The sequence below is a fragment of the Pseudonocardia oroxyli genome, from assembly GCF_900102195.1.
Lineage (GTDB): Bacteria > Actinomycetota > Actinomycetes > Mycobacteriales > Pseudonocardiaceae > Pseudonocardia > Pseudonocardia oroxyli.
In genome coordinates this window covers 1-112,621 of record NZ_FNBE01000002.1, presented here as the reverse complement: position 1 = coordinate 112,621, position 112,621 = coordinate 1, and the positions used below count along the sequence as shown (strand labels likewise).

Here is a 112,621-nt window from a genome sequence, read left to right as displayed (position 1 = left end):
CGCGCCGAGCGTCGCCCGCGGGGAGCCGCACGCACACCTCCTGCAGAGCACAGCGGGGCATTACATCGGTGTTGAGAGTCTGTCACGCCCGCCCCCGAGGGTAGGCACAGAACCTTGAGATGTGATTTCATAGCTTTTCCGCCGGAGTGACCACCACCACACCACGGAGGCTGCGTGACCCAGCTCGAACCCGACATTGCGCCCGATGCGCTACAGAAGCCCTTCACCCCGGGCGATCCGGGGAACGATCCGGCGCTCGAGCACTACCCCGAGACGGTCGCCGGGCCCGTGCCGCTGGAGCTCACCGACCGGCGCACGGCCGAGTTCGTCGAGGAGTGGCGCAACGCCTCGTACAACTGCTACTCGTCCGGCCACAAGTTCTGCCGCGAGGTCTGCCCGGTCATGCAGGTGACCCGCAACGAGTCGTGGACCCCGACCGCCTTCCACGCGAACGTCGTCGCGATGGAGCGCGGCGAGCTCGAGGTCGCCGACATCGCCGCGGACTACGTCAACTGCACCCAGTGCGGCGCGTGCGAGCTGCGCTGTCCGAACACCCTGTTCACCGGTGACTTCTACCGGTTCCGCACCCGCACCGTGGACGTCGTCAAGGCGGTCCGGGCGCTCGCCGTCGAGTCCGGGGTGCACCAGGAGCAGTGGAGGACGTGGAACGAGCGCACCAACGACAAGACCCACGAGCCGGTCCTCGGCGAGACCGAGATCAGCCAGGAGAACGTCCGCAACTGGGCCGAGGGCCTCGACATCCCCATCGGCGGGGACACCATCCTCTTCGTCGACTGCGAGGCCGCGTTCTACCGCACGGCCGTCCCCCGCGCCGTCGCGCAGATCCTGCAGAAGGCCGGGTACGAGTTCGGCCTGATGGGCGAGCAGTGGTGTTGCGGCGGCCCGGCGGCCGAGATGGGCTACGTGGACCAGGCCAAGCGCTTCGCGCGGCACAACCTCGACAACTGGCGTGCCACCGGCACGAAGCGGGTCCTCGTGCTGGACCCGCACGACTACATCAGCTTCACCGAGGACTACCCGAAGTACTTCGGCGCGGAGTTCGACATCGAGGTCGTGCTCGTGGTCGAGGTGCTCGCCGACCTCGTCGCCCAGGGGAGGCTCACGCCGACCGAGTCGGTCGAGAAGACGATCACCTACCACGATCCCTGCAGGCTCAACAAGCGCAAGGGCATCTGGGAGGCACCCCGCACCGTGCTGCGGTCGATCCCCGGTCTGACCTTCCACGACGTCGACCGGGTCACCCAGTGGTCCTACTGCTCCGGTGGGGGCGGGGGGTTGCCGGTGGAGAAGCCGGAGCTCACCGCGGCCATCTCCGACAAGCGCCTCGGGCACGCCGCCGAGCTGGGCGTGGACACCCTCGTCAGCGCCTGCCCCTGGTCCGAGCGGCCGCTGTCGGAGGCCGGGGACCGACGCGACATCGACGTCGTCGACATCCACGAGATCTTCGCCGAGTCGCTGGGGATCACGGTGGGCGGCAGCCGCGGCGACGTGGGCGACAGGCGGTGTGGCGGCGGCGGTTGCGGTGGGGGTGGGTGCGGATGACCGGGGAGACGGAGCTCGCGACGCCGACCGTCAGCACGCTGGAGCACCCGCCCACCGACCTGATCGACCGCGTGGTCGAGCGCCTCCACGGGGTGCTGCGCCCCGACCAGATCCTCACGGGCAAGACCGACCGCTACAACCGCGCCCGCGTCCCCGCGCCGTTCCCGGTGCACCGCTGGCGCGAGCGGGTCCCGGACCTCGCGGTGCTCCCGGAGAGCACCGAGGAGGTCGCGGCGGTGGTGCGGATCGCGAACGAGCTGAAGTGCCCCGTCGTGCCGCGGGACGGCGGCACCGGGCTCACCGACGGGGCGGTTCCGCTGCGCGGCGGGATCGTCGTGGACGTCAAGCGGATGAACCGGATCCACGAGCTGGACCTGGAGAACCGCACGGTCACCGTGGGCACGGGCATCAACATGCTCAAGCTCAACGAGGTGCTCGGCAGGCACGGGCTGATCTACCCCGACGACCCGGCGAGCTACCCGTGTTCGCTGGTCGGCGGCCGGATCGGCACGTCGGGCTGGTCGCTGATCGGCGCGCGCTACGGCCACACCCGCGACCTGGTGCTGAGCTTCGACTTCGTGCTGCCGACCGGGGAGATCCTGCACGTCGGGGACGGGATCGGGCGCAAGATCTCCAAGTCGTCCTCCGGCTACCAGCTCAAGCACCTGTTCATGGGGCACCAGGGCACGCTCGGCATCGCCACCAAGGCCACGCTGAAGCTCTACCCCAAGCCCGAGGCCGAGCTGTCCCCCTTCTGGGCCTTCGACGACTACGACGCCGCCTACCGCTTCACCGGCGCCCTCGCCCGGGCCGGCGTCGCCACGTTCGCGGGCGCCGTGCTGTTCGACGAGTGGAAGGTCGCCTACCTGCGCCGCGACGACGAGGCGTACATCCCCCAGCCCGCGGACGTCCGGGCGCTGACCTGCGCGGTGCTCTACGGCTGGGAGGACGAGGTCCGGGTCGGCGGGAAGCGGCTGTTCCGGATCGCGAAGGAGCACGGCGCGCGCTATCTCGGGGACGAGATCTCCGAGGGCGACTGGGCCGCCCGGCACGACCGCTACGCCACCCCGCTGCACGGACGCACCAAGTCCGGGCAGGTCGTCCCGATGTCCTGGCACTGCGAGGACGCGGCGGTCAACTACACCGACGTCCCCGCCGTCACGAAGGCCTGGCACGAGATCGTCGCCGACCTGCGCCGGAGGACGGACGTGTTCGACGACTGGGGCATGTTCGCCTACACCTCCGCCGACACCGGGGTGGACTACCTGACCGAGATCGACGTCGGGATCTGGGAGCAGCGCCTGGACGACGCCGCCTGGGCGATGTGGGTACAGGCCAAGCGGGACATCGCCGCGGCGGCCCTGGCGCACGGCGGCTCGATCTCCGCCTGCCACGGCTCCTGCCGGGAGGGCGAGGTCGATCTCGTGCCGCGCGAGCTGGGCCGCGGGTTCGACGTGATGCTCGGGGTCAAACGGATGCTGGACCCCAACAACATCATGAACCCCGGCAAGTACCTGCTGGACTTCGCCTACCAGGGGGACGTCTCCGCCCAGCTCGACGAGCTGAGGGGGATCCGATGAGTTATCGCTACTCCGACGAGAACACTCCGCCTCCCGCGCGCAAGGCGTCCGAGGTCGCGCAGACGACCTTCGAGCACGTCTACGAGGTGGACCCCCGCCTGATGCAGACCCATGTGCTGCAACAGGTCTTCCCCAACTGGGACACGTTGCGGATCATGCACGCCCGCCACGACCACCTCGAGTGGATGCACCACCACTTCGCCCACACGACGATCAGCGGTTCCGAACTGATGGGAGACACCACCACATGAAGTTCAGCTACGTCATGCTGCCCGACTACCCCCTCGCCGACTCGCTCAAGTCCATCCAGCTCGCGGACGAGCTCGGCTACCACGCCGTGTACGCCGCGGACGAGACCTGGCACAAGGACCTCTGGCTGCTGTTCGCCGCGGCCGCGGACAAGACCTCGCGGATCATGATGGGACCGTCGGTGTCCGCCGTCGTGCTCCGCGAGCCGTCGCTGATCGCCCAGGCCACCGCCACGCTCGACGAGCTCACCGGCGGCCGCGCCGAGGTCGTCCTGTCGTCGGGCAACTTCGGCCTGCTCGCCCAGTACGGCATGGACTGGAGCACCCAGAAGCCGCTGTCCCGGGTGAAGGAGGGCATCGGCGTCATCCGCACGCTGCTCGACGAGGGCGCGATCACCCACGAGGGCGAGTTCTTCACGTACAAGGGCCTGTTCACCTTCGCCCGCCCGGTCGCCGACCGGGTGCCGGTGAAGATGGGCGCGATGGCGGGCCCGAAGTCCTTCCAGGTGGCCGGTGAGTTCTCCGACGGCTGTCACCACGCGCTGGGCTACACCACCGAGGCGTACCGGTACATGTACGACAACATGAGGATCGGCGCCGAGCGCGCGGGCAAGAACGTCGACGACCTGGACATCGGCGCGTGGTGCGTCGTCGCCGTCTCGGACGACTCGGCCAAGGCCAAGGAGGCGGCCAAGTCGATGGTCGGGCTCTACGCCTCGTCCATGCCGCCGTCCCTGCTGGAGCGCAACGGCGTCTCGCCGGACGACATGAAGCCGATCCTGGACCTCTTCGTCGCGGGCGACCTGGCGGGCTCGATCGACGCCACCCCGGACTGGTTGGCGGACAAGCTCTCCGTCGCGGGCACCCCGGAGGAGGTCGTCGCGAAGATCGAGGCGATGAGGGCGGGCGGCGCCAACCACATGATCTGCGCGATCACGGACGCCCACCTGGTGAAGACCTTCATGGGCCGCGAGGTGGAGGGCTTGCCCACCGTGGACGAGCAGCTCACCCTGATCGCCGAGAAGGTCATGCCCGCGTTCCAGTAGCCCCGTGCGTGGCGATGGTCGCCAGAGCAACCATTGCCGCTCACGACCCCGGAGGAGCAATGCAGACGTTCCAGAACATCGTCGACGGCAAGCCGGTGGCCGCGGCGGACGGGGCGACGATGGACGTCGTCGACCCGTCGACCGGCGAGGTCTACGCGACCGCCCCGCGTTCCGGCGCGGCGGACGTCGATGCCGCCTACGCGGCCGCGAAGCGCGCCTACGACGAGGGCTGGGGCGCGATCACCCCGTCCGAGCGGCAGGCCGCGCTGCTCAAGATCGCCGACGCCGTCGAGGCGAACGCCGACGAGCTCGTCGAGCTGGAACACCGGGACACCGGCAAGCCGCGGGCCCTGACCCACTCCGAGGAGATCGCGGTCATGGCCGACCAGTTCCGGTTCTTCGCCGGGGCGGCGCGCACGCTCGAGGGGCGGGCGGGTGCGGAGTACATGGCCGGGCACACCTCGTTCGTGCGGCGGGAACCGCTCGGCGTCGTCGGCACGATCACGCCGTGGAACTACCCGATGATGATGGCCACCTGGAAGATCGGGCCCGCGCTGGCGGCCGGGAACACCATGGTCATTAAGCCGTCGGACACCACGCCGGCCACCACGTCGCGCATGGGCGAGCTGTTCGCGGAGTTCCTCCCGCCCGGCGTGCTCAACGTCGTGTGCGGCGACCGCGAGACCGGCGCCCTGGTCGCGGGGCACACCACCCCGGCGCTGGTCGCGATCACGGGCTCCACCCGGGCGGGCAAGGCGGTCGCCGCGGCCGCCGCCCCGAACGTCACGCGGGTGCACCTGGAGCTGGGCGGGAACGCGCCGGTGATCGTGTTCGAGGACGCGGACGTCGCGGCGAACGCCGAGGACATCGCCATCGCCGGGTTCTTCAACGCGGGCCAGGACTGCACCGCCGCGACCCGGGTGCTGGCGCACTCGTCGATCGCGGCGCCGCTGGCGGAGGCGATCGCCGAGGTGGCGCGCGGGGTGCGGTTCTCCCGGGACGAGGACTCCGGTGACGATCTGTTCATCCCCCCGCTGAACAACGCCGCGCAGTTCGAGAAGGTGTCCGGCCTGGTCGCCCGGGCCCCGGCCCACGCGACCGTGCACGTGGGCGGGGCGCCGGCCGAGGGCGGCGGGTTCTTCTACCCCGCCACCGTGATCAGCGGTCTGCGCCAGGACGACGAGCTGGTCCGGGAGGAGATCTTCGGGCCGGTGATCACCGTCCAGAGCTTCGACGACGAGGCCGAGGCGCTGCGGCTGGCCAACGACACCGACTACGGCCTCTCGTCGTCCGTCTGGACCGCGGACCACTCCCGGTCGATCCGGATGAGCAACGGCCTGGACTTCGGCTGCGTGTGGATCAACTGCCACATCCCGCTGGTGGCGGAGATGCCCCACGGCGGCTTCAAGCAGTCCGGCTACGGCAAGGACCTGAGCGGCTACTCCGTGGAGGACTACACGAGGGTCAAGCACGTGATGAGCAAGTACTGATGCGGTGTGGAGCACTGCGCTAGAGGCCGCCGGTGTTCAGGAGCAGGTTCGGGGTTCCGCCGGTGCTCCCGCCCTGGATCTTGCCCGGGGTGGCGTTGTCGATCATCCACTGCTTGATCTGCGTGCTCGGGGCGTCGCCGCGCGCCTGCTTGTACAGGGCCGCGACGCCCGCCGCGAAGGGGGCGGCCATCGACGTGCCGGTGTAGGAGGCCGTCCGGCCGCCGGGCACGGGGGCGACGATGCTCGTCCCCGGCGCGTACAGGCTCACGCACGACCCCGTGCTCGACGACGGGTTGCGGGCGTCGTCGCGGGTCGAGTTGGCCACGACCACCACCCCGGACGAGGCGGCGGCCCGGGGCGCCACCCGGCAGTCGTCCTGCCCGCTGTTGCCCGCGGAGGCGGCGACGAAGACGTTGTCGTTCACCAGCTGCGTCACAGCGGAGAGCAGGGCGTCCGAGGGGCCGTAGCTCCACGACATCACCGCGACCGCGGGCCCGCCGGTGTGGTTGTTCAGCACCCAGTCCAGGCCGCCGAGCAGCGAGGACAGCGTGCCGGAACCGTTGCAGTCCAGCACCTTCACCGCACGGACCTGGGCCTGCTTGGCCACGCCGTAGTCGGTGGAGGCGGCGATCCCGCCGACGACGGTGCCGTGGCCGTCGCAGTCGTCGTTCTCGTCGTCGATCGTGTTGGTGCCCCAGCTCGCACGCCCGCCGAACTCCGGGTGCGTGACGTCCACGCCGGTGTCCACCACGTAGACGGTGACGCCCTGCCCCGTGGCGTTCGTGGTGTAGCTGCCGTCGAGCGGGAGGTCGCGCTGGTCGATGCGGTCCAGGCCCCAGTTCGGCGGGTTCTGCTGGGTGCCCTCGGTCATGCCCAACGGCTGGAGCGCGTGGGGGAGGCTGCGCGGCCCGATCGGGTCGATGCGGCGGTCCTGCTCGATCCCGAGGATGCCCGGCATGCCCTGGATGCGCGCGAACTGCTCGGCGGTGAGTCGGGCGGCGAACCCGGTGATCGCCTTCGTGAACTGCGCCGTGGGCGTGACGCCCGCGAGGCCTGCCGCCTGGTTCGCCTGCGCGGCCGACTGGGCCAGCACCACGTAGTCGCCCGCGATCGCCACCACCGGCGCGCTCGCCGAGGCGGCCGCCGTGCTCGTGAGGGTGAGCAGGGCCGCGGCGAGCGCCACGCAGGCGGTCCGAAGTACGCGGGGGATCACGGAAAGCGACGGTACGGCCCGCGTCCGCCCAAACACAGGTACACGATAGTGGCTCGGGTGACGTGTGTGACCGATGAGGTGACATTGCGTGGCGGAGGTTTCGCCACCCGTCAGGCCGGGTGGACCTGCACCTCGGTCGCCTTCACCGCGAACCACAGGTCCGCGCCGGGCTCCACCGCCAGGTCCGCCACGGCCGCGGGGGTGACGTCCGCGGCGAGCCCGTCGAGCCAGTCCGGCCCGCCGGGGCGCGGCGCCGCCCGCAGCCGCACGACGTCCCCGCGCGGCTCGATCGAGGCGAGCCGCACGGGCAGCACGTTGCGCGGGCTGCCCGTCGGCTCCTCGACGTGGACGGCCACCGCGGACGGCGGGAAGACCGCGACGGCCGACCCGCCCTCGTCGACGGACTCCGCCATCCCGGCCACCATCCGGTCCCCCGCGTGCAGCATCCCCGCACGCCAGGTCCCCGGGATCAGGTCGAGGCCCGCGATCCGGGCGGTGAAGGCGCTGCGCGGACGCCCGAGCACCTCCCGCGTCGGCCCCTGCTCGACGACCCGCCCCCGACCCAGGACGACGACCCGATCGGCCAGGACCAGGGCGTCCAGTGCGGAGTGGGTGACCAGCACGGCGGTCTGCTTGCCCTCCCGGATCATCCGCCGCAGCAGGGCCCGCATGGCGGGCGCGGCGTCGATGTCCAGGGCGGCCAGCGGCTCGTCCAGCAGCAGCAGCTCGGGATCGGGCGCGATCGCGCGGGCCAGTGCGACCCGCTGCTGCTGCCCCCCGGACAGCTGGGCGGGTCTGCGGTCCGCGAGCCCCGGCACGTCCGGCAGGACGTCCGCCAGGAGGGCCCGCGCCCGGTCCTCCGCCTCCCGCCGGGGCACCCCGTGGGCTCGCGGCCCGAACGCGACGTTCGCCGCCGCCGTCATGTGCGGGAAGAGCAGCGCCTGCTGGGCGAGCAGCCCGACCCCCCGCCGGTGCGGCGGGACGAACACCCCGGCCTCGACGTCGGTGACCGTCCGGCCGCCCACCCGCACGTGCCCGGCGTCCGGGCGCAGCAGCCCGGAGAGCACGCCGAGCAGCGTGGACTTGCCCGCGCCGTTCGGCCCGAGGACGGCCAGCACCTCCCCCGGCTCGGCCGCCACCGCGACCTCGAGCGAGAAGCTCCCCCGGTCCAGCCGGACGGCGAGATCGAGACTCACGAGAGCCCCTCCAGCTGTCGCGGCCTGCCCACGATGATCACGATCACGGCCACGACGACGAGCAGCAGGGACAGCGCGACGGCCCCGTCGACGTCGACCTCCCGTTCCTGGTACACGAGCAGCGGCAGGGTCCGCGTGGTGCCCTGCAGGCTGCCCGCGAAGGCGATCGTGGCGCCGAACTCGCCCATGCACCGGGCGAAGGCCAGCACCGCGCCGGACATCAGGCCGGGCAGCACCAGCGGGATCGTGATCCGGCGGAAGGCCAGCGCGGGCGAGGCCCCGAGGGTGGCCGCCACGGACTCGTAGCGGCGCCCGGCGGTGCGCAGGGCCCCCTCCAGGGACACCACCAGGAACGGCATCGCCACGAAGGTCTGGGCGAGCACCACCGCGGCGGTGGTGAAGGGGATCGTGAGGCCGAACCAGAGGTCGAGCTGTCGCCCCACCAGCCCGGTGCGCCCCAGCAGGAACAGCAGCGCGAGCCCCCCGACGACCGGCGGCAGCACCAGCGGCAGCAACACGATCGACCGCACCGTGCGCAGCCCCGGCATGGCCGAGCGCGCCAGCACCACGGCCAGCGGGCCGCCGAGCAGGATGCACAGGCCGGTCGAGATCGCGGCCGTCTCCAGGGACAGCCGCAGGGCGCTCAGCGCGGCGTCGGAGAGCAGCAGCTCGGGCATCCGTGCCCAGGCCGCGCGCTGGAACAGCCCGAGCACGGGCAGCACGATCAGCAGGAACGCGAGTCCGGCGGGGATCCAGACGAACCAGGGCAGCCCGACCGTCGCCTCGTGGCGGCGGTCGGGCCTGCGGGTGCGGGTCGGGGTGCTCAGGGCCGGCCGAACCCCTGGGCGCCCAGTATGTTCGCGCCGTCCTGGCCCTCGACCAGCGCGACCCACTTCTGGGCCAGCTCGGCCTGCGGCGCGTTCTTGACGACGGCGATCGGGTAGTTGGTCTTCGCCGCGGAGGACTCCGGGAAGCTCACGCCCTGCACCTGCCCCTTCGAGGCGTTGACGTCGGTGACGTAGACCAGCCCGGCGTCCGCGTTGCCGGTGGAGACCTTGGCCAGCACGGACTTCACGTCCGGCTCCTCGGACACCGCGGGGATGTCGACGCCCGTGGACTGCTCGATCTTGGCGGTGGCCGCGCCGCACGGTACCTGGGGCGCGCACACCACCGTCTTCAGGTCGGGCTTGGCCAGGTCCGCGAATGCGGCGACGCCCTTGGGGTTGCCCGGCGCCGTCGCGATCTGCAGGACGTTGGTCGCGAAGATCGTCGGCGCGGCGGCGGTGAGCTGCGCGTCGGTGACCGTCTTCATCGTCGAGTCGCTGGCGGCCGCGAACACGTCCGCGGGCGCGCCGTTGACGATCTGCTGGGCCAGGTCGGACGAGCCGCCGTAGCTCAGCACCACGTCGACGCCCGGGTTCTGCTGCTCGAAGGTCTGCTCGAGGGCGTTGAACGACTCGGTGAGCGAGGCGGCGGCGAACACGGTCAGCGTGCGCGACTCGGCGGGCTGCTCGGTGCTCGCGGACTGCGACGGCGAGCTGCAGGCGGCGAGGGCGACGAGGGCCACTCCCGCGATGAGCAGGCGCTTCATGGACTTCCTCCGGGGATCTCCACCACGACGTTCGTGGACTTGATGACGGCCACGGCGAGCGATCCGGGCTCCAGACCCAGGTCGCGGACCGCCTCGCTGCTCATCAGCGACACGATCCGGTGCGGGCCGCACTGCATCTCGACCTGGGCCATGACCCGGTCGGTGACGACGCCGGTCACGAGACCGACGAGCCGGTTGCGCGCCGAGCGGGCGACACCCGAGGGGTCCGCGGGCGCGTGCGAGGTGTCGCGGGCGAACTCCGCCAGCACGGCGCCGTCGATCACCTTGCGGTGCGCGGCGTCCGTCCCCGCGGGCAGGGTGCCCGCCTCGACCCAGCGACGCACGGTGTCGTCGCTGACCCCGAGCAGGCGGGCAGCCTCGGCGATCCGGAATTGCGGCACGGACGGGATCCTATGTCCGCGTCTGAGAATCCCGCCAGGCCGATATCACACCGAGACCGACTGTTTTGATGCATGTGCATTGTGCTCTCATGTGCGCGTGGACTTCGAACCCAGCGCCGTGGCCGCCGACTACACCAAGCGCATGCGCGCGTTCGTCGACGAGGAGGTGCTCCCCGCCGAGGCCGGGTACGAGGCCTGGCGGGCGGAGCGCCGGGGCACCCCGCAGGAGTGGGACCTGCCCCCGGTCGTCGAGGAGCTGAAGACCAAGGCCCGCGAGCGGGGCCTGTGGAACCTGTTCCTGCCCTCGCTGTCAGGGCTGTCGAACCTCGAGTACGCGGCCGTCGCCGAGGTGTCCGGCTGGTCGCCCGTCATCGCCCCGGAGGCGATCAACTGCCAGGCGCCGGACACCGGGAACATGGAGACGCTGCACCTGTTCGGCACCCCCGAGCAGAAGCAGCAGTGGCTCGACCCGCTGCTGGAGGGCGAGATCCGCTCCGCCTTCGCGATGACCGAGCCCCAGGTGGCCTCCTCGGACGCCACGAACGTCGAGACCCGGATCGAGCGGGTCGGCGACGAGTACGTGATCAACGGACGCAAGTGGTGGATCTCCGGCGCCGCGGACACGCGCTGCCAGATCTTCATCGTCATGGGCAAGACCGACCCCGACGCGGCCAAGCACCGCCAGCAGTCGATGGTCCTGGTCCCCCGCGACACCCCGGGCCTGGAGATCATCCGACACCTGCCGACCTTCGGCTACCAGGACCAGCACGGGCACTCCGAGCTGCGCCTGACCGACGTCCGAGTCCCGGTGGCGAACCTGCTCGGCGAGGAGGGCGGCGGCTTCGCCGTCTCCCAGGCCCGCCTCGGCCCCGGCCGCATCCACCACTGCATGCGGCTCATCGGGATGGCCGAGCGCGCCGTCGACCTGATGGTGAAGCGGGCGCAGGAGCGGGTGGCGTTCGGCAAGCCCCTCGCCGAGCAGGGCGTCGTGCGCGAGCAGATCGCCCTGTCCCGCATGGAGATCGAGCAGGCCCGTCTGCTCGTGCTCAAGACCGCCTGGCTGATCGACAAGTACACGGCCAAGGGCGCGGCCAGCGAGATCGCCTCGATCAAGGTCGTGGTGCCGCGGATGGCCTGCACGGTGATCGACCGGGCCATGCAGGTCCACGGCGGCGCCGCGATGAGCGACGACACCCCGCTGGCCTACTTCTACACGTGGGCGCGGGCCCTGCGCTTCGCCGACGGACCAGACGAGGTGCACATCCGTTCGGTCGCCCGCCAGGAACTCGGCAGGCACTAGCCTTCCGGGCAGGGTGCGAGCCCCGCGCCTGCGCCCCGCCCGGGAGTTCCGCTCCGCATCTGCGGAGCCTTCTGACCTGCTGTTTCCCGCGCTGGCTGAAGATCCGCAGGGGCGGTTACCCTCGTGGCGTGACGGCATCGAACACGATCTCGCTGGGGCTCCCGACCCTGCGGACCGCACCCGCCACCGACCCGTCACGCCCTGGCCCACCGCGTCCGGCGGAGTCACGCCTCGTGGACTCGTTCGGTCGGGTCGCGACGGACCTGCGGATCTCGCTGACGGACCGCTGCAACCTGCGCTGCACCTACTGCATGCCCGCCGAGGGCCTGGACTGGATGCCGCGGGACGAGCAGCTGACCGACGCCGAGCTGATGCGGCTGGTCACGATCGCCGTGCGGGACCTCGGCGTGCACGAGCTGCGCTTCACCGGTGGTGAGCCGCTGCTGCGCAAGGGACTCGAGGACCTCGTCGCCGCGTCGGCCGCCCTGGAGCCGCGCCCGGACATCTCGTTGACCACCAACGGGATCGGGCTCGCCCGCCGGGCGGAGGCGCTGGCCGCCGCCGGGGTGGACCGGCTGAACGTCTCGATGGACACCCTGCGCCCCGAGCGTTTCGCCACCATCACCCGCCGGGACCGCCTGCAGGACGTGCTCGACGGGCTGGCCGCCGCCCGCGCCGCCGGGCTGCACCCCGTCAAGATCAACAGTGTGCTGCTGCGCGGCCAGAACGACGACGAGGCCTGCGACCTGCTGGCCTTCGCCGTCGAGCACGGCTACGAGCTGCGGTTCATCGAGCAGATGCCGCTGGACGCCCAGCACGGCTGGGAGCGCAGCGAGATGATCACCGCGGGCGAGATCATGGAGAAGCTCTCCGCCCGATTCACCCTGACCCCGGACGGCGAGGAGCGCGGCGGTGCGCCCGCCGAGCGGTTCCTGGTCGACGGCGGACCCGCCCGGGTCGGCGTCATCGCCTCGGTGACCCGGCCCTTCTGCGGTGCCTGCGACCGCACCCGGCTCACCGCGGACGGCCAGGTCCGCTCCTGCCTGTTCGCCCGCACGGAGACCGACCTGCGCGCCCTGCTCCGCGGCGGGGCCACCGACGCCGAGATCGCCGACACCTGGCGGATCGCCATGTGGGGCAAGCTCGCCGGGCACGGCATCGACGATCCGGGCTTCCTGCAGCCGGACCGACCCATGAGCGCCATCGGAGGATGATGTCGCGGTGACCACCACAGCCCTGCGCACCGTCCAGGTCCGCTACTTCGCCGCGGCCAAGTCCGCCGCGGGTCGAGACGCCGAGGCCGTCGAGCTCCCGGTCGGCGCGGGCGTCGAGGCACTCGCCACCCTGCTGGGCGAGCGCCACGGCCCCGAGTTCACCCGCGTCGTCGCCCGCTGCTCCTACCTGGTCGACGAGGTCGCCGTGCGCGACCACACCAAGCCCCTGCCGGACAACGCGGTCGTCGACGTCCTCCCCCCGTTCGCGGGCGGCTGATCGTTACCTGCGGTCCACAGGTGCCGATTCCGGCACCTGTGGACCGCAGACGGTGATCATGCCGCTCCGGCCATGGCGGTCTGGATCTCCCGCAGCACGCGGTGCGGCTCCTGCGTGAGGTCGGGCCGGGAACGCGCAGTCGAGCTCCCAGTCCTGGAACGGGAAGGCGGTCACCCATCCGCGGAGTCCCGCCTGGCGGAGCAGGCCGAGCAGGATCCGCTCGGACTTCGCGCGCGTGCCGTCCGCCGCGGCCGCCAGGAGCCGCCCGACCTCGGCGGACCCGTGTCGCCCGAGCATCCGCGAGTGTGCGGACACGAGCTGGGGGAACCGCACGTGCCGCTGCAGGGCACGGTCGAGGAAGGCGGCGCCGTCCGGCAGGAGCACCGCCGTGTCCAGGACGGTCCGCGCCCGGGCGGTGACGGTGAGGTGGCGCACCTCGGCCCGGTCGGCGGCCGGCATCCCGTGCCACCAGGCCGCGCTGGGCCCGGAGACGACACCCGCGGGACCACCCCACAGCCGGGCCGCCCAGGTCCGCGCCTCGGCATCCAGCCGGTGGCCCGCGACCAGTCCCTGGACCGCCGCGGGTGATCACCCCACGAGGTCGCGGAACGCGGGCCAGTGACCGGCCGGGGTGGTGACGGTCTCCGCCGCGAGCATGCCGTGCGCGACCGCCCGGCTCACCACCGTGGCCGCGGCGCTGTGGATCGCGAAGAGCTCCTCACCACTCGGCGCGGGACGCTCGCCGGTGGCCAGGGCGAAGATCGTGTCGCCGTCCATCAGGGTGTGCACCGGGTCGATCGCGCGGGCGTAGCCGTCGTGGGCCACGGTGGCGAGCCTGCCGCAGCCCGCCTTGTCCAGGGTCGCGTCCGTGGCCACCACCGCGAGCGAGGTCGCAGTGCCGGGCCGCGGGGCGCCGCGACGGACCAGCGCCTCCTGCACCGCCGCGGGCGAGGCGGTGACCTGTGGGAACTCGTCGGGGAAGCCGTGTCGGGCACCGTGCAGCTCACCCGTGGCGGGGTCCACCGCGGACCCCACGGCGTTGACGACGACGAGGGCGGCGACCGTCGTCCCGTCCGGCAGGACGGCGCTGGCGGTGCCCACCCCGCCCTTGAGCCCGCCCGCCGCCGCGCCGACACCCGCCCCGACGACGCCCTGCGCGACCGCCCCGGCCTGCGCGGCGTCGTAGGCGGCGGCACCGGTCTCGGCGGTGGGCCGGGCCCCGAAGTCGCCGCCACGGCCGAGGTCGAACAGCACGGCGGCGGGCACGATCGGCACCGGGCCGCCGGGCACGGCGAAGCCCTCGCCCGCCGCCTCGAGCCGGAGCATCACGCCGTCCGCGGCCGCGAGGCCGTAGGCGCTGCCGCCGCTGAGCACGATCGCGTGCACCCGGTCCACGGTCGTCCCCGGCCGCAGCAGGTCGGTCTCCCGGGTGCCCGGCGCCGCACCGCGCACGTCCACACCGGCCGCCGCGCCACCCGGCGGGCAGACGACCACGGTCGTCCCGGAGAGCCCACCCGTCAGGGCGGCGTGCCCCACCCGCAGGCCGGCGACGTCGGTCAGGGCGTTCTGGGTTCCGGGGCGCACCAGCGCAGTCTCCCCCGGCGGCCGCGCGCGGTGCTCAGTCGGTCTCCACCCGCACCTGCGCGACCGGGCGCGCCCCGTCGCAGTGCAGGTCCACGCGGACCTCGAGATCGTCGTCCGTGGTCGACTCGAAGCTCACCCGCGGCCCGGAGTCCTCCTGCTCGTTCTTCGCCTCCCAGCCCTGCGCGGGGCTGATCGACACGATCTGCGGGCCGGGGCAGGCGACCACCACGGAGCCGCCGGGCGCGGCCGGGAGCACGACCGCGGCGGTCGGGGCGGGCCCGGCGGCGGACACCGGCGCGGGGGCGGGGGCCGCGGAGAGCCGGGCGTCGACCTCCGCGGCGCTCAGCGGCCGCGGGCCCGCCGACGTGATCCCGCTGCCCACCCCGCCCACGGCCCACAGGCCGGCGAGCACGGCGGCGACGGCGACGGCCGCCCAGAGGGCGACGAGACCTGCGGATCGGAGCACGGCCCCAGTCTGTCCCCCGACCGGTTAACGCCCGGCTAAGGCGCTCCTATCGGGGCGTGCACCCCCGCCGGTGGCCCCGCCCCGTGGCCTACGGTCTGCGCTGTGGCCCAGGTACTTCTGGTGGAGGACGACCCGGCGATCCGGACCGCGCTGATGCGCGGGCTGACCGAGCGGGGGCACGCCGTCGACTCCGCCGCCGCGGGCATGCCCGGTCTGCAGGCCGCCGTCGCGAACGCCCCCGACATCGTCGTGCTGGACCTCGGGCTGCCGGACGTCGACGGCACCGTCGTGCTGCGGATGCTGCGGGGGGCGAGCCGGGTGCCGGTGATCGTCGCGACCGCGCGGGACGACGAACAGGAGATCGTCGCCGTGCTCGACGCGGGCGCGGACGACTACCTCGTCAAGCCCTTCGGTGCCGCGCAGCTCGACGCCCGGATCCGCGCCGTGCTGCGCCGCGGCGACACCGTGCGCGGGGGCGACGAGACCGTGGTCGTCGGCGGGCTGCGGGTGGACCCCCGCGGTCGCCGCGCCGCCCTCGACGGCCGCGAGCTCGACCTCACCCCGCGCGAGTTCGACCTGCTCCACCACCTCGCCGCCCGTGCGGGGGAGGTCGTCAGCAAGCGGGAGCTGCTCACCGAGGTCTGGCAGCTCCCCTACGGCGGCGCGGACAAGACCGTCGACGTCCACCTGTCGTGGCTGCGCCGCAAGCTCGGCGAGACCGCCCAGGAGCCGCGCTACCTCCACTCGGTGCGCGGGGTCGGGGTGCGGGTGTCGGCGCCCGATGCGTAGACGGGTCCTGCTCCTCGTCGCGGCGATCGCGGCGCTGCTGCTGCTGGCGTTCCTGGTCCCGCTGGCGGTGCTGGTGCGGACGGTCGCGGAGGACCGCGCCGTGGCGACGGCGACCGCGGAGGCCCAGTCCCTCGTCCCGCTGGTCGCGACGAGCGACCGGGAGTCCCTCCGGCTCGCCGTCGAGCAGGTGGACGGGGTCGCCGTGTTCCTGCCGGACGGCACCGTGCTCGGCACCGCGGACCGCACCCCCCTGGTCGAGCTGGGCACGCGCGGGGTGAGCGCGTCCGCCGACGTCCCCGGCGGGCGCGAGATCGTCACCGCGGTGCGGGACCGCACCGGCGCGGGCGGGGCGGTGCGCGCGTTCGTGCCGGACGCGGAGCTGACCCGCGGGGTCGCCCACTCCTGGCTGATCCTGGCCGGGCTCGGGGTCGCGCTGCTGGTGGTCGGGCTGGTGCTCGGCGACCGGCTGGCGCGGTCGTTCGTGCGCGGCGCGACCGACCTGGCCCAGGTGTCGGACCGGCTCGCGCGCGGCGACCTGGCGGCCCGCGCCGACCCGGCGGCCCCGGGCGAGCTGGGGTCGGTCGCCCGCGCCCTCAACGGTCTCGCCGAACGGATCAGCGAGCTCCTGCGCGAGGAACGGGAGTCGGTCGCGGACGTCGCGCACCGGGTGCGGACGCCGCTGACCGCCCTGAAACTGGAGGCGGAGTCGCTGCGCGACCCCGCCGAGGCGGGCCGGATCGAGGCGGCGGTCGAGGGTGTGGAGCGGGCGGTGACCGGCGCGATCGCGCAGGCCCGGCAACGGGGCACCGACACCGGGCACGCGGACGCCGCCGTGGTCGTCGGCGAGCGGGTGGCGTTCTGGGCGGTGCTCGCCGAGGACACCGACCGGGCGGTCACCGTGGACCTCGCGCCCGGACCGCTGCCGGTGGCGTTGGGCCGCACGGACCTCGCGGCGCTCGTCGACGCGTTGTTGGGCAACGTCTTCGCCCACACCCCCGACGGCACCGCGTTCGCGGTGCGGCTGCGCGCGACCGGGTCCGGGGCCGAGCTGGAGGTCGCCGACGCGGGCCCCGGCCTGCCCGACACCGCGGTCCTGCGTCGGGGCGTCAGCGGCGCGGGCTCGACCGGCCTGGGATTGGACATCGTGCGCCGCAGCGCCGAACGCTCCGGCGGCGCGCTCCACCTGGAACACCGCGGAGGCCTGCGCGCGGTCGTCACCCTGGGCGCCCCCTGATGCATTGTGGAGCCATAATGGCCGCTCAGGGGCCCGCAAACGTCAGTTGTGGCTCCACAATGCCGCGGAGGGGGCGGGGACTCGGCGGTCCAACATCACCGTCGCCGTCAGGACGCCCGCGATGCCTCGGCGCTCCGCGATCACGAACAGCCCGACGAGGCTCACGAGCCCCCAGAGCGAGGCGAGCCCCGCCGCGCCCGCGCCCTCCAGCAGCAGGTATCCGCCGACGCCCAGGACGCTGCGGGCGAGCAACCTCGCCCGGGAGGGGACGCCGCCGTCGGGCAACGCGGGCCGCAGCAGCACCGCCCGCTGCCCGACGGTGCCACCACGGCCCAGCATCGGCACCACGACGAACAGCACCACCAGCGGCACCCAGGTGCCCAGCACCGGGTCGAGCGCGACGACCCACTCGGCCCGTTCGGAGCCGCCGGTGAGCAGGAGGATCGCGTGCAGGCTCGCGACCAGGAAGGCGCCGGTCAGCCAGGCGCCCAGGATGTCGCAGAGGATCCCGAGCAGGCGCCGCGGGATCGTCACCGGCCGCGGGGCGCCCGGCTCCGCGGTCAGGCGCTGGCCGGGGACGATCCGCAGCAGCGGCGCGGCGAGCGCGCCGAGGAACGCGCCGGCGGTGTTGGCGATCAGGTCGTCGACGTCGAAGAGTCGGTACGGGCAGGGGTAGAGGAACCAGTTCCCGGTCAGCTGGGTGCACTCGATCAACGTCGAGACCGCGGCCCCGACGAGCGTCGTGACGAGCACGGACCGCCCGCCCAGGTGGCGCAGCAACATGCCCAGCGGCACGAACAGCGCCACGTTCATCAGCACCTGCAGCAGCGCGGGGTTCCGCAGCGGGTTCGCGACGTCGAAGGCCGCCATGTCGTCGATCCACGCGAAGGGCCGCGTCTGGGCCCCGGCCCGCGCGATCCGGCTGTCGCAGAAGCCCTCGCCCACCTCCGGGAACGGCAACAGGGTGTAGGCGACCAGCGCCAGGGCGTAGACGAGCGAGGCCCCCGCCAGCAGCGCGCGGCCCCACCCCACCTGTCCGCGCCTGCGGTAGCTCGCCGCCACGAAGGGCACGAAGACCACGAGGGCGAGGGCGGCGCCGCCGATCACGGCGATCAGGGCGGGCATGAGCGGATCGGACACGATCTTCATCGTGCCTGTTCAGGGGTATCGGCCGCGTCCCCCCACGGAATGATCCGGGGCTTAGCCGGCCGTTAGGAGCGCGACAGCGCGGGCTTGACGATCTTCCGAGCATCGTCGGGGCACACCACGACGGAAGGAAATCCGATGCCGAAGACCCGCATGATCGTCCTCGTCGGCGCCACCGCCGCCCTCCTCCTCACCGGCACGGGCGTCGCCCTCGCCGCGAACGGCGCCGACGACCAGCTCGTCCCCGCCGCGGCGGCACGACCGGTCTCCGCCACCACGGCCCTGATCGACCGGGCCCAGGCCGAACGGATCGCCCTGGACCACGTCGGCGGCGGCCGCATCACCGACGACTCCGAGCTGGAGTGGGAGCACGGCGCCCTGGTGTGGGAGGTCGAGGTGGACGACGTCCGCGACCTCGACGTCGACGCGACCACCGGCGTGGTGACCCGCGACCGCTACGACGACTGACCTCGTGAGCGGCGATGGTCGCCAGGGCGACCATCGCCGCTCACGGGGCTGCGGCGCTGCAGGCGTGCGGCGATCAGGGTGGGGCCACCCATCGCGATCGCGATCACGATCACCGCGAACCAGGACGACGGCAGGAGCAGGCCCGCGATGACGAGGACGGCCAGCAGCGCGAGCCCGTCGTCGACGGCCCGGTGCAGCGGTCCCCGCCGCAGCGCGGTGCTCAGCCGCGGCGACTCGGCCGCCAGCCCCTCCCCGATCCGCCTCAGCGCGCGGCGCTCCCGCTCGTTGAGCGGCTCCTCGGGGCGGGGGGCGGTCGCAGGCATCGGGCACCTCCAGGACCCCACCCTGCCTGCCCGGACGGGCGCCGGAAATGGGGTCCGACACCCATCTACGGCTCCACGAGACCTGCACGGATCGCGTAGCGGGTGACGTCGAGGCGGTCGCGGAGCTCCAGCTTCGCCAGGATGTTGGCGCGGTGGCGGTCCACCGTCTTCGCGCTGATCACCAGGGCCTCGGCGATCTCCTTCGAGGAGTGGCCCTCGGCGATCAGCTTGACGATCTCCTCCTCGCGCGGGGTCAGCACGGAGTCCGGCAGGTCGCGGCCCTGCTGCAGGTAGTGGCGGATCAACGCGGTGACGGCCGCGGGGTACAGGAACGGCTCGCCCCGCACCGCGCTGCGGCAGGCCTCGATGAGGTCCCGGTCCGCCACCGACTTGAGCACGTACCCGCAGGCCCCGGCCTTGAGCGAGGCGAAGAGGTACTGCTCGTTGTCGTGCATCGACAGCATCAGCACCCGGACGTCGGGGGCCCGCCGGGCGATCTCGCGGCAGGCCTGGATGCCGGTCATCCGCGGCATCGCGATGTCCAGCACGGCCAGGTCGATCCCGCCCGCGACGGCCGCCTCCACCGCCTCGGCGCCGTCCGCGGCGACCGCCGTGACCTCGAGGTCCGGCTCCGCGTCGAGGATGAGCCGCAGCCCCTGGCGGACGAGGGCGTGGTCGTCGGCGAGCAGGATGCGCGTCGCCGCGGCGCTCACAGCGGCACCACCAGCGTCACGAGGGTCCCGCCGCCGGGCGGCGACGAGACGGTCAGCTCGCCGTCGACCAGCAGGGCCCGCTCCCGCATGCCCCGGATGCCCGCACCCTCGACGTGGGGGCCGCCGCGACCGTCGTCGAGCACGGTGAGGATCAGGGCGCGCGGGCCCGCGGCCAACGACACGGTGACCTTCTCCGCATCGGCGTGCCGGGCCACGTTCGTCAGGCTCTCCTGGGTGATCCGGAACAGCACGAGCTCGGTCTGCGGGGTCAGCCCGGCGGGCACCGGGTCCCCGGTGCGCAGCACCGGCACGCCCGCGGCCTCGGTGAACTCCGCCGCCAGCGCCGCCAGCGCGCTGGCCAGACCGAGGTCCTCGAGGACGTCCGGGCGCAGCCTGCGCGCGACCTGCCGGACGTCGTCGAGGCTGCCGCGGACGGTGTCCTGCACCTGCCGCAGGTCCCACTGCAGGGCGGCGGGCGCCCGGTCGACCACCCGCTTGAGGCTCAGCAGCGCGGCGGTGAGGCTCTGCCCGATCTCGTCGTGCAGCTCGCGGGCGATCCGCCTGCGCTCGGCCTCCTGCCCGGCGAGCACCTCCGCGCTGCGGACGCTGCGCTGCTCCTCGAGCCGGTCGAGCATCGCGTTGAACGTGGTGATCAGACGGGCGAGGTCGTGGTCGTCGTCCTCGGGCAGCCGGTCGCGCGACCGCAGCAGGTCCACCCGTTCCATCACGGACTGGAGCGCGTCGAGCGGAGCGAGGCTGCGGCGCAGCAGCACGGTGGTGGCCACGAGGATGAGCGCCAGCCCGATCACCAGCACCGGGATCTCGGTGAGCAGGATCGGTGAGGAGATGGTCACCGGGGACAGTGCCAGGGCCAGGGTGCCGACGACGAAGACCGTTCCGTTGATCAGTACGAGCCGGAGGAACAGCGCGCGCACCGGACTCGCGTGCTTGGGCATCCGGTCAGCCTGCCGTCGCGGCGCCGCGGAGTCCATGGGTGGTGCGCCCCCACCGGCCTACACGGTGCGCCCTAGCGCGACCGGGTGAGGCACCCGCGCCACGCAGGAGCACACGAACGGCGCGCTCACTCACCGGGTGTGAGCGAGCGCGCCGTTCGTCGGGGATCAGTTCGCGCGGAGCCGCTTGACGATCACGAAGATCGCCAGCAGGACCGCGAGCACGCCCGCGACCGGGACCAGCGCCTTGGCGACCGGGGCGCCGGCGGTGTCGAGCAGGTCGATGGCCTCGACGTTGCTCTTGACCGGGGCGGCGGGCTTCACCGGGGTGGTGGCCGCCCCCGCCGGGGCGGTGCCCTCGCTCGCTGCGGGAGCGGCGGGCGCCGGCTCGTCCTTCTCGGTCAGCTTGTCCGCCAGGCAGGAGGCGAACTGGCCGATGATCTTGTCAGCGACGTCCGAGATCACCCCGCGGCCGAACTGGGCCGGACGGCCGGTGATGGTCATGTCGGTGACCATCGTGACCTCGGTCTTGTCCGGGCCGTCCGCCTTCATGGTGCCGGTGACCATGGCCTTCGCGGTGCCGTTGCCCCGCGAGTCCCGGCCGGACGCGTCGATGACGACCTTGTGGTTCGCCTCGTCCCGCTCGATGTAGGTGCCCTTGCCCTTGTAGGTCAGCGAGATCGGGCCCAGCTTGACCTTCACCGTGCCGGTGAAGGAGTCCCCCGTGTACTCGGTGAGCGCGGCGCCGGGGAAGCAGGGCGCGACGGTCTCCGGGTTGTTCATGGCCGCCCACGCGTCCTCGATGGGCGCGGCGATCGTGAACTTGTTCTCCAGCTGCATGAGCTCCAGTCTCCTTCTCCGGACGAGAAGACGCCCGCCCGGCTGGCCGGACGGGCGTCTGCTCGCGGGTCTCGCGGGGTCTTCGTCAGCCCGCCGCGGCGAGCACGGCGCGACCGGTGAGCACCCTGGCCAGGTGTTCACGGTAGTCGGCGGCGGCATCGGCGTCACTCGGTGCCGCCGTGCCCTCCGTCGCGTGCTCGGCGGCGGCCTGCGCCGCGTCCGCCGTGGCCTGCTGTCCGACGAGCGCCGCCTCCACACCGGACGCCCGGATCGGGGTGGTGCCCATGTTCGTCAGCCCGACCCGCGCCTCGGCGATCGAGCCGCCGTCGACCTTGAGCGCCACCGCGACGGCCACCATCGACCAGGCCTGCGCGGTGCGGTTGAACTTCTCGTAGTGCGTCCGCCAACCCGTGTACTTCGGGAACCGCACCTCGGTGAGGATCTCGCCCTCGCCGATGGCGGTGGTGAAGTAGTCCTGGAAGAACTCCGCCGCCGAGACCGTGCGGGTGCCCGAGGCGCCCGCGATCACGAACTCGGCGTCCAGCGCCAGGGCGACCGCGCCCAGGTCACCGGCCGGGTCGGCGTGCGCGAGCGCACCGCCCAGCGTGCCGCGGTGGCGGACCTGCGGGTCCGCGACCGTGGCGGTGGCCTTGCTCAGCAGCTCGACGTGCTGGGTGACCAGCTCGTCCCGCAGGACGTCGTGGTGCGGGGCCATGGCGCCGATGGCGATCCGGTCCCCGTCCTCGCGGATCCGCCGCAGCTCGGGGATCCCGCCGAGGTCGATCACCACGGACGGCGCCGCGAGCCGCAGCCGGAGCACCGGCAGCAGGCTCTGCCCGCCCGCGAGGATCTTGGCGTCGTCCCCGCCGTCGGCGAGGGCCCGGACCGCGTCCTCGACGGACGACGGCTTGACGTAGTCGAACTTCGCCGGGATCACACTTCCCCCTGGGGGTTGTTCGGGTCGATCGAGCCGAGGCCCGCGCCGGGTGAGTGGGTGTCGATCGGCGTCTCCTGGGTGGAGCGCCCCTTGGCCTCCTGCAGCGCCCGCCAGACGCGCTGCGAGGTCGTCGGCATCTCGATGTCGGCCACGCCGAGGTGGCGGACCGCGTCGAGCACGCCGTTGACGATCGCCGGCGTCGACGCGATGGTGCCCGCCTCGCCGACGCCCTTGACGCCCAACGGGTTCGACGTCGCCGGGGTGCTCACGATCTCGGTCGTGAAGCTCGGCAAGTCCGCCGCGGACGGCAGCGTGTAGTCGACGAAGGTGCCGTTGACCAGGGTGCCCTGGTCGTCGTAGTTGGCCTCCTCGAACAGGGCCTGCGCGATGCCCTGGGCGAGCCCGCCGTGCACCTGGCCCTCCGCGATGAGCGGGTTGACCACGTTGCCGATGTCGTCGACGCAGACGTAGTGGCGCAGGTTGACCCGGCCGGTCTCGGTGTCGACCTCCATCGCGGCGAGGTGCGTGCCGTGCGGGAAGGAGAAGTTCTCCGGGTCGTACACGGCGTCGGAGTCCAGGTTCGGCTCCATGCCCTCCGGGTAGTCGTGCGCCATGAACGCGGCGAACGCGATCTCCTGGATGGCCTTGCCCTGGCCGGTGCCGCGGACGGTGAACTGGCCCCCGGAGAACTCGATGTCGCCCTCGTCCGCCTCGAGCAGGTGCGCGGCGATCTTCTTCGCCTTGTCGATCACCTTGTCCGCGGCCATCGTGATCGCGATGCCGCCGACGACGAGCGAACGGGACCCGTAGGTGTCCAGTCCCTTCGGCGAGGACGCCGTGTCGCCGTGCAGCACCTCGACGTCCTCGAACGGGACGCCGAGCTTGTCCGCGACGATCTGGCTGAACGCCGTCTCGTGGCCCTGCCCGTGCGCCGACGCCCCGGTGATCACCTCGACCTTGCCGGTGGCGAGCATCCGGATGCTGGCGGCCTCCCAGCCGCCCGCGCCGTAGGCCAGCGACCCGAGCACGCGGGACGGGGCGAGGCCGCACATCTCGGTGAACGTCGAGATGCCGATGCCCAGCTGGACCTTGTCGCCGCGCTCGCGACGCTCGGCCTGCTCGCGGCGCAGCGCGTCGTAGTCGAAGAGCTCCTTCGCCCGCGCGGTGGCCTGCTCGTAGTCGCCCGAGTCGTAGGTCAGCCCGCACACCGTGGTGTACGGGAACTCCTCGTGCTTGATCCAGTTCTGCTCGCGCAGCTCGAGGGGCTCGCGACCCAGCTCGACGGCCAGCTCGTCGATGATCCGCTCGATGCCGAACGTCGCCTCCGGCCGGCCCGCGCCGCGGTAGGCGTCGGTCAGCGTCTTGGTGGTGAAGACGTTGGTGGTGGCGAAGCGGTAGGCCGGGACCTTGTAGATCGCGTTGAACATGAACGCGCCCAGCACCGGCACGCCCGGCCCGACGAGGCCCAGGTAGGCGCCCATGTCGGCGAGCAGCTTCACGTCCAGTCCGGTGATCGTGCCGTCCTTGCGGGCGGTGATCGTGATGTCCTGGATCTGGTCGCGGCCGTGGTGCGCGGTGAGCATGCACTCCGAGCGGGTCTCGGTCCACTTGACCGGCTTGCGCAGCTTCTGCGCGAGCACGACCGTCAGCATCTCCTCGGGCAGCACGCCGATCTTGCCGCCGAAGCCGCCGCCGACGTCCGGCGCGATGACCCGCAGCTTCGACTCCGGCACCCCGAGGGTCACGGTGGTCATCGTGCGGAGGATGTGCGGCACCTGGGTCGCGGACCAGACGACGATCTGCTCGCCGGTCGGGTCCACCACGCACGAGCGGGGCTCCATGAACGCGGGGATCAGGCGCTGCTGCCGGAACCGCCGCTTGACGACGACCTGGTCCGGGTCCGCCTCGGCCGCGGCGATGGCCTCGGTCACCGAGCCGCCGGTGCCCGCCTCGCCGGAGTCGAACACCCAGGTGGCGGACTCGTTGGTGCCCAGGTCCGGGTGGACGAGGGTGGCACCCTCGGCCAGCGCGGCCTCCATGTCCAGCACCGGGTCCAGCGGGTCGTAGTCGATCTCGACGAGCTCGGCCGCGTCCCGCGCCTCGGCGAGCGTCCGGGCGACGACCACGGCCACGCCCTCACCGGCGAAGTGCACGGTGTCCTTGGCGAGCATCGGCCGCTGCGGGGCCTTCTGGTCGGGGGTGATCGGCCACGCGCACGGCATGCCGATCTCCTCGCCGCCCAGGTCGGCGAGGGTGTAGACGCCGTGCACACCCGGGGCCTGCTTGGCCGCCTCGGTGTCGATGCTCAGGATCGTCGCGTGCGACAGCGGGGAGCGGACGACGGCGATGTGCAGGCACCCGGTGGGAGTGATCGAGTCGGTGTAGCGGGTCCGGCCGGTGATCAGCCGCGCGTCCTCCTTGCGGACGCGGGACTGCCCGATCTCGGGACGGTTCTCGGTGGTGGTCATGTCAGTCTCCCGCCACCGGTGCCGGCTGCTCGGTCGGCGCGCTCGCGCCGGGCTTCATCAGCTGCGCGGCACGCTGCACCGAGCGGACGATGTTCTGGTAGCCGGTGCACCGGCAGAGGTTGCCCTCGATGCCCTCGCGCACCTCGTGCTCGTCGGGATCGGGGTTGTCCCCCAACAGGTCCACGGCAGCCATGATCATTCCCGGCGTGCAGTAGCCGCACTGCAGACCGTGGCACTCGTTGAAGGCCTTCTGCACGGGGTGCAGCTCGCCGTCTCGCGCCAGGCCCTCGATCGTGAGGACCTCGCCGCCGTCCGCCTGCACGGCGAGCACGGAACAGGACTTCACGCTCTGCCCGTTCAGGTGCACGGTGCAGGCACCGCAGTTGCTGGTGTCGCACCCGACCACCGTGCCGGTCTTGCCCAGGCGCTCCCTGAGGTACTGGACCAGCAACGTGCGGGGTTCTACCTCGTCGGCGTAGTTCACGCCGTCGACGGTCACCCGGACCTCTGCCATGAGTCTTCTCTCCCAACCGCGGTGGTGGTCGCGCGTCCTCCGGGGAGAGCCGCCGGTCGCCCGGCGCTCTCGGGCCACCACGGCCGTGTGGCGGCGAGCACATCACACTCCCGATGATCGGCAGCCGCAAGACAGCCGTTCGCGTTGATCGGCTACGGCTCCGGGACTTCACGCGCAGACTCCTCAGGAGCGGATCGAAGCCCGGATCGTCTCCGCACACGCGGGCGACCGGGGTGGGGTCGTTCACCTGTCCGGAGCAACCCCCTTGGAGGGTGTGCCCGGCCCGACGGGCAGGAGGGCCGCCGGGTCGCAGGCCCGCAGTGCCCCCCACCAGAGGCCGGCGCCATAGGCCAGATCGTCGATGCGGTGCGCGACCAGATGGGTCAGCGGGTCGAGGTGGACCTGCGGGTCGCGGTCGCGGTGGAGCCACCAGTCGGCGAGGCCCTCGACCAGCGCGGCGGCCACGAGCGCGCGGCGCGCCCGCCGCGACCCGAGGGCCGCGCCGACCGCGATCGGCCAGTGGTGGCGCAGCAGCGCGTTGCCGACCTGCACGACGGCGCCGGAGAGCCCCAGCCCGGCCAGCTCCATCGCGGAGCGCCGGGGATGCGCGAGGCGGGTCAGCTTGCGCGACAGGCGCAGCGCCGCGGCGGCCGTGACCGCGGCGGCCACCGGGACCGACCACCGGCGCTGGGCGAGCAGGGCGGCGCAGGCCGCCGCCGTCCAGGGGCTGAGGACCAGGGGCGGCACCGAGCCGACGTGTCTGCGTGCCAACGGCGCCGCGCCGGTGCCGTAGAAGGCCTTGCGGGCCGCCCACGCCTTCGGCGCCGTGCGGTGGTCGTGCGCGACGCGGGCGCGGGGCTCGTACCGCAGCCGGTGGCCCGCGGCGTGCAGGCGCAGCACCAGGTCGACGTCCTCGGCCACGTGCATGGCCTCGTCGAACCCCGTGCCGACCGCGGAGGTCCGCACCAGCATGGCCGCGCTCGGCACGTAGGCGACCCGGCTGCGCGGGACGATGAGGGCGGGGTCGGGGCCCAGGTCCAGGCTGGAGCGGACGGCCTCGTAGCGGCCGAGCGCCGTGGTGACCGGGTGCAGCGCCACGATCCGGGGCGCGACGAGCGCCACGCTCCGGTCCGCGAGGTGCTCCAGCAGCGGGTCGAGCCAGTCCCCCTGCGGCACGACGTCCGAGTCCAGGAACATCACCAGCGGGGTGGTCGCGGCGGCCAGCCCCGCGTTGCGGGAGGCGCTGGGGCCGCGCGCGGTCTCGTGCCGGATCACCCGGCCGCGCGCCAGGGTGACCGGCTCCGCGCTGCCGTCGTCGACGACGACGAGGTCCACCTCCGGCGGCAGGGTCGCCAGCAGCCGGTCGAGCGGCCGGTCCTTCACCGGCACGACGACCGTGACCTCGCTTCTCGTCGGCCCGCCGGGAATGCCCGGCGCGGGGTGGGCGAGTCCCGCGTCGAGCAGCGTGCGCGCCAGCGCACGCGAGAGGGGATCGGCGACGGTCAGCTCGTTCCCGGCGCCGAGCAGCGCCCGGGCCTTGGGCACCAGGTGCACGAGCCGCGGCGGCGCCCCACCCAGCAGCGCCGCCCCGCCGTCGAGCCGCCGCGCCCGCCGGTCCACCACCACCCGCATCCCCAGCGGCAACTCACCCACCGCCGAATCCCAACACACCGACGTCCCGCCCACGAGCCCCACCGGCGCCACCCGTCCTGCCCCCGTCGCCGTCCCGCCCCGTCCGTGGGACCCTTCCCGCCGTGTACGACCCCGCTCCGTTGCTTCCTCGCTACGGTGAGCGCTCGCTCGCCGAGGTGTTCCCCGCCGTCCTCGGCGCGCTCGGCGTGCCGGGCCCCGCCCCCGCCCTCGGCCTCCCGCCGGTCCGCGCGGCGGCGGTCCTGCTCATCGACGGTCTGGGCGCGGAGCTGCTCACCGCCCACGCCCCGGACGCCCCCACGCTCGCCCGGCTCGCCACCGAGCCGCTGACCGTCGGGTTCCCGTCGAGCACGTCGATCAGCGTGACCTCCCTGGGCACCGGGCTGCCGCCGGGCACGCACGGCCTGGTCGGCATCACGTTCCGGGCCTGCGAGGACCGCCTGCTGGACTCGCTGAAGTGGACCTCCCACGCCGAGGCCGAGGCCACCGACCTGCGCGACGCGCTGCCGCCCGAGCAGATCCAGCCGCACGCGACGGCGTTGGAGCGCGCCGCGGCCGACCGGATCCGGGTGACGAACGTCGGCCCGCGGACCTTCCGCGGGTCCGGCCTGACCCGCGCGGCCCTGCGCGGCGGGCACTACCAGGGCGTGCACGCGCTGGGCGACCTCGCGTCGGAGATCCTGACCGCGCTGTCCGGACCCGGCAGGCGCCTGGTCTACGGCTACCACGCCGACCTGGACGCCCTCGGCCACCTGCACGGCCCCGGCTCCACGCCGTGGCGGTTCCAGCTGCGCCAGGTCGACCGGCTCGTCGCGACGATCGTCGAGCAGCTGCCGCCGGACTCGCTGCTCCTGGTCACCGGCGACCACGGGATGGTGCAGGTGACCCGCCGCTACGACGCCGACCAGCGCACCGAGCTGCGCCTCGGCGTCGACCTGCTCGGCGGGGACCCCCGCGCCCGCCACGTCTACGTGCGGCCGGGCGCCGTCGAGGACGTTCGGGCCGCCTGGCAGGAGACCCTCGGTGAGGACGCCTGGATCGTCACCCGCGACGAGGCCGTGGCCGAGAACTGGTTCGGGCCGGTGGCCGCGCACGTGCCGGACCGCATCGGGGACCTGGTGGTGGCGATGCGGGGCGCGGCGGGGGTGATCCGCTCGATCGCCGAGCCGGTGATGTCCGGGCTCCCCGGCCAGCACGGCTCGCTCACCGCCGAGGAGCAGCTCGTCCCCCTACTGCTGGCCACCACGGTGCGCTGAGAAACGCGCTCGCCCCGTCTCCGGGTCGACGTCCCACCTGGTCAGCGCCTCGCGGGCGGCACCGATCATCGCCTCGAGCAGCCGGTCGCCCTCGTCGGCGGAGGCGCCGCGGGGATCGCCGAGGATGCCGTTCTCCGACACCCCGCGCACCCCTTGCTCCCGCAGCACCGGCAACAGCTCGCGCAGCGGCGCGGTCGCCCCCGGCTCCCGCTCCGGGCCGACGGCCGAGGGGTCCAGCGCCAGCATCAGCGAGGTCTCCGTGCGCCCGGCATGGGCGTCACCCCCTGCGGCACAGGGGATCCACGCCACGTCGCGGCCCTCGTACCGCAGCAGCGCGCAGGCCTGCGCCAGCGTCGCGACGTTCCCGCCGTGCCCGTTCACGAACACGACGCGCGCCGCCCACCGGCAGGCCGAGCGGCCCAGCTCCACGAGCAGCAGCCGCAGACCCTCGTGTCCGATGGAGACGGTCCCGGGGAACCCCTCGTGCTCCCCCGCCGCGCCGAACGCCACCGCGGGCGCCAGGACCAGCGACGGGTCCGCGGCCTCCAGCGCGGCGGCCACCCGTTCCGCCACCCGGAGGTCCGTGTCCAGCGGCAGATGCGGCCCGTGCTGCTCCACCGAGCCCACCGGCACGACCAGGGTGCGCGGTGGTCCGGTGTGGACATCACGCCACGTGATCGCCGAGATCAGCACGTCCGACCTGCGCAGACACGGTTGTCCACAGGAACTGTCCACACGTGGATATCACCCTCGGGTGTCACAGGTTCACCGCCACTCGTTCCCCGTCCCGGATCGCGGCGTCCATCCGCCGCGGCGCCAGGCAGTCCCCGATCCGGTACACGCCCGGGCGCCCCCGCAGGGTCTCCCACAGCTCGTCGGCGGGCTCGGGCGGGAGGGCCCCGACGACGGCGTCGTACCGCCGGACCTCCGTCCGTCCCGTCGGGTGGTGGACCAGCGTGACCGCGTCGCCGACGTCCGTGACCAGGGTGTCGGTGGTGCACCGGATCCCGAGGGCGTGGGCCCGCCTCCGGAAGCCCTCGCGGTCGAGGGTGAGCCCGAGGTCCTGCCCGACGACCATCCCCGGCGTCACGATCTCCACCGCGCAGCCGCGCCGTGCCAGCAGCTCGGCGACGGAGGTCGCGTGGTGGAAGCCCAGCTCGTCCACCACCAGGACCGAGCCCGACGGCGAGACGCTCCCGTCGAGCACGTCCCGCACGTCGGACGCCGCGGCCCACCGCCGCGTCGGGCGGGCGCCGGTCGCGAGCACCACGACCTCCGCGTCGAGGTCCGGCTCGCCGTCGAGGAAGGACACTCCGGCGGCGCGACACTCCGCGATCAGGTCGCGCACCACGTGCCCCAGCTCGGCGCGGCCGGGCGCCTCCGCGGCCAGCGCCAGCTGCCCACCGAGCCGCTCCCGCTCGACCAGGGTCACCGCGTGGCCGCGCGCCGCGGCGGTCGCGGCCGCCCGCAGCCCGGCGGGCCCACCCCCGACGACGGTGACCCGGCGCCGCGCCGTCCGCGCCTGCGGCGGCTGCAGCTCGTGGCCCGCGCGCGGGTTCACCGCACACCCGAGAGGAAGGTTCAGCCCCACCCGCCCGACGCACTCCTGGTTGCACCCCACGCAGGCGCGCTCGAACCGCGGCCCGGCGATCAGCCCGCGCGCGAACCCGACGAGGTCCGCGCGTCCCTCCCGCAGTACCGTCTCGCCCTGCTCCGGGGCGGTGAACCGGCCGACCGCGACGACCGGCACCCCCACCGCGGCCCGGATCGCGGCCGCCACGTCGGCGGCGTACCCGGGCGGGGTGTGCATCGAGGGCTCCACGAGGTACAACGACGAGGTCGCCACCCCGACCGTCGTGCTGAGGTAGTCCACACGGGACTCGAGCAGTCGCGCGACCGCCAGGACGTCGACCCCGTCCTCGTGCCCCAGCCGCACCCCGAGGATGCGGTCGCCGAGCTCGGCCCGCACCGCCTCGAGGACGCGCAGGAGCAGGCCGGTGCGGTCGGCGACGCCGGGGAGGGCGAGGAGGCACCGCAGCAGCGAGGCCTGCGAGCACTGCAGCTCGACGCCGTCGAACCCGCCGTCGACACAGCGCCGCGCGACGTCCGCGTACGCCGCCACGAGCTCGTCGAGGTCCGCCTCGGTCAGTGCGACGGGCACCTCGCGGAACAGGGGGTCCGGCAGCGCGACGGGCCCGCGGACCGGCGCGCGCGAGTACAGCGACGAGGCCTGCGGCCCGTTGTGGTTCAGCTGGGCGAGTACCAGCGACCCGTGGGCGTGGACGGCCTCGGTGAGTGCGCGGTAGCCGGGCAGCACCGCGGGGTCGTGGCCGCGGATCATGTGTTCGTAGGGGTGGTCGTCCGGGTGGACGGCGTGCTCCTCGGTGATCACCAGCCCGGCGGTCCGGGCGCGTTCGGCGTAGTACGCGACGTGCCGCGCGCTCGGCAGACCGTCCTCGGCGAAGCCCGTGAGATGGGCGGTGAAGACGATGCGGTTGCGGACCGTGGAGCGGCCGATCGTGGCGGGGGTGTTCAGCATCCGACCGCCCGACGCGCGTCCCGGACGGCCTCGTGGACGGTGCGGGGCGCGAGGCAGTCGCCGATCCGGGGGTGTCCGGCGAGGCGCAGGTCCGGCAGGCGGTGCGCGCAGTCGATCACCAGGGTGGCGGGCAGCTCCCGGATGGCACCGTGGTGGACGTCCTCGACGACCGCGCGGCCCCCGCCGACGGCGCGCACCCGGGCGAACAGGACCCGTTCGACGCCGGCCCGTTCCAGCCGGGCGTTGGCGTCCGCGAGGTCGCCGGTGCGGGAGAGCTGCGTCCCGGCGACGGCGTCGGGGGTGACGAGCGCACACGGCACCCCCGCGGCGGCGACCTGCTCGGCCACGGCGACGCCGGTCCAGTCCCCGATCGGATCGTGCACGACCACGCGGTCCCCCGGCCCGTACGCTCCCGCGGCCTCCGCCGCGGACGACACGCGCACGCCCGCACCGACCTCGAACGCGGGGGCCGACGGCACCGATCCCGTCGCCAGCAGGACGTCCCCGACCAGGTCCGCGGGCCCGGCCTCGACGCCGAGCTGCACCTCCACCCCGAGCCGCTCCAGCTCGCGCGCCCACCAGTGGACGAGCAGGCCGAAGCGCCCGCGCGCGGGCAGCGCCGCGGCGACCCGCAGCATCCCGCCGAGCCGGTCCGCCCGCTCGAGCAGCCGGACCGGGCGACCCAGCAACGCCGCCGTCCGCGCCGCCTCCAGGCCCGCGGGCCCCCCGCCGACGACCAGCAGCGGCGGCCCGGTGCGCGGCCGCGGAGCGTGCGGGAGCGGCGGGTCGAGCGTCTCGTGGCCGGAGCGGGGCTCGGCCTCGTCGGTGATCAGCGGGTTGCGCGGGTCGCGGGCGCGGTGCTGGTTGGCCAGGGTGCACGGGCGGATCCGCTCGGGGGTCCCGGCGCGGACGTGCGCGACGAGGCGGGGATCGGCGATCTGCGCGCGCGTCATCTCGACGAGGGCGAAACCCTCGGCCACCGCCGCCTCGGCCATCCCCGGGTCGACGACGCTGCCCTGCAGCACGACGTCGAGCCCGCGGCCGAGGAACGTGCCGGCGAGCGCGCGGTTGAACCCGGGCGGGGTGTGCAGGTCCGGCCGGGTCGCGGAGACCGAGAGCCCCGATCCCCGCACCGGCACGAGGTAGTCGACGAGGTCCCGCAGCTTCGGGGTGAGGGGCAGGAGCTGCTCGGGGGTGAGGCCCGCCCACGGGGCCAGCTCGTCGACGCAGAGGCGCAGACCCACCACGGCGTCCCCCACCGCCGCGCGGACGGCGGCGAGCACCTGGCGCAGGAGCAGGGTGCGGTCCTCGCCGTAGGCGTCGGTGCGGGTGTTGGTCAGGCCGGAGAGGAACTGGCGGAGCAGCGAGTGCTGGCCCGCGTTGAGCTCGACGCCGTCCAGGCCGTCGGCCACCGCGCGGGCGGCGGCGGCCGCGAACCCGGCCACCAGGGCGTCGATCTCCGGTTGCTCCACGACCTGCGGGACCTCGCGGGACACGACGTCCGGGATCCGCGAGGCACCCCAGAGCGCCCGGCCGGTGAAGGCCGAGGTGCCCTGGGAACCGCTGTGCCCCAAGGACGCCAGCAGCAGCGCGGGCCCGCACGAGCCCGCCACGGCCGCCCAGCCCGGCTCGGGTGCCCGCTCGTAGGGCCGGTCGGAGGGGTGCACGGACGCCGTCTCGCAGACGATCACCCCGCAGCCGCCCTCGGCGCGCGCGGCGTAGTACGCGCGATGCCGCTCCGAGAAGGACCGGCCGCGACCGAGGTTGGTGACGTGCGGCCCGAACAGCACGCGCGAGGGCGCGATCCGCGACCCGACCCGCACCGCCTCACCCAGCACGACTGCACCCCCCACAACCCCGTGAGCGGCGATAGTCGCCAGGGCGACTATCGCCACTCACGGGTCGGTAGGTCGCGCGGCGCCGGGCCCGTGCTGGTCGGACCCGGCGCCGGCGGACTGTGGGCCGGTTACGAACCGGCGACGGGGACCCGCAGGCCCGAGTCGGACTGCGAGGCACCCATGCCCGCGAGCGGGCTGGTCTCGCACGCCCGGTCCGGCCTGCCCATGGACAGCTGCAGCAGGACCGGGGTGTTCTTGCCGATCTTCGTGCGGGAGTGGTCCACCTCGGACTTCGGCACCACGTGGTCGTCGCCCCGCGCGGCGAGGGCCTGCTCGCCGAAGCCGCGCACGCACTCCGGGTCCGGCCCGTCGAGCGGGAGGCCGGTGAAGAACTTGGCCGCCATGCACCCGCCCTGGCAGGAGTCGTAGTGCTGGCAGCCCGAGCACGCCCCGCCGGTCTGCGGCTGCCGCAGCTCGGTGAACAGCTCGGAGTTCTCCCACACCTCCTGGAACCCGCCGGGCGAGCGGACGTTCCCCGCGAGGAAGTTCTCGTGGATCGCGAACGGGCAGGCGTAGACGTCCCCGACCGGGTCGATCAGGCAGACCACGCGCCCGGCGCCGCACAGGTTCAGCCCGGGCAGGGCCTCGCCGAACGCCGAGAGGTGGAAGAAGGAGTCCCCCGTCAGGACCTGGTCGCCGCGGTCGACGAGCCAGTCGTACATCTGCTTCTGCTGGCTGGGCAGCGGGTGCAGCTCGTCCCACACGTCCGCGCCGCGACCCGAGGGGCGCAGCCGGGTGATCCGCAGCTGGGCGCCGTACTTGTCCGCGATGGCCTTGAACTCGTCGAGCTGGTCGACGTTCTGGCGGGTCATCACGACCGAGATCTTGGGCTGCTGGAAGCCGGCCTCGGCCAGGTTCTCCAGCGCCCTGATCGCCATGTCGTACGAGCCGGGGCCGCGGACGTAGTCGTTGACCTCGGGGGTGGCCCCGTCGAGCGAGATCTGGATGTCGACGTAGTCGGTGGCGGCCAGCTGCGCGGCGCGCTGCTTGTCGATCTTCAGGCCGTTCGTGGAGAACTTGACCCCGACGTTGTGCGCGATGGAGTAGTCGAGCAGCTCCCAGAAGTCCGGGCGCACGGTCGGCTCGCCGCCGCCGATGTTGATGTAGAAGACCTGCATCCGCTGCAGCTCGTCGATCACGGCCTTGGCCTCGGCCGTGGTCAGCTCGCGCGGGTCCCGGCGGCCGGAGGACGAGAGGCAGTGGGCACAGGACAGGTTGCAGGCGTAGGTCAGCTCCCAGGTGAGGCAGATCGGGGAGTTGAGGCCGTACTGGAAGTGGTCGACCAGCTTCATCGGTGGAGCTCCTTAGCGCGGTTCGATCGTCCCGGAGGCGGCCAGCCCGGCGAGGGCCTTGAGGTAGGCGGGGCGCTGGGCCTCCTCGACGCCCGCGGCCTCGATGGCCGAGTGGACGTCCGGGTGCGACTCCAGGCCCTTCACGACCGCCACCAGCGGGAGGGTCTTCAGGAACGAGAGCTTCCGCGTCCCGAAGTGGTAGACGAGCGCACCGAAGGGCTCCGGACGCAGCGACACCTGGGGGCTGCAGCGGTAGGGAGCGCCGGGGTCGAACACCGAACCGTCCTCGACCCCGGCCACACCCTCGGCGGTCTTAGTAGACACCGCACATGCCGTCGATGGAGACCTCCTCGACGAGGGTCTCCTCGACGACGGGGGTGTCCTCGACCTGCTCGGTCTTCTCGATCGGAGCCATGGCGTACCTCCTGGTGTGACGTCGGCGTCGGGTCCTCCGGACAGTATTGGCACCGGGTGCCGATTACAAGGGTGGCCCATCCGATCGGACGGGCGGCGGGCATCCTGGACGCGTGGCGACCCTCCTGCACCTGACGACTCCGGACGACTGGCGCGCGGCGCAGGAGCGCGGCGCGCTCCTCCCGCTCGAGGAGTTCGTGCACCTGTCCACACCGGACCAGGTGGCCCTGCCCGCGAACCGGCTCTTCCACGGTCGCCCGGACGTGCTCCTGCTCGTGCTCGACCCCGCGCAGCTGACGGACGTCCGGTGGGAGCCGGGCGTGCCGGGTGATCCCGAGTCGATGCTGTTCCCCCACGCCTACGGCGCGGTGCCGGTCGCCGCCGTCCGGGCCGTCGTGCCGTACCCCGCACGGCCGGACGGCGGGTTCGACGCCCCCGACCTGCCGCACTGAGGGCTTGTCGCCAGTGACCTGCAACAAGAACCCCTCCGCCCGGACGGTTTCCACCCCCACCTCTTGACGGTTTGCCCGTCGTCACCCTGTGCCCGGCGTCACGCCCGCCCTAGCGTCCCCGTCGGACCGATGGTCGGCTGCGCGGGCTTCGCCTCCGCCGACTCCACCTGCACCAGAAAGGGCTGCCATGCAGGTCGACGAACTGCTCAAGCCGTTCCCGCTCAAGGAGTTCCACCCGTTCCCCAAGGCACTGCTCGGGCCGGGTGCGCACGAGATGATCGGGCCGGAGGCCCTGAAGCTCGGCTTCAAGAAGACCCTGGTGATGACCTCGGGTCTGCGCGGTACGGACATCGTGCACAAGATCGTCGAGTCGATGAAGTACCACGGTCTCGAGGTCGTGCTCTACGACCAGGTCGAGTCGAACCCCAAGGACTACAACGTCATGGACGCTGTGGGCCTCTACCAGCAGAACAACTGCGACTCGTTCGTCTCGATCGGCGGCGGTTCCAGCCACGACGCCTGCAAGGGCGCGCGCATCTCCGTGGCCCACGACGGCCGCAACGTCAACGAGTTCGAGGGCTTCAACAAGTCCGAGAACCCGCAGAACCCGCCGCACATCGCGGTCTCCACCACGGCCGGCACCGGCTCGGAGACCTCGTGGGCCTACGTCATCACCGACACCACGACGGACCCGGACAACCCCCACAAGTACGTCGCGTTCGACGACGCCTCGGTGACCTCCCTGGCGATCGACGACCCGGTGCTCTACTACGACTGCCCGATCGACTACACCGCCCAGTGCGGGTTCGACGTGCTGGCGCACGCCTCCGAGCCCTACGTGTCCCGGCTCAACTTCCAGCCGTCGCTGGGCAACGCGCTGCACGCGATCAAGCTGACCGCGCAGAGCCTGCGCGCCGCGGTCTGGAACGGCCAGGACCTCGCCGGTCGCGAGGGCATGATGTACGCGCAGTACATCGCCGCCCAGGCGTTCAACTCCGGTGGTCTCGGGATCATCCACTCGATCTCCCACGCGGTGTCGGCCTTCTACGACACCCACCACGGCCTCAACAACGCGATCGCGCTGCCCCGCGTGTGGGCCTTCAACATGCCGGTCGCCTACGAGCGCTTCGCGGACATCGCGGAGGCCATGGGCATCGACACCCACGGCATGACCAAGGTGCAGGCCGCGGAGGCCGCGCTGGCCGCGTCCATCCGACTGCTGCGCGACGTGGGCATCCCGGAGCGCTTCATCGACGTCACGCAGGACTCGTACTCGAAGAACCGGCTGGGCCAGGGCCCGACCAAGTACTACGAGAACGCGCCCACGATCGTCGGCGACGCGGCGGACGTCGACCGCATCACCAACCACGTCCTCGGCGACGCCTGCACCCCCGGCAACCCCAAGGAGTGCACGTTCGAGACGGTGCGCCCGGTCGTCGACCACTGCATCAACGGCGACCTGGACGACCTGCTGTCCTGACCCACCCGTGAGCGGCGATAGTCGCTCTGGCGACTATCGCCGCTCACGGCTGTGACCTGCTTCGACGGGCCCGCCCCACGCATCCGGCGCACACTGGAGGCGTGGCGGGCCCGCCGGCCTGTACGCCCCGGCTCGCTCGAGGAGCCGTCGGAAGGAGACCCGTGACATCGTCGTCCGAAAGCACCGCCCCCTTCGAGTCCGTCGACGAGGTGGTCGAGGCCCTGCGCGAGCAGGGCTACATCGCCGACACCCGGCTCGCGACGACGGTCTTCCTGCTCACCCGCCTCGACAAGCCGCTGCTGCTGGAGGGACCCGCGGGCGTCGGCAAGACCGAGCTGGCCAAGATGCTCGCGCTGGCCACGGGCCGACGGCTGCTGCGGCTGCAGTGCTACGAGGGCCAGGACGAGACGAAGGCCCTGTACGAGTGGGACTACGGCAAGCAGCTCATGTACACCCAGATCCTCCGCGAGAAGATCGGGCAGGTCGTGGAGGACGCCCCCGACCTGGGCGCGGCCGTGGACCGGATCGGGCAGAACGAGAGCGTCTTCTTCTCCGAGCGCTTCCTGGCCCCGCGCCCGCTGCTGGAGGCGATCCGCTCCGAGGAGCCGGTCGTGCTGCTGATCGACGAGGTCGACCGGGCCGACGAGGCGCTCGAGGCCGTGCTCCTGGAGACCCTCGGCGAGTTCCAGATCTCGATCCCCGAGGTCGGGACGTTCGTCGCGACACAGCGCCCCTACGTGCTGCTGACCTCCAACAACACTCGTGACCTCGCGGCGGCCCTCAAGCGCCGCTGCCTGCACCTGTTCCTGGACTACCCGGCCGCGGAGCGCGAGCTGGAGATCGTCCGGTCCAAGAAGACCGGGCTGTCGGACGCGCTGGCCGAGGAGCTGGTCAACGTGGTCCGCGGGCTGCGCGAGCTGGAGCTGCGCAAGGCGCCGAGCATCTCGGAGACGATCGACTGGGCCCGCACCCTCGCGGTCCTCGGGGTCGAGGAGCTGAACGCGCAGATCCTGTCGGACACCGTCTCCGTCGTCGTCAAGTACGACAAGGACGTGACCAAGGCGCTCGAGGCGCTGCCGCGGCTGGTGGACCCCAACGGGGAGATCGAGGAGCACGGCCACGGGCACGGGCACGGACATGGCCACGGGCACGGCCACGAGGACGAGCCGGACGGCAGCGCGATCCGTTCGGCCAAGGACACCGCGGGCCGCCACGGCGACGGCGTCTACGGCACCCCGGCGTACGCCAAGGGCACCGAGAAGGACACCGCGGCCAAGGTGCGCAACGTGACCGCCGGGCAGGGCTCGCGGTCCTTCGGGCTCGGACGCAAGCGGGCCCTGTAGTGGAGGCGAGCATCCACCGGTTCGTCCGGCTGCTGCGCATCCGCGGCGTGCGGATCTCGGTCTCCGAGGCCGTCGACGCCATGCGGTGCGCCTCGCAGCCGGGCGTGCTGGGCGACAAGTCGGTGCTCAAGGAGGCGCTGCGCGTCGCCCTGATCAAGGACCGCCGCGACGAGGCGACCTACGACGAGGTGTTCGACCTGTTCTTCGCCCTGGTCAAGGTGGGTGAGGCGGAGACGGGGCACGGCCACGGGCACGGACACGGCGACCTCTCCGACGAGGGCACGCTCGACGACTTCACCCTGTCCGAGGACCCGTCGGAGACCCCGCAGCAGGGCCACGAGCACGGCAAGCCCGTGGACATCCGGGACTACTTCGACCCCGAGGACCTGGCCCAGCAGTACAACCTGCACCAGGAGGCCAACAAGATCGACCTGGCCGCGATGACCGAGGAGATCGTGTTCTCCAAGGACAACCAGGGCCAGCCGCTCTCCGAGGGCAACCGGGTGCAGATCGAGACCGACCGGCTCTCCGGGGCCGGGCTGCCGGGCGACATCTCGACGGCCACCGGGACGAAGGTCGACGCCGACCTGTCGGTGGCCCAGCAGGAGGCGCTGCTCGGGTGGCTGACCGCCGCCGAGGAGGATCTGGACGCCGCCACCGAGGACGACGCCACGGCGTTGCGCAGGCGGCTGGCGGGCGTGCTCGCCAACCTCCCGGAGGCGATCAAGGCGCACCTGGAGAAGCTGCTGGAGATCGAGCAGCGGATCATCGACGGCGGTGAGGGCGAGGGGCGCACGGCACAGGTCGACCGGGCGTCGGAGACCGAGCGGATGCAGCTCGAGGACTCGCTGCGGCGCCTGGCCAAGACACTGCACGGCGCGCTGACCCACCGCAGGCGGGTGTCCCCGCAGGGGCGCATCGACTCCGCGCGCACCATGCGGAAGAACATGCGGTTCGACGGCGTGCCGTTCACCCCGGTCACGGTGAAGCGGCAGGAGGACAAGCCGCGGCTGGTCGTCCTGGCGGACGTCTCGCTGTCCGTGCGCGCCACCGCGCGGTTCACCCTGCACCTGGTCCACGGCCTGCAGGACCTGTTCGGGCAGGTGCGCTCGTTCGCGTTCGTCGACGAGATCGCCGAGATCACGGACCTGTTCGCCGACCATCCCGTGGAGCACGCGCTCGGGCTGGTGTTCGGCGGCGACGTGATCGACGTGGACGCCAACTCCAACTACGGGCTCGCCTTCGGCCGGTTCCTGGAGGACCACGGGTCCGCCGTGACGCGCCGGTCCACCGTGCTCGTCCTGGGCGACGGGCGGGGCAACGGCAACGACCCGAACATGGAGGCGTTCGTCGAGATCACCCGGCGTGCGCGGGAGACCATCTGGCTCACCCCCGAGCCCCGCTACTCGTGGGGCCTGGGGCGCTGCGACCTGCCCGCCTACGCCGAGTACTGCGACCGCGTCCGCGTGGTCCGCGACCTCACCGGCCTGGAGCAGACGACGAACGAGATGGCGGGCGAGCTGATCGGCCGCTGACCCCTCGCACTATGGAACCATAACGCGCTCGAAAGGGCTGATTTCGCGCGTTATGGTTCCATAGTGCGTCAGAGGGTCAGGGCGATCTTGCCGATCGTGCGGCCGGACTCCAGCTGCTCGTGCGCCTTGCGCAGGTTGTCACCGGTCAGGCCCGCGTACGTCTGGGTCAGGGTGGTGCGCACGTGGCCCTCGTCGACCAGCTCGGCGACGCGGTTCAGCAGCTCCCGCTGGGTCGCGTCCGTCGGCTGGAACAGGGGCCGGGTGAACATCAGCTCCCAGTGCCAGGTGAGGCTCTTGGTCTTGAGCGGCACCAGGTCCATGCCCGGCGGCTCGTCGATGGCGACGATCTCGCCGCGCGGGGTGAGGAGCTCGGCGTAGGCCTCGACGTTCCGCCCGGAGACCGGGGAGAAGACGAACTGGACGTCCGGGGCGACGGTCCGCACGCTCGCCACGAGGTCGTGGTGGTCGGCGATGTGGTCCGCGCCCATGCTCCGGGCGAAGGCGGCGGACTCCGGGCGGGACGCGGTGCCGATCACCTCGACGCCGGTGAGGGTCTTCGCGAGCTGGGTCACCATGGAGCCCACGCCACCGGCGGCGGAGACGACCAGCAGCCTGCCGGTGCTCTCGGGGCCCAGCCGCAGCGCGTCGAACAGGGTCTCCCACGCGGTGATCGTGGTGAGCGGCAGCGCCGCGGCCTCCGCCCAGTCGAGGGAGCGCGGCTTGCGCCCGACGACGTGCTCGTCCACCAGCTGCAGACCCGCGTTGCTGCCGGGCCGGTCGATGGTGCCCGCGTAGAAGACCTCGTCTCCGGGGGCGTACGCGGTGACCTCCGCCCCGACGGCGCGCACCACGCCCGCCGCGTCGAAGCCGAGCACCCGCGGGCCGGTCAGGCCGGCGCGGACCTTGTGGTCGACCGGGTTCACGGACACGGCTCCGACCTCGACGAGGAGATCGTGCGGGCCGGGGTCGGGGACGTCGAGGTCGATCTCGGTGAAGGTGTGCGCGTCGACGGCGGTGGTGCGGGTGGTCATGGCGCCACGGTATGCAGCGGGTACTGGTTACCCGCAAGGGAGTCGACTTCCCTTCGGTTACCATCCTACTCATGCCCGCCTTGAACGCCCCCGCGGACGCCTATCTGGCGAACTGCCCGTGCCGCTCGATACTCGACCTGTTGGCCGACAAGTGGAGCGCCCTCGCCCTCGGCGCCCTGACCGCGGGCCCGCTGCGGTTCGGCGAGGTGCGCACCCGCCTGGAGGGGATCAGCCCGAAGGTGCTGACGGCGGTGCTGCGCAGGCTCGCCGAGCACGGCCTGGTCGAGCGCACCGTGTTCCCCGAGATCCCGCTGCGGGTCGAGTACGCGCTCACCGAGCTCGGACGGGACGCGAACGGCCCGCTCGAGGCGCTGCGCACGTGGGTCGAGGCGAACATCGAGCGGTTCCCCTGATCCCACGTCGCGGCAATGTGGAACTACAACCGTCGTTCCGGGCCCCGGAAACGGCCATTGTGGCTCCACACTGCGTCAGGGGCTCGGGACGTCAGGGGCGCAGGATCAGGGCACGGAGCGTCTCGGTGAGCCAGGACTCGTAGTCGTCCCCGCTCCAGCCCCGGGCGACGGTCATCTCGTGCACGGCCGGGGAGATCAGCATCCAGACGACGTCCCGGGCGTGGGTCGGGTCCGTCCGCAGCCAGCCGCGCTCGGCCCAGCGTCCGATGTGGATCGTCGTACCGATCAGCCGCTGTTCGTCCAGCGTCGCCGCGTACGCCTCCAGATCGGCGTCGCCGCCGCGGGAGGCGAGCATGACGCGCATCAGGGGCCCCGCCCGTTCGGAGATCTCCCGGGCCATCGCGGCGTAGGCCGCGGCCCCCTCCTCGGGGTTCGCCGCGGCGCGGACCCGCTGCGCCGCCGGGCGATCGGCCACGGAGACCGGCTCGTCGTCTCCGGCCATGGCGACGTCGTGCACCGCCTTGAGCAGCGCCGCCTTGGTCCCGAACGTCTTGTAGACGGTCTCCTGTGACACCCCGGCCGCCTCGGCGACACCGTCGCGGACGGCGACCTCACGGTCGTCGGGTGCCGCATGTCCGGCAGGCAGACCGGGCCCTTCGTCGTCTACACCGCGGACGGCGCCGTGGAACGGGCGTTCGCCCCGACCGGGAAGCGGGTTCGAGGTGCGGCAGGCCCACTTCCAGCGGGTGCGCGAGGGCAGGGTCACCGAGCACTGGGCGGTCCGCGACGACCAGGGCCTGGGCCTGCAGCTCGGCTGGATCCCGCCGTCACCGATGTTCCTGGTGCGCAGCGCGATCGCCACCCGACGCGCCCGCCGCGCGCACCCCGGCTGATCGGCGGCGCGCCGCCCCCTCCGGTCGGACGGTTCCGCGGAGCCCGGCGGACGGGATCGCACCCATGCCGGGCCGCGCGTGCCTAGCGTCGGGGGCGACGGAGGGGGCTGCGATGATCGGGCTCGGACAGCTGGACAACGACCTGGCCGGATGGCTGGACCGCACCCTGCTGGTGCCCGGGATCCTGGGGCCGGAGCGCTTCGAGGAGGCGTTCGTCGCGATCGTCACCGCGGCGGCGGCCGATCCCGACGAGGCGTGGCTCGCCTTCTATCGCAACACCCTGGCCGCGCTGCACGGCGAACCCGCGCCCGGCGGGACGAACGCCGAGATCAAACCCGTGCACGAGCGGGCGGCGCAGCTGGCGGTCGGCGAGGTCCTGGAGCTGGGCTGCTGCTTCGGGTTCCTCGCCCTGCGGCTCGCGGCCGCGGGCCACCGGGTGATCGCGGGCGACCTCACCCCCGGCACCGTGGACCTGTTGGGGCGCCTCGCCCCGCGGCTGGGTCTGGACGTCGAGACCCTGCTCTCCGACGCCCGCGCGGTCCCGCTCCCCGACGGCGCCGTCGACACCGTGCTCGCCGTGCACCTGATCGAGCACCTGCCCGCCCAGGACGGCAAGGTCGTGCTCGCCGAGGCCATCCGACTGGCCCGGCGGCGGGTGGTCGTCGCGGTGCCGTTCGAGGACACGCCGAACGAGACCTGGGGGCACCTCACGACGTTCGACGCGGACGGTCTGCGTGCCCTCGGCGAGGAGACCGGGCTCCCCTTCACCGTGTCCGAGCACCACGGCGGGTGGCTGGTCGTCGACCGCTGAGGAGCGAACGGCGCGCTCGCTCACGAGGTATGAGCGAACGCGCCGTTCGTCGGGTCAGGCGGAGGCGGTCTTCAGCGCCCGCTTGGCCAGCACCGTCACCAGGTGGTTGCGGTACTCGGGGGTGCCGTGGCTGTCCGTCGGAGGCTCGGTGCCCTCGGCGGCCAACGCGGCGGCCTCCTCGATCGACTTGCCCTCGGCCAGCGCGGCCTCGGTCGCGGACGCGCGCAGCGGGGTGCCGCCCATGTTGACCAGGCCGAGGTGCGTGGCCCCGTCCGGCATGGTCGCCACGGCGACGGCCACGATCGCCCAGTCGTTGCTGCGGCGGGTGAACTTCTCGTACGCCCAGCCCGTGGCGCCGGTGCGCGGCACCCGGATCTCGACGACGAGCTCGTCCGGCTCCTTCACCGAGCTGAACACCCCGGTGTAGAACTCGGTGATCGGGACCTTCCGCTCACCGCGGGGGCTGCGGAGGACGACGGTGCCGTCGAGCGCGAGGACGGCGGCGGGCAGGTCGCCCGCCGGGTCCGCGTGCGCGATGGCGCCGCCGAGGGTCCCGCGGTGGCGGACCTGGGGGTCGCCCACCGTGCGCGCCACCGCGGGCAGCAGGGCGCACTCGGCGGCCAGGACGTCCGAGATCACGAGGTCCCGGTACCGCGTGGCGGCACCGATGGCGACCTCGTCGCCGTCCACCCGGATGTAGTTCAGCTCGGCGAGCCGCCCGATGTCGATCACGATCTCGGGCGCGGCCAGCCGCAGCTTCATCACCGGGAGCAGCGAGTGCCCGCCCGCGAGGACGGTGGCACCGTCGCCGTGCTCGGCGAGCAGGGCGATCGCGGCGTCCACGGTCTGCGGACGCTCGTAGTCGAAGCCGACGGGGATCACTTCGCGCCCTCCCCGGCGGAGAAGCCGGGGGCGACCGTCTTGTCGTCCGCACCCGCGGCCTGCGCGGCGTCGGGGTCCTTGCCCGCCGCGACGAGCACGGCCCGCACGATGTTGTGGTAGCCCGTGCACCGACAGATGTTGCCCTCGAGCCCCTCCCGGACGTCCTTCTCGGTGAGGTCGGGGTTCTCCTCGATGAGCGAGACCGCCGCCATCACCATGCCCGGGGTGCAGAACCCGCACTGCAGGCCGTGCTCCTGCCGGAACGCCGCGGTGACCTTGTGCTCGATCCCGAGGTCCTCCATGGTCTGGACGGACTGCTCGTCCACCTGGACCGCGAGGACGGTGCAGGACTTCACGGACTCGCCGTCGACGAGGACCGTGCACGCCCCGCAGGACGTGGTGTCACACCCGATGTTGGTCGCCTTGAGGCCCACGGTGTCGCGCAGGTAGTGCGCCAGCAGGGTCCGGGGCTCGACGTCCGCGCTGGTGGGCTCGCCGTTGACCGTGATGTCGACCTTCACTTGGCCGCCTCCGAAATCGCCGCCCAGACCCGCATGGGGGTCAGCGGCATGTCGATGTGCTCGACGCCGAGGTGCGACACCGCGTCGATCACCGCGTTGTGCACCGCGGGGCAGGAGCCGATGGTCCCGGCCTCGCCGATGCCCTTGTAGCCGAGCGTGTTGATGGTCGTCGGCGTCTCCATGGTGACCAGGTCGAAGCTGGGGAGCTCCGCCGCCGACGGGATGCCGTAGTCGGCGAAGGTGCCGGTGAGGGGCTGACCCTCCTCGTCCCACATCACCTCCTCGAGCATCGCCTGCGCGATGCCCTGGGCGATGCCGCCGTGCCGCTGGCCGTCGAAGATCAGCGGGTTGAGGATCGGGCCCGCGTCGTCCACGGCCCAGATCCGCTCGACGGTGGCCTTGCCGGACTCGACGTCCACCTCGACCAGGGCGACGTGCGCCCCGAACGGGAAGGTCGGCTTCTTCGCGTCCCACTCGTGGAAGGCCTTGAGCTCCTCCCGGCCCGCGAGCTCGGCCAGCGAGACCGCCGCTCCGGTGCCCTTGACCTGCACCGACCCGTCGGCCACGACGAGGTCCTCGACGTTCGCCTCGAGCACGTCCGCGGCCCGCTGCTTGGCGAGCTCGACGAGGTCGATCGCGGCGTGGTGCACCGCGATGCCGCCGGTCTGCAGGCTCCGCGAGCCCATGGTGCCCGCACCCTTGGGGATCAGGTCCGTGTCGCCGTGCTTCACGGTGATCTTGTCGACGTCGATGCCGAGCTGCTCGCTCGCCAGCATCGCCCAGGCCGTGGCGTGCCCCTGCCCGTGCGGCGAGGTGCCGGTCAGGACCGTGACGGTCCCGTCCTCGTGCACCTGCACGGTGGCGTTCTCGACGAACGCGCCGCCGCCGGTGATCTCGACGTACGACGAGACGCCGATGCCCAGCTGCAGCGGGTCACCCGCCTCCCGGCGCCGCTTCTGCTCGGCGCGCAGGCCGTCGTAGTCCGCGGCCTTCAGCGCCAGGTCGATGGCCTTGGCGTACTCGCCGGTGTCGTACTCCGCGCCGCCCTTCGTGGTGAAGGGGAACTTCTCGGGCCTGACGACGTTGCGCTTGCGCAGCTCGGCCGGGTCCATGTCGATCGCGTCCGCGAACAGGTCCATGGCGCGCTCGATGGCCTGGGTGGCCTCCGGGCGGCCGGCGCCGCGGTAGGCGGCGGTGGAGGTGGTGTTCGTGGCGACGACCGAGGCCGTGGACCAGACCTTGGGGATGTCGTAGGTGCCCGGCGCCATCATCCGGGTGAACATCGGCAGTGCGACGCCGAGGCGCGGGTAGGCGCCCGCGTCCGCGACGACCTCGAGGGAGTAGGCCTTGACGGTGCCGTCCCGGTCGCCGCCGATGGTGATCGTCTGCACCTGGCCGCGGCCCTGGACCATCCCGGTCATGTTCTCCGAGCGCGACTCGTTCCAGCGCACGGGCCTGCCGACCTTCTTCGACAGCCAGCCGACCAGGGCGAACTCGGGGTCCGCGCCGATCTTGGCGCCGAAACCGCCGCCGACGTCCGGCAGGATCACGTGCAGCTGGGAGGGCTCGATGCCCATCCAGCCCGCGACCTCGTCCCGCGCGGCCTGGGCGTTCTGCGTGGAGAGGAACAGCGTGCAGCGCCCGTCCTCGCCCCAGAACGCGGTGGCGGCGCGGGTCTCCAGCGGGGCCGCCGCGACGCGCTGGTTCACGATCTCCTTCGAGACCACGACCTCGCAGTCGGCGAAGAAGTCCTCCGGCCTGCCCTCCTTGTTCAGGTGCATCCCCGAGACGAGGTTCGTGCCCGCCTCCGGGAACAGCAGCACCTCGTCCTTGAGGGCCTCCTTCATGTCGACCACGACGTCCAGCGGCTCGTAGTCGACGTCCACCAGCTCCGCGGCGTCCTCGCCCTGGTACGCCTCCTCGGTGAGGACGGCCGCGACCGCCTCGCCGACGTAGCGCACCCGGTCGACGGCCAGGAACGGGCGCAGCATCGCCTTGTGCGCGGCCGGGAAGCCCAGCATGGGCGCCAGGTCGCAGTCGGCGCCGGTGAACACGGCGACGACGCCCGGTGCGTCCTTCGCCGCGTCCACGTCGATCGAGGTGATCGTCGCGTGTGCGATCGGGGAGCGGACCAGGGTCAGATGCAGCGCCCCGGTGAGCCGCTCGTCGGTCAGGTCGTCGGTGTATGTCGCGCCCCGTGTGAGGAACACCGGGTCCTCGGTACGGACAACGCGCGTGCCCAAGATGCTCATCGGGGCCGACCCTATCCCCGCGCACGGGGCGCGCAACGCGATGACCTGCGGGTTAGCCGACCCTAAGCCCCTCGTCGCGGCAAACACGGAACCGCAGGAGCGGCAGTTCTCGCCCGCTTGCCGCGCACGTGCGGAGAAGCCGTACCGAGACTTGAACGAACGTTCACTCGATCGGCCCAGTCTCCCACCACGGAGTGACCGCCCACAGCGGCGAGACCGGGCCGTGCCCCGCCCCCAGCGGGTAGGACCACCGCACCGCCTCGACGATGTAGCGCTTGCCGAAGGCCACCGCCTCGGGCACCGCGAGGCCGCGGGCCAGCCCGGCGGAGATCGCCGACGCCAGGGAGTCCCCGCCGCCGTGGGTGTGCCCCGTGGCGAACCGCGGGCCGGGCAGCTCGGTGAACGACTCGCCGTCGAACAGCAGGTCGACGCAGACGTCCGCGTCCTCGGCGAGGTGACCGCCCTTGACCAGCACGTTCTGCGGCCCCAGGGCGTGCAGGGCCTTGGCCGCCGCGTACTGGCCCGCCCGGTCGTGGACGTCGATGTCGACGAGCAGGCGCACCTCGTCGAGGTTGGGGGTGACCAGGGTGGCGCGCGGGAACAGCTCGTCCCGGAAGGAGTCCAGCGCGGAGTCCGCGAGGAGCTGGTCGCCGTTCATGGAGGCGGCCACGGGGTCGATGACGAACGGGGTGGCCCGGCCGACGCCGATCCCGTTCTCGTCACACGCCGCGGCGACCGCCCGGATGATCTCCGCGGTGGCGAGCATGCCCGTCTTCGCCGCCTGCAGCCCGATGTCCGACGCCACGGACGCGATCTGGGCCGCCACCGTCTCGGCCGGGATCGTGTGCACGCCCGTCACGCCGAGGGAGTTCTGAACGGTCACCGCGCAGACGGCCAGACAGCCGTGCACCCCGCACGCGGCGAGGGCCCTCAGGTCGGCGGCGATCCCCGCGCCGCCCCCCGAGTCGGTGCCCGCGATCGTCATGACGCGGGGTGGGGTGGTGCCGACGGTGGGCTCGGGCATCTGTCCTCCTCAACCGGCATTACCCGGCTGGTTCCTGCGGTCGGCGAGGTCCGCCCTCTCAGCCCGCGCCCGGCGAGCTCCCGCGTGGTGCGTCCACGACCGTAGTCCCGCGTCCGGTGCCCGGAGGAATGAGGACCGCACGGATGGGGTTCACTCGGATCATGGCCGAAGAGAACGTGGAGCTCAGCCCTGAGGGCTGGGTCGCAGGACAGACCCAGAAGATCCTGGAGACCGGGACGACCGAGGGGATCGAGGTGGCGGGCAAGCCGATCGTGTTGCTGACGCTGCGCGGCGCGAAGTCCGGCAAGCTGCGCTACACCCCGCTGATGCGGGTGGAGCACGACGGCGCGTACGCCGCCGTGGCGTCCAAGGGTGGGGCCCCCGAGCACCCCGTCTGGTACCACAACATCCTGGCGCACCCCGAGTTCTCGCTGCAGGACGGCACGGTCACCAAGACCTACCGGGCCCGCGAGGTCTCCGGTGACGAGCGCGCCGCCTGGTGGGAGCGCGCCGTCGAGGCCTACCCGCCCTACGCCGAGTACCAGACCAAGACCGACCGGCAGATCCCCGTGTTCGTCCTCGAACCGGTCGGCTGAGCCGAACCGAGTCGAGCCGAGTCGACCAGCGTGACGGGAGCGCTCTCCCCAGAGCGCTCCCGTCACCCTCGCGAGCCGTCCGCGGCCGTGACGGCGCGGAGCAGCGGGCGACTGGCCGCGGTGGCCGCGGCGACCGTGGCGGTCCCGGCGAGGAGCACGACCCCGAGCAGGACCAGGCCGCTCGGTGCCGCGACGGCGCTCACCGCGACGAACGGAGACGCGCAGAACAACCCGAGCCCGAGCGCGATGGCCCCGTTGACCAGCAGCGGAGCGGCCGTCTCGCGGGCACGGGCGGACTCCAGCACCTGGACCGGGGTGCCCGCGAGCCGCAGCAGCCGCAGCGTGTGGCGGTGGTCGAGGACCCGCGCGGCCGCGGCCGTGCCCGTCGCGGTGGCCGCGACCAGGAACGTCCCGATCAGCACCACGAACGCGCCGCGGCGCATGTCCCCGACCAGGACGGCCTGGTCCGCCGCCCGGTCCGCCTCGGTCTGCACCAGCGTGCCCGGGACGAGCGCGCCCAGCAGCGTGCGGGCCCGGTCCAGCACGGCCGGGTCCCCGGGCCGGACGAGCACCTCGTCGGCGGTGCCGGGAGGCAGGAACGCCGCGATCCCGGCCGCGCCCAGCTCCTGCTCCGCGCGGTCCCGCAGGTCCGGCGCCACCACCGCCGGGCGCAGGTGCAACGTCGTCGTGTCCTCGGTGGACAGACCGGAGACGGCCGCGGTCAACGGCGCCAGGAAGCCCGCGACGAACACCGCCAGGGTCAGTCCGGCGACGGGCCGGAAGGCCGCCCGGGGATCGTCGAGCAGCCTGCGGCCCGCGATCACCGACGCCGCGCCGTCCCGTCGGACCAGCCAGGCGCCGGCGACGCGGACCACCAGCGGCCCGATCAGCACGCACGCCCCGAACAGCGCCAGCACCCCCGCCGCGAGCACCAGACCGACCGCGGAGACGTCCACCGTCCGCAGCGCCGCGTTGACGATCCCGAACACCACGAGCGCCGCCGCGACCCCCAGCAGCCGGATCCAGCGCACCCGCTGGGGGACCTGCCTGCGCACCACCCCGAGCGGGGACACCACGACCCGGCGCAGCCCACCGATCGCCGACAGCGTGGCCAGGGCACCGACCCCGAGCACCACCGGCACCGCCACCATCCAGGACGGACGGAGGTCCGCGGTGAACCATCCGCCGCCCGCGAGCGGGATCCGGGCCAGGAGCGGCGCACACGCCCACTCGAGCACCACCCCCACGGCCGCGGCCGCGGTCGCGACGGCCGTCGTCTCCGCGACCGCCACGGTCGTGACCTGCCGGGTCGAGGCCCCGAGCAGGCGCAGCGTGGCCAGGCGGTCGGCGCGGCGGGTCGCGGTGAGCCGGGCGGAGGCGCCGAGCAGGCCCGCCACCGGGAACACGACGAGCGCCACGGCGACGATCGTGAGGCTGCGGTACAGCAGGGCGTCGGACGAGGCCTCGACCCGGTCGAACGCCGCGACCGGCAGGACGTCGGAGTCGCCGGGCGCGGTGAAGGCCGGGTCGTCCGGGGCCCGGCCCAGCACGGCGACCAGCTCGTCCGGGCGCTGCAGCCCGGCGTCGCCCACCTCGCCGGTCACGGGCCCCGGATAGCGCTCCGCCAGCGCATCTGCGGGCAGCGCGTGCAGCAGGTCGGCCAGCGCGGGGGACACCCACACCTCGCCCGGCGCGGGCAGCCGCGGCAGCCCGGGCGGGGGCGCGGCCGCCGCGTCGAGCGCGGCGAGGTCGACCTGCACGATCGGCAGCCCGGCCGCGTGGTCGGTGCGCACCCGCAGCTGCGCCACGGGGTCGCCCTGCGCGGCGACCGGCGTGCGCCAGCCCGTGCGCAGCTCCCGCTGGTCCAGCCCGTGCAGGGCGCCCAGGGCCGTCATGAGCAGCGCGGTCGCCACCGCCACGCCCGCGCCCACCAGCCCCGCGGCCGCCCACGCCCGCCGGCCCCCGAGCCGCAGCAGGCGCAGCGACAGCCCGATCACCAGGCCCCCTGTGCGCGGCGATCGTCGCTCTGGCGTGCATCGCCGCTCACGAGGGACTCGGCGGGTACGGGCCTGCCGTCGTGCAGGGCGAGGGTGCGGTGGCACCGCGCCGCCACCTCCGGATCGTGGGTGACCACGACCAGCGCGGTGCCCGTGCGGACCGCGAGGCCGCACAGCAGGTCCATGACCTGGGCGCCCGTGGTCGAGTCGAGGGCGCCGGTGGGCTCGTCGGCGAACACCACCGCCGGGCCCGCGACCAGCGCGCGGGCGATCGCGACCCGCTGTTCCTGGCCGCCGGACAGCTGCCCGGGGCGGCGGTCCTGCAGGCCGTCGAGCCCCAGGGTCGGGAACCACGCCGCGGCCTTGGCGACCGCCTCGCGCCGCCCGACGCCCGCGAGCATCAGCGGCAGCGCGACGTTCTCGACCGCGGGCAGCTCGGGCAGCAGCTGCCCGAACTGGAACACGAACCCGAAGCGGGCCCGGCGCAGCGTCGTCCGCCGGGCCTCCGAGAGCGAGTCGACCCGCTCGGCGCCGAGCCGGACCTCGCCCTCGTCGGGTCGCAGGATGCCGGCCAGGCAATGCAGCAGCGTCGACTTGCCGGAGCCCGACGGCCCGGTCACCGCCAGGGTCTCCCCCGGTGCGACCGAGACGTCCACACCGGACAGGACCGTGACGGCGCCGAACCGCTTCGTGATCCCACGCCCGCTCAGCACGAGACGCGCTCCTCGACGGCGGTGCGCTGGGCCGGGACCGTGACGACGTCGGCGGGCTGCACCCACCGCTGCCCGAGCTCGGCGTAGGGCCGCGCGTCCAACGCCGGTCCGACGGGCTCGTCGTCGCTCCCCCCGCGCAGACCCGCCGTCTCCGCCAGAGCCTGCAGCACCGGCAGGAAGGCCATCACCACGAGCGTGAGCACCCCCAGGACCCACGCCCCCGTCACCACGATCTCCCCCGCTGTGTTCATGGCACCGACTCTGCGCCCGCGAGCGGGTCCGCCACCTCGGGAGATCGGCCAGAGCTCCTCGTCCTTTCGGCTGAGGCGAGACCCCCGTCCGGTCGTCCTAAGGTGGCCCGGTGACCGCTCCGCTCCGCTTGACCCGACACGCGGGCGTGGCGCTCGAGGTGCTCGCCTACCTGTTCTGGCTGGCCGTCGACATGGTCCAGGCCGTCTCGATCGGACTGCCGCGGGGCGCCGCGACCACGCTGGCCGGCTGTGTCGTGGCGGGGATCGTGCTCAGCCGCCGCCGGGTGCCCCTCGATCGGGTGGTCGTGCCGGCGTTCGCGGCGTCGCTGCTGTTCTCGGTGGTGTCGGTGGCCCTCGGCGCCCCGTCGATGTCCTTCACCGAGCAGCTCGCGCTGGCGGTGGTGACGGTGGTGGCGCTGCGGAACGCGAGCGACCGTCGGGTGCTGTGGGTGGCCGCCTCCGCGCTGGCCGCGATCGTCCTGTCGCCCGTGCTGCGCACACCCGTCGCGGGCACGTCGGACGCCTTCAGCGTGCTGTCGGCCCTCGGCTGGGGCGGCGCGGTCGCGATCGGGCTGGTCTGGCGCGAGACGGCGGCGCGGCGGCGGGCCGCGCTGACCGACGCCCGCTCCGCCGAGCGGATGGAGCTCGCCCGGGAGCTGCACGACGTCGTCGCACACCAGGTCACGGGGATCGTCGTGGCCGCGCAGGCCGCGTCCGTGGTCGCGCGGACCAGTCCGGACGACGTGGACCGGGCGCTGGCCGCGATCGAGCGGGCGGGCACCGACGCGCTGACCGCGATGCGGCAGATGGTGGGCGTGCTCCGCGGCGGGGAGGAGGCCACCCGCACGCTCGGCGCGGAGCTGGGCGAGATCCCGGACCTGATCGCGCGGTTCGACCCGTCCGGCGGGTTGGTCCGGCTGCGGGCGAACCCCGGGTTCGCCCACGCCGTGCTCCCGGCGGGGGTCGCCGCGACCGGTTTCCGGGTGGTGCAGGAGGCTCTGACCAACGTGCGGCGGCACGCCCCCGAGGCGACCGCCGTCGAGGTGGAGATCGGGATCGGTGCGGAGGAGCTGCGCGTGGCGGTGCGCAACGACGGCGCCAGGGCGCGTCGCGAGGGCGGCGGCGGGTTCGGGATCACCGGCATGGCCGAGCGGGTGGCGGCCCTGAACGGGACCCTGACCGCGGGCCCGGCGGGACCGGGGACCTGGGCGGTCGACGCCCGGGTGCCGCTGCGATGACCACCGTCCTGCTGGCGGACGACCAGGAGATGGTGCGCACCGGCTTCCGGCTCATCCTGTCCGCCGAACCCGGCATCGAGGTCGTCGGCGAGGCTGGGACCGGGGTCGAGGCCGTCACGCGGGCGCGGGAGCTGCGCCCGGACGTCGTGCTGATGGACATCCGCATGCCGGAGCTCGACGGGCTGGAGGCCACCCGGGCACTGACGGCGGATCCGACGCCACCGCGGGTCGTCGTGGTGACCACGTTCGATCTCGACGAGTACGTCTACGGCGCCCTGCGCGCCGGGGCCTGCGGCTTCCTGCTCAAGGACGCCGGCCCCCGACTGCTGGTGGAGGCCGTGCGGGCCGCCGCGGCGGGTGACGCGCTGGTCTCCCCGTCGATCACCGTCCGGCTGCTGGAGCGGCTCACCGAACCGGTCGCCGCGCCCCGGCTCCCGGAACCGCTCTCCCCGCGGGAGCTCGACGTGGTGCGGGCCGTGGCGCGCGGTCGGACCAACAACGAGATCGCCGCGGAGCTGTTCGTCTCACTCTCCACCGTCAAGACCCACCTCGCGAACGTGCAGGCCAAGCTGGACGCCCGCAACCGCGTCGAGATCGCGGCCTGGGCCTGGGAACACCAGCTCGTGACCTAGGAGAGCTCCGACGGCACCGCGACGACGTCGACCATCGCCCCGTTGCGCAGCACCGTGACCGGGAGCGGGACGCCGATCGCCTCGCCGAAGAGCTGCCGCTGGATGCCCTGGGCGTCCTCCACCGGGCGTCGCCCGACGTCGAGCACCAGGTCACCGCGGCGCAGCCCCGCCCGGTCCGCCGGGCTCCCGGCGATCACCTCGGCCAGCCGCATCCCGTGGCGCCTGCCGTGGCGGCCCTCGGGCACCGGCGCGGGCACGCCGACCACGCCCAGGTAGGCGCGGCGGACGCGGCCGTCCGCACGCAGGGCGTCCACGATCCGCCGGGTCGTGGCGTTGACCGGGACGGCGAGGCCCAGGCCGGTCCCCGCCACCGCCGTGTTGATCCCGACGACCCGACCCTCGGAGTCCGCGAGCGCGCCGCCGGAGTTGCCTGGGTTCAGCGCCGCGTCGGTCTGGATGACGTCCTCGACCACCCGGCCCGCCGAGCCGTCCCGGGTGGGCAGGGCGCGCCCGAGCGCGCTGACCACCCCGGCGGTCACCGATCCGGCCAGGCCCAGCGGGTTGCCCACCGCGACCACCAGCTGCCCGACGACGAGATCGTCGGCGTTCCCGAGCCGGACCGGCTCGGGCAGCGGCTCGTCGGTGCGGAGCAGGGCGAGGTCGGACAGCGGGTCGGCGCCCGCGACCCGCACGCTCACCTGCGAGCCGTCCGCGAAGTCCGCCCGGCCGGTGCGCGAGCGGCCCACGACGTGTGCGTTGGTGACGAGCTCGGTGCGGGAGACGACCACCGCGGACCCCGAGCCCCGGCCGAACCGGACGGCGGCGACCTTGGCGGTCAGCTCCGCGGCGACCGCGGAGACCGTCTGCGAGTAGGAATCCATGACGCCTCCGTGATTACACCGTTGCAGTCATCGAACGCACGGTGCGGGCGCCCTGTTCCCGCCGGGGTCAGACGTCCGGTTCAGACGTCTTCGGCCTCGACGCGGGCCGGGTCCCAGGACTGCCCGGGGGCACCGAAGCCGCGCTTGCGCAGGGCCTTCTTCGCCTGGCGGCCGTAGCGCCCCACGAGGCGGTCGATGTAGATCGTGCCGTCCAGGTGGTCGGTCTCGTGCTGCAGGCACCGCGCGAAGAAGCCGCGGCCCTCGATCTCGACCGGGACGCCCTTCTCGTCGGTGCCGGTGACCTTCGCCCAGTCCGCCCGGCCCGTCGGGAACTGCTCGCCGGGGACGGACAGGCAGCCCTCCTCGTCGTCCTCCAGGTCCGGCATCATCCCGTCCGGCCGCTCCGAGGTCGACAGGACCGGGTTGCACACGACCCCGCGCCGGTTCGTGCGGGTCAGCTCGTCCGGGCAGTCGAAGACGAACACGCGGCGGTCCACGCCGATCTGGTTCGCGGCGAGGCCGACGCCGTGCGCCGCGGCCATCGTGTCGAACATGTCGGCGACCAGCGCGGCCAGTTCGTCGTCATAGGACTCGACGGGGCGGGTGGGGGTGTGCAGGACGGGATCGCCGATGATGACGATGGGACGGACGGCCACCCGGGTGACGATAATGTCTCGATCCCGGATTCACGCCCACGGGTGGCGCGTCCGCGCCGTTCGCGTCGGACCCCCGTGGTTGAATGGCGCCCGCGAATGACAGCCGTGTCATTCGGCATGGAGCGTCGGCAGGAGCGTGATGGAGTCCGCCACCGAACCCCGCGGGACGGACGGTCCCACGGGCAGGCCCGCCCGGGAGCTGGATCGCCGCGAGCGGGAGATCCTGGCCTTCGAGGGCCAGTGGTGGAAGTACCAGGGCGCCAAGGAACAGGCGATCCGCGAGCTGTTCGACATGTCCGCCACGCGCTACTACCAGGTGCTCAACGCCCTGGTCGACACCCCCGAGGCCCTCGCCGCCGACCCGCTGCTGGTCAAGCGCCTGCGCAGGCTGCGGGCGAGCAGGCAGCGCACGCGTGCCGCGCGCAGGCTCGGCATGGAGCCCTGGTGACCCGTCTGGGAGGTAGGCCGTGACCGCACCGAACGGGATGTCGACCGCCAAGGTCGGCGGGATCGCGCTGATCGGCGTCGGGGTGATCGCCGCGGTGATCGGGCTGGTCTCGCTGGGCACCGGCGGCTCCTCCTCCGGCGGCGACGAGGCGGCGACCCCGACGGCGTCCGTGGCGCCGGCGACACCGGACACCAACGCGGTGCCCCTGCCCTCGTTCTCGGCCGAGCCCACCACCGTCGCCCCCACGCCGACCCCCGCCCCCGTGGCGCCGCCCGTCGCGGAGGCCTCCGGTGCGGGTGCCGGCGCCTCCGTCGCCCCGACGATGCCGCTGCGCGTCTACAACAACAGCACCATCTCCGGGCTGGCCGCCACGGCCGCGGCGGACTTCCAGCGCGGCGGCTGGACCGTCGCGGAGTCCACGAACTACCCGGACGGCATCATCCCGACCAGCACGGTCTACTACCGCCCCGGCACCGGCGAGCAGGCCTCGGCCCAGCGCCTGGCGGACGAGTACGGCCTGCGCGTCGAGCCGCGGTTCGAGGGCATCCAGGACGCCAGCCCCGGCCTGATCGTGATCGTGACGCGAGACTTCAAGGGCGCCTGACGACTTCCGCTCCCCAGCGACGGCGCCCGCAGTGTGGAGCCACGACTGTCGTCTCGAGACTCGGACACGACAGTTGTGGCTCCACAATGCTCAGTCGGTGCTGCGGCGGGCCGCGTACGCCTCCAGCTCGGCGACCTGGACGGGGTCCAGGCTCGGTGGGACGTTGCGGCGGGCCTTCGCCAGGTGGACGGCGGTGACCTCGGTGGCGTCGAGGGACTCCCGCATCGCGGTCAGCGCGGCCTCGCGGAGGATCGCGGCACAGTCGGCGGCCGAGTAGCCCTCCAGGTCGGCGGCGAGTGCGTCGAGGTCGACGTCGTCCGCCAGCGGGGTGTTCCGGCCCGACGCCCGCAGGATGTCCGCCCGCGCCTGCGCGTCCGGCGGCGGCACGAACACCAGCCGCTCCAGCCGCCCCGGCCGCAGCAGCGCGGGATCGATCAGCTCGGGCCGGTTCGTCGCCCCCACCACGACGACGTCCCGCAGCGGGGTCGCGCCGTCCAGCTCGGTCAGCAGCGCGGCCACCACCCGGTCCGCCACCCCGGAGTCCGTGGACCCGCCCCGCCGCGGAGCCAGCGCGTCCACCTCGTCGAGGAAGACCAGCGCCGGCGCGGCGTCCGCGGCCTTGCGGAACAGCTCGCGCACCGCCCGCTCGGACTCCCCGACGTACTTGTCGAGCAGTTCGGCGCCCTTCACCGCGAACACGTTCAGCTGCCCGGACCCCGCCAGCGCGCGGAGCAGGAAGGTCTTGCCGCCACCGGGCGGCCCGTAGAGCAGCACCCCGCGCGGGGCGTCCACGCCGAGACGGGCGAACGAGTCCGGGTAGCGCAGCGGCCACAGCACCGCCTCGGTCAGCGCCTGCTTGACCTCCGTCATGTCGCCGACCTGGTCGAGGGTCAGGCCACCGGTCTGCAGCGTGTCCGACGACGACATGGAGATCGGCCGCACCGACCCCACGGCGTTCAGCAGGTCCGCCATCTCGATCTTCGGGTCCTCGTTGCCGCGGAGCGCGGCGTGCACCGCGGCCTCGCGGCGCACCGCGGCCAGGTCGGCCACGACGAACCCCGGGGTGCGGGTGGCGATCTCTCCCAGCTCGACGTCCTCGGCCACCGGGACCTCGGTGAACAGCCTGCGCAGCAGGTCGGCCCGGACGGCCTGGTCGGGCAGGCCGAGGCTCAGCTCGCGGTCCGCCAGATCCGGCGCCCGCAGCCGCGGGTCGACGGCCTCGGGCTCGGCCGTCGTCGCCACCAGCGCCAGGTTCGGGGTCCCCACGGCCTCCTTCAGCGAGTCCAGGACGAGCGTGGCGAGCGGGGGCGGCGAGGCGGCGGGCAGCAACGCGTCGACGTCCGTGACCAGCAGGACCGTCGGACGGCCCGCGGCGGCCTGGTCGCGGGCCGCGGTCAACGCCTCCTGCACCCGCGCGGCGGCGGACGCGGGCTCCAGCGCCGCGGCCGCCGGCCCCGGCAGCTCCACGCACCGCGCCTCGACGGCGGCGGCGACGCTGCGCACCAGCGTCGCCTTCCCGACGCCCTCGGGCCCGGTCACCAGCACACCGAGCCGCGGGGACCCGCCGAGGCGGACCAGCAGCTCGGGGCGCGAGAAGGTCAGCTCCAGCCACTCCACCAGGCGCTTCGCCGGGGCGGCGTGGCCGATCAGGGCGTCGATGGGGAGCGGCGGCTCGTCCGCGGCCGCGGGGGTGGTGAGGCCGACCGTGCCGACCGTGCCCACGGCGTCTGCCAGCGTCCGGTCGGCCGTCCGGGCCGGTGCCCGGGTGTCGGCGACGCCCGCGGTCGCCGTCGCGCGGATCGGCGTGTCCGCCGTCGTCGGCCCGTTCAGCCACCCGACGACCGTGGTGGGGTGCACCACCACCGGCCCCGCGGGCTCGACCCGCGCCACGGTGACCAGCTCGCTCGTCCAGGCGCCGCCGATCGCCGTCGACAGGGCGCGGCGGGCCGCGGGGACGTCCGCGCCGGGCGGCGGTGCGATGTCCTGGGGCAGCAACGACACCGCGTCCCCCGCGGTCAGCACCTTGCCGAGCAGCGCGAGCCGGGCCGTCGCGGGGCTGACGGTGCCGCGGGCCAGCGCCGACCCGGCCACGACGATCCGCCGCGCGGGCTGCACCGACACCGGGGAGACCACGACCTCCGCCCCGTCCTTGAGACCGCAGTTGGACAGCGTGACGTCGTCCAGCAGAGCCTGGCCGGGCGCCCCCGCGGGATCACCGGCGACCGCCAGCGCACTGGTCGCCCGGCTCCCGGTCACGGTGACGGCGTCCCAGCTGCGCAGGTGCAGGGCGTCGAGCACCTCGGGATGCAGGCGGACCACCCCCCGGCGCGCATCGGTGGCGGAGGTGGCGAGGCGGGCGACCAAGGTGATCACTGGCACCCGCCCACCGTATCGGCGCGGCGCCCCGCCACACGGACCGAGATGTCCGACCCGCGGGCCGGAGCGTCCGACTCGCGTGTCTGCGGGTCAGCGGCGGCGCAGGCCCAGGCGGCTGAGGGGGGCGGTGATGCGGCGGCGGTTGTTGCTGGGCAGCCTGCGGCTCTGCCCCAGGGCCCCGAGTGACCGGGCGGGGCGGGCGGGGCCGTGGCCGAGGCCCGCCCCGTCGTCGGTGCGCCTGCGGCCCATTCCGGCCATGCCCCGGGCCACGGCACTCGCCCGGCCCGCGACCCGGCGGCGCAGCGGCGGCCGCAGCCCGAGCCTGCGCGCGGATCGGGCGGCGCGGGCGACGGCCCGCCGCTCGCGAACCGGCACGCCCCACGCCTCGGGGTGCCGGGACAGCCAGACCCACCGGTAGACGGTGTACGGGATGAGCAGCAGATACCCGACGGCGATGATCGCCATGCCGAGGAAGGGCGCGGTCAGCAGGATCGCGGCCGCGGCGCCGACCAGCACCAGGAGCGGCGCGATCCACTGCGGCCGCACCCGCGCCGTCTTCAGCGAGAGGGTGGGGATGCGGCTGACCATGAGCGCCGCGGTGACCAGGGCCCAGATCCCGACCGCGAGCGGGGCGGACCACCACCCCGCGCCGAAGTGCAGGTAGAGATACAGCGGCAGGCCCGCGGTGAGCGCAGCGGCGGGCGCGGGCACGCCGACGAAGAACTCCTTGGCGAACGGCGGCTGGTCACCGTCGTCGATCAGCGTGTTGAAACGGGCCAGGCGCAGCGCCATGCAGACCGCGAAGATCAGCGCGACGACCCAGCCGAGCCGGGTCCCCTGCAGCGCCCAGATGTAGAGGACGAGCGCGGGCGCCACCCCGAAGGAGACCAGGTCGGACAGCGAGTCCAGCTCCTGGCCGATCTTCGACGAGGCGTCGAGCAGGCGCGCCAGCCCGCCGTCGAGCGCGTCGCACAGCGCGGCGCCGAAGGCGGCGGCGATGCAGAGCTCGAACCGGCCCGCGAGGGCGAAGTTGACCGCGGAGAGGCCGAGGCACAGGGCGAGGACCGTGACCGCGTTGGGCAGCAGCCGGATGCCCGCCTGGTACGGGTTCACGCGAGGACCGCCAGGGGGGTCTCCCCGCCGATCGTGCGTTGGCCCACCGCCACCTGCGGTCGGACCCCCGGGGGCAGGTAGGTGTCCACCCGCGACCCGAAGCGGATCAGGCCGTAGGTCTCGCCCGCGGCGACCTCGTCCCCCGCCGCCACGGAGCAGACGATCCGGCGCGCCAGCAGCCCGGCGATCTGCACGATCCCGAGGGCGTGGCCGGTCCGGGTCTCCAGGACCATCGCGTTGCGCTCGTTGTCCGTGCTGGCTTTGTCCAGGTCCGCGGAGAGGAAGACGCCGGGCACGTACTGCAGCGACCGGACGCGCCCGTGCACCGGGATGCGCTGGACGTGCACGTCCAGCACGGAGAGGAAGACGCTGACGCGGGCGACGGGCTCGCGGGGCAGGTCCAGCTCCGGCGGGGGGACGACGTCCTCGATCAGCGCGACCGTGCCGTCCGCGGGCGCCAGCACGGCGCCGGTGATCGGCGGCGGCACCCGCTTCGGCGCCCGGAAGAACAGCGCGGTGAGTCCGGTGGCCAGCAGGCCGACGCCGGTACCCCGGCCGGTCAGCAGCCGGGCGGCCCCCGCCGCGGCGGCGACGGCGCCGATCACCGGACGGCCCCCGGGGTGGATCGGCGGCACGGCCTCGCGGACGAGTGTCGCGGCGTGCACCAGGGCGTTCTCGCCGGCAGGGGTCGCGGCCATGGTCGCGGATCCACTCCTCGTCGGCGCCCGGACGGCGACCCCGCTCCCGGCGGCTGCCGGACGGGTCGGACGCGATGGCGACACGCTACCGGGGCCCTCGCAGGCGGTCGTCCGCCCGGCCCACGCAAAGGGCCGGGGCCGCCATCCCCCGAGACGGCGACCCCGGCCTTGGAACCGCTCGTCCGCTCCCCAGCGACGGGCGGTAGGTCCTGTGCGTCGAAGGGTGGATACCCACCCCGTACCGAAAGTATCCCCAGCGATCGACCACTCGTCCATATCAATCCGGGCCCAACCCGATGATCTGCACCGATCGGCCGAACGCTCACTGGATAAGACGTCGAGAAGGGGCAAAGTGTTGCACCCTCTGCATGTGACCCGTACCACTTTTCGAGTGACAGAGCCCCTCAGCAACCCCTAAAGGGGCGGATCCAGCAACCACACGTCGACCTCGTCGCCCACCTCGACCCGCTCCGCCGCCTCGGGCACGACGAACAGGCAGTCCGCCCTGGCCAGCGAGGCGAGCATGTGCGAAGCGGGGGAGCCGATCTCGCCGACCGTGCCGTCGACGGCGTCGAGCGACCCGCGTCGGAACTGCCGCCTGCCGACGGGAGAGGTCAGCACGTCCCGCGAACGGGCGGTCACGATGGGCCGATCGGGGTAGGGGTGCCCCATGGCGCGCCGCAGGACCGGACGGACGAACACCTCGAAGGACACCTGAGAGCTCACCGGGTTGCCCGGCAGCGTCACGACGGGGCAGGCGACCTCGCAGAACTCGACGATCCCGGCGCCCTGCGGCCCGCCCGGCTGCATGCCGACCTTGACGAACTCCACGCCGTGCCCGGTGAGCGCGTCCTTGACCACCTCGTAGGCCCCCGCGGAGACCCCGCCGGAGGTGACCACGAGGTCCACCCCCTCGACGATCCGCTCACCGAGGACCTTGCGGAACTCGGCGACGTCGTCCGGGACGAAACGGAGCTGCTCGGCCGTGGCCCCGGCGTCCCGCACGGCGGCGGCGAGCATCGCGCCGTTCGACTCGTAGATCTGGCCGGGCTGCAGCGGCTCGCCCGGCGCCACCAGCTCGGAGCCGGTGGACAGCACGAGGACGTGCGGCGGGCGGCGCACCGGCAGGGTCGCCCGACCCACGGCGGCGGCCACCCCGATCTGCGCGGCCCCGAGGACGGTGCCCGCCGGGAGCACCTCGGCCCCGGCGTGGACGTCCTCCCCGATGCTGCGGACGTGCCGACCCACCTCGGGGGCCAGCCGCACGGCGACGGTCTCGGTGCCGCCGTCCGTCAGCTCGACGGGCACCACGGCGTCCGCCCCCACGGGCATCGGCGCGCCGGTCATGATGCGCGCAACCGTGCCCGGCGCCAGGTCCGGCACGTCCGTGCGGCCCGCGGGGATGTCGGTGGCCACCGGCAGCGTCACCGGGGAGTCCTCCGACGCCCCCGCCAGCTCGGCGGCGCGCACCGCGTACCCGTCCATCGCCGAGTTGTCGAACGGCGGCAGCGCGATCGCGGCCGTGACGGCCTCGGCCAGCACCTTCCCCCTGGCCTCGGCCAGCGGCAGCTCGACGACGTCGGTCGGCCCGAGCAGCGCGGCCACGACGGCCCGATGCTCCTCCACGGTGCGCACGGGCCCATCCTGCCCGAGCGCGCGTTCGGTTGCACTCGCCTACCCCGAGTGCTAAAACGGGGCTTGGCACTCGGCTTGCCCGAGTGCCAGTTCGAGCCCCGGTGAGACCGGCGCAGGGTTGCCGGTCGTCCGTCGCGGGCGCCGTGCTCGGACAGACGAGTTTTCCCAATCGGAGGACCACACCCCCATGGCGAAGCAGATCGCTTTCGACGAGGAGGCGCGCCGCGGGCTCGAGCGCGGCATGAACACCCTCGCCGACGCTGTCAAGGTGACGCTCGGCCCGCGCGGCCGCAACGTCGTCCTGGAGAAGAAGTGGGGCGCACCCACCATCACGAACGATGGTGTGTCGATCGCCAAGGAGATCGAGCTCGAGGACCCGTGGGAGAAGATCGGGGCCGAGCTCGTCAAGGAAGTCGCCAAGAAGACGGACGACATCGCGGGTGACGGCACCACCACCGCGACCGTCCTGGCCCAGGCGCTGGTCCGCGAGGGCCTGCGCAACGTGGCCGCCGGCGCCAACCCGATGGGCCTCAAGCGCGGCATCGAGAAGGCCGTCGAGGCCGTCTCGCAGGCGCTGCTCAAGTCCGCCAAGGAGATCGAGACCAAGGAGCAGATCGCTGCCACGGCCTCCATCTCCGCCGCCGACCCGCAGATCGGCGAGCTCATCGCCGAGGCGATGGACAAGGTCGGCAAGGAGGGCGTGATCACGGTCGAGGAGAGCCAGACCTTCGGTCTGGAGCTCGAGCTCACCGAGGGCATGCGCTTCGACAAGGGCTACATCTCCCCGTACTTCGTGACCGACGCGGAGCGCATGGAGGTCGAGCTCGAGGACCCGTACATCCTCCTCGTCTCGTCCAAGATCTCGACGGTCAAGGACCTGCTCCCGCTGCTGGAGAAGGTCATGCAGTCGGGCAAGCCGCTCGCGATCATCGCGGAGGACGTCGAGGGCGAGGCCCTGGCCACGCTCGTCGTCAACAAGATCCGTGGCACCTTCAAGTCCGTCGCGATCAAGGCGCCGGGCTTCGGTGACCGCCGCGAGGCCATGCTCACCGACATGGGCATCCTCACCGGTGGCGAGGTCATCTCGGAGAAGGTCGGCCTCAAGCTGGACACCGCCGACCTGTCGCTGCTGGGCACCGCCCGCAAGGTCGTCGTCACCAAGGACGAGACGACCATCGTCGACGGCGCGGGCGACGCGGACCAGATCGCCGGTCGCGTCAACCAGATCCGCGCCGAGATCGACCGCACGGACTCGGACTACGACCGCGAGAAGCTGCAGGAGCGCCTGGCCAAGCTGGCCGGCGGTGTTGCGGTGATCAAGGCCGGTGCCGCGACCGAGGTCGAGCTCAAGGAGCGCAAGCACCGCATCGAGGACGCCGTCCGCAACGCGAAGGCGGCCGTCGAGGAGGGCATCGTCGCCGGTGGCGGCGTCGCGCTCATCCAGGCCGGTGCCGGCCTGTTCGAGGGCCTCGGCCTGGACGGCGACGAGGCGACCGGGGCGAACATCGTCCGGGTCGCGCTCGAGGCGCCGCTCAAGCAGATCGCGGTCAACGCCGGCCTCGAGGGCGGCGTCGTGGCGGAGAAGGTTCGGAACCTCCCCTCGGGCGAGGGCCTGGACGCCGCCACGGGCGAGTACAAGGACCTGGTCAAGGCCGGCATCATCGACCCGGCCAAGGTCACCCGCTCGGCGCTGCAGAACGCGGCGTCCATCGCGGCGCTGTTCCTGACCACCGAGGCGGTCATCGCCGACAAGCCGGAGAAGAACGCCGCTCCGGTCGGCGACCCGACCGGTGGCATGGGCGGCATGGACTTCTGAGAGAAGCCTGCGTCACGAGGCATCCTCTCTGATCCGTCCTGCGTGAAGGGGCGGCGGGCTTCGGCCCGCCGCCCCTTTCGCGTGTCCGACGCCGTGCCGGTCGCACAGTCAGAACAGGAACACGTAGGCGCTGAACAGGACCGTCAGGAACGTCGGGACGAGGGTCAGGAGCACCGGCCAGACGTGCTGGGCCCGCGTGGTCGCGAACCAGACGGCGAGCGGCCAGCCGAGCGCGAACACCGCGACCATCCCGCCCATGAGCACCGCGCCGAGGTCGCCGAGCCCGAGCCCGAAGGCGATGAACATCAGCGCGAAGAACGCGGGCCACAACGCGCACAGCGCGGTCACCGTCAGCCCGACGACCCGGACCGCCAGCACTCCGCCCGGCTGCGGCGCCCGGCGCCGGGGCACCGTCGGGAACTGGAGGAAGGGCTGCTCCACCTCCCACGAGCGCACCGCGGGGAACTGCGGCACGCCCGCGGGTGCCCAGGGCTCGCGGGGGGCGGGGATCACCCCGGGGTTGCTCGGCAGCAGGCCTGCGGGCGGCTCGAACCGCAGCGCGGCGGGCTCGTGGTGCGGTGTCGTGGTCATGCCACGAACCTAGAAACCCGCAGCTCAGCGCACAGGGGTGCCAGCACCACCCCGCCCGGTGGCCACCCCGCCGGTTCGCGGTGAGCGTGACGCGGTGGTCGTCAGCCGAGCGCTCTCGTGACACTCGGGTGGTGCGCGCTCCGCGGATCCCTGCATGATCGTTCCGAGCGTGACGGGAGCGTCGCATCGAGTGCGCTCCTGTGACACTCGCGCGGTCCGACCGTTGCGGCACCCGGCCACATCGAGCGTCACACGAGCGCGGTTGATGCGACGCTCCCGTGACACTCGCGCGATACGACCGCTGCAAGCACCCCGACCATCGCCGTGAGTCACGCGAGCGCGGTCGACGCGACGCTCCCGTGACACTCGCGCACCATCGCGGAGCTGCGGTGCGGGCGCGTTCGCGCATGCCGTTTGCCGAGCGTCACGCGAGCGTCGTCAGCGGGGCGCTCCTGTGACGATCACGCACCCACCGCTGCGGGGGGCGCGTGCGATGCGCTCGCCGCCGTCGAGCGTCACACCAGGGTGATCGACACAGCGCTCCCGTCACACTCGTCGGCGGTGATTCCCGCGAGCGTCACCCGGCGGCACGACGGTCAGCGCTCCCGTCACGCTCGGCGCGGAGTAGCGCGCGTCGGACCTGCTCCGCCACGAGTTCCGGTTGCCGCATCACCATGCCGGGATCGAAGCGGAGCACCCGCCACCCCTCGCGAGCGAGGAACGCCTCGCGGACGAGGTCGCGCTGGGCCCGTTCCGCCCTCAGATGATCGGGGCCGTTGTGCTCGACGCCGAGTTGCTGCGCCGGGAACGCGAGATCCAGCTCGTAGGGGCCGATGGGGTGTTGGAGGACCGGCGTCGGCAGGCCTGCGTCCTCGATGGCCAGGCGAATGCGCGTCTCCATCGGGGAGCCGGACCTCCGGTTCGCCCGCCTGAGCACCTCGGGTACCCGGGCGCTGCCTCGGACCCCGCGGTGCAGGTCCCGCACGGCGAGGACGTCTCCCGGCTCGAACCCGCCGACCCGAGCGAGGGCGTCGACAGCCACGATGGCCTCGCGCATGGACGCGCGACAGGCGAGGTCGAACGCGGTGCGGAGCGCCGTCGTCACCCGGGCGCCCTCGGCCACGGTGATCTCCTCGGGGAGCACGATCCCGCGTCGGACCAGCAGTCCCGGGTGTGCGCGCTGCGTCCCCCCGGGAACGATCACCTCAACCGCGGCGTCCGCGGGACCGCACGAGGCCCCGAGCAGCTCCGCGGCCGCCCATCCGCCGACCACACCGCGCCCCTCGACCAGGACGTGAGCAGCGCGCCCGCGGAGCGCGAGATCGGGCGGTCCGGCAGTCATCAGGACGTAGATGTCGGGGAACATCCGCCGATAGCGCGGTCCACGCAGCTCGCCCGCCGTCACCCGGCCCTCGGCCACAGCGACGGATCCACGAAAAGGTTCGATCGTCATGCGGACTGTGACGGCGCCCGACCGTCCGCGGTTCCACTCGAGGTTCGAGAGTGACAGGAGCGTCGCGCGGAAAGCCGGCCGGTGCCACTCACCCGGCCCGGTGCTGCACGAGCGTCACCGGAGCGCACCATCACCAACGCTCCTGTCACCCCACCCCGAGCGTCACCGGAGCGCACCCCCACGAGCGTTCCTGTCCCGCTCGGAACGATCATGCGGCACGAGCGTCACCGGAGCGCACCATCATCAACGTTCCCGTCACCCTCGGAAAGATCACGCGGCACGAGCGCTACCCGCTGCCCCCGCTGCCCACCGGACCCACCCCGAGCGTCACCCGAGCGCATTACCGCGAACACTCCCGTCACGCTCAAAATGATCTTTCGGCACGTGCGTCACCGCGGCGCACGACCGCGAGCACTCCGTCGGACCCACCGCGAGCGTTACCGGAGCGCACTATCATCAACGCTCCCGTCACCCTCGGAAAGATCATGCGGCGCGAGCGTCACCGGAGCGTCGTCGGCGCAGCGCTCACGTGACACTCGTGTACTCCCCCGCGACGGCGGCGGCGCGGGCGCGGAGGGACTCCGCCAGCTCCGGTGGATCCAGCGCGACCACCCGCGGGGCCAGGGACCACAGGACCTGCTCGGCGTGGTGCATGCTCCCGAACGCGACCACGACGGCGTCGGGCTCCTCCCGCACGATCATCACCTCGGCCGCCAGGACCTCCCGGTCGCCGCGCACCCGCACCTCCACGTGCGGGATCCGGCGGCGGAAGTCCGCGCGCCTGCGCTCCCACAGCTGGTCGAGGTCGATCCCCGACGGCCGCCGCGCGGGCTCGGCCAGCTCCTGCGCCTCCTCGATCCGGTCGACGCGGTAGGTGCGGTCGGCGCCGTCGTGGAGCGCGAGGAGGTACCACCGGCCCGCCGACTCGACGAGGCCGAGCGGGTCGACCGTCCGCAGCCGCGCGGACCCGTCCCGCGACGCGTAGCGCATCCGCAGCCGGTTCCCCGCGAACACCGCCCGCTGCACCTGGACCGGGGCGGGTGTGGGCTCGGCCCCCTCGCGCAACCACCCCGCGCGCCCGACGAGAACGCGGTCCGCCGCACCCGTCGCCGCGGCGCGGGAGGCCTCCGGCAGGGCCGCGACCAGTTTCCGGATCGCCGACGAGAAGGCCTGTCCCCGGCCCAGGAGGTCTCGGGGCGTGGTCAGCAGGGCGACCGCCTCGTCGGTCGTGAGCCCGGTGAGGTCCGTGGAGAAGCCCGGCAGCAGGGCGATCCCGCCGTGGCGGCCGCGCTCGGTGTAGACGGGGATGCCTGCGCTCGAGAGCGCCTCGACGTCTCGCAGCACCGTCCGTTCGGAGACCTCCAGCTCCGCCGCCAGCTCCGCGGCCGTCGACCGGCCACGGTGGCGCAGCAGGAGGGTGAGCGAGAGCAGCCGATCGGCACGCATCCGCAAAACATGACACAAGGTGTCCGGTTGAGGCGAGAGGGTCCTTCCATGACCACCACGGAGATCGACCCCCGCACCCCCTACGCCGGCGCCCTCGACTGGGCCGCCGCCGTCCTCGCCGGAGTCCGCGAGGAGCAGCTCGCCGGGCCCACCCCGTGCCCCGAGCTCGACGTCGACGGCCTGGTCCGACACCTCGTCGCCACCGTCTACAAGATCGCCGCGATCGGCGAGGGCCGCGACCCGCGGCCGCTCCCGTTCCAGGTCGACGGCACCTTGGAGGACGCCCGCGCCGAGTACGAGCGGGTCTGGACCGCCGAGGCCCTCGACCGCGAGGTCACCGTGCCCTGGGGACGGGCGCCCGGGCGGACGGCGCTGTGGGGGTACGTGAACGAGCTGCTCGTGCACACCTGGGACGTCGCCGTCGCCACCGGGCAGCCGTGCGAGGCGCCCGCCGCGGCCGTCGAGCCCGCGCTGGCGGTCGCGCGGATGCTCATCCCGGCCGAGCGCGAGGGCTTCCCCTTCGCCCCACCCGTCGAGCCGGCCGCGGACGCGGGCCCGACCGAGCGCCTCGCCAACTGGTCCGGCCACGCCCGCTGAGGGTCGTGAGTGGCGATGGTCGCCCGGGCGACCATCGCCGCTCACGGTCAGGGCTGCTGGTGCGGGGCCTTGTACTCGCTCGCGTCCGGCGCGGTGAACAGCGGCGCGACCTCGGTGAGGCCGCCCTCGGCGTTCTGGTCGACCTTGGCGATGTAGACGCCGCGGGTCGGCGGGGCACCGGGCGAGCTGTAGTCCAGCGGCGCGACCAGGTCGTCGGTGCCGACCGAGGTCAGGGACTTCAGCGCCGTCTGGACGCCCGCCCGGGACAGGTCGCCGTTCTGGCAGGCCTTCTCCAGCACCGCCTGCCAGACGAGCCCCTCGACGTACCCGGCCTGCGCACCCGCGTTCTTCGGGCTGTTCGGGTACTTCGCCTTGTACTCCGTGGCGACCTCGACGGCCTTCGGCGTCTTCGACGAGAACGGCGCACTCGACGCCGCCACGTACAGCTTGTCCAGCGCACCCGCCGCCGGGCTCGAGAGCAGGGCCGGGTCGAACGTCGGGTTGTTGCCCAGGACCGGCACGTTCAGCCCGAGCGCGGCGTTGTTGGCCATGGCCGAGGCCGTCTGGCCGGGCGTCGTGGTCAGCACGATCGCGGTGACGCCCTCGCCCTTGAGCCCGGTCACGATGTTCGCCAGGTCGTTGTCCGTCGAGGTGATCTTGGACTCGACGACCGTCATGCCGTGCTTCTCGGCGTAGAACTTCGAGCCGCGCAGGCCGTTGCCGCCGTACTCGCCGTCGATGTAGATGTGTCCGATCTTGTCGCCCTGCTTGATCAGGCCCTGCTGCTGCAGGTAGGAGAGCCCGTCGATGATCTCGACGTCGTAGGTGGTCCCGATCATCATGATGTTCGGGTTGTTCAGGATCTCCGACGACCAGGACGCGGGCGCGGCGGAGACGTTGTCGTCGATCAGGTTCTGCTTCAGCGCCGCGAGCACGGGCGAGCCCAGGAGCTGCACGATCCCGAGGATCTTCGGCTCGAGCTGCGGATAGAGCGTTTTGGCGGTGTCCGCCTTGTACCCGTGGTCGACGATCTCCAGGGCCAGCTGGCGCCCGCAGATCCCGCCCGCGGCGTTGACGTCGGCCACCCAGAGCTCGTTGCCGCCGATCAGCGCCTCGCCCAGGTTCTTGAACACGCCGGTCCGGTCGCCCATGACGCCGAGGGTGATCGTGGAGTCGGTGACGCCGAAGTCGGTCTTCACCCCGCCCGTCCCGCCGCTCGACCCGGAGGACCCGGAGTCCGCCGTGCTGCCACAGGCCACGAGCAGGAGCGCCGAGACGCCCACCACCGCCGCCCGGCCCCAGTTCTTGATCATCATCGATCTCCTTGTCGGGTGGTGAGCCTGCGACCGATGGCCGCCAGCCCACCGGGTTCGAACAGCACCACCAGCACGATCGCGGCTCCGTACACGAACGCGCTGATGAGCACGGGGGACAACGTCCCGATGGACCAACCGAACTCGGTGGCCCCCAGGGTCAGCACCTGCGGCAGGCCGTTGACCAGCACCGCCCCGGCGACGGCGCCGGGGATCGAGCCGAGGCCGCCGATCAGCACCATCGCCAGGTACGAGATCGCGACGGTGATGGAGTAGGTGCCGATGAACTCGTTCTCGTCCGGTTTGACGAGGTCCAGCCACAGGGCCGTCATGACGCCCGCCAGCCCGGCGAAGGCGGACGACACGGTGAAGGCCTGCGCCTTCGCCCGGGCCACGTTCACGCCCATCGCGGTGGCGGCGGCCTCGTTGTCCCGCACCGCGCGCCAGGCCCGGCCGACCCGGCTGCGGACGGCGCCGCGGGCCAGCAGGTAGGCCACGATGGCCAGGACGAGGAACAGGTACCAGAGCCGCTGCTGCTTCTGGATGGCGACGCCCAGGATCGTCGGCGCCGGGTCGGAGTTGGCGAAACGGAAGCCGAACAGGTCGAACGTCGGCGGCGGGCGCCCGGTCGACGTCCCGCCGGAGAGCATGTCCAGCGACTGACCCAGGTAGAGCCCCAGGAACACCAGCGACAGGGACGCCACGCCGAGGTAGATCCCGCGCAGTCGCCCGGAGACCGGCGAGAACGCGAGCCCGACGAGCGCGCAGATCGCGACCGCGCCGATCACCGCGAGCAGCGGCGGCAGCCCCAGCCCGACGAGGTCCCCGGAGTCCCCCGAGTCCCCCGCCAGCACGGCGTAGCTCACCGCCCCGACCAGCAGGAAGAACGGGTGCGCGAGGGACAGCTGACCGGCCTGCCCGACGAGCAGGGTCAGCCCGACCGCCCCGACGACGCCGATCAGCACGTACTGGCCCGCCTTGAGGTAGGCGACGCCCGCGAACACCGGGAACACCAGCAGGACCAGGAGCAGCACCGCGACACCTGCGACCGAGGGCCACGAGGTCCGCAGGCGCACCAGCACCGACGACCGCTCAGTCACGACCCGCTCAGACACGACTGAGCTCCCTCGTCCCGAACAGCCCGCTGGGCCGGAACACCAGGATCACCAGCATCACCAGGAAGACCGCGCTCTTGGAGAACTCGAAGGAGACGTACTGCGCGGACAGCGCCTCGGTGAGCCCCACGACCAGCCCGCCGACGACGGCGCCCGCGGTGGAGTCGAGCCCGCCGAGGATCGCCGCGGGGAACGCGATCAGCGCGATCGCGTGCGTCCCGCGGCCGAGCCCGGCACCGGAGAAGTCCTGGGTGGCCATGAACAGCACGGCGACCCCGGCCAGCGCGCCCGCGAGCAGCCAGGCCGTCGCCGTGACCCGCGAGCTGCGGATCCCCATCAGCGCCGCGGCCTCCTTGTTCTCGGCCTGCGCCCGCATGGCGACCCCCCAGTTCGAGAACCGGAAGACCAGGAAGAACGCGGTGATCAGCACGGCCCCGACGATCAGGGCGACCAGCTGGGTGCGGAACACCGTCAGGCCCGCGAACTGGATCGGGGCCGCGTCGTAGGGGTCGCCGATGAAGGGGATGTCGTTGCCGAGGCGGCGGACGACCTCCTCGGTGACGATCACGTCCACCCCGATGGTGAGCAGCGCCAGGCTGTTGACGTCCGCCCCGCGGGCGTTGCGCACCAGCAGGCGCTCGATCAGCAGCGCCGCCACCGCCGCGGACACGATGCCGAGCACCGCCGCGCCCGGCCAGCCGAGGGCGTCCTTCGTGGCGTAGACGAGGTAGCCCCCGATCAGCACGAGCGAGCCGTGCGCGAAGTTGACCACCTCGGTGGCCTTGAAGATGATCACGAAGCCCAGCGCGAGCAGCGCGTACACCGCGCCCTTGCCCAGCCCGTTCAGCACCAGCTGCAGGAACGTGTTCACTCCGACACCCCCAGGTAGGCCCGGACGACCTCGGGATCGGCCTGGACCTGCTCCGGCGGGCCGTCCGCGATCAACCGGCCGAAGTCCAGGACGCTCACCCGGTCCGCGATCCCCATCACCAACCCCATGTCGTGTTCGACCAGCAGGACCGAGATCCCCAGCGCGTCGGCCAGGTCCCGGATCGTCACGCCCATCTCGGCGGTCTCGGTGGCGTTCAGGCCCGCGGCGGGCTCGTCGAGGAGGAGGACCGTGGGCTCGACGGCGAGGGCGCGGGCGATGTCGACCCGCTTCGCGACCCCATAGGGCAGGGCGGCGACCAGGGAGTCCAGCCGGTCGGCGACCCCGAGGAACGCGCAGATCTCCTCGACCCGGGCGCGGTGTCGCGCCTCGGTCCGCCTGCCGATCCGCAGGCCGCCCGCCAGGAACCCGCCCCGGGTCAGCGGGTGGCGGCCCAGCAGCACGTTGTCCCGCACCGTGCTGTGCGGGGAGAGCGCGATGTTCTGGAACGACCGCCCGACGCCGAGTCCGGCCAGCCGGTGCGGCGGGGTGCCCGTCAGGTCCTGCTCGCCGAGCCGCACCCGCCCGGACGTCGGCCGGTACAGCCCGCTGATCACGTTGAAGCAGCTGGACTTGCCCGCGCCGTTCGGACCGATCAGGGCGTGCACGGCGCCGGGTTCGACGGTGAAGGACACGTCGGAGAGAGCGGTGACCCCGCCGAACCGCAGCGTCACCGACTCGACCGCGAGCGGTGCGACGTCGGACCGGACGGTCCCGGGCGCGCTCATCCGGCCCACCTCGACAGGGTGCGGCGGTGCTGGCGCGCGAACGCGGCCTCGGCCTCCGCCTGCTCCTCGGACTCGGCGTGCCCGCCCAGGTAGAGGCGCTGGACGTCGTCGCTCGCGGCGAGCTCGGCCGCCGGACCCGCCAGCGCGACCCGGCCGACCTCGAGGACGACGGCGGTGTCGGCGACCTCCAGGGCCATCGTCGCGTTCTGCTCGACCAGGACCACCGCCGTGCCCTGCGCGTGGATCTCACCGACGATCCGGGCGATCCGGCCGACCATCTGCGGGGCCAGGCCCAGGGACGGCTCGTCGAGCAGCAGCAGATCGGGGCCGGACATCAGGGCGCGACCGATGGCCAGCATCTGCTGCTCGCCCCCGGAGAGCAGGCCCGCGCGTTGGGTCGCGCGCTCCGCCAGCACCGGGAAGAGCTCCGCGACCCGGGCCCTGGCCGCGGTGCGCACCGCCGCCGACCGCGCACCGAGCCCGCCCGCGCGCAGGTTCTCCTCGACCGTCATCCGGGCGAAGACCTGACGTCCCTCGGGCACCGCGACCACCCCGCGCCGGACGATCTCCGCGGGGTCCAGGCGGTCGATCCGCTCGTCCCGGAACCGGATCTCCCCCGCCGCGACCGCGCCGCCGTGCAGCCGCAGCGTGCCCGACACCGCGCGCAGCAGCGTCGACTTCCCGGCACCGTTGCCGCCCAGGACCGCGAGCACCCCGTCGGGTCCCACGTCCAGGTCTATCTCCTCCAGGGCCGTCACCGACCGCCCGTACCGGACCTCGAGCCCTCGCACGCTCAACACGGGCACATCCTGATGGCGCTGTGAGCGCCGCCACACCCCCACGTGGAGACATAGCGGACACTCCGCCCGCGCCGTCCGCCTACAGGAGGCCGGCCTCGCTCGCCTTGCCGATGGCCTCGACCCGGTTGCGGGCCCCGAGCTTGTGCAGGGCGGACTGCAGATAGGTCTTGACGGTGTTGCGGGTCAGGCCGGTGACCTCGGCGATCTCGGGGTTGGTCCGGCCCTGGGCGGCCAGGCGCAGCACCTCGTACTCGCGCCGGGTCAGCCCGCTGCGCTCCAGGGCGGACTTCGTGGCCTCGCCGTCGGGCAGCATGCGGGCGTCGACGACGCGTTCGCCGCGCAGCACCGCGCGCAGGGCGGCGACCAGGTCGGTGGCCGCGGCGTCCTTGACCAGGCAGCCGTGGGCGCCCGCGTCGAGCGCGGCGCGGATGCCGTGGTGGTCGCCGTGCGCCGTGAACACCACGACCCGGGCGGCGGGCCACACGCCCCGCAACCCGACGACGACCTCGGGCGCGAGCATGTCCGGCAGCCGCAGGTCGAGCAGCACCAGGTCCGGCCGCAGCTCACCGGCCCGTTCCAGGGCGGTCCGTCCCGACTCGGCCGAGCCCACCACCTGCAGGGACGGCTCCCCGCGCAGCAGGAGGGCGACGCCGTCCCGCACCACCGGGTGGTCGTCGACCACCATCACGCGGGCGGGAGGGGAGCCGACCGGCGCCCTCGGGCTCACGGCGCGCCCGGCAGCGACAGGCGCAGGGTGGTGCCGCCCTCCTCGTCCTGGATCAGGCCCACGGTGCCGCCGAGCCGCGCCGCGCGCTGGGCGAGCATCCGCACGCCGAGCCCGGTGCCCGCCCCCGGGCCGCTGCCGTCGCCGTCGTCCGCCACGGCGAGCACCACGCCGCCGGACTCGTCCGGCGCCAGGCTGACGATCACGGTGCCCGCCCCGGCGTGCTTCTCCGCGTTGAGCAGGCCCTCCCGCGCGACGGCGACGAGGATCGCCGTGCGCTCGGCGTCCAGCGGGGCGACCGGCCCGAGCTGCACGAACCGGCAGCTGACCCCGGTCCGGGCGGCGAAGCTGCGGCAGTGCTCGGCCAGCTCCACCGGCAGGGCGCGCTCCGGCGAGCTGTCCGAGAGGGCCAACAGGGCCTCCCGCAGGGCGCGGGAGGCCTCGGAGACGTCCGCCTCGATGCGGGTCAGCCGGGACGCGAGCAGCGGGTTCTCGCTGCGCAGGTCACGGACCTGGGCGCCGATGGAGAAGAGCATCGCGCCGACGGAGTCGTGCAGCGAGGCCTGCATCCGGCGGCGTTCGGCCGCGACGGCGCCGTCGGCCTGCGCGGCCGCGGCGTCGGCCAGGCGCAGCGCCGGGACGGCCTGCTCGGCGGCCCCGCGCAGGGCGTCGACCGCGGCGTCGCCGAAGGTCCCGGGGCCGTGCAGGCCCGCGTAGGCCACGGCGAGGGTGCAGCCGCGGTCCAGGATCGGGACCGCGATCATGGCGCCGAGCCGCTCCCGGCGCACGCGTTCGTCGTAGTCGTGGGTGATGGTCTCGGCGGAGACGTAGTCGCTGACCCGCACCGGCTTCCCGGTGGCCAGGGCCCGACCGCCGATGCCGCGGCCCGTCTCGACCCGCAGGTCCTGCAGCGCGTCGGTGCGGGTGCCCGCCGTCCAGCGGATCACCGTGCCGTCCTCGGTCCGCTCGCCGAGGAAGCCGGTGTCGGCGCCCGCGGCCTCCCGGATCAGCCGGGCGGTGCCGCGCAGCGCCAACACCCGGTCCAGCACCGAGAGCAGACCCTCCCGTTCGGCCAGGAGGAGGTCGAGGAGGTGGGCCCGTTCGGCCGCACGGTCGGTCGTTCGCACCCGCGGGACTGTGTCATGAAAGTGGTGACCGGCGACACACCCAGGTGGAGATCCGCACGGTCACCCGGTCACCCCGTCACTCCTCGGGGGCCAGGGCCCAGGCCGCGACGTAGAGGACCACGCCGATCCCCGCCCCGAGGACCGTCAGGGCGACCAGGCCGATGCGGACGAGGTTCGGGTCGACGTCGAGGCTCTCGGCGAGCCCGCCGCAGACACCACCGAGCACCTTCTCGGAGCGGCTGCGGTGCAGGCGGAAACCGGGCCCGCGCTCGGGCGCCTGCTCGATGACGACGGGGGACTCGGGGCCGGCGGTCTGCTCGGTCTGCTGTTCCATGCCGTCGAGCCTGCCGGTCGGCGGCGCCCCGCACCTCCGGGTGGAACCCGGAAATCAGCCTCGGGGTCGCCGGGGCTCCGGGGTCCGGGGAACCCCGGGCGCGTCCACCGGGCGCCGCGGTGAGGGCATCGGGTCCGCGGGCACCTGCCGGTCCCGCAGCCGAACCATCCGCCCGACGAGCACCGCGACCACCAGGGCGATGACGACCCACGCCACCACCCCGATCGCGATCCAGCCCGCGACGGACATCTCCGACTCCTCTGTAACGCCGTGCGGTCGAGTGTCCACGAACACCGCGGCCCGCGCATTCAGGGAAGGGGGTGAGACCGTTCGCCCGTCTCGGGGACGCGCGGTGACGCTCCGATCAGCCCACGTCCGGCAGGGCGGGTCCGAGCAGGTCGTCCGCGTCCACGATGCGGTACGCATAGCCCTGTTCGGCGAGGAAGCGCTGACGGTGCGCGGCGTAGTCGGTGTCCAGGGTGTCCCGGGACACGACCGAGTAGAAGTGCGCCTGCCGCCCGTCCCCCTTGGGCCGCAGCAGCCGCCCGAGTCGCTGCGCCTCCTCCTGCCGGGACCCGAACGTGCCGCTGACCTGCACCGCGACCGTCGCCTCGGGGAGGTCGATGGAGAAGTTCGCGACCTTGCTGACGACGAGCCGCTTGATCTCGCCCGCCCGGAACGCGTCGAACAGCGCCTCGCGCTCCTTGTTCTTCGTCGAGCCCTGGATGACGGGGCAGCCGAGGGCCTCGCCGAGATCGTCGAGCTGGTCGAGGTACGCCCCGATGACGAGCGTGGGCTCGTCCGGGTGGCGGTCCAGGATCGCCTTGACGACGGGCAGCTTCGTGCGCGCGGTGGAGGCCATCCGGTAGCGCTCCTCGGCGTCCGCGGTGGCGTACATGATCCGCTCGTTCTCGGTCAGGGTGACCCGGACCTCGGTGCACTCCGCGGGCGCGATCCAGCCCTGCTCCTCGATGTCCCGCCACGGCGCGTCGTACCGCTTCGGGCCGATCAGGGAGAACACGTCCCCCTCGCGGCCGTCCTCGCGGACCAGGGTGGCGGTGAGACCGAGCCTGCGGCGGGACTGCAGGTCCGCCGTCATCCGGAAGACGGGGGCGGGCAGCAGGTGCACCTCGTCGTAGACCACCAGGCCCCAGTCCCGGGAGTCGAACAGCTCGAGGTGCTTGTACTCGCCCTTGGTGCGCCGCGTGATCACCTGGTAGGTGGCGATGGTGACCGGGCGGATCTCCTTCTTCTCGCCCGAGTACTCGCCGATCTCGTCCTCGGTCAGGGTGGTGCGCGCGATCAGCTCCCGCTTCCACTGCCGCCCGGAGACGGTGTTCGTCACGAGGATGAGCGTGGTGGCCTTCGCCCGCGCCATGGCGGCCGCGCCGACGAGCGTCTTGCCCGCCCCGCACGGCAGCACGACGACACCCGAGCCGCCCGCCCAGAACCCCTCGACCGCCTGGGCCTGGTAGTCCCGCAGCGTCCAGCCGTCCTCGGCGAGGTCGATGGCGTGGGCCTCGCCGTCGACGTAGCCCGCGAGGTCCTCGGCGGGCCAGCCGACCTTGAGCAGCAGCTGCTTGAGGTTGCCGCGCTCCGAGGGGTGCACGATCACCGTGTCGTCGTCGATCCGGGCGCCCAGCAGCGGGGCGATCTTCTTCTGCCGGAGCACCTCCTCCAGCACCGCGCGGTCGCTCGAACTCATGACCAGGCCGTGGGCGGGGTGGTTGGCCAGCTGGAGCCTGCCGTAGCGGCCCATCGTGTCGACGACGTCGACCAGCAGGGGCTGCGGCACGGCGTAGCGGGAGTAGCGGACCAGGGCGTCGACGACCTGCTCGGCGTCGTGGCCCGCGGCGCGGGCGTTCCACAGGGCGAGCGGGGTCACCCGGTAGGTGTGGACGTGCTCCGGCGCGCGCTCGAGCTCGGCGAACGGAGCGATCGCCGTCCGTGCATCCGCCGCAGCGGGGTGGTCCACCTCGAGCAGCAGCGTCTTGTCGGATTGGACGATGAGCGGTCCATCGGTCACGCGGGGGTCCCTCCTGAATCCGGTCACGCTGAGCCGGGCGGCTACCTACGCACGGTGAGCGGTCGGTGACTGCGCCACCCGGTCGGGGGTGTGGACGACTCGCCCGGACGGGGTGGTCGCAGCGCCACCGCCGGTTATGCTGACCGCGCACCCACCGCAGTACGTACGTGTGCCGACTCGATCCTATTCCCCGCTCCCCGCAGGGGCCTCGTCTCGGCCACCGCGTGTCGCGGAATCCGCTGGACGAGAGCCCGACCACCCCCGGCAGGCTCCCGTCGGCTCCGCCCAGGAAGGCCCGAACGATCACCGCAGTACCCACCCCCGCGCACCCCGTCCGCTCCCCCGCACCGCCCCCGATCTCGCCGAACACGCGTGCGAGCCGCTCGGCCACTGGTCGCTGGTGGCGGGCGACTGGGCTCGCACAGCTGCACATGGGGCGCGAATCGTCGGTCGGGCGTGTCAGGGTCGGAGCCGCCAGCCACATCAGGGAGACGTTGACGTGACCAGCACCGAACGCGACCCCGCGTGGTCGGAGCGGCTGAACCCCCGCAACTGGAGCCTCGCCGCCAAGCTCGTGGCCGTCGGCCTCGTGCCCACGGTGCTCGCGCTCGTGCTGGGTGTGCTCCGGATCTCCGACCAGGCCGGGGTCGCCGCCCAGCTCGGCGAGGACAACCGACTGCTCGACATCCGGGCGGGGGTGAGCGAGACCTCGCAGCTGCTGCAGGCCGAGCGGAACGCCGCGGTCCTTTTCGTCGCCGGCGGGCGCCAGGGCGACCGCGGAGCGCTCGACCAGGCCGTCGCGGCGAGCGACGCGTCACTGGACCGGGTGCGCAGCGCGATCGCGGCCCCCGACCTGCTGGACGCGTCGAGCACCACGGCCCTGCAGAACGCCGAGGGCGGGTTCACCCAGCTCCCGGTGCTGCGCTCGGAGGCGGGCAACTCGCTCGTCAGCACGGACGACGTGCGGAGCCGCTACACCTCGATCATCGAGCGTGCGGGCGTGCTCGAACGCGCCCTGATCCGGCAGGCCGCCACCGCGGACGGCGCGGGGCTGGGCGATGCGCTCACCGCCACGTCCGAGGCGCGGGAGGCCCTGGCCCTGCAGCACACCACGCTCGCGGGGGCCATCGTCGCGGGTGAGCTGCGAGAACCGGACCGGATCGTGGTCACGGGCACCGACGCGGCGTTCACCTCGGCCTTCGCCGACTACCAGGTCGCGCTCACCCCGGACCAGCTCGGCGACTACGGCAACTTCGCCACCGACGCGGCGAACGTCGAGCGCGAGCGGCTGAAGACCGCGATCATGGCCACGCCGGCGGGCAGGCCCGTCACCGCCGACCTCGCGGCCTGGGACACGGCCTACGCGAACTCGGTCGCCGTGGTGGACCGCGCCGCCCAGGGGGTCGGTGGCGAGCTGGACGCCACGAGCATCGCCGCGCAGGAGAACGCGGGCAACCAGGCGGGCGTCAACTCCGTGATCCTGATGCTGGGCGTGCTGCTCGGCATCGCGATCATCGTCCTGCTCGCCCGCAGCCTGATCCGCTCCCTGCGGATCCTGCGCCGCTCCGCGCTCGACGTGGCGGAGCGCAAGCTCCCCGCCGCCGTCGAGAGCATGCGCTCGGGCCAGCCGCTGAACGCGATGGTCGAGCCGGTGCCGCTCACGGGCCGGGACGAGGTCGGCCAGGTGGCCCGCGCGTTCGACGCCGTGCACGGCCAGGCCATCCGCCTCGCCGCCGACCAGGCCGCCCTGCAGTCGAACGTGTCCAACATGTTCGTCAACCTCTCCCGCCGGTCGCAGGCGCTCGTCGAGCGCCAGCTGCAGCTGATCGAGCAGCTGGAGAGCAACGAGCAGGACCCGGACCAGCTGTCGAACCTCTTCCAGCTGGACCACCTCGCCACCCGTATGCGGCGCAACTCCGAGAACCTGCTGGTCCTCGCGGGTACCGACCTCACGAAGCGGAACGTCGCCCCGGTCCCGGTGGTGGACGTGCTGCGGGCCGCGGTGTCGGAGATCGAGCAGTACCAGCGCGTCGTCGTGCAGCCGCCGCCCGTGGCGACGGTCGCGGGCCGCGCGGCGTCCGACCTCGTCCACCTGCTGGCCGAGCTGCTCGACAACGCCACGAACTTCTCCCCGCCGGACTCCCAGGTCGTCATGAGCACGACCCGGGCGAACGACGGCTCGCTGTTCGTCGAGATCGCGGACCGCGGCGTTGGCATGGCCGACCACGAGCTGTCCGAGGCGAACCAGCGGCTGAGCCAGCCCGCCGCGGTCGACGTGTCGGCCTCCCGCCGGATGGGTCTGTTCGTGGTCGGTCGCCTGGCGAACCGCCACGGGCTCGGCGTCCGGCTGGGCGGCGGAGTCTCCGGTGGCACCGGCGGCGGTCTGACGGCATCGGTGGCCGTCCCGGCGAACCTCGTCCCCACGGCCGAGCCGGTGGACCGGCGGCCCGCGCGGGCCGGCGCGACCGCGCGTGTGGCCCCGGCCGCGGCCTTCGGCGGCGCCCCGGCACTGCCCGCGTCCGCGCCATCCGCGCCGTCCGCGCCGTCCGGTTCGCCGAGCCTGCCCGAGCAGCGCCCGTCGACCGGCAACGGTCGCTCGCTGTCCTCGCTGGTGGCGGGGGACGACGGCCCGATGAGCCCGGCCCCCGCCTTCGGCGCGGGTCGCCCGCCCACACCTCCGGTCAACGGCAACGGGGCCCCCGGGCGGCGGCCCGCTCCCGTCCCCCCGGAGGAGGGCGACGAGGCCGCGCAGGCTTCGCGGCCCGCCGGCCCCGAGCGCGGCCCGTGGCCGGTGGAGAGCCTGCGCAGGCCCCCGACCGGTGACCCGGCGCCGCCCACGAACGGCACCCCGACCGCGGTGCCGTCGGCCTTCACCGGCCCCGCCGAGCTGCCCAAGCGCACCCCGCGCGGGGTCAACGGCACGCCGCGCGGCGCGGAGACCGCGGAGCCTGCGGAGTCCGAGGGTCCGGCCCCGACCGGTCGGGCCGCGGGTCTCGCCGCGGGCGCGGCCGGCCTCGCCGGCGCCTCGGCCCTGCGGCGCGGTAGGGACGAGGGCGCCCACACCCCGGAGACGCCCGACACCGCGGACGCCACCGCCGATCCGGAGACCGCGGCCGCCGCGGAGTTCGACTCCGGCGAGAGCGAGCACACCACACGGTTCCCCTCGGAGCTGCCGAGGCGCGAGGCCGGCCCGAGCGGTGCGCGCAGCGGCGAGGGCGCGTCCGCCCTCGACGAGGGCACCTCCCCGCGGGAGACCGGCGGGCTGCCGACCCGGCGCCCCGGCTCCTCGGCCGGAGCAGGGTCGGCCACCGGCCCCACGACCGGGGCCACGGCGTTCGGCACGGGCGCCGCGGGCACGGGCGTGTCGAAGACCGCGGACGCGGCCGAGGACGGCACGCCTCCGGCGGGCGCCCCTGCCGCGGCGGCGGAGTCGACCGGTGCGCAGGCGAGCCTGGGCCGGCCGCGTTCCGCGGAGCCGTCCGAGAAGGACACGGACGGCGCGGAGGCGGGCGGCGACCCGTCCACCGTCGACTCGGCCGACACCGACTCGGGCCGTGCGCACGACCTGCTCGGAGGCGGTCGGGACTCGTCCGGCGGCGACTCCTCCGAGAGCGCGGACTCGGCCCTCGACTCCGCCCGGCCCGGGCCGGACACCGACTCGACCCGGGCGGGCGACTCGACCCGGGCCGCCGGCGCGGGTGCGCTGGGCGCGGCCGCACTGGGTGCGGCCGCCCTCGGCGGTGCCGCGCTCGGTCGGGGCGAGCGCACGGACTCGACCGACTCCGAGCGGCCCGGCTCCGAGCGGCCCGGCTCCGAGCGTCTCGGCTCCGAGCGGCCCGCTGCCGAGCAGCCGGCGGCCGAGCGGCCGGACACCGAGCGGCCGGACACCGAGCGGTCGGACACCGAGCGGTCGGACACCGAGCGGTCGGCTGCCGAGCAGCCCGGTACCGGTTTCCCGCAGCGCAGGCCGCTGTCGCCGGGCAGGCCCGCCGACCGGCGGCCCGCGCTCGGCTCGCCCGGCGGGCTGCTACCCGGGCGCGGCGCGGAGGAGCCCTCCACCGGCCGCCTGAGCGGTCCTCCCGCACCGCGGGAGAACCCGCCGATCGGACCGGCGGGACTGCCTCAGCGCACGCCCCGCCGCCCCCGTCAGGCGCCGACCGGAGGGACGGACGGCCTGTTCGCCGCCTCCACCCCCGGGGACACCCAGACGACCGGTCAGCTCCGGCGCCCGGGCGGCTTCGAGTCCCGGCGGCCCAGCCGGGCCGCCGACCCGGCGCCCGACACCGCGGCCGAGGCGTTCGGCGCCGGCCCGACCGACACCGGCGCGACCACGTCCACCCCGAGCTCCACGGCTCCCGGCCCGGCGCGGAACGGTGCCGGGTCGCGCGGTGACGAGTCGCGTGGTGGGGACGACGGCACCGACACCACGACGGGGTCCGCCGGCAGCGACTCGGCAGACGACACGCGGGCCGAGAGCACCGGCGCGGAGCACGCCGTCGACCGGCGCCCCGGCACCGACCGTCCCGAGCCCGCGCAGGGCGAGAGCGGTCGACCCGAGACCAGCCGACCCGACACGTCTCGGCCCGACCCGAGCCGACCCGAGACCGGCGCCGCGGGCCTGCCGCTGCGCACCCCCGGCGCGAACCGGGGAGCCCGCCCGTACGGCACGAGCCCTACCGGCGAGTCGGCCCCGACCGGACGGTCGTCGACCGCCCCCGGGCAGGGCGACACGGGCCCCACCGGCACGGAACGGAACGGCCTGCCCGCATCGGCTCCGAACGGCACCGTCCCCAACGGCACCGGTCCGAACGGCACCGTCCCCAACGGCACCGGTCCGAACGGCACTGACCAGAACGGCACCGGCCAGAACGGCCAGGGCGGTCCGGTCCGACTGGGCGAGGGACCCCGCCCGACGGACGACGGCCGCAGGCGGCCCACGCCGTTCAGCGCCCCCGCCCCGTTCGCGGGCGGTGCCTTCGGCGGCCCCGCGGGTCGCCCGCCGCAGGCCCCCCGTCCGAACGGACCCACTCCGTACGGCCCGACCCCGAACGGAAACGGCCACATCGGGAACGGACATGCCGGGAACGGGGCGGCAGCCCGGCCCGGCCCGGCCGGACCGCCGCAGCGACCGGCTCGGCCCCAACCCCCCGCGGACGACGCGGGGCTGCCGGGCAGCACGGGCGCAGGCCCCGCCCCGAGCAGGCCGTCCGGGTTCGACCTGGGCCAGACCACGCCGATCTTCGAGGAGATCGCGTCGGCCTGGTTCCGATCCAACGGAGACGTCCCGGTCCGCTGGGCGGAGGACGGCTCGGCGGCTCCGGAGGAGCCCGCACAGCCCCCGGTGTTCGCCACCGCCGCGGACGAGGGCTGGCGGGTCGCGGACGCGACGGCGCAGGCCACGGCTGCGGAGTCGGACAAGCAGGCCGAGACCACGGACGCGGGCCTGCCCAAGCGCAGGCCCCGCGCGCGGCTCGTCCCGGGCAACGCGGCAGGATCCGCGGTACTGGCCCCGCCGTCGGGACCGGCCCGCAACGCCGAGGCCATCCGTGGTCGGCTCGCGAGCTACCAGCAGGGGGTCCGGCAGGGCCGGGAGAGCAGGCTGCGCAGCAGGTCCGCCCCGGGCCCGAACGAGCAGCAGAACGAGGAGAACCGATGATCCGGCAGCAGCGCAAGGAGGCCGCGGCGTGACCGCACCACAGACTCAGCCCAGCCGGTTCGGATGGCTGGTCACCAACTTCGCGGAGAAGGTCCCCGGGGTCGCCCACGCGATCGTCGTCTCCGCCGACGGGCTGCTGCTCACGGCGTCCGACCGGCTCCCCCGCGACCGTGCCGACCAGCTCGCCGCGGTGGCGTCCGGGCTGGTCAGCCTGACCCAGGGCGCGGCCCGCTGCTTCGACGCGGGCGGCGTCGTGCAGACCGTGGTGGAGATGGACCGCGGGATCGTCCTGCTCATGTCCATCAGCGACGGCTCGTGCCTGGCCGTGCTCGCGTCCCCGAGCTGCGACATCGGCCTGATCGGCTACGAGATGACGCTGCTGGTCGACCGGGTCGGCCAGCTGCTCACCCCGGAGCTGCGGGCCGAGCTGCAGGGCTCCTTCGGGCCCTGAGCGCGCGCCGACCCCGCTCGCGAGAGCATGTCCATCCGTCCGACGAACGACCGGCGAGGCAGGTGAGATCCGATGACCAGCGGTCCCGACGACGCGTCCCAGCGTCCCCAGGAGCCGACGTTCGCGGACGTGATGAACGGCTTCAGCCTCGACGCGAAGCGGCCCCGCAGACGCAAGCGGTGGGGCAGGCGTCGCGACGAGGACGAGCAGGGTCGATTCGACCAGGCTCCCCCGACCCCGCCGCCGTTCCCGGCGGCGCCCGGCGCGCCCCCGTCGGGTGCGGACGCGTCGTTCGCGGGCTCGGGCTACGGCACGTACGAGACCGGCCCCATCGAGCCCATCCGGGACGAGATGCTCGTCGCCCCCGCCGCCGGGGCGGCCGCCGTCCGGCCCTACGCGTGGACCCGGGGCCGCACGAAGGCGAACTTCGACCTCGCCATCGAGACCCTGGTCTCGACGAGCCCGCAGGGCCGTGAGCAGCTCGGGCTCCTGCAGATGGAGCACCGCTCCGTCGCCGATCTCTGCGACCAGCCCCGGTCGGTCGCCGAGATCGCCGCGCTGCTGGCCATCCCGCTCGGCGTCGCCCGGGTGCTGCTCGGCGACATGGCCGGGCTCGGCGTGGTGACCGTGCACCAGACCGCGAGCAGCACCGGCACCGAGCCGGATCTCGCACTGATGGAAAGGGTGTTGAGTGGACTCCGTCGGCTCTAGCTTCCCCGGCGGGCCCGCGATGGCCCGCCCGCCCCAGCCCGCGCCCGTCCACCGGCCGGGCCCCACCACCATCTCGGCGAAGATCGTGGTGGCGGGCGGTTTCGGCGTCGGCAAGACCACGTTCGTCGGCTCGGTGTCGGAGATCGACCCGCTGACGACCGAGGCCGTGATGACCGAGGCGAGCGCCGGTCACGACGACCTGAGCGCCACGCCGAACAAGCAGACCACCACGGTGGCCATGGACTTCGGCCGTGTCTCGCTGGACTCGGACCTGATCCTGTACCTGTTCGGGACGCCCGGCCAGCACCGCTTCTGGTTCATGTGGGACGACCTCGTGCGCGGCGCCATCGGCGCGGTCGTGCTGGTCGACACCCGCAGGCTGGCGGACTGCTTCTCGGCCATCGACTTCTTCGAGGACCGCAACCTGCCCTACGTCGTGGGGCTGAACGCCTTCGACGGCCTGCAGCAGCACCGCGTCGAGGACGTCCGCGAGGCCATGTCGATCGACCCCAGCGTCCCGATCATCACGTGCGACGCCCGCCAGCGCGAGAGCACGAAGAACGCGCTCATCGCCCTGGTCCAGCACGCGATGCAGGCCCGCATGGCGGCCGGAGCCCGCTGACCGTCGCAGTGTGGAGCCACCACTGTCGTTCGGGGGCCCGAAACGACAGTGGTGGCCCCACACTGCCTAGTCGGTGACCATCGCGATCTTCGTGATGCGGTGCAGCGGGAGGCGGTGCAGCTCGCCGTCGACCGCGTCCCGGCCCTCGACCACGCCGCCGCCGACGCTGACCGGGGTCAACACCCGCTCGCCCTGCACGCCGTGCCCGTCGACGTAGCCGATCCAGACCCGCTGTCGCGCCCGGACGGCCTGCTGGAGCGTCGCGAGGGTGTGCGTGGACCCCAGCCGCTCCCCCGCCCCGCGCCGGGCGGCGACCAGCGCGTCCCCGGCCCGCATCTTGGCGACGACGGCGTCGAGCCGTTCACCGGACGGGTCCGGCACCGACAGCCGGGCCCGCGGACCCCGCGGGTCGGTGCGGGCCCCGCGCGGCCCGAGATCGAGCACCCCGCCCGTGGCGTCCTCCGCGGCGGGTGAGAAGCCTGCGGAACGCAGCCCGTCGAGCACCTCGGCGAGCGGTGCGACGCTCACCGCCACGGTCGGTGCGATCCGGCGCAGCTCCAGGCCCGCCACCTCCGGGTTCGCCAGGACCTCGGAGAGCAGGACCTCGTCGTCCGACCGCAGGAACGAGGACGCGACGCCGCCGCGCAGCCTGCCGTGCCTGCGCCCGACGTCGTCGATCAGGTAGGTCAGCGCCTGCGGGATGGGCGTGGACGAACGTTCGGCCAGCAGGTCGGCGAGGTCGGTGGCGGAGCGGCCCGCGTCCAGCGCCCGGCGCACGCTGGCCTCGGTGAACCGGTAGACCGTCGCCCCGCCCGCGGACTCGACGTCCGCCATCAGCCGCAGCTCGCGAGCCAGCCACGGCACCAACGGGCCGGGCGCCACGGCGGTGAGGTCGGCCTGCACCAGCACCGTCTCGACCGGCTCGGGGAGCACCGCCCGCAGCGCCGCGACGACCGGGGTGGTGTCCGGGGTCTCCAGCAGGGCCCGGCCGGGCGCGGACACGGCGTCGAGCGCCACGACCCCGAGCACGGTGCCCTCGGCGAGGGTCCACTGCACGATCTCGTCCCGCAACCGCCCGCCGCGCCGCGGCGCGAGCCAGGCCAGCAGCTCGGCCAGGTCCTCGGGGCGGCGCACCGCGGTGCCGGGCGGGAAGCCGGCGAGGGCTTCCAGGACCCGGCGGCGGTCCCGGGGGGCGAGCGGACGGCGCAGCACCTCCGACAGCGCGTTGATCGGGCGGTCCTGGTCGTCCCGGCGCCCCACGAGCCCGGGCAGCCGCGGCAGCTCCAGCCAGGCCCGCGCGAGGGTCGTCCAGCGCTGCTCGGGCCCGCCCGCGGCCCAGACGTCCGCGGTGGTCGTCGGCATCCAGTCGGGGTGGGGACCGTCGCCCTCCCCCACCAGGTCCGCCGCGAGGGCCAGCTCGACGATCAGGGCGGCACCCGCCTCGTCGGTCTCGAGCTCGCGCGCGGCCCGTTTGAGATCGCGGACACCCAGCCCGCCGGAACGCAGCACGGGCGGCGGGGCGCTGCCCCACAGCTCGATGAGCCGCTCCATGCGGCGGAGGAACTCCAGGGCCGCGCCACCCGCGGTGCCGTCGACCTGCGCGGCGGGCCAGGTCTTCGTGTCCGGGGTGGGCGCCGTCGCGGCGATCTCGCCCAGCGGGCGGTCGCCGCGCATCGCGATCCCGACCTGCTGCGGCAGCTCGACGGTCTCCGAGTCCACCCGGATCAGCAGCCCCTTGGCGAGCAGCCGCCCGACCGGGCTCTCCGGATCGGTGGCCGAGCGGCTGCGCCCGATCGGCGGTCCCGCGACCAGCGCGGCGAGCACCCGGGTCTCCTCCTCCGGCAGGGCCGCGAGCAGTGCGGGCAGCTCGCTCGACGCCGCGGGCCCGCCCGCACGGCGGCCGAGGTTGCCGGGGAAGGCGGGCACGACGTCCCGGGCGGCGGGTACGAGCCGCAGTTCGTCCTCCGCGTCCCAGACCAGCGCGCGCTCGCGCAGGAGCGCCAGCGAGGCGTCCAGGGCGGCTGCGGGCACGTCGGGGCCCAGCAGGGCGGCGACCTCGTCACGCCCGACGGGGGTGTGGTCGGCGTCGGCGACCACGAGCGCCTCGAGGACGGCCAGGGTGACCGTGTCCAGCTCGTCGCAGACCCGGTGCACCGACGCCCGGACGCCCGCGCGGGTGGCGAGCACCGAGAGGTCGGCGGGCGGCGGCACGGCGAGGTCCGGCCGCAGCCGCAGCAGCCCGGCGAGCATCTCGTCGTCCTGGGCACGCAGCCAGTCGACCAACGGGAGGGACATCCCCTCCACGGTAGGCCGTGTTTCCCGCTCCGGTGATGTCGGCCTCAGCGATCCGCTCACACCCACCCCGACGGTCGGTCACGCGAGCGCGCTCCCGCGGCGTCCTGCGCGAGCGTCACACGAGCGCAGCGACGGGAGCGCTCCTGTCACGCCCACCGCTCGTGATCCTTCTCAGCGTCACCGGAGCGCAGCGGCGAGTGCGCTCCCGTCACGCTCAGATGGATCACACAGCGGCACCCGGTGACACCCACACGAGCGTCACAGGAGCGCACCACCGGCAGCGTTCCCGCCACACCCACCGCGCGTGATCCATCCGAGCGTCACTGAAACGCAGCGGCGAGTGCGCTCCCGTCACGCTCAGATGGATCACACAGCGGCACCCGGTGACACCCACACGAGCGTCACAGGAGCGCGATCCCACCACCGCCGCCCCGACTGCGAGCGTCACAGGAGCGCACCACCGGCAGCGCTCCCGCCACACCCACCGCGAGCGTCACGGGAGCGCAGCGCAGAGAGCGCTCCTGTGACACCCACCGCGCGTGATCCCTGCGAGCGTCACGGGAGCGCAGTGGCGAGTGCGCTCCCGTCACACCCACCGCGCGTGATCGATCTGAGTGTCACCGGAGCACAGCGGCGAGTGCGCCCGCGTCACGCTGGGAAGGATCACGCCGCCGACCCCGTCCCACGCGTCTGCTCCATCAGGGATACTGGGGGCGGCAGTACGACAGCACACTGTGGAGGACCCCGTGGCGAAGCCGCTCAAGGCCGGCCGGATCGACCCGAACTGGCCGGACCTGCCCGAGGGCGAGCACCCGCTCACCGAGCTCCTGGGCGCCGTGCAGGGCAACATGTCACCGTTCGGGGACATCGAGTTCCCGCTGGACAAGGTGCCCTACGAGCACCCGGTCACCGAGATCAACAAGTAGTGACGGCGGGGGGTCTCCTGCTCGCGGCCGGCGCCGGGCGCCGGATGGGCGGGCCGAAGGCCCTCGTCGAGCTCGGCGGCGAACCCCTGGTCCGTCGGGCGCTGCGCGTGCTCGAGGCGGGGGGCTGCGGGCCCCTGACGGTCGTCGTCGGGGCGGAGGCGCAGCGCGCCGCCGCGCTCGTGGGTGACCGGGCGCGGGTCGTCGTCGCCGAGGACTGGGCCGAGGGCATGGGCGCGTCCCTGCGCGCGGGCCTCGCCGCGGTCGCCGACGGGGCGCAGGACGCGGTCGTGGTCCATCTCGTGGACCTGCCGGGCGTCACCCCCGAGGCCGTCGCCCGGCTGGCTGCGCTGGGCTCTCCGAGCGCGCTCGCGCGGGCCGCGTACGCGGGTGTGCCCGCGCACCCCGTCCTGCTGGGCCGCACGCATTGGGCTGCGGTCGCCGCGCAGGCCCACGGCGACCAGGGCGCCCGCGCCTATCTGAAGGCGCACCCCGTCACGCTGGTGGAGTGCGGCGACGTGGCGTCACCGGAGGACGTCGACACCCCCGAGGCCCTGGCCGAGGTGAACCTCGACACGAGGTGAGGTCCGGACGGGGGGCGGACGGCGCGCCGGATCTCCCGACACGCCGCCCTCGCGATCACGCTCAGACAGCGAGCAGCTGCCCGGGCTTGATGATGTTCGGGTTGCCCGCGAGCGACGGGTTCTTCGCCAGCAGGTCCTTCCAGGTCGCCAGTCCGTGCGCCTTGGCGATCCTGCCCAGGGTGTCGCCCGGCTGGACCGTGTAGGTGCCGGCCGCGGGTGCGCTGAGGTACTGGCGCGCCGGGGAGCGCACCGGCTCGGCGGCGGGCGCGGGAGCGGGCGCGTCGCGCAGGGTCACCGGCTGACCGGTCAGGCCCATCTTCTTGGAGCAGGAGGGCCAGGCGCCCCAGCCCTGGCCCGCCAGGACCTTCTCCGCGACGACGATCTGCTCCTCGCGGGTGGCCTGGTGGGCGACGGGCGCGAACGCCGCGCCGCCGAAGGCCCGCCAGGTCGACGGCGTGAACTGTAGACCACCGGAGAAGCCGTTCCCGGTGTTGATCGCCCAGTTCCCGCTGCTCTCGCACTGGGCGAGCCGGTCCCAGGCGGAGTCGGGCGCGGCGTTCGCCGCGGGCGCGACGGCCACCAGCGGGATACCGGCGACGGCACCGGCGACAGCGGTGCGCGCGATCGTGCGACCGGCCGTGGACGGCCTGCGGTGCCTTCCGCGATAACGAGCCATGGCGCGTTCTCTCCCGCGGCGCAGCCGGACTCTCATCACGTCGGCGGTGGGTGGCCGCCTCGTCCGTTCCCTGTCCCGCTCGTGCTTCGGGGACCGGTTCCGCCGGACAGGGAGTGCGCCGCGGTTCCGGGGTCCGTCGGCAATGGGGGAGTCCGACGAGCCGACGGGGACGGTACGACCCGCCGGCGTGCAGGCAAAGCAGGGGCTCCGCCGTGTCCCATGATCGACTTCAATCGAACCGTGATCTGTGGTAGCGGCCGTTGTCGCTGGTCATGGCCTCGTATCACGGAACGGATACGGTCCGAATCGGAAAGGAAACGGTTGTATCGACGTGATTCAGATCACACACGAGAGTGGCCCGCGCCACGCTCCCGCGAGCGGTCCACGTAGGGTCTCGGACGTGGAACTGACCCATGTCGACGCGTCCGGGGCGGCGCGCATGGTCGACGTCTCGGAGAAGGTCGCGACCGCGCGCACCGCGGTGGCCACGGGGGTCTTCCGGACCACCGCGGAGGTGCTGGACCTGCTGCGGCGGGACGGCCTGCCGAAGGGCGACGCGCTCGCCACCGCCCGCATCGCCGGGATCATGGGCGCCAAGCGCACCCCCGATCTCGTGCCGCTCTGCCACCCCATCGCGCTCTCCGGCGTCACCCTGGACCTCGAGCCGGGCGAGGCGGAGGTGCGGATCACGGCCACGGCGCGCACCACCGACCGCACGGGCGTGGAGATGGAGGCGCTCACCGCCGTCGCGGTGGCCGGACTGACCCTGCACGACATGGTCAAGGCCGTGGACCCGGCCTCGACGCTCGACGCGGTGCGCGTCGAGCGCAAGGAGGGCGGCAAGACGGGGCTGTGGCTCAGGCACGAGGACGGACAGGGTGACTAGCGCCCACGTCGTGACCGCGTCGAACCGCGCCGCCCAGGGCGTCTATCCCGACCGCGGCGGGCCGATCATCGTGGAGTGGTTGCGCGCCAAGGGCTATGAGACCCCGGACTCCACAGTGGTGCCGGACGGCGAGCCCGTCGGTGCCGCGATCCGGGCGGCCGTGGAGGCCGGGGCGGCGGTCGTGATCACGACCGGCGGCACCGGGATCTCCCCGACCGACGCCACACCCGAGGTCACCCGCGCCCTGCTGGACTACGAGATCCCGGGCCTGGCGGACGCGATCCGCGCCCACGGGGCCCCGACGGTGCCGACCGCGGTGCTCTCCCGCGGGGTGAGCGGCGTGTGCGGCCGCACCCTCGTGGTCAACCTGCCCGGCTCGACGGGCGGAGTGAAGGACGGCCTGGCCGTGCTCGACCCGATCCTGGACCACGCCGTGGACCAGCTCCATGGAGGTGACCACACATGAAGGTGCTGCGGGCCGTCGTGACCGACGAGCCGCTCGACGTCGACGAGCACGCCCGGCTGGTCGACGACCCGGCGGCCGGCGCGGTCGTCACGTTCGCCGGCGTGGTCCGCGACCACGACGGCGGGCGGTCGGTGCAGGGACTGGAGTACAGCGCCCACCCGACCGCGGGCGCCGTGGTGGCCGAGGTGGCGGCGGAGGTCGCACGCCGGGCACAGGGCGTGCGCGCGATCGCCGTGAGCCACCGGGTCGGCCCGCTCGCGATCGGGGATGTCGCCCTGGCCTGCGCGGTGGCGGCCGATCACCGACAGGAGGCGTTCGCCACCTGCTCCGAGCTGGTCGAAGAGGTCAAACGACTGCTGCCGGTGTGGAAGCACCAGGCCTTCAGCGACGGCACCGACGAGTGGGTCAACTCGACCTGAGACCGTTCGAGCGGCACGAGCGCCATCCGGTGGCGCTCGTGCCCGAACGGGGTCAGACCTTCAGCGCCTGACCGACCGCGATCACGTTGACGTTCCCGATCCCGTTGTCGGCGGCGATCTTGGCGACCGTGGTGCCGTGGGCGGCCGCGATCCTGCCCAGCGTGTCGCCCGCCTTGACGACGTAGTTGCCGCCTGCCGCGGGGGCCGCGGCGACCGGAGCGGGCGCCGAGGCGCGGACGGTGCTCGTGGCGCCGCTGGTGTCCGCGGCCTGGCCACGGACGCCGGCCTTGCGGGAGCAGGAGGGCCAGGCGTTCCAGCCCTGCTTGGCCAGCACCCGCTCGGCGACGGCGATCTGCTGGGACTTGCTCGCCTGGTGCGGCATGCCGCTGCCGCCGAAGGCCCGCCAGGTCGTGGCGTTGAACTGCAGGCCACCGTAGTAGCCGTTGCCGGTGTTGATCGCCCAGTTGCCACCGCTCTCGCACTGTGCGAGCGCGTCCCACGCGGAGACGGGGGCGGCGTTCGCGGTGCCCGAGAGGGCCAGGGGGACGCCGGCCACGACGGCACCGGCGACGGCGAGGCGAGCGAGACTTCGACCGGTCTTGGACATGGTGGAACTCCGTATCGCGACCGCGGAGTGGGGACTCCGCTGCTCGAGGAATCCGGATCGGGGGCCTGGGGAGAACCCGCGGGGGACCACATCCGTGTCATTCACAGATGGGGACCTTTTCAATCCGGAAATACTTCCTCGCCCCGCCACCTTCCTTTTCTCTCGACGGACCGGAAACCGCGTGACGGGGGCGCCTTCGCGACGGTTCCGGATGCATTTCGGCCGCCCCGGTGGAACGGCCGATCGAGGACGCTACGTTTCGAACAGTCGCCCGGGTCAAACCTGGTTGCCGTGACGTCTGTCACGGTAACGATATCGACGGCTCGTCGATAACTGGATATCCCCTGGTCAGCGAACCACGATCACGGAACTATCACGGTCCGATGAATAGCACCGAACCGGAAATATTGTCGGTCCGCTCACAACCGATCCGCAACGCTGCGTGACGATCGAATGGACGCTGCGTGATGGGCCTCGTCACCGGAGGTGGCTAGGCCGGCAGGCGTAGTCCATTCTGGGGAGGTGAGCACTCCCGCCTACCCCGAGTCCCCCGACGCTCTCGCCGCCGCCCTGCGCGAGACGGGGTACCTCGCGGACGACGGTCTGGCGACCGCCGCCTACCTCGCCTTGGCGATGCACCGTCCGCTCTTCTGCGAGGGCGAGCCCGGCACCGGCAAGACCGCCCTCGCCCAGGCCCTCGCCCAGGTGCTCGGGGCCGAGCTCATCCGGCTGCAGTGCCACGACGGCATCGACTCCTCCCAGGCCCTCTACGACTGGGACTTCCCCCGCCAGCTGCTGCACCTGCGCACGATGGAGGCCGCGGGCTCCTTCGACGCCACCGCGGTGGAGGCCTCGCTCTACGACGACCGCTTCCTTCTGGCCCGTCCCATCCTGCGGGCCCTGCGCACGTCCCCCTCCGTCCTGCTCGTCGACGAGATCGACCGGGCGGACGACGAGTTCGAGGCCTTCCTCCTCGAGGTGCTCTCCGAGCACGCGGTGACCATCCCCGAGCTCGGCGAGGTCCGGGCCGCGGTGCCGCCGGTCGTCGTGCTGACCAGCAACCGCACCCGCGAGGTGCACGACGCGCTGAAGCGCCGCTGCCTCTACCTCTGGCTGGACCACCCGGACGTCGCGCGCGAGATCGAGATCCTGCGCAGCAGGCTGCCCGGAGTGCCCGAGCGGTTGGCCCAGCAGGTCGCCCAGGCCGCGCACCGGCTGCGGCAGACCGACCTGATCAAGCCCCCCGGCGTCGCGGAGTCCCTGGACTGGGCGCGGGCGCTGCAGCTGGTCGGCGCGCGCAGCCTGGACGTGGACAGCGCGGCCCGCACGCTCGGCGCGGTCCTGAAGTACCGCGAGGACGCCGACCGGGTGAAGGACCGCCTCGAGTCCCTGCTGGCGTCCTGACGATGCCGTCTCCCCTGCCACCGGGTCTGCCGCCGCCCGCGGAGACCCTGGTCCGAGACCCCGATCCGTTCCCGGGGCTCGTCGGGTTCACCGCCGCGCTGCGGGCCGCCGGGGTCCCGATGACCACGGACCGGGTCGCCGCCTTCACCGAGGCGCTGGACGCACTGGACGTCACCGACCGGATGCAGACGTACTGGGCCGGTCGGCTCACCCTGTGCAGCGATCCGGACGACATCAGTCGGTACGACGCCGCGTTCGCCGCCTGGTTCGACCCGCGCCAGGGCCCGTCCCCGCCCCGCCCGGACGCCCCGGCCGCCCCGCCGCCGACGCTCACCTCGCTGCTCCCCACCCGGGACAGCCGTGAGGGGGACGACGAGGAGGAGCGCGAGCAGGAGATCCTCAAGGCCACCGCCACCGGCTCCGAGGTGCTGCGCACACGGGACCTCGGTGAGCTCAGCCCGCTCGAGCGCGAGCACCTGCGCCGGCTGCTGCAGCTGCTGCGGCCCGATCCCCCGACCCGGCCGTCGCGGCGTCTCGCGTCCGCCCGGCACGGTCGCCCGGACCCGGGGCGGACGCTGCGCGCGGCGCTGCGCAACCACGGCGAGCTCGGCGAGCTCCGCCGCCGCGCGCCGACCCGGCGCCCGCGCAAGGTCGTGCTGCTCCTGGACGTCTCCGGCTCCATGGAGCCCTACGCGGACGCGCTGCTGCGCTTCGCCCACGTCGTCGTGCGGCGGTCGCCGAGCAGCACGGAGGCCTTCACCCTCGGCACCCGGCTGACCCGGGTGACCCGGGAGCTGCGCCAGCGCGACCCCGAGCGGGCCCTGCAGGCCGCGGCCGAGGCGATCCCCGACTGGTCGGGCGGCACCCGGCTCGGCGAGGTGATCGGGGCGTTCGTCGACCGCTGGGGTCGGCGCGGCGCCGCGCGGCGGGCGATCGTGGTGATCTTCTCCGACGGGTGGGAACGTGGGGAGACGGACCTGCTCGGCACCCAGGTCGGGCGGCTCGCCCGACTCGCCCACCGGGTCGTGTGGGTCAACCCGCACGTGGGCAAGGAGGGCTACGCGCCCGTCCAGGGCGGAATAGTCGCCGTCCTGCCTTACTTGGACGAACTGCTCGCCGGGCACAGCCTGGAGACGCTGGAACGCCTGCTCGACGTGGTGCGGGCATCGTGAGGGAGACACATGCGTGACGTCGTCGACCAGCTCGAGGGCTGGTGGAAGAACGGGGAGCGGGCCGCGCTCGCCACAGTGGTGGCGACCTTCCGCTCGGCACCGCGGCAGCCGGGGGCCTCGATGCTCGTCGGCCCCGGCGGGGAGGCGGTCGGCAGCGTGTCCGGCGGCTGCGTCGAGGGTGCGGTCTACGAGCTGGGCCAGGAGGTGCTCGGCGACCGGCGGCCGGTGCTGCAGCGCTACGGCGTGTCGGACGACGACGCGTTCGCCGTGGGCCTGACCTGCGGCGGGATCCTGGACGTCTACGTCGAGGAGGTCTCCCCCGAGGCCTACCCCGAGTTCGGCCGGGTCGCCGAGGCCATCCGCGACGAGACGCCGGTCGCGGTCGTCACCGTGGTGTCGGGGCCCACCGAGAAGCTGGGCAAGCGGCTGATCGTGTGGGAGGACCGCGTCGAGGGCACGACCGGGTCCGATCGGCTCGACGGCGCCGCCACCGACGACGCGCGGGGCCTGCTGGCCTCGGGCCGCAACGCGACCATCACCTACGGCGTCGACGGCCAGCGCCGCGGCGAGGGCCTGATGGTGTTCGTCGAGTCCTTCGCCCCGCCGCCCCGCATGATCGTGTTCGGCGCGATCGACTTCGCCGCCGCCGTCGCGAAGATGGGGAACTTCCTGGGCTACCGGGTCACCGTCTGCGACGCCCGCCCGGTGTTCGCCACGGCCAGCCGCTTCCCGGGTGCGAACGAGGTCGTGGTCGAGTGGCCGCACCGCTACCTGGCCAAGGAGGCCGAGGAGGGCCGGATCGACGGGCGCACGGTACTGACCGTGCTCACCCACGACCCGAAGTTCGACGTCCCGCTGCTCGAGGTCGCGCTGCGCCTGCCCGAGGTGGCCTACATCGGCGCCATGGGGAGCAGGCGCACCCACGAGGACCGGCTGGAGCGGCTGCGCGAGATCGGCATCACGGACGCGGAGATCGCGCGCATGTCCAGCCCCATCGGCCTGGACCTGGGGGCCCGCACCCCGGAGGAGACGGCGGTGTCCATCGCCGCCGAGATGATCGCCCAGCACTGGGGCGGCGCGGGCACCCGCCTCGCCGAGCGGGACGGGCCGATCCACGTTTAGCGGCTGCGCCGCCCGTGCGTGGTAAGTGGTGCCAGAGCACCACTTACCACGCACGACCTCACCGTTCGACTAGGGCGGCCCGTCCGTCTCGGCGGTCCGCCGCGCCGTCCGCGCGACTACCGTCGACGGATCGACGAGGAGGTCTCCCATGCCCCACGCCGCCCGAGGGTGCCGGTGATGGCCCACCGAGGCGCGCTCGCTCCCGCTATCCGGCGTAACGTGGCTCACACGAGGTCGGCTGAGGTGCGGGAGGGCGGCGTGGCCCCCAGCGAGGCGTGTCGACGGGCCGGGGACACGGTTCTCGTCGACGAGATCGAGCGCGAGCCCGATCTCACCGTGCACACCGGCGGCGGGTGCGGCGCCCCACCGCCCTCGACCAACCCGCGCGTCTCGAAGTTCCACGCGCCCGAGATCGTGTTCGGCCCGGACTCGCTCAAGGAGGCCGCGCACGCGGCGTTGCGACTCGGCGCGCGGCGGCCGTTCGTCGTGACCGACCCGGGGGTCTTCGAGGCCGGTTGGCCGGTCGAGCTGCTCGGCCACCTGCGCGAGGCGGGGCTGGCCCCGAGGTTGTGGACGGACGTCACCCCGAACCCGAAGGACCACGAGATCGAGGCCGGCTACCACGAGTACGTGGCCTCGGGCTGCGACGTGGTGATGGGGCTGGGCGGCGGGTCGGTCATCGACGCGGCCAAGGGCGTGGCCCTGCTCGCCAGCAACGGCGGCCGGATCCTCGACTACGAGGGCATCGACCGGATCGCTCACCCCATCCCGCCGTTGATCATGATGCCGTCCACGTCCGGGACCGGCGCGGACGTCTCGCAGTTCTGCATCGTCACCGACACCGAGCGACACACCAAGATCACGATCATGGGCCGGGCGCTGGTCCCGGACGTCTCGGTCATCGACCCACGCCTACTGGTCACCATGCCCGAGTGGCTCAACGCCGCGACCGGGCTCGACGCGCTGACCCACGGCATCGAGGCCTTCGTCTCCCTCGCCCACGGCCCGCTGACCGACCACCACGCCCTGCAGGCCGTCTCGCTGGTCAACGAACACCTCGCGCACACCATGCTCCGGCCGGACGACCGGCGGGCCCGCCAGGCCATGGCCCAGGCCGCGCTGGAGGCCGGGCTCGCCTTCACGAACGCGATCCTCGGCGCGACGCACGCCATGTCCCACCAGGTCGGCGGCATGCTCGACCTGCCGCACGGGGTGGTCAACGGGGTCCTGCTGCCGCACGTCGTGCGGTTCAACGGCGTCACCACCCCCGAGCGATTCGTGCCGATCGCGCAGGCGATGGGGCTCGCCGGGCCCGGCGTGCCGGGGGACGAGGCGGTGGACATGGTCGCCGCCGCGATCCGCAAGCTCGGCGACGAGGTCGGGGTGCCCGCCGGGCTCGGCGCGCTCGGCGTGACCGAGGCGGACATCCCGCGGCTGGCCGTGCTGACCCTCGGCGACGCCTGCCTCACGACGAACCCGCGGCCCGCGGACGTCGACCAGGTGGCGACGCTGTTCCGAGCGGCCCTGTGAGGCGGACGCCGTGACGTCCGCCGCCTGGCCCCCGAAACGGACCGAGCCGCCGTCCGGCCGCTCCTGGCCGGGGCCGGACCTCGACGCGCTGACCGGCCTGCGCTCGGGCAAACCGTCGTTCTACCCGGAGTACCGGGTGTCGGCCGTCCGGCTGCGTCGGGTCATCCTCGCGCTCGAGGGGATCTCCGGGGCACTCATCCGCACGATGGAGGGCTCGGAGGCGCTCGTGCGCGCCGTCGTCGAGGCCGCCGCCGATCACCTCTCCGCGGACTGGGTGGCGTTCGCCCTGGTCGACGGCCGGTTGGCGGACGCGCAGCCCCGCTACCTCGTGCTCGGCCCGGACGGCGAGGAGTGGACCGACCTGGGCCTCATCCCGGAGAACGTCGCCACGCACGTCGCCGCCGTCCGGGGCGGACACGACCATCCCGAGCACGACCGGGACACCGCCCGCCGCCACCTGCACGTCCCGGTGCGGCTGGACAGCCGGATCGTCGGCGGTTTCGTCGCGTGGACCCCGCGCGAGCGGGAGATCGACGACACCGACCTGTCCGTGATGCGCATCCTCGCCTCGCAGACGGCGTCCGCCCTGCAGAACTGCGCCCTGCTCGACCGGTCCGAGAAGCTCTACGCCCGCACCGCCCGGCAGGCCGCGGACCTCAAGTCCCGCAACGCCGAGCTCCAGTCCACACAGGAACAGCTGGGCGCCGCGCGCCAGCGCGAGGTGCTGGACAGCGAACGGCACCGCATCGCCCGCGAGCTGCACGACTCGGTGACCCAGTACGCGTTGTCCGCGGGGATGCACATCGAGATGGTGCGCGGCGAGATCACGGAGCCGCGGCTGCTCGAGCACCTCGACACCGCCAAGGACCTGACGAAGCGGGCCGTCGAGCAGCTGCGCTCGGCGATCTACGCGCTGAACCACCACGAGAGCGCCGACCAGGACCTGCCGGCGATGCTGCGCCAGCTCACCACCGTCCACATGCCGGACGAGCTGCGCATCGACGTCCGGATCGGCGGCGAGCCGGTGCCGCTGCCCGCCGACCAGGAGCAGTCGCTGTTCCGGATCGCGGGCGAGGCGCTGTTCAACACGGCGATGCACGCGGAGGCCTCCCGGGCCTCGATCCGCCTGGCCTACCGGGCGGGCGCGGTCCGGCTGACCGTCTCCGACGACGGCCGGGGCAGGCCCGAGGAGGTGCGGCGCAGCCTCAAGGAGTCCGCGCTGCGGCCCTCGGGCGAACACCGCGGCCTGGTCAACATGCAGACCAGGGCGGCGGAGATGGGCGGGGCGGTCACGTTCCGCAGAGCCCGGATGGGCGGGTTGCAGGTGCAGGTCGACGTGCCTGTGGCCGGAAAGGAGCACGCACGATGAACACGGTGCGATCAGCGCCCGGAGGCGGACTGCGGTCGGCGCCCACGGGCGGAGTGCGACCGGCGCCCCCGAACGGGGCGCGCACGGCGGTGCCCCAGGGGCCCGGGCCGCAACGGGCCCGCCCGGTGCCGGTGCGGATCGTGCTGGTGGACGACCACTCGATCATGCGTCAAGGCCTGCGCGCGGTGCTGGAGCGCGAGGAGGACCTGCGCGTCGTCGGCGAGGCGGGCACCCCCAAGGACGCCGTCGCCGCCGTGGCCGCGACCCGCCCGCACGTCGTGCTGCTGGACCTCAAGCTCACCTCCGGCCCGCAGACCGACGGGCTCGACGTCTGCCGCTCGCTCTGCGCCGCCCACCCCGGCATCGGGGTGCTCGTGCTGACCACGTTCGCCGAGGACCGGCTCGTCGTGGAGGCCGTGCAGGCGGGGGCGCGCGGCTACGTCGTCAAGGACGTCGACACGACCGAGCTGGTCCGCGCCATCCGCGCGGTCTCCCGCGGCGAGTCCGCGTTCGACGCCCGCAGCGCCAGCGCCATGGTCCGGTCGCTGTCCGGCGGGGTCCCCGACCGCGAGCGGCTCACCGAGCGCGAGCTCGACGTGCTCCGCCTGCTGGCCCGCGGCCTGTCCAACCGCGCGATCGGCGCCGAGCTGTTCATCTCGGAGACCACGGTGAAGTTCCACGTGGGCAACCTGATGCGCAAGCTCATGGTCAGCCGCCGCGCCGAAGCCGTCTACGCCGCCACCAAGCTCGGCCTCCTGTAGGGAGACGTCGGACTCGCCACGCGAGTCGGACATCGGTGCGGGGCGGGAGCTGGTAGGAACCGCGCATGCGGGTGTATGCGGAGCGGCCGGGGCGGTTCGGGGTGCAGGTGGTCGCGGACCTGCTGGCCGTGGGCTGGACGGCGGCGTGGATCTGGTTGGCCGCGACGGCGCACGACCTGCTGCTCACGCTGCAGTCGCCGGGACGGACGTTGGTGCAGGCCGGGGACTCGGTGTCCGGGGCCTTCGACGGGGCGGCGCGGGGGGTCGGGAACGTGCCGCTCGTCGGGGAGCAGCTCGCGGGCGCCTTCGCCCCGGGCACCGACGCGGGCCGCTCCCTGACCGCGGCCGGGCAGCAGCTGATCGACACGGTCGCGAACGTCGCGACGGGGGCGGCGATCCTCGTCGGGCTGATCGGGGTGTTGCCGGTGCTGTCGATCTGGCTGCCGCTGCGGATCCGCTACGCACGCATAGCGACCGCCACCGCGGCGGCCCGCGCGCGGGGTCTCGACCAGCTGGCGTTGCGGGCGCTCGTCCTGCGGCGGATCCCGGGAGACGGGGTGGACCCGGCCACGGCGTGGCGCGAGGGCGACCCGGACGCCGTCGCCGAGCTGGCATCGATCGAGCTGCGGGCCGCGGGCATGCGCGGCCCGCGGGTCCCGCTGCGCTTCAGCGCCCAGTAGCAGAAGGTCGGCGCCCGGTCGGGCGCACGAGCAGCGTGATACCCGCGACCAGCGCGAACACCGGGAACACCAGGGAGCTGCTGTAGGGCAGGCCGAGCCCGAGGGTGGCGGCGAGCGAGAGCGTGCCGAGCACGAGCGCCACGATTCCCACCGGCGCGGGCAGCAGCGAGCCGCGCAGGGCGAGCATCCCGGCACACGACATCACCCCGAGCGCGGGGAGGTAGGCGCCGGTGGACATCTGGTCGGCGAGCACCGCGGCGGTGGCGCTGGCCTCGGTGGAGTAGAGGCTCTGGTCCATGGCGCCCGGGGCCCCGCCCGCGGCGACGTAGCGCATGAGGACGCCGATCGACGTCGTCGCGAGCAGGGCGATCGAGGACCACCGCAGCGCCTCGGCCCAGCCGCCGCGCTCCCCCGCCCGGCGCACCAGGCCGAGCGTGAAGGCGGTCGTCGCGATCACCGCGACCAGGCCGAGCCCGCCCCCGATCCGGATCATCAGTTCGGGGTTCATGGCTTCGACGAGCTCGGCGCTGCTCTTGATCCGCTGGTCGGCGAAGGTGCCCTCGCCCTGGGCGAGGACGGCACCGGAGCCGCCCGCGGCGAGGGCGGCGACGATCCCGGCGGCGCCGGTCGCGCGGTCGCGGGTGGGGGTGGTGAGTGCGGTGGTCATGGTGTTCTCCCTGGTCGACGGTGTGCGACCAGGCTCACGGAACCGGACATTCCACCCCAGGGCGGCACCCCGTGGACCGTCGGTGGTGCCTGCCCCACCGTCAGACGACGGTGAGGCGCACGCGGTCGGTCATCGGCGGGCGTCCCTCGCCCCCGGACGGGTCGTCCTCGGACACGACGATCGTGTAGTCGCCGGGATCGAGCGGGATCTCGACGCGGAACGGCGCGAACCGCTGGCCCTCCGCCGTCGCGGTGACGCCGGCCCGCACCACCCGGCCGTCGGCGTTGCGGGCCTCCCAGAGCAGGGTGGCCTCGAAGACCGCCGCCTCCCCACGCACGACGACCGGCCCGGGTGTCCGCGCGCCGTCCACCGGGTCGTCGATCTCCACCAGGGACCGCACGCGGTACGGGTCCGCGGCGGTGAGCGGCGCGGCGACCGGCTCGCCGAGGAGCGTCTCGGCGGGTTCGCCGCCGACGAGCACCCGCACCGGATCGTCGCTGTCCGCGGCGGACTGCACGGTGTAGACGAGCTGCTGCAGGGCGAGGCCCGCGGGGCCGGGCAGCGGCCCCGCGACGGCGAGGTCCACGGTCAGCAGGCCGTCCCCGTGGGTGACGGGGCTGCGCAGCCGCACCCCCGCGGGCCAGTCGGTGCGGTGGTCGGGATCGTCGGTCCGCCCGTCGAGGACCGCCGTGACGGCCGTGCCGACGGGGTCGGGCGGGGCGTCGTCCGGCCCACCGTCGCGCAGGGCGCGGATCTCGCGGAACAGCCGGTCGCCCGCGGGGGTGCCGCCCACGAACCAGACCGGGACCACGGCGGAGGTCGGGTCGGCGGGCACCACCGTGGGCACGGCGGGCACGGTCGGGACCACGCGGTCCTCGGCGTCCCCGGTGCCCGCACAGCCGGCGAGCACGAGCAGGGCCAGCAGTGCCCACCCGATCCGACCGCGCATGGCTCCAGGATGGGCGACCGAACCGGACACGCCGGGCACGCCGCGCCGCCGGACCCCTCGAACGGGGGAGAGCCCGGCTACGGATCGTCAGATCTCGGCGACGGTCCGTGCGTGTCGTTGCGCCAGCTCACGGTAGAAGCCCGGGTTGTTCTGCACCCACCACTCGGCCTCGGAGGTCAGCGGGCCCCGCGGCGAGGCCGTGGCCCCCAGGACGAGGGTGCCCTCCGGGATCACCTTGCCCGGCGCGACCAGCGCGCCCGCCCCGACCAGGCTGCGGGCACCGATCACCGCCCGGTCCTGGACGGTGGCGCCGTTGCCGATCACGCACTCCGGGCCGATCACGCAGCCGTGCACCACGCAGAGGTGCCCGATGGTGGCGCCCGCCCCGATCTCCGTGGCCGGGTCCTCGCCGCCGTGCAGGACGCTGCCGTCCTGCACGTTCGCCCCCTCCCGCACGATGATCGGGCCGGTGTCGCCGCGGAGCACGGCGTTGTACCAGACGGAGGCCCCGGCCTCGACCCGGACGTCGCCGATCAGCGCGGCGGTGGGGGCGACGAACGCGGTGGGATGCACGGAGGGGCGGCGGCCCTCGAACTCGAACAGCGGCACGACCCGGATCTTAACGCGCGTTCAGTCGATCTCGGGGCTGCTCGCCTGCGCCCAGTACCGCTTCGGGATGCGGCCCGCGTGCCGCGCCGCGTGCCCGGCCTCCACGGCCAGCCGCATCGCGTGCGCCATCCGCTCCGGGTCCGCGGCGCGGGTGACCGCCGTGGCCAATAGGACGGCGTCGCACCCCAGCTCCATGGCCTGCGCGGCCTCCGACGCGGTGCCGATGCCGGCGTCGAGCACCACCGGGACCCCCGCCTCGGCGACGATCATCTCGATGTTGTGCGGGTTGCGGATGCCGAGCCCGGTGCCGATCGGCGACCCCAGCGGCATGACGGCGGCGCACCCGACGGCCTCCAGGCGGCGGGCGAGCACCGGGTCGTCGTTGGTGTAGGGCAGCACGGTGAACCCCGCGTCGACGAGCTGCTCGGCGGCGTCGAGCAGCTCGATCGGGTCCGGGAGCAGCGTCCGCTCGTCCGCGACGACCTCGAGCTTCACCAGGTCCGTCTCGAGCGCCTCGCGGGCCAGCTCGGCGGTGAGCACCGCCTCGGCGGCCGTGCGGCAGCCCGCGGTGTTCGGCAGGACCTCGATGCCGAGCCTGCGCAGCAGGTCCAGCACCCCGGTGCCGGTGGTCGCGTCGATCCGGCGCATGGCCACGGTGGTCAGCGTGGTGCCGGAGGCGACCAGGGCGCGCTCCAGGATCTCCAGGTTCGCGGCGCCGCCGGTCCCGGTGATCAGCCGCGACCCGAACTTCCGGCCCCCGACGACGAGCTGGTCCACGTCGTGCTCCCTCATCGTCATCCTCCCTGCACGGCGGTCAGCACCTCGACCGCCGCGCCCTCGTGCAGCGGGGTACCCCAGTGCGCCCGGCGCACCACGGTGCCGTCCACGGCCACCGCCACGCCCCGCTCGGGCGCGTCGATGGCCCCCAGCGCGTCCGCCACGGTGGCGTCCGCGCTCAGGTCGTGCGGGGTCCCGTTGATCTCGACCCTCATCCGAACCTCCCCGGGTCGACGGCGGCGGGCACCGACCCGCCGTCCAGCACCGCCACGATCAGCTGCGCGGTCAGCGGGGCCAGCAGGATGCCGTTGCGGCTGTGCCCGGTGGCCACGAGCGTGCGGTCGTCCAGCCTGCCGATCAGCGGCAGGTTGTCCGGGCTGCCCGGCCGCAGGCCCGCTGCGACCTCGACCAGCCCGTACTCGGCGATCCCGGGGACGATCCGCTCCGCGTCCCGCAGCAGGTCCCGGACACCGCCGACGGTGGGCTCGGTGTCGAACCCCTGTTCGCTCTGCGTGGCCCCCACGACCAACCCGTTCGGCCGGGGCACGAGGTAGACCGGGCGCCCGTCGACCAGCGCCCGGACGGTGCGGCCGGGCATCGGGAAGGCGCCGCGGCGGTGCGCGAGCCGCAGGATCTCGCCCTTGACCGGGCGGACCAGCCCGCGCAGGGCCGGGTGCAGCGCCGCCGAGTGCGCCCCGGCGCAGATCAGCAGGGTGTCGGCGGGTTCGCCGCGGTACGCGCGCTCCTCGATCCGCACGCCGGCCTTCTCCGCCGCGGTCCGCAGGGACGCCAGCAGGGCCCGGTTGTCCACGGACAGGTCCGCCGGCACCGAGAGCCCCCCGCGGACGTCCGGGCCCAGGGCGGGTTCGAGCCTGCGCAGCTCCCGTCCGGTCAGCCGTTCGACGGGCCTGCCGAGGCGGGCGAGGTGGTCGGCGAGCGAGTCCAGCTCCGCCCGGTCCCCGGTCCCCGTCGCCGCGACGACGGTCCCCCCGGTGTGCAGGCCGGGATCCCCCAGCTCGGCGGCGAACTCCGGCCAGAGCGCGACGGACCGCAGCCCCAGCTCGAGCAGCTCCTCCTCGCCCGGCCACGCCTCGGTGACCGGCGCGAGCATGCCGCCCGCGACCCAGGACGAGCCGGACTCGGGGTCCGGGTCGAACAGGCCGACGGCCCACCCGGCCTGCGCGGCGCGCCAGGCGCACGTCAGCCCGATGACGCCGCCACCGGCGACGACGAGTTCCACTGCTTCGCTCCTCCCTGCGCCGGCATGACCCGGATCAGGTTCGACGGTCGGAGCCTGCGGCTCCCTCTCAGCCCCACCGGGCTCCCGTGACTGCGCGGCCCACCCTACGCTTCCCCGACGTGCCCCGACTCGACCGTGCAACGTTGCTGTCCCGCCTCGCGAACGCCCGCCTCTACCTCTGCACGGGCGACCGACCGGATCTCGCGGAGTTCGCGGACGCCGCGCTGGCCGGGGGTGTGGACGTGATCCAGCTCCGCGAGAAGGGCATCGAGGCGCGCGCCGAGCTGGCCGCGCTGGAGATCCTCGCCGACGCCACCGCCCGCCACGACCGGCTGCTCGCGGTCAACGACCGGGCGGACGTGGCGCTCGCCGCGGGCGCCGACGTGCTGCACCTCGGCCAGGACGACCTGCCGGTGGAGTGGGCGCGCCGGATCGTCGGGGACGAGGTCGTGATCGGCCGGTCCTCGCACAGCGCGGACGAGACCCTCCGCGCGGCCGAGGAGCCGGGCGTCGACTACTTCTGCGTGGGCCCCTGCTGGCCGACCCCCACCAAGCCCGGCCGCCCCGCCCCCGGCCTGGACCTGGTCCGGACCGTGGCGGGCCGCGCCCCGGACCGCCCGTGGTTCGCCATCGGCGGCATCGACCACGGCAGGCTCGACGACGTCCTGGCCGCGGGCGCGACCCGGGTCGTGGTGGTGCGGGCGATCACCGAGGCCGAGGACCCGAAGGCCGCGGCGGAGTCACTCCGCGCCCGCCTCCCCTGAGCTGTGAGCGGCGATGGTCGTCATAGCGACTATCGCCGCTCACAGGTCAGGAGCCGGGCCGCGGCAGCAGCCCGAAGCCCGGTCCGGTGTTCCCCGTGCCGGGCGCGCGGCTCGTCGTCGGCGAGGTCGACGGGCTCGGGGTCGTGGTCCGGGTCGCCGAGGGGCCGCCGGTCTGCTCGGTCGAGCCGGAGCCGGACTCCGGGGCCTGCTCCGTGGTCGTCGGGGTGGGGGACTCCGTGGTCTCGGACCGCGGCTCCTCGCTCGGCGCCGAGCCGCCGGTCACGACCCGCCCCACGGACGTCCCGGACTCCCCGCCGGAGATCGGCGAGCCCTTCGCCCACTCGACGCCGGTGATCACGAGCAGCCCGACCGCGAACGCGACGACGGTGGTCGCCGCGGTCACCCAGACCCGCTTGCGGGTGTACCAGGGCCGCTGCTCCGGGGCGGGCAGCACCGGGGCGACCAGCCCACCGTCTCGCTGCATCGGGATCGTCGCGAGCGGGTCGACGGGCTCGGCGAGGACGGTCGTGTCCGCCGCACCCCGGCCCGGCAGCTTGACCCGCTGCAGGACGGTCTCGCGGGTCTTGTCCAGCGAACGCTGGTACATCGTGGTGGCGATGGTCGTGACCACCGACCCGATGGCCGCGCCCGCCACCGTCCCCGCCGCGCCCAGGTAGGAGCCCGCCACCGCGGACGTGGCGGCCGCGGCCGCACCCGCGGCGACCTTCGTGAGGGTGAGGTCGACCTTCTTCTTCTCGGGCTCCGTGACCGTCGTCGCCGCGAGGGTGCGGTGCGCGTCGGGCACGTGGGTCGGACCGGCACCCGACGTCGATCGGCCCGGCCGCCGCCCGCCCGGGACCTGTCCCGCGGGACCCTGCCCACCGGAGCGCGGCCCCTCCGGCCGCCGACCCGACGGGCCGGAGCCACCGGGTCGCTGCGCGGCCCCGGAGCGGGGCAGCGGCGGCGACCCCTGGGCGTCGGGGGTGTGGGGCTGGGGGCGGCGGGGATTCTGGACCATGACTCCGTTCACATCACGCGAGGCTCGGGCGTCCTCCACGAGGATCAACGTGGACGATCTTGCGAACGCACCAGTCGATCACTCGACGTGAGGGTTCTCACCCGTTCGTGGAGGAGCCGTCCACGGTAGGTGCCTCGGGTGGGGCGTCCGCGACCCGGGGGTGCCGGATCCCCGGATGGTCGGCGGGCAGCGCCGAACGCAGCGCGGGCCAGGAAAGCACGACTGAGAGCGCCACCAGCGCCGGGCTGAACGCGACCCGCGCCGCGCCCAGCGCGAAGACCCATTCCGCCTGGTAGAGGGGCACGAACACGGCCACCCGCACGACGTACTGCGCCACCCACACCCAGCTCGCCCGCTGGTAGCCGCGCAGCAGATCGGGATCGCGGCGCCACCGCGTCTTCTGCCCCAGCGCCAGCCCGACGATGACGCCCAGCAGCGGCCACCGCACGACGATCGAGATCGCCCAGGCCAGCGCGCTCGCCACGTTCGAGAGGATCTGGACCAGGAAGAAGTCCTCGGCCCGGCCGGTGTACAGCGCGACCAGCGCCGCGACCGTCACGCCCAGCAGGCCGAAGAGCACCGCGCGCGGCCGCCTGCCGCGGGCCAGCCGCCAGCAGGCCACCCCGATCCCGGCGACGATCGCCGCGCCGGCCGCGATCCCGACCGGGGACCACCAGCTCAGCGCCCCGGCCAGCAGCCAGACCAGCACGAAGGCGACGACCGGGACCGAGGCGTCGACGGCGCCGCGCCGCCCGCCGAGGATCTCCCGCAGCGACTCGCGGGTGTCCGGCTCCGGGGTCGTCACGGGCGACGCGGCGGGAGAGGTTCGACTGACACCTCCTTAGGGTGCCCTATCGAGGTCACGAGATCACCCCACATCTGGCGCAACCGCGCGCCCATGAGTGATCCTGTGTGGATCAGAAGGTGACGGCGGTGTGGACGCCGGGGGAACGAGCGGGAAGGGAGCCGTGCGGTGCACCGGTGGAACAGCTTCGTGGCGATCGGGGACTCGTTCACCGAGGGCCTGGACGACCTGTGGGACGACGGCGCGCCGCGCGGGTGGGCCGACCGGCTCGCCGAGCGGCTGGCGGCGGGCAGGCCCGGCTTCACCTACGCCAACCTCGCCGTGCGGGGCAAGATCCTCGACCAGATCGTCACCGACCAGGTGCCGGTGGCCGAGCAGCTGCGCCCGGACCTGATCTCGTTCTGCGCGGGCGGCAACGACATCATCGGCATCACCTCGGACCCGGACGACCTCGCCCGGCGCGTCGACGCGGCCGTCGAGCGGCTGGCGGCGACGGGCGCGGACATCATCATGTTCACCGGCTTCGACCTGCGCCGCATGCACATGCTGCTGCGCAGGCTCCGCGGGCGGGTGGCCACCTTCAACGAGAACCTGCGGGCCGTGGCGGACCGCCACGGCTGTCACGTCGTGGACCTCTGGGGCATGGACGTCCTCGCCGATCCCCGCGCCTGGGCGAGCGACCGGCTGCACCTCACGCCGGAGGCGCACGAGCGGGTCGCCCTGCGCGCGCTGGAGGTCCTGGGCGAGCCCGTCGCGGGCATCGACTGGCGCACCCCCTGGCCCGCGGCCGAGGCGTTGGACTGGCGGCACCGCCAGGTCGAGGACCTGAGGTGGGTGCGCGAGCACGTCCTGCCCTACGCGCGCAAGCGCCTGCGCGGGGCCCACACCGGCGACGGCAACCTGCCCAAGCGCCCCAACCTCACGCCGCTTCCCCCCGTCTGACGCATTATGGAACCATAACGTCGAAAAAACCCTGCTCAGACGACGTTATGGTTCCATAATGCGGTCAGCGGACGGGGGTGAAGTCTCGGGCGCCGATGTACTCGGGGCGGCGGGTCGGGGCGTAGTACGGCTCCACGCAGGTGTTCTCCACGCTGTTGAACACGATGAAGATGTTCGAGCGCGGGTACGGGGTGATGTTGTCCCCCGAGCCGTGCATGCAGTTGGAGTCGAAGAACGTGGCGGACCCCGCCTTGCCGGTCAGCATCGCGATCCCGTGCCGGTTGGCCAGCGCGGTGATGCTGTCCGGGTCGGGCGTGCCGATCTCCTGCTCTTTGAGCGAGGAGCGGTAGTTGTCCTCGGGCGTCTCGCCGACGCAGGACACGAACGTCCGGTGCGAGCCCGGCATGATCATCAGGCAGCCGTTGTAGGCGTAGTTCTCAGTGAGCGAGATCGAGCAGCTCACCGCGCGCGGGGTGGGCATGCCGTCCTCGGCGTGCCACGTCTCGAAGTCCGAGTGCCAGTAGAACCCGCCGCCGCCGAAGCCCGGCTTGTAGTTGATCCGACTCTGGTGGACGTAGACGTCACCGCCCAGGATCTGCCGGGCCCGGCCGACCACGCGCTCGTCGCGGACGAGGCGGGCGATGGCGTCCGAGATCGTGTGCACCTCGAAGATCGAGCGCACCTCGTCGGAGTTCTTCTCGATGATGCAGCGGTCGTCCGCGCGGATGAGCGGGTCGTGCGCCAGCCGGTCCAGCTCGGCGGCGTAGCCGGCCACCTCGTCGGGGTTGAGCAGGTCGGGGACCTGCGAGAACCCGTTGACCTCGTGCCCACGCAGCTCCTGCGCGCCGTACATGCCGGCGCTGGACTCACTGCCCCACACCGTCGGTTCCGCCCGGTCGATGAGGGCCGGCTGCGTCGACACCCGGGTGTAGTACCGGTCGTTCGTGATGCTGGTCTGGTCGCTGCTCGGGGCAGTCATTGCAGTGCTCCTCTCGTCGATAGGCGACATCGCGGTGGTACAGGGCACGGCCGCCGGACCCGAGTCGGGTCCGGCGGCCGGGTGCTGCGGCTCAGGCCTCGGCCGGGAGCTCCAGCAGGGGGTAGACACCGTTCTCGTCGTGCACCTCGGTGCCGACGATGGGCGGGTTGAACACGCAGACGCAGGTGATGTCGCTGGTCACCCGGACCTGGTGCTTCTCGTTGCCGTCGAGCAGGTACATCGTGCCCGGGCCGAGCTTGTACGTCTCGTCGTTGTCCTTGTCGTACAGCTCGCCCTCACCGGAGACGATGTAGACGGCCTCGACGTGGTTGGCGTACCAGAAGTCGTTCGTCGAGCCCGCGCGCAACACGGTCTCGCCGACCGAGAAGCCGACGCGGTCGTGCGCGGTCACGATGCGGCGCGAGTACCAGCCGGGGGTGTCGACGTGGTTCTTGGTGTTCGTGACGTCGTCGATCCTGCGGACCTTCAACTCATGCTCCAGACGTGACGGTCTTGACGGACTCGGCGACGATCTCCAGACCCTCGTCGAGCTCGTCGTCGGTGATGGTCAGGGGGGCGAGGATCTTCATGACCTCGCTGTCCGGACCCGAGGTCTCCATGAGCAGCCCGCGCTCGAACGCCGCGGCGCAGACCTTCCCGGCCTGGTCGTGTTCGGTGAACTGCAGGCCGCGGGCCAGCCCGCGACCCTTGGCGGTCAGCTCGGTGACGGTGGTGTCCGCGACGATCTTGTTGAAGGCCTCCTCGACCTTCTCCCCCTTGCGGATGACCTCCCGCTCGAGGGTGTCGTCGCTCCAGTACCGATGGATCGCCTCGGTGCCGGTGACGAACGCCGGGTTGTGCCCACGGAAGGTGCCGTTGTGCTCACCCGGGCCCCAGACGTCGTGCTCCGGCTTGATCAGCACGAGCGCCATGGGCAGCCCGTAGCCGGAGATGGACTTGGAGATCGTGACGATGTCCGGCTCGATGCCCGCGGCCTCGAAGGAGAAGAACGGCCCGGTCCGGCCGACCCCCATCTGGACGTCGTCGACGATCAGCAGGATGTCGTGGCGCTTGCACAGGTCGGCCAGTCCCTGCAGCCACTCGATCCGGGCGGGGTTGATCCCGCCCTCGCCCTGGACCGTCTCCACGATGACCGCGGCGGGGTCGTTCAGCGACGACCCGGAGTCGGTGAGGACCCGCTCGAACCACAGGAAGTCCGGGACCTTGCCGTCGAAGTAGTTGTCGAACGGCATCGGCGTGGAGTGCACCAGCGGGACGCCGGCACCGCCGCGCTTCATCGAGTTCCCGGTGACCGAGAGCGCGCCGAGGGTCATGCCGTGGAAGGCGTTGGTGAAGTTGACCATCGCCTCCTTGCCGGTGATCTTGCGGGCGAGCTTGAGCGCCGACTCGACGGCGTTCGCCCCGGTCGGGCCGGGGAACTGCACCTTGTAGTTCAGCTTCCGCGGGCCGAGGATCTTGTCCCGGAACGTGTTCAGGAACTCGCCCTTGGCCGTGGTGTACATGTCCAGGCCGTGGGTGATGCCGTCCCGGCTCAGGTACTCCAGGAGCTTCTGCTTGAGCGGCTCGGGATTGTGGCCGTAGTTCAGCGCGCCCGCGCCGGCGAAGAAGTCCAGGTAGCGCTTGCCGTCGACGTCCCAGAGCTCCGCACCCTTGGCCGTGTCGAACACGACGGGCCAGTTGCGGCAATAGGAGCGGACCTCGGATTCGACGTCCTCGAAGATGGTCATCGTCTACTCAGTTTCCTTCGTTCGTGATCGGGCCGATGCGATAAAGGTTCTCGGGGTGGTGATCGTCGCCCAGCAGTTCCGCGGGGAACAGGTCGCTCCGTCGGATCTCGGTGCCGATCCGGCAGGCGAAAGCGGTGAACATCGCGATGGACGCCTCGTTGTCCGGGGTCACCGTGGTCTCCATGAACGAGACGTCGGGGACCTGCGCCCACAGCGTGTCGAGCATCCGGCCCGCCACTCCGCGACCACGGGCCGCGGCGCCGACGGCGACCTGCCAGACCATCAGTACGTCCGGGGCGTCGGGGCGGCGGTAGCCGGTGACGAAGCCGACGACCTGGTCGTCCAGGCGCGCGACGACGGACGTCGCGGCGAAGTCGCGGCACCACAGGAGGTACGAGTAGGTCGAGTTGACGTCGAGCACACCGGTTTCCGCCGCGAGCCGCCGCAGCGCCACTCCGTCGTCCACGCGGGGCCGTCCGACGGAGAGGACGGGTTCGTCTACGAGTGGTTCGGTGGTGGCTGCCGTCATGGCCATCGAACGTAACAGCCATATTGCCCGGATGCCGGCGTCGATCATTGTCGACCACATTCCCGGGCGTTCTTTCGTGATCCACATCACGATTCCGTTTGACGCTCGCACGGAGTGGGCACCGCGGGCTGAATTCCTTCTGTTTGCCCAGGTGTACCACGGGAACGGCGTTCCGGCGCGTCGGCGGCACGACGTGCCGGCCCGGCACGGATCGTCACCGACGGCGACTGGCCGTCACAGATCATGACCCTCACCACGCCGCCGGGCCGAGTCGGTCCGGTCTCGTCCCGTGCGGTCACATCAGCGCAACACGGGGCTCATCACGAAACACAGAAGATTTCCGGATGCAACACCTCGGCAATCGTCGAGCCGTCAACTGGAACCCGTCACCGGCACGGCCCACCCACGGAGTCATCAGGAGCTGATCCACCATGTCCCCCGAGGCGCATCTGCGTTCCGTCCCCGATCCCGTCCGTGCGCGGATCGACGGCGCCCACCATCCGGTCATCGTCGTCGGCGGGGGCCAGGCGGGCCTCTCGACGAGCCGCGTGCTGACCGACCGCGGCATCGACCACCTCGTGCTCGAGGCCGAGACCGCGGGACACGAGTGGGCGGACCGCCGCTGGGACACCTTCTGCCTCGTCACGCCCAACTGGCAGTGCGCGCTGCCCGGCTTCGCGTACGACGGCCCGGAGCCGGACGGCTTCATGGTGCGGGACGAGATCACCCAGTACCTGGAGAAGTTCGTCGCCTCCTTCGCCCCGCCGCTGGTCGAGGGCGTCCGCGCCACGTCGCTGCGGGCTCGGGACGGCCGCTTCGAGATCGCGACGGACCGGGGCACGGCCACCGCCGACCAGGTCGTCATCGCCACCGGCCCCTACCAGGTCCCGCGCACCCCGCGGATGGCCGAGCGCCTGCCCGACTCGGTGGTCCAGGTGCACTCGTCGGAGTACCGCAACCCCGACCAGCTGCCCGCGGGCCCCGTGCTCGTGGTCGGCACCGGCCAGTCCGGCTGCCAGATCGCCGAGGACCTGCACCTGGCGGGCCGCGAGGTCCACCTCGCCACCGGCACCGCCCCGCGCGTCGCCCGCTTCTACCGCGGCCGCGACTGCGTGGCCTGGCTGTCGGACATGGGCACCTACACCAAGGGGATCGACGCGTTCCCCGACGTGGAGGCCGTGCGGCACAAGACCAACCACTACGTCACGGGGCGAGACGGCGGGCGGGACATCGACCTGCGCAAGTTCGCCCTCGAGGGCATGCGGCTGCACGGCAGGCTGCACCGGATCGACCCGGAAGCCGTCCACTTCGGACCCGAGCTGCGGGCGAACCTCGACGGGGCGGACGCCGTCGCCGAGGGGATCAAGGACTCCATCGACGCGTACATCGAGGCGAACGGCATCGACGCCCCCGTCGAGGAGCGCACGGCCCCGGTCTGGGCGCCCGCCGAGGACGCGCCGTCCGAGCTGGCCGTCTCCGAGATCGCGGCCGTCGTCTGGGCCACCGGCTACGGCCGGGACGACCGCTGGATCGAGCTCCCGATCTTCGACGGCCGCGGCTACCCCACGCACGAGCGCGGTGTGACCAGCCAGCCCGGCCTGTACTTCATCGGACTGCCCTGGCAGTACACCTGGGGCTCGGGGCGCTTCTCCGGCGTCGCGGCGGACGCGGAGTACCTCGTCGACCGCATCGCCGAGACCCGCCGCGGCACCGTCGCGGACGGCCTGCACTGGCTGGCAGGCACCCCGTCCAGCACCTTCCCCTCCGACGACGACTGGGTCGCCCCCCGGTCCGCCAGCTGAAGGAGCGCCACCATGACCCGCATCGCCACCGCGGCGGCCCCCTTCGACCGTGACCTCGAAGGGGACTTCGACCGCATCGCCGTCCTGATCGACGAAGCCAAGCAACGGGGCGCCGAGCTGCTCGCGCTCCCGGAGGCCGCCCTCGGCGGCTACGTCTCCGACCTGGGCGGCACCGCCGAACCGCCGCCCGCCTTCACCCTCGACGGCCCGGAGATCGGCAGGCTCGCCAGCCTCGCCGGGGACCTCGTCGTCACCGCCGGGTTCTGCGAGCGGGACGGGGACACGCTGTACAACGCCGCCGTCTGCGTGACCGGGGACGGGATCCTCGGCAGCTACCGCAAGGTGCACCAGCCGCTGCAGGAGGGCGCCACCTACACCGCGGGCGACCGGTTCGAGGCCTTCGACAGCCCCGTCGGCCGGATCGGCATGCAGATCTGCTGGGACAAGGGCTTCCCCGAGGCGGCCCGCGCCCTCGCCCTCGACGGCGCCCGTCTCATCGTGTCGATGTCCGCCTGGCCGCTGTCGGCGACCAACCGGCACCCCGACCCGACCCAGGACCGGTGGGCCCGCCGGTTCGACCTGTTCGACCGCGCCCGCGCCCTGGAGAACCAGGTCGTGTGGGTGGCCGCGAACCAGTCCGGCTCCTTCGGCGCGCTGGACTTCGTGGCCAACGCGAAGATCGTCGACCCGGGCGGCGAGGTCGTCGCCGCCACGGGTTATGCCGAGGGGCTGGTCACGGCGGACTTCGACCTGCAGGCGGACATCGACGCCCACCGCGCCGGGATGGGCAACCTGCGCGACCGCCGACCGGACCTCTACGGCGCCCTCGTCTCCCCCGCATCACCCACCCAGAAGGAGAACTGACCATGGCAGACCTGACCGATCTCGAGAAGCAGTCGCTCGAGGAGATCGCCCACCCGTCCCTGCCCGAGGGCTCGTCGATCTACGGCGGCACGAAGGTGTTCCCGGACTACCAGGCCGAGAACGGCGAGGTGTACTTCACCCTGGTCCACGGCATCGCCCACGAGTCCTCGGTGAGCTTCGTGGCCATCCTGCAGGCCACCCGCGCCCTGCGGAAGGGCTTCGAGTCCGCCGTCTACTTCTACGGCCCCGGCTCGCTCAACGCCCTGGCCACCCGCGGGTTCCCCACCACCGGCAACTCCGCGTTCCCCGGCGAGCACAACATCAACAACAGCCTCAAGACCTTCATCCAGGAGGGCGGCAAGGTCTACTGCTGCCGCTTCGGTCTGTCGCTGCACGGCGCCCGCGAGGAGGACCTCATCGAGGGCGTCATCCCGACCCACCCGCTCGACGTCCAGGACGCGCTGATCCACTACGCCCGCAAGGGCGCGATCATCAACAGCACGTACCAGATCTGAGCG

General features: G+C 73.4%; 112 protein-coding genes, 1 pseudogene and 1 riboswitch (1 of these 114 cut by a window edge). Of the genes and pseudogenes, 46 read left to right on the top strand and 67 right to left on the bottom strand.

What is annotated here, in order from left to right; all coding sequences use genetic code 11:
• Positions 1-31, bottom strand: the 5' end (the start) of a protein-coding gene (locus BLS43_RS03130; RefSeq protein WP_237196306.1) for a FadR/GntR family transcriptional regulator. It extends 767 nt beyond the left edge of the window; the window shows 31 of its 798 coding nt (coding positions 1-31); its start codon is at positions 29-31; the stop codon falls past the left edge of the window.
• A gap of 143 nt (positions 32-174) precedes the next feature.
• Here BLS43_RS03130 and BLS43_RS03125 point away from each other — a divergent pair, with 143 nt between their 5' ends.
• Genes BLS43_RS03125 through BLS43_RS03105 form a run of 5 tightly spaced genes read left to right on the top strand, consistent with a single transcriptional unit; the run spans position 175 to position 5,927 of the window.
• A complete protein-coding gene (locus BLS43_RS03125) occupies positions 175-1,563 on the top strand; it encodes a (Fe-S)-binding protein (protein ID WP_218129693.1) in 1,389 nt (462 codons plus the stop codon).
• Positions 1,560-3,143, top strand: coding sequence for an FAD-binding oxidoreductase (locus BLS43_RS03120; RefSeq protein ID WP_093077377.1), 1,584 nt, complete (start codon positions 1,560-1,562; stop codon positions 3,141-3,143). Before BLS43_RS03125 ends, BLS43_RS03120 begins: the two co-directional genes overlap by 4 nt.
• Positions 3,140-3,394, top strand: a complete 255-nt coding sequence (locus tag BLS43_RS03115; RefSeq protein WP_093076428.1) for a hypothetical protein — start codon at positions 3,140-3,142, stop codon at positions 3,392-3,394. The genes BLS43_RS03120 and BLS43_RS03115 overlap by 4 nt, the downstream gene beginning before the upstream one ends.
• On the top strand, positions 3,391-4,437 hold the full coding sequence (locus BLS43_RS03110) for an LLM class flavin-dependent oxidoreductase (RefSeq protein ID WP_093076425.1): 1,047 nt from the start codon (positions 3,391-3,393) through the stop codon (positions 4,435-4,437). Before BLS43_RS03115 ends, BLS43_RS03110 begins: the two co-directional genes overlap by 4 nt.
• Before the next feature lie 59 nt (positions 4,438-4,496).
• The gene (locus tag BLS43_RS03105; RefSeq protein WP_093076422.1) at positions 4,497-5,927 is read left to right on the top strand and encodes an aminobutyraldehyde dehydrogenase; all 1,431 of its coding nucleotides are present in this window, start codon (positions 4,497-4,499) and stop codon (positions 5,925-5,927) included.
• Positions 5,928-5,946: 19 nt separating this feature from the next.
• Here BLS43_RS03105 and BLS43_RS03100 read toward each other — a convergent pair whose 3' ends face one another.
• From BLS43_RS03100 to BLS43_RS03080, 5 genes are all read right to left on the bottom strand, one after another.
• On the bottom strand, positions 5,947-7,140 hold the full coding sequence (locus BLS43_RS03100) for a S8 family peptidase (protein WP_245707268.1): 1,194 nt from the start codon (positions 7,138-7,140) through the stop codon (positions 5,947-5,949).
• A gap of 110 nt (positions 7,141-7,250) precedes the next feature.
• Positions 7,251-8,336 carry a sulfate/molybdate ABC transporter ATP-binding protein gene (locus BLS43_RS03095; RefSeq protein WP_176921146.1) on the bottom strand — a complete coding sequence of 362 codons (1,086 nt, stop codon included), beginning with the start codon at positions 8,334-8,336 and terminating at the stop codon, positions 7,251-7,253.
• Positions 8,333-9,106, bottom strand: a complete 774-nt coding sequence (locus BLS43_RS03090; protein WP_093077369.1) for an ABC transporter permease — start codon at positions 9,104-9,106, stop codon at positions 8,333-8,335. The genes BLS43_RS03095 and BLS43_RS03090 overlap by 4 nt, the downstream gene beginning before the upstream one ends.
• 53 nt (positions 9,107-9,159) lie before the next feature.
• Complete coding sequence (gene modA / locus BLS43_RS03085; protein WP_093076419.1) at positions 9,160-9,927, bottom strand: molybdate ABC transporter substrate-binding protein; 768 nt, start codon at positions 9,925-9,927, stop codon at positions 9,160-9,162.
• Complete coding sequence (locus BLS43_RS03080) at positions 9,924-10,328, bottom strand: TOBE domain-containing protein (protein WP_093076416.1); 405 nt, start codon at positions 10,326-10,328, stop codon at positions 9,924-9,926. The genes modA and BLS43_RS03080 overlap by 4 nt, the downstream gene beginning before the upstream one ends.
• 97 nt (positions 10,329-10,425) lie before the next feature.
• On the opposite strand from BLS43_RS03080, the gene BLS43_RS03075 reads away from it, so the two are divergent.
• The 3 genes from BLS43_RS03075 (at position 10,426) to BLS43_RS03065 (ending at position 13,119) form a co-directional block, all read left to right on the top strand.
• Positions 10,426-11,628 carry an acyl-CoA dehydrogenase family protein gene (locus BLS43_RS03075; protein WP_093077366.1) on the top strand — a complete coding sequence of 401 codons (1,203 nt, stop codon included), beginning with the start codon at positions 10,426-10,428 and terminating at the stop codon, positions 11,626-11,628.
• A 128-nt stretch (positions 11,629-11,756) separates the two neighbouring features.
• Positions 11,757-12,842, top strand: coding sequence for a GTP 3',8-cyclase MoaA (gene moaA / locus BLS43_RS03070; protein ID WP_245707267.1), 1,086 nt, complete (start codon positions 11,757-11,759; stop codon positions 12,840-12,842).
• 7 nt (positions 12,843-12,849) lie between these two features.
• Positions 12,850-13,119 (top strand): MoaD/ThiS family protein, encoded by a 270-nt coding sequence (locus tag BLS43_RS03065; RefSeq protein WP_093076414.1) that lies wholly within the window; start codon positions 12,850-12,852, stop codon positions 13,117-13,119.
• Between the two features lie 3 nt (positions 13,120-13,122).
• Here the strand turns inward: BLS43_RS03065 and BLS43_RS03060 are convergent, their stop codons facing one another.
• The 3 genes from BLS43_RS03060 to BLS43_RS03050 form a co-directional block, all read right to left on the bottom strand.
• Positions 13,123-13,578 carry a hypothetical protein gene (locus BLS43_RS03060; protein WP_093076411.1) on the bottom strand — a complete coding sequence of 152 codons (456 nt, stop codon included), beginning with the start codon at positions 13,576-13,578 and terminating at the stop codon, positions 13,123-13,125.
• A gap of 129 nt (positions 13,579-13,707) precedes the next feature.
• Positions 13,708-14,703 carry a P1 family peptidase gene (locus BLS43_RS03055; protein WP_093076408.1) on the bottom strand — a complete coding sequence of 332 codons (996 nt, stop codon included), beginning with the start codon at positions 14,701-14,703 and terminating at the stop codon, positions 13,708-13,710.
• A gap of 34 nt (positions 14,704-14,737) precedes the next feature.
• Positions 14,738-15,169 (bottom strand): hypothetical protein, encoded by a 432-nt coding sequence (locus BLS43_RS03050; RefSeq protein WP_093076405.1) that lies wholly within the window; start codon positions 15,167-15,169, stop codon positions 14,738-14,740.
• 102 nt (positions 15,170-15,271) lie between these two features.
• Between BLS43_RS03050 and BLS43_RS03045 the strand changes: the two genes are divergently transcribed.
• A complete protein-coding gene (locus tag BLS43_RS03045) occupies positions 15,272-15,958 on the top strand; it encodes a response regulator transcription factor (RefSeq protein WP_093076402.1) in 687 nt (228 codons plus the stop codon).
• Positions 15,951-17,192 (top strand): HAMP domain-containing sensor histidine kinase, encoded by a 1,242-nt coding sequence (locus BLS43_RS03040; protein ID WP_093076399.1) that lies wholly within the window; start codon positions 15,951-15,953, stop codon positions 17,190-17,192. Before BLS43_RS03045 ends, BLS43_RS03040 begins: the two co-directional genes overlap by 8 nt.
• Positions 17,193-17,234: 42 nt before the next feature.
• Here BLS43_RS03040 and BLS43_RS03035 read toward each other — a convergent pair whose 3' ends face one another.
• Positions 17,235-18,332 (bottom strand): VanZ family protein, encoded by a 1,098-nt coding sequence (locus BLS43_RS03035; protein ID WP_176921145.1) that lies wholly within the window; start codon positions 18,330-18,332, stop codon positions 17,235-17,237.
• Between the two features lie 144 nt (positions 18,333-18,476).
• Between BLS43_RS03035 and BLS43_RS03030 the strand changes: the two genes are divergently transcribed.
• A complete protein-coding gene (locus tag BLS43_RS03030) occupies positions 18,477-18,806 on the top strand; it encodes a PepSY domain-containing protein (RefSeq protein ID WP_093076393.1) in 330 nt (109 codons plus the stop codon).
• Here BLS43_RS03030 and BLS43_RS03025 read toward each other — a convergent pair.
• The 8 genes from BLS43_RS03025 to mftF form a co-directional block, all read right to left on the bottom strand.
• Positions 18,794-19,129, bottom strand: coding sequence for a DUF3040 domain-containing protein (locus BLS43_RS03025; protein ID WP_093076390.1), 336 nt, complete (start codon positions 19,127-19,129; stop codon positions 18,794-18,796). The genes BLS43_RS03030 and BLS43_RS03025 overlap by 13 nt on opposite strands.
• A 65-nt stretch (positions 19,130-19,194) precedes the next feature.
• A complete protein-coding gene (locus BLS43_RS03020) occupies positions 19,195-19,842 on the bottom strand; it encodes a response regulator (protein WP_093076387.1) in 648 nt (215 codons plus the stop codon).
• Complete coding sequence (locus tag BLS43_RS03015) at positions 19,839-20,798, bottom strand: sensor histidine kinase (RefSeq protein WP_093076385.1); 960 nt, start codon at positions 20,796-20,798, stop codon at positions 19,839-19,841. The genes BLS43_RS03020 and BLS43_RS03015 overlap by 4 nt, the downstream gene beginning before the upstream one ends.
• A gap of 165 nt (positions 20,799-20,963) precedes the next feature.
• Positions 20,964-21,635 (bottom strand): SRPBCC family protein, encoded by a 672-nt coding sequence (locus BLS43_RS03010; protein WP_093076383.1) that lies wholly within the window; start codon positions 21,633-21,635, stop codon positions 20,964-20,966.
• Positions 21,636-21,720: 85 nt separating this feature from the next.
• Complete coding sequence (locus BLS43_RS03005; protein ID WP_093076381.1) at positions 21,721-22,572, bottom strand: FAD binding domain-containing protein; 852 nt, start codon at positions 22,570-22,572, stop codon at positions 21,721-21,723.
• Complete coding sequence (locus tag BLS43_RS03000; protein WP_093076379.1) at positions 22,569-25,040, bottom strand: xanthine dehydrogenase family protein molybdopterin-binding subunit; 2,472 nt, start codon at positions 25,038-25,040, stop codon at positions 22,569-22,571. The genes BLS43_RS03005 and BLS43_RS03000 overlap by 4 nt, the downstream gene beginning before the upstream one ends.
• A 1-nt stretch (position 25,041) precedes the next feature.
• Positions 25,042-25,554 (bottom strand): (2Fe-2S)-binding protein, encoded by a 513-nt coding sequence (locus tag BLS43_RS02995; protein ID WP_093076377.1) that lies wholly within the window; start codon positions 25,552-25,554, stop codon positions 25,042-25,044.
• Between the two features lie 243 nt (positions 25,555-25,797).
• Positions 25,798-27,207, bottom strand: coding sequence for a mycofactocin biosynthesis glycosyltransferase MftF (gene mftF / locus BLS43_RS02990; RefSeq protein WP_245707266.1), 1,410 nt, complete (start codon positions 27,205-27,207; stop codon positions 25,798-25,800).
• 101 nt (positions 27,208-27,308) lie between these two features.
• Here mftF and BLS43_RS02985 point away from each other — a divergent pair, with 101 nt between their 5' ends.
• Positions 27,309-28,460: an alkaline phosphatase family protein gene (locus tag BLS43_RS02985; RefSeq protein WP_093076375.1), complete on the top strand. Its 1,152-nt coding sequence runs from the start codon at positions 27,309-27,311 to the stop codon at positions 28,458-28,460.
• Here BLS43_RS02985 and mftE read toward each other — a convergent pair.
• The 6 genes from mftE to mftA all read right to left on the bottom strand — a co-directional run bounded on the left by mftE (position 28,434) and on the right by mftA (position 34,604).
• Positions 28,434-29,153, bottom strand: coding sequence for a mycofactocin biosynthesis peptidyl-dipeptidase MftE (mftE, locus tag BLS43_RS02980; protein ID WP_093076373.1), 720 nt, complete (start codon positions 29,151-29,153; stop codon positions 28,434-28,436). The genes BLS43_RS02985 and mftE overlap by 27 nt on opposite strands.
• Positions 29,154-29,217: 64 nt before the next feature.
• Positions 29,218-30,999, bottom strand: a complete 1,782-nt coding sequence (locus BLS43_RS02975; RefSeq protein ID WP_093076371.1) for an oxidoreductase — start codon at positions 30,997-30,999, stop codon at positions 29,218-29,220.
• Positions 30,993-32,837, bottom strand: coding sequence for a mycofactocin system FadH/OYE family oxidoreductase 1 (locus BLS43_RS02970; protein ID WP_245707265.1), 1,845 nt, complete (start codon positions 32,835-32,837; stop codon positions 30,993-30,995). The genes BLS43_RS02975 and BLS43_RS02970 overlap by 7 nt, the downstream gene beginning before the upstream one ends.
• Positions 32,838-32,965: 128 nt before the next feature.
• On the bottom strand, positions 32,966-34,189 hold the full coding sequence (mftC, locus tag BLS43_RS02965; RefSeq protein WP_093076366.1) for a mycofactocin radical SAM maturase: 1,224 nt from the start codon (positions 34,187-34,189) through the stop codon (positions 32,966-32,968).
• A 12-nt stretch (positions 34,190-34,201) separates the two neighbouring features.
• Positions 34,202-34,513 carry a mycofactocin biosynthesis chaperone MftB gene (mftB, locus tag BLS43_RS02960; protein ID WP_245707264.1) on the bottom strand — a complete coding sequence of 104 codons (312 nt, stop codon included), beginning with the start codon at positions 34,511-34,513 and terminating at the stop codon, positions 34,202-34,204.
• Entirely contained in the window at positions 34,503-34,604 is a 102-nt protein-coding gene (gene mftA, locus BLS43_RS02955; RefSeq protein ID WP_093076362.1) for a mycofactocin precursor MftA, read from the bottom strand. The genes mftB and mftA overlap by 11 nt, the downstream gene beginning before the upstream one ends.
• A 112-nt stretch (positions 34,605-34,716) precedes the next feature.
• Here mftA and BLS43_RS02950 point away from each other — a divergent pair, with 112 nt between their 5' ends.
• From BLS43_RS02950 to BLS43_RS02935, 4 genes are all read left to right on the top strand, one after another.
• Positions 34,717-35,055, top strand: a complete 339-nt coding sequence (locus BLS43_RS02950) for a DUF952 domain-containing protein (protein WP_093076360.1) — start codon at positions 34,717-34,719, stop codon at positions 35,053-35,055.
• A 187-nt stretch (positions 35,056-35,242) separates the two neighbouring features.
• Entirely contained in the window at positions 35,243-36,535 is a 1,293-nt protein-coding gene (gene mdo, locus BLS43_RS02945) for an NDMA-dependent methanol dehydrogenase (RefSeq protein ID WP_093076358.1), read from the top strand.
• A gap of 161 nt (positions 36,536-36,696) precedes the next feature.
• Positions 36,697-37,878: an AAA family ATPase gene (locus BLS43_RS02940; RefSeq protein ID WP_093076356.1), complete on the top strand. Its 1,182-nt coding sequence runs from the start codon at positions 36,697-36,699 to the stop codon at positions 37,876-37,878.
• Positions 37,878-39,413 carry a VWA domain-containing protein gene (locus BLS43_RS02935; RefSeq protein WP_093076354.1) on the top strand — a complete coding sequence of 512 codons (1,536 nt, stop codon included), beginning with the start codon at positions 37,878-37,880 and terminating at the stop codon, positions 39,411-39,413. Before BLS43_RS02940 ends, BLS43_RS02935 begins: the two co-directional genes overlap by 1 nt.
• Positions 39,414-39,481: 68 nt before the next feature.
• Here BLS43_RS02935 and BLS43_RS02930 read toward each other — a convergent pair whose 3' ends face one another.
• Entirely contained in the window at positions 39,482-40,444 is a 963-nt protein-coding gene (locus BLS43_RS02930; RefSeq protein ID WP_093076352.1) for a zinc-binding alcohol dehydrogenase family protein, read from the bottom strand.
• A gap of 71 nt (positions 40,445-40,515) precedes the next feature.
• On the opposite strand from BLS43_RS02930, the gene BLS43_RS02925 reads away from it, so the two are divergent.
• A complete protein-coding gene (locus BLS43_RS02925; protein WP_093076350.1) occupies positions 40,516-40,857 on the top strand; it encodes a winged helix-turn-helix transcriptional regulator in 342 nt (113 codons plus the stop codon).
• A 91-nt stretch (positions 40,858-40,948) separates the two neighbouring features.
• Here BLS43_RS02925 and BLS43_RS29795 read toward each other — a convergent pair whose 3' ends face one another.
• Positions 40,949-41,623, bottom strand: coding sequence for a TetR/AcrR family transcriptional regulator (locus tag BLS43_RS29795; RefSeq protein ID WP_281245804.1), 675 nt, complete (start codon positions 41,621-41,623; stop codon positions 40,949-40,951).
• Between BLS43_RS29795 and BLS43_RS29790 the strand changes: the two genes are divergently transcribed.
• Both BLS43_RS29790 and mftM read left to right on the top strand, forming a co-directional pair.
• On the top strand, positions 41,580-41,750 hold the full coding sequence (locus tag BLS43_RS29790) for a nuclear transport factor 2 family protein (protein WP_176921143.1): 171 nt from the start codon (positions 41,580-41,582) through the stop codon (positions 41,748-41,750). The two genes, BLS43_RS29795 and BLS43_RS29790, sit on opposite strands and share 44 nt — an antisense overlap.
• 112 nt (positions 41,751-41,862) lie before the next feature.
• Positions 41,863-42,561 carry a mycofactocin oligosaccharide methyltransferase MftM gene (gene mftM / locus BLS43_RS02915; RefSeq protein ID WP_245707263.1) on the top strand — a complete coding sequence of 233 codons (699 nt, stop codon included), beginning with the start codon at positions 41,863-41,865 and terminating at the stop codon, positions 42,559-42,561.
• Between the two features lie 54 nt (positions 42,562-42,615).
• Here mftM and BLS43_RS02910 read toward each other — a convergent pair whose 3' ends face one another.
• The 4 genes from BLS43_RS02910 to thiD all read right to left on the bottom strand — a co-directional run bounded on the left by BLS43_RS02910 (position 42,616) and on the right by thiD (position 47,240).
• Entirely contained in the window at positions 42,616-43,443 is an 828-nt protein-coding gene (locus BLS43_RS02910) for an FAD binding domain-containing protein (RefSeq protein WP_093076338.1), read from the bottom strand.
• Positions 43,440-43,964: a (2Fe-2S)-binding protein gene (locus tag BLS43_RS02905; protein WP_093076335.1), complete on the bottom strand. Its 525-nt coding sequence runs from the start codon at positions 43,962-43,964 to the stop codon at positions 43,440-43,442. Before BLS43_RS02905 ends, BLS43_RS02910 begins: the two co-directional genes overlap by 4 nt.
• Positions 43,961-46,216 carry a xanthine dehydrogenase family protein molybdopterin-binding subunit gene (locus tag BLS43_RS02900; RefSeq protein WP_093076332.1) on the bottom strand — a complete coding sequence of 752 codons (2,256 nt, stop codon included), beginning with the start codon at positions 46,214-46,216 and terminating at the stop codon, positions 43,961-43,963. Before BLS43_RS02900 ends, BLS43_RS02905 begins: the two co-directional genes overlap by 4 nt.
• Positions 46,217-46,379: 163 nt before the next feature.
• On the bottom strand, positions 46,380-47,240 hold the full coding sequence (gene thiD, locus BLS43_RS02895) for a bifunctional hydroxymethylpyrimidine kinase/phosphomethylpyrimidine kinase (RefSeq protein WP_093076329.1): 861 nt from the start codon (positions 47,238-47,240) through the stop codon (positions 46,380-46,382).
• Between the two features lie 161 nt (positions 47,241-47,401).
• Between thiD and BLS43_RS02890 the strand changes: the two genes are divergently transcribed.
• On the top strand, positions 47,402-47,836 hold the full coding sequence (locus BLS43_RS02890; RefSeq protein ID WP_093077357.1) for a nitroreductase family deazaflavin-dependent oxidoreductase: 435 nt from the start codon (positions 47,402-47,404) through the stop codon (positions 47,834-47,836).
• 62 nt (positions 47,837-47,898) lie between these two features.
• Here the strand turns inward: BLS43_RS02890 and BLS43_RS02885 are convergent, their stop codons facing one another.
• Genes BLS43_RS02885 through BLS43_RS02875 form a run of 3 tightly spaced genes read right to left on the bottom strand, consistent with a single transcriptional unit; the run spans position 47,899 to position 50,797 of the window.
• Positions 47,899-49,833 (bottom strand): FtsX-like permease family protein, encoded by a 1,935-nt coding sequence (locus BLS43_RS02885; RefSeq protein WP_093076326.1) that lies wholly within the window; start codon positions 49,831-49,833, stop codon positions 47,899-47,901.
• On the bottom strand, positions 49,830-50,546 hold the full coding sequence (locus BLS43_RS02880; protein WP_093076323.1) for an ABC transporter ATP-binding protein: 717 nt from the start codon (positions 50,544-50,546) through the stop codon (positions 49,830-49,832). The genes BLS43_RS02885 and BLS43_RS02880 overlap by 4 nt, the downstream gene beginning before the upstream one ends.
• On the bottom strand, positions 50,540-50,797 hold the full coding sequence (locus BLS43_RS02875; protein WP_093076320.1) for a hypothetical protein: 258 nt from the start codon (positions 50,795-50,797) through the stop codon (positions 50,540-50,542). Before BLS43_RS02875 ends, BLS43_RS02880 begins: the two co-directional genes overlap by 7 nt.
• 110 nt (positions 50,798-50,907) lie before the next feature.
• Between BLS43_RS02875 and BLS43_RS31600 the strand changes: the two genes are divergently transcribed.
• Together BLS43_RS31600 and BLS43_RS02865 are read left to right on the top strand one after the other, a co-directional pair.
• Positions 50,908-52,035, top strand: coding sequence for a sensor histidine kinase (locus BLS43_RS31600; RefSeq protein WP_143029925.1), 1,128 nt, complete (start codon positions 50,908-50,910; stop codon positions 52,033-52,035).
• Positions 52,032-52,667 carry a response regulator gene (locus tag BLS43_RS02865; protein ID WP_093076313.1) on the top strand — a complete coding sequence of 212 codons (636 nt, stop codon included), beginning with the start codon at positions 52,032-52,034 and terminating at the stop codon, positions 52,665-52,667. Before BLS43_RS31600 ends, BLS43_RS02865 begins: the two co-directional genes overlap by 4 nt.
• Here the strand turns inward: BLS43_RS02865 and BLS43_RS02860 are convergent.
• On the bottom strand, positions 52,664-53,548 hold the full coding sequence (locus BLS43_RS02860; RefSeq protein WP_093076310.1) for a S1C family serine protease: 885 nt from the start codon (positions 53,546-53,548) through the stop codon (positions 52,664-52,666). The two genes, BLS43_RS02865 and BLS43_RS02860, sit on opposite strands and share 4 nt — an antisense overlap.
• Before the next feature lie 80 nt (positions 53,549-53,628).
• A complete protein-coding gene (locus BLS43_RS02855; RefSeq protein WP_093076308.1) occupies positions 53,629-54,204 on the bottom strand; it encodes a peptide deformylase in 576 nt (191 codons plus the stop codon).
• 139 nt (positions 54,205-54,343) lie between these two features.
• Here BLS43_RS02855 and napA point away from each other — a divergent pair, with 139 nt between their 5' ends.
• A complete protein-coding gene (napA, locus tag BLS43_RS02850) occupies positions 54,344-54,652 on the top strand; it encodes a nucleoid-associated protein NapA (protein WP_093076306.1) in 309 nt (102 codons plus the stop codon).
• Positions 54,653-54,671: 19 nt separating this feature from the next.
• Positions 54,672-55,256: a LytR C-terminal domain-containing protein gene (locus BLS43_RS02845; RefSeq protein ID WP_245707262.1), complete on the top strand. Its 585-nt coding sequence runs from the start codon at positions 54,672-54,674 to the stop codon at positions 55,254-55,256.
• A gap of 90 nt (positions 55,257-55,346) precedes the next feature.
• Here BLS43_RS02845 and BLS43_RS02840 read toward each other — a convergent pair whose 3' ends face one another.
• The 4 genes from BLS43_RS02840 to moeA all read right to left on the bottom strand — a co-directional run bounded on the left by BLS43_RS02840 (position 55,347) and on the right by moeA (position 61,078).
• Positions 55,347-57,629 (bottom strand): AAA family ATPase, encoded by a 2,283-nt coding sequence (locus BLS43_RS02840; RefSeq protein ID WP_425438523.1) that lies wholly within the window; start codon positions 57,627-57,629, stop codon positions 55,347-55,349.
• Positions 57,630-57,722: 93 nt separating this feature from the next.
• A complete protein-coding gene (gene pssA / locus BLS43_RS02835; protein WP_093076301.1) occupies positions 57,723-58,745 on the bottom strand; it encodes a CDP-diacylglycerol--serine O-phosphatidyltransferase in 1,023 nt (340 codons plus the stop codon).
• Positions 58,742-59,443, bottom strand: a complete 702-nt coding sequence (locus BLS43_RS02830; protein ID WP_093076298.1) for a phosphatidylserine decarboxylase — start codon at positions 59,441-59,443, stop codon at positions 58,742-58,744. Before BLS43_RS02830 ends, pssA begins: the two co-directional genes overlap by 4 nt.
• A 414-nt stretch (positions 59,444-59,857) precedes the next feature.
• Entirely contained in the window at positions 59,858-61,078 is a 1,221-nt protein-coding gene (gene moeA / locus BLS43_RS02825) for a molybdopterin molybdotransferase MoeA (RefSeq protein WP_093076295.1), read from the bottom strand.
• Between the two features lie 187 nt (positions 61,079-61,265).
• Between moeA and groL the strand changes: the two genes are divergently transcribed.
• Positions 61,266-62,894: a chaperonin GroEL gene (groL, locus tag BLS43_RS02820; protein ID WP_093076292.1), complete on the top strand. Its 1,629-nt coding sequence runs from the start codon at positions 61,266-61,268 to the stop codon at positions 62,892-62,894.
• A gap of 108 nt (positions 62,895-63,002) precedes the next feature.
• Here groL and BLS43_RS02815 read toward each other — a convergent pair whose 3' ends face one another.
• The 3 genes from BLS43_RS02815 to BLS43_RS02805 all read right to left on the bottom strand — a co-directional run bounded on the left by BLS43_RS02815 (position 63,003) and on the right by BLS43_RS02805 (position 66,384).
• The gene (locus BLS43_RS02815; protein ID WP_093076289.1) at positions 63,003-63,485 is read right to left on the bottom strand and encodes a hypothetical protein; all 483 of its coding nucleotides are present in this window, start codon (positions 63,483-63,485) and stop codon (positions 63,003-63,005) included.
• 577 nt (positions 63,486-64,062) lie between these two features.
• On the bottom strand, positions 64,063-64,905 hold the full coding sequence (locus tag BLS43_RS02810) for an endonuclease domain-containing protein (RefSeq protein WP_176921142.1): 843 nt from the start codon (positions 64,903-64,905) through the stop codon (positions 64,063-64,065).
• Between the two features lie 558 nt (positions 64,906-65,463).
• Entirely contained in the window at positions 65,464-66,384 is a 921-nt protein-coding gene (locus BLS43_RS02805; RefSeq protein ID WP_093076284.1) for a helix-turn-helix transcriptional regulator, read from the bottom strand.
• Between the two features lie 48 nt (positions 66,385-66,432).
• On the opposite strand from BLS43_RS02805, the gene BLS43_RS02800 reads away from it, so the two are divergent.
• Positions 66,433-66,981: a TIGR03086 family metal-binding protein gene (locus BLS43_RS02800; RefSeq protein WP_093076281.1), complete on the top strand. Its 549-nt coding sequence runs from the start codon at positions 66,433-66,435 to the stop codon at positions 66,979-66,981.
• 47 nt (positions 66,982-67,028) lie between these two features.
• Here the strand turns inward: BLS43_RS02800 and BLS43_RS02795 are convergent, their stop codons facing one another.
• The 10 genes from BLS43_RS02795 to BLS43_RS02750 form a co-directional block, all read right to left on the bottom strand.
• Positions 67,029-68,297 carry an ABC transporter substrate-binding protein gene (locus BLS43_RS02795; RefSeq protein ID WP_093076278.1) on the bottom strand — a complete coding sequence of 423 codons (1,269 nt, stop codon included), beginning with the start codon at positions 68,295-68,297 and terminating at the stop codon, positions 67,029-67,031.
• Positions 68,294-69,376: a branched-chain amino acid ABC transporter permease gene (locus tag BLS43_RS02790; RefSeq protein ID WP_245707298.1), complete on the bottom strand. Its 1,083-nt coding sequence runs from the start codon at positions 69,374-69,376 to the stop codon at positions 68,294-68,296. The genes BLS43_RS02795 and BLS43_RS02790 overlap by 4 nt, the downstream gene beginning before the upstream one ends.
• Positions 69,377-69,401: 25 nt before the next feature.
• A complete protein-coding gene (locus BLS43_RS02785; protein ID WP_093076272.1) occupies positions 69,402-70,280 on the bottom strand; it encodes a branched-chain amino acid ABC transporter permease in 879 nt (292 codons plus the stop codon).
• On the bottom strand, positions 70,277-71,065 hold the full coding sequence (locus BLS43_RS02780; RefSeq protein ID WP_093077351.1) for an ABC transporter ATP-binding protein: 789 nt from the start codon (positions 71,063-71,065) through the stop codon (positions 70,277-70,279). Before BLS43_RS02780 ends, BLS43_RS02785 begins: the two co-directional genes overlap by 4 nt.
• Positions 71,062-71,865, bottom strand: a complete 804-nt coding sequence (locus BLS43_RS02775; RefSeq protein ID WP_093076269.1) for an ABC transporter ATP-binding protein — start codon at positions 71,863-71,865, stop codon at positions 71,062-71,064. Before BLS43_RS02775 ends, BLS43_RS02780 begins: the two co-directional genes overlap by 4 nt.
• Before the next feature lie 79 nt (positions 71,866-71,944).
• A complete protein-coding gene (locus BLS43_RS02770; RefSeq protein WP_093076266.1) occupies positions 71,945-72,550 on the bottom strand; it encodes a response regulator in 606 nt (201 codons plus the stop codon).
• A 38-nt stretch (positions 72,551-72,588) separates the two neighbouring features.
• The gene (locus BLS43_RS02765; protein ID WP_093076263.1) at positions 72,589-73,716 is read right to left on the bottom strand and encodes a GAF domain-containing sensor histidine kinase; all 1,128 of its coding nucleotides are present in this window, start codon (positions 73,714-73,716) and stop codon (positions 72,589-72,591) included.
• Positions 73,717-73,792: 76 nt separating this feature from the next.
• Positions 73,793-74,050, bottom strand: coding sequence for a PspC domain-containing protein (locus BLS43_RS02760; RefSeq protein ID WP_093076261.1), 258 nt, complete (start codon positions 74,048-74,050; stop codon positions 73,793-73,795).
• A 54-nt stretch (positions 74,051-74,104) separates the two neighbouring features.
• Positions 74,105-74,299 carry a hypothetical protein gene (locus tag BLS43_RS02755; protein ID WP_093076259.1) on the bottom strand — a complete coding sequence of 65 codons (195 nt, stop codon included), beginning with the start codon at positions 74,297-74,299 and terminating at the stop codon, positions 74,105-74,107.
• Between the two features lie 115 nt (positions 74,300-74,414).
• A complete protein-coding gene (locus BLS43_RS02750; RefSeq protein WP_093076257.1) occupies positions 74,415-76,076 on the bottom strand; it encodes a DNA repair helicase XPB in 1,662 nt (553 codons plus the stop codon).
• A gap of 499 nt (positions 76,077-76,575) precedes the next feature.
• Between BLS43_RS02750 and BLS43_RS02745 the strand changes: the two genes are divergently transcribed.
• The 4 genes from BLS43_RS02745 to BLS43_RS02730 all read left to right on the top strand — a co-directional run bounded on the left by BLS43_RS02745 (position 76,576) and on the right by BLS43_RS02730 (position 83,516).
• The gene (locus tag BLS43_RS02745) at positions 76,576-81,732 is read left to right on the top strand and encodes a nitrate- and nitrite sensing domain-containing protein (protein WP_176921141.1); all 5,157 of its coding nucleotides are present in this window, start codon (positions 76,576-76,578) and stop codon (positions 81,730-81,732) included.
• 28 nt (positions 81,733-81,760) lie between these two features.
• Entirely contained in the window at positions 81,761-82,183 is a 423-nt protein-coding gene (locus BLS43_RS02740) for a roadblock/LC7 domain-containing protein (protein ID WP_037048693.1), read from the top strand.
• Between the two features lie 72 nt (positions 82,184-82,255).
• A complete protein-coding gene (locus BLS43_RS02735) occupies positions 82,256-82,894 on the top strand; it encodes a DUF742 domain-containing protein (RefSeq protein WP_093076251.1) in 639 nt (212 codons plus the stop codon).
• Between the two features lie 19 nt (positions 82,895-82,913).
• Positions 82,914-83,516 (top strand): GTP-binding protein, encoded by a 603-nt coding sequence (locus tag BLS43_RS02730; RefSeq protein ID WP_093077348.1) that lies wholly within the window; start codon positions 82,914-82,916, stop codon positions 83,514-83,516.
• Positions 83,517-83,582: 66 nt separating this feature from the next.
• Here the strand turns inward: BLS43_RS02730 and BLS43_RS02725 are convergent, their stop codons facing one another.
• Positions 83,583-85,811: a helicase-associated domain-containing protein gene (locus tag BLS43_RS02725; RefSeq protein ID WP_093076248.1), complete on the bottom strand. Its 2,229-nt coding sequence runs from the start codon at positions 85,809-85,811 to the stop codon at positions 83,583-83,585.
• A gap of 746 nt (positions 85,812-86,557) precedes the next feature.
• Here BLS43_RS02725 and BLS43_RS02720 point away from each other — a divergent pair.
• Positions 86,558-86,737, top strand: a complete 180-nt coding sequence (locus BLS43_RS02720; protein WP_093077345.1) for a hypothetical protein — start codon at positions 86,558-86,560, stop codon at positions 86,735-86,737.
• Entirely contained in the window at positions 86,737-87,318 is a 582-nt protein-coding gene (locus tag BLS43_RS02715; protein ID WP_093076245.1) for a nucleotidyltransferase family protein, read from the top strand. Before BLS43_RS02720 ends, BLS43_RS02715 begins: the two co-directional genes overlap by 1 nt.
• Positions 87,319-87,379: 61 nt before the next feature.
• On the opposite strand, the gene BLS43_RS02710 is transcribed toward BLS43_RS02715, so the two are convergent.
• Positions 87,380-87,994 (bottom strand): LysM peptidoglycan-binding domain-containing protein, encoded by a 615-nt coding sequence (locus tag BLS43_RS02710; RefSeq protein WP_093076242.1) that lies wholly within the window; start codon positions 87,992-87,994, stop codon positions 87,380-87,382.
• Between the two features lie 400 nt (positions 87,995-88,394).
• On the opposite strand from BLS43_RS02710, the gene moaC reads away from it, so the two are divergent.
• Positions 88,395-88,880, top strand: coding sequence for a cyclic pyranopterin monophosphate synthase MoaC (gene moaC, locus BLS43_RS02705; RefSeq protein ID WP_218129691.1), 486 nt, complete (start codon positions 88,395-88,397; stop codon positions 88,878-88,880).
• Positions 88,873-89,765: pseudogene (locus tag BLS43_RS31595) on the top strand (molybdenum cofactor biosynthesis protein MoaE). The gene moaC and the pseudogene BLS43_RS31595 overlap by 8 nt, the downstream one beginning before the upstream one ends.
• 52 nt (positions 89,766-89,817) lie before the next feature.
• On the opposite strand, the gene BLS43_RS02690 reads toward BLS43_RS31595, so the two are convergent.
• Positions 89,818-90,372, bottom strand: a complete 555-nt coding sequence (locus BLS43_RS02690) for a LysM peptidoglycan-binding domain-containing protein (protein ID WP_093076230.1) — start codon at positions 90,370-90,372, stop codon at positions 89,818-89,820.
• Positions 90,373-90,894: 522 nt separating this feature from the next.
• Here BLS43_RS02690 and BLS43_RS02685 point away from each other — a divergent pair.
• The 7 genes from BLS43_RS02685 (at position 90,895) to BLS43_RS02655 (ending at position 98,410) form a co-directional block, all read left to right on the top strand.
• Complete coding sequence (locus tag BLS43_RS02685) at positions 90,895-91,776, top strand: AAA family ATPase (RefSeq protein ID WP_093076227.1); 882 nt, start codon at positions 90,895-90,897, stop codon at positions 91,774-91,776.
• A gap of 2 nt (positions 91,777-91,778) precedes the next feature.
• Positions 91,779-92,948 (top strand): vWA domain-containing protein, encoded by a 1,170-nt coding sequence (locus BLS43_RS02680; protein WP_093076224.1) that lies wholly within the window; start codon positions 91,779-91,781, stop codon positions 92,946-92,948.
• Positions 92,949-92,957: 9 nt separating this feature from the next.
• Complete coding sequence (locus BLS43_RS02675) at positions 92,958-94,070, top strand: XdhC family protein (protein WP_093076221.1); 1,113 nt, start codon at positions 92,958-92,960, stop codon at positions 94,068-94,070.
• 258 nt (positions 94,071-94,328) lie between these two features.
• Positions 94,329-95,600 carry an iron-containing alcohol dehydrogenase gene (locus tag BLS43_RS02670; RefSeq protein ID WP_218129690.1) on the top strand — a complete coding sequence of 424 codons (1,272 nt, stop codon included), beginning with the start codon at positions 94,329-94,331 and terminating at the stop codon, positions 95,598-95,600.
• A 10-nt stretch (positions 95,601-95,610) separates the two neighbouring features.
• Positions 95,611-96,969 carry a MadS family sensor histidine kinase gene (locus BLS43_RS02665; RefSeq protein ID WP_093076218.1) on the top strand — a complete coding sequence of 453 codons (1,359 nt, stop codon included), beginning with the start codon at positions 95,611-95,613 and terminating at the stop codon, positions 96,967-96,969.
• Positions 96,970-97,133: 164 nt separating this feature from the next.
• On the top strand, positions 97,134-97,730 hold the full coding sequence (locus BLS43_RS02660; RefSeq protein ID WP_237198149.1) for a MadR family response regulator transcription factor: 597 nt from the start codon (positions 97,134-97,136) through the stop codon (positions 97,728-97,730).
• Between the two features lie 65 nt (positions 97,731-97,795).
• Complete coding sequence (locus BLS43_RS02655) at positions 97,796-98,410, top strand: hypothetical protein (RefSeq protein ID WP_093076216.1); 615 nt, start codon at positions 97,796-97,798, stop codon at positions 98,408-98,410.
• Here the strand turns inward: BLS43_RS02655 and BLS43_RS02650 are convergent.
• The 6 genes from BLS43_RS02650 to thiO form a co-directional block, all read right to left on the bottom strand.
• Positions 98,397-99,077, bottom strand: a complete 681-nt coding sequence (locus BLS43_RS02650; RefSeq protein WP_093076213.1) for a hypothetical protein — start codon at positions 99,075-99,077, stop codon at positions 98,397-98,399. The genes BLS43_RS02655 and BLS43_RS02650 overlap by 14 nt on opposite strands.
• 100 nt (positions 99,078-99,177) lie before the next feature.
• Entirely contained in the window at positions 99,178-100,026 is an 849-nt protein-coding gene (locus tag BLS43_RS02645) for a Gmad2 immunoglobulin-like domain-containing protein (RefSeq protein ID WP_093076211.1), read from the bottom strand.
• Positions 100,027-100,113: 87 nt separating this feature from the next.
• Positions 100,114-100,635, bottom strand: coding sequence for a gamma carbonic anhydrase family protein (locus BLS43_RS02640; RefSeq protein ID WP_093076208.1), 522 nt, complete (start codon positions 100,633-100,635; stop codon positions 100,114-100,116).
• A gap of 21 nt (positions 100,636-100,656) precedes the next feature.
• Positions 100,657-101,427, bottom strand: coding sequence for a thiazole synthase (gene thiG, locus BLS43_RS02635; protein ID WP_093076206.1), 771 nt, complete (start codon positions 101,425-101,427; stop codon positions 100,657-100,659).
• A gap of 2 nt (positions 101,428-101,429) precedes the next feature.
• The gene (gene thiS / locus BLS43_RS02630; protein WP_093076203.1) at positions 101,430-101,627 is read right to left on the bottom strand and encodes a sulfur carrier protein ThiS; all 198 of its coding nucleotides are present in this window, start codon (positions 101,625-101,627) and stop codon (positions 101,430-101,432) included.
• On the bottom strand, positions 101,624-102,652 hold the full coding sequence (thiO, locus tag BLS43_RS02625; protein ID WP_093076201.1) for a glycine oxidase ThiO: 1,029 nt from the start codon (positions 102,650-102,652) through the stop codon (positions 101,624-101,626). The genes thiS and thiO overlap by 4 nt, the downstream gene beginning before the upstream one ends.
• A riboswitch (TPP riboswitch) is annotated at positions 102,646-102,750 on the bottom strand. It overlaps the preceding gene by 7 nt.
• Before the next feature lie 21 nt (positions 102,751-102,771).
• Here thiO and thiE point away from each other — a divergent pair.
• Positions 102,772-103,416: a thiamine phosphate synthase gene (gene thiE, locus BLS43_RS02620; RefSeq protein ID WP_093077336.1), complete on the top strand. Its 645-nt coding sequence runs from the start codon at positions 102,772-102,774 to the stop codon at positions 103,414-103,416.
• A gap of 46 nt (positions 103,417-103,462) precedes the next feature.
• Here thiE and BLS43_RS02615 read toward each other — a convergent pair whose 3' ends face one another.
• A complete protein-coding gene (locus tag BLS43_RS02615) occupies positions 103,463-104,221 on the bottom strand; it encodes a hypothetical protein (protein WP_093076198.1) in 759 nt (252 codons plus the stop codon).
• 310 nt (positions 104,222-104,531) lie between these two features.
• Positions 104,532-105,239: a DUF3159 domain-containing protein gene (locus BLS43_RS02610; RefSeq protein ID WP_093076195.1), complete on the bottom strand. Its 708-nt coding sequence runs from the start codon at positions 105,237-105,239 to the stop codon at positions 104,532-104,534.
• 168 nt (positions 105,240-105,407) lie between these two features.
• Between BLS43_RS02610 and BLS43_RS02605 the strand changes: the two genes are divergently transcribed.
• Positions 105,408-106,181, top strand: coding sequence for an SGNH/GDSL hydrolase family protein (locus BLS43_RS02605; protein WP_093076193.1), 774 nt, complete (start codon positions 105,408-105,410; stop codon positions 106,179-106,181).
• A 64-nt stretch (positions 106,182-106,245) separates the two neighbouring features.
• Here BLS43_RS02605 and thpD read toward each other — a convergent pair whose 3' ends face one another.
• The 4 genes from thpD to ectA all read right to left on the bottom strand — a co-directional run bounded on the left by thpD (position 106,246) and on the right by ectA (position 109,524).
• Positions 106,246-107,160 (bottom strand): ectoine hydroxylase, encoded by a 915-nt coding sequence (gene thpD / locus BLS43_RS02600; RefSeq protein WP_093076191.1) that lies wholly within the window; start codon positions 107,158-107,160, stop codon positions 106,246-106,248.
• Between the two features lie 91 nt (positions 107,161-107,251).
• Positions 107,252-107,650 carry an ectoine synthase gene (locus BLS43_RS02595; RefSeq protein ID WP_093076188.1) on the bottom strand — a complete coding sequence of 133 codons (399 nt, stop codon included), beginning with the start codon at positions 107,648-107,650 and terminating at the stop codon, positions 107,252-107,254.
• A 1-nt stretch (position 107,651) separates the two neighbouring features.
• Entirely contained in the window at positions 107,652-108,908 is a 1,257-nt protein-coding gene (ectB, locus tag BLS43_RS02590; RefSeq protein ID WP_093076185.1) for a diaminobutyrate--2-oxoglutarate transaminase, read from the bottom strand.
• Positions 108,909-108,915: 7 nt separating this feature from the next.
• Positions 108,916-109,524: a diaminobutyrate acetyltransferase gene (gene ectA / locus BLS43_RS02585; RefSeq protein WP_342741133.1), complete on the bottom strand. Its 609-nt coding sequence runs from the start codon at positions 109,522-109,524 to the stop codon at positions 108,916-108,918.
• A gap of 344 nt (positions 109,525-109,868) precedes the next feature.
• Here ectA and BLS43_RS02580 point away from each other — a divergent pair, with 344 nt between their 5' ends.
• From BLS43_RS02580 to BLS43_RS02570, 3 genes are read left to right on the top strand one after another with little or no spacing between them, the layout of a single operon-like run.
• Positions 109,869-111,239: an MSMEG_0569 family flavin-dependent oxidoreductase gene (locus BLS43_RS02580; protein ID WP_093076182.1), complete on the top strand. Its 1,371-nt coding sequence runs from the start codon at positions 109,869-109,871 to the stop codon at positions 111,237-111,239.
• Positions 111,240-111,251: 12 nt separating this feature from the next.
• On the top strand, positions 111,252-112,103 hold the full coding sequence (locus tag BLS43_RS02575; protein ID WP_093076179.1) for a carbon-nitrogen hydrolase family protein: 852 nt from the start codon (positions 111,252-111,254) through the stop codon (positions 112,101-112,103).
• A gap of 2 nt (positions 112,104-112,105) precedes the next feature.
• Positions 112,106-112,618, top strand: coding sequence for an MSMEG_0572/Sll0783 family nitrogen starvation response protein (locus BLS43_RS02570; protein WP_093076176.1), 513 nt, complete (start codon positions 112,106-112,108; stop codon positions 112,616-112,618).
• The last annotated feature ends 3 nt before the right edge of the window (positions 112,619-112,621 follow it).

Bases quoted from the DNA above. Each gene is read 5' to 3' on its own strand.
- BLS43_RS03120 (WP_093077377.1), top strand. From the start codon at position 1,560: ATGACCGGGGAGACGGAGCTCGCGACGCCGACCGTCAGCACGCTGGAG.
- BLS43_RS03115 (WP_093076428.1), top strand. From the start codon at position 3,140: ATGAGTTATCGCTACTCCGACGAGAACACTCCGCCTCCCGCGCGCAAG.
- BLS43_RS03110 (WP_093076425.1), top strand. From the start codon at position 3,391: ATGAAGTTCAGCTACGTCATGCTGCCCGACTACCCCCTCGCCGACTCG.
- BLS43_RS03105 (WP_093076422.1), top strand. From the start codon at position 4,497: ATGCAGACGTTCCAGAACATCGTCGACGGCAAGCCGGTGGCCGCGGCG.
- modA (WP_093076419.1), bottom strand. From the start codon at position 9,927: ATGAAGCGCCTGCTCATCGCGGGAGTGGCCCTCGTCGCCCTCGCCGCC.
- BLS43_RS03060 (WP_093076411.1), bottom strand. From the start codon at position 13,578: ATGCCGGCCGCCGACCGGGCCGAGGTGCGCCACCTCACCGTCACCGCC.
- BLS43_RS03040 (WP_093076399.1), top strand. From the start codon at position 15,951: ATGCGTAGACGGGTCCTGCTCCTCGTCGCGGCGATCGCGGCGCTGCTG.
- BLS43_RS03030 (WP_093076393.1), top strand. From the start codon at position 18,477: ATGCCGAAGACCCGCATGATCGTCCTCGTCGGCGCCACCGCCGCCCTC.
- BLS43_RS03025 (WP_093076390.1), bottom strand. From the start codon at position 19,129: ATGCCTGCGACCGCCCCCCGCCCCGAGGAGCCGCTCAACGAGCGGGAG.
- BLS43_RS03015 (WP_093076385.1), bottom strand. From the start codon at position 20,798: ATGCCCAAGCACGCGAGTCCGGTGCGCGCGCTGTTCCTCCGGCTCGTA.
- BLS43_RS03010 (WP_093076383.1), bottom strand. From the start codon at position 21,635: ATGCAGCTGGAGAACAAGTTCACGATCGCCGCGCCCATCGAGGACGCG.
- BLS43_RS03000 (WP_093076379.1), bottom strand. From the start codon at position 25,040: ATGACCACCACCGAGAACCGTCCCGAGATCGGGCAGTCCCGCGTCCGC.
- BLS43_RS02995 (WP_093076377.1), bottom strand. From the start codon at position 25,554: ATGGCAGAGGTCCGGGTGACCGTCGACGGCGTGAACTACGCCGACGAG.
- BLS43_RS02975 (WP_093076371.1), bottom strand. From the start codon at position 30,999: ATGCTGAACACCCCCGCCACGATCGGCCGCTCCACGGTCCGCAACCGC.
- mftC (WP_093076366.1), bottom strand. From the start codon at position 34,189: ATGAAGCTGGTCGACCACTTCCAGTACGGCCTCAACTCCCCGATCTGC.
- mftA (WP_093076362.1), bottom strand. From the start codon at position 34,604: ATGGCTCCGATCGAGAAGACCGAGCAGGTCGAGGACACCCCCGTCGTC.
- mdo (WP_093076358.1), top strand. From the start codon at position 35,243: ATGCAGGTCGACGAACTGCTCAAGCCGTTCCCGCTCAAGGAGTTCCAC.
- BLS43_RS02930 (WP_093076352.1), bottom strand. From the start codon at position 40,444: ATGACCACCCGCACCACCGCCGTCGACGCGCACACCTTCACCGAGATC.
- BLS43_RS02925 (WP_093076350.1), top strand. From the start codon at position 40,516: ATGCCCGCCTTGAACGCCCCCGCGGACGCCTATCTGGCGAACTGCCCG.
- mftM (WP_245707263.1), top strand. From the start codon at position 41,863: ATGATCGGGCTCGGACAGCTGGACAACGACCTGGCCGGATGGCTGGAC.
- BLS43_RS02900 (WP_093076332.1), bottom strand. From the start codon at position 46,216: ATGAGCATCTTGGGCACGCGCGTTGTCCGTACCGAGGACCCGGTGTTC.
- thiD (WP_093076329.1), bottom strand. From the start codon at position 47,240: ATGCCCGAGCCCACCGTCGGCACCACCCCACCCCGCGTCATGACGATC.
- BLS43_RS02890 (WP_093077357.1), top strand. From the start codon at position 47,402: ATGGCCGAAGAGAACGTGGAGCTCAGCCCTGAGGGCTGGGTCGCAGGA.
- BLS43_RS02875 (WP_093076320.1), bottom strand. From the start codon at position 50,797: ATGAACACAGCGGGGGAGATCGTGGTGACGGGGGCGTGGGTCCTGGGG.
- BLS43_RS02865 (WP_093076313.1), top strand. From the start codon at position 52,032: ATGACCACCGTCCTGCTGGCGGACGACCAGGAGATGGTGCGCACCGGC.
- BLS43_RS02860 (WP_093076310.1), bottom strand. From the start codon at position 53,548: ATGGATTCCTACTCGCAGACGGTCTCCGCGGTCGCCGCGGAGCTGACC.
- napA (WP_093076306.1), top strand. From the start codon at position 54,344: ATGGAGTCCGCCACCGAACCCCGCGGGACGGACGGTCCCACGGGCAGG.
- BLS43_RS02830 (WP_093076298.1), bottom strand. From the start codon at position 59,443: ATGGCCGCGACCCCTGCCGGCGAGAACGCCCTGGTGCACGCCGCGACA.
- groL (WP_093076292.1), top strand. From the start codon at position 61,266: ATGGCGAAGCAGATCGCTTTCGACGAGGAGGCGCGCCGCGGGCTCGAG.
- BLS43_RS02815 (WP_093076289.1), bottom strand. From the start codon at position 63,485: ATGACCACGACACCGCACCACGAGCCCGCCGCGCTGCGGTTCGAGCCG.
- BLS43_RS02805 (WP_093076284.1), bottom strand. From the start codon at position 66,384: ATGCGTGCCGATCGGCTGCTCTCGCTCACCCTCCTGCTGCGCCACCGT.
- BLS43_RS02800 (WP_093076281.1), top strand. From the start codon at position 66,433: ATGACCACCACGGAGATCGACCCCCGCACCCCCTACGCCGGCGCCCTC.
- BLS43_RS02795 (WP_093076278.1), bottom strand. From the start codon at position 68,297: ATGATGATCAAGAACTGGGGCCGGGCGGCGGTGGTGGGCGTCTCGGCG.
- BLS43_RS02780 (WP_093077351.1), bottom strand. From the start codon at position 71,065: ATGAGCGCGCCCGGGACCGTCCGGTCCGACGTCGCACCGCTCGCGGTC.
- BLS43_RS02770 (WP_093076266.1), bottom strand. From the start codon at position 72,550: ATGGTGGTCGACGACCACCCGGTGGTGCGGGACGGCGTCGCCCTCCTG.
- BLS43_RS02760 (WP_093076261.1), bottom strand. From the start codon at position 74,050: ATGGAACAGCAGACCGAGCAGACCGCCGGCCCCGAGTCCCCCGTCGTC.
- BLS43_RS02755 (WP_093076259.1), bottom strand. From the start codon at position 74,299: ATGTCCGTCGCGGGCTGGATCGCGATCGGGGTGGTGGCGTGGGTCGTC.
- BLS43_RS02735 (WP_093076251.1), top strand. From the start codon at position 82,256: ATGACCAGCGGTCCCGACGACGCGTCCCAGCGTCCCCAGGAGCCGACG.
- BLS43_RS02730 (WP_093077348.1), top strand. From the start codon at position 82,914: ATGGCCCGCCCGCCCCAGCCCGCGCCCGTCCACCGGCCGGGCCCCACC.
- BLS43_RS02725 (WP_093076248.1), bottom strand. From the start codon at position 85,811: ATGTCCCTCCCGTTGGTCGACTGGCTGCGTGCCCAGGACGACGAGATG.
- BLS43_RS02710 (WP_093076242.1), bottom strand. From the start codon at position 87,994: ATGGCTCGTTATCGCGGAAGGCACCGCAGGCCGTCCACGGCCGGTCGC.
- BLS43_RS02690 (WP_093076230.1), bottom strand. From the start codon at position 90,372: ATGTCCAAGACCGGTCGAAGTCTCGCTCGCCTCGCCGTCGCCGGTGCC.
- BLS43_RS02680 (WP_093076224.1), top strand. From the start codon at position 91,779: ATGCCGTCTCCCCTGCCACCGGGTCTGCCGCCGCCCGCGGAGACCCTG.
- BLS43_RS02675 (WP_093076221.1), top strand. From the start codon at position 92,958: ATGCGTGACGTCGTCGACCAGCTCGAGGGCTGGTGGAAGAACGGGGAG.
- BLS43_RS02660 (WP_237198149.1), top strand. From the start codon at position 97,134: ATGCGTCAAGGCCTGCGCGCGGTGCTGGAGCGCGAGGAGGACCTGCGC.
- BLS43_RS02655 (WP_093076216.1), top strand. From the start codon at position 97,796: ATGCGGGTGTATGCGGAGCGGCCGGGGCGGTTCGGGGTGCAGGTGGTC.
- BLS43_RS02650 (WP_093076213.1), bottom strand. From the start codon at position 99,077: ATGACCACCGCACTCACCACCCCCACCCGCGACCGCGCGACCGGCGCC.
- BLS43_RS02645 (WP_093076211.1), bottom strand. From the start codon at position 100,026: ATGCGCGGTCGGATCGGGTGGGCACTGCTGGCCCTGCTCGTGCTCGCC.
- thiG (WP_093076206.1), bottom strand. From the start codon at position 101,427: ATGAGGGAGCACGACGTGGACCAGCTCGTCGTCGGGGGCCGGAAGTTC.
- thiS (WP_093076203.1), bottom strand. From the start codon at position 101,627: ATGAGGGTCGAGATCAACGGGACCCCGCACGACCTGAGCGCGGACGCC.
- thpD (WP_093076191.1), bottom strand. From the start codon at position 107,160: ATGACTGCCCCGAGCAGCGACCAGACCAGCATCACGAACGACCGGTAC.
- ectB (WP_093076185.1), bottom strand. From the start codon at position 108,908: ATGACCATCTTCGAGGACGTCGAATCCGAGGTCCGCTCCTATTGCCGC.
- ectA (WP_342741133.1), bottom strand. From the start codon at position 109,524: ATGTGGATCACGAAAGAACGCCCGGGAATGTGGTCGACAATGATCGAC.
- BLS43_RS02580 (WP_093076182.1), top strand. From the start codon at position 109,869: ATGTCCCCCGAGGCGCATCTGCGTTCCGTCCCCGATCCCGTCCGTGCG.
- BLS43_RS02575 (WP_093076179.1), top strand. From the start codon at position 111,252: ATGACCCGCATCGCCACCGCGGCGGCCCCCTTCGACCGTGACCTCGAA.
- BLS43_RS02570 (WP_093076176.1), top strand. From the start codon at position 112,106: ATGGCAGACCTGACCGATCTCGAGAAGCAGTCGCTCGAGGAGATCGCC.